General features: G+C 37.5%; 97 protein-coding genes, 4 tRNA genes and 1 other annotated feature (2 of these 102 only partly in view). Of the genes, 86 read left to right on the forward strand and 15 right to left on the reverse strand.

Features of this window, described 5'->3' with window-relative positions:
- The 3 genes from pyrF to PQ460_RS07755 form a co-directional block, all read left to right on the forward strand.
- Nucleotides 1-555, forward strand: the 3' portion of a protein-coding gene (gene pyrF / locus PQ460_RS07745; protein ID WP_274172268.1) for an orotidine-5'-phosphate decarboxylase. The gene continues 195 nt to the left of window position 1, outside the view; the window shows 555 of its 750 coding nt (coding positions 196-750); its start codon lies beyond the left edge, outside the window; the stop codon is at nucleotides 553-555.
- On the forward strand, nucleotides 542-1,183 hold the full coding sequence (gene pyrE, locus PQ460_RS07750; RefSeq protein ID WP_273613066.1) for an orotate phosphoribosyltransferase: 642 nt from the start codon (nucleotides 542-544) through the stop codon (nucleotides 1,181-1,183). The genes pyrF and pyrE overlap by 14 nt, the downstream gene beginning before the upstream one ends.
- Before the next feature lie 275 nt (nucleotides 1,184-1,458).
- A tRNA-Ile gene (locus tag PQ460_RS07755) sits at nucleotides 1,459-1,532 on the forward strand.
- Nucleotides 1,533-1,714: 182 nt separating this feature from the next.
- On the opposite strand, the gene PQ460_RS07760 is transcribed toward PQ460_RS07755, so the two are convergent.
- On the reverse strand, nucleotides 1,715-1,915 hold the full coding sequence (locus PQ460_RS07760; RefSeq protein WP_274172269.1) for a hypothetical protein: 201 nt from the start codon (nucleotides 1,913-1,915) through the stop codon (nucleotides 1,715-1,717).
- Nucleotides 1,916-2,208: 293 nt separating this feature from the next.
- Between PQ460_RS07760 and PQ460_RS07765 the strand changes: the two genes are divergently transcribed.
- The 32 genes from PQ460_RS07765 to PQ460_RS07920 all read left to right on the forward strand — a co-directional run bounded on the left by PQ460_RS07765 (nucleotide 2,209) and on the right by PQ460_RS07920 (nucleotide 42,493).
- Nucleotides 2,209-3,480, forward strand: a complete 1,272-nt coding sequence (locus PQ460_RS07765; protein WP_274172270.1) for a GAF domain-containing sensor histidine kinase — start codon at nucleotides 2,209-2,211, stop codon at nucleotides 3,478-3,480.
- 153 nt (nucleotides 3,481-3,633) lie between these two features.
- Nucleotides 3,634-3,719 (forward strand) — tRNA-Leu (locus tag PQ460_RS07770).
- Between the two features lie 94 nt (nucleotides 3,720-3,813).
- Nucleotides 3,814-3,899, forward strand: a tRNA-Leu gene (locus PQ460_RS07775).
- Between the two features lie 571 nt (nucleotides 3,900-4,470).
- Nucleotides 4,471-5,865 carry a glycosyl hydrolase gene (locus PQ460_RS07780; protein WP_274172271.1) on the forward strand — a complete coding sequence of 465 codons (1,395 nt, stop codon included), beginning with the start codon at nucleotides 4,471-4,473 and terminating at the stop codon, nucleotides 5,863-5,865.
- Nucleotides 5,866-6,114: 249 nt separating this feature from the next.
- The gene (locus tag PQ460_RS07785; RefSeq protein ID WP_273613062.1) at nucleotides 6,115-7,161 is read left to right on the forward strand and encodes a LacI family DNA-binding transcriptional regulator; all 1,047 of its coding nucleotides are present in this window, start codon (nucleotides 6,115-6,117) and stop codon (nucleotides 7,159-7,161) included.
- Between the two features lie 247 nt (nucleotides 7,162-7,408).
- Entirely contained in the window at nucleotides 7,409-8,659 is a 1,251-nt protein-coding gene (locus tag PQ460_RS07790; RefSeq protein ID WP_274172272.1) for an ABC transporter substrate-binding protein, read from the forward strand.
- A 130-nt stretch (nucleotides 8,660-8,789) separates the two neighbouring features.
- Nucleotides 8,790-9,674, forward strand: coding sequence for a carbohydrate ABC transporter permease (locus tag PQ460_RS07795; protein ID WP_274172273.1), 885 nt, complete (start codon nucleotides 8,790-8,792; stop codon nucleotides 9,672-9,674).
- Nucleotides 9,675-9,680: 6 nt separating this feature from the next.
- Nucleotides 9,681-10,508: a carbohydrate ABC transporter permease gene (locus tag PQ460_RS07800; RefSeq protein WP_274172274.1), complete on the forward strand. Its 828-nt coding sequence runs from the start codon at nucleotides 9,681-9,683 to the stop codon at nucleotides 10,506-10,508.
- Nucleotides 10,509-10,545: 37 nt separating this feature from the next.
- The gene (locus PQ460_RS07805) at nucleotides 10,546-13,227 is read left to right on the forward strand and encodes a glycoside hydrolase family 2 protein (protein WP_274172893.1); all 2,682 of its coding nucleotides are present in this window, start codon (nucleotides 10,546-10,548) and stop codon (nucleotides 13,225-13,227) included.
- A gap of 166 nt (nucleotides 13,228-13,393) precedes the next feature.
- Nucleotides 13,394-14,362 (forward strand): LacI family DNA-binding transcriptional regulator, encoded by a 969-nt coding sequence (locus tag PQ460_RS07810; protein ID WP_274172275.1) that lies wholly within the window; start codon nucleotides 13,394-13,396, stop codon nucleotides 14,360-14,362.
- 173 nt (nucleotides 14,363-14,535) lie between these two features.
- Complete coding sequence (locus PQ460_RS07815) at nucleotides 14,536-15,489, forward strand: ABC transporter permease (RefSeq protein WP_274172894.1); 954 nt, start codon at nucleotides 14,536-14,538, stop codon at nucleotides 15,487-15,489.
- Nucleotides 15,490-15,502: 13 nt separating this feature from the next.
- Nucleotides 15,503-16,399, forward strand: coding sequence for a carbohydrate ABC transporter permease (locus tag PQ460_RS07820; RefSeq protein ID WP_274172276.1), 897 nt, complete (start codon nucleotides 15,503-15,505; stop codon nucleotides 16,397-16,399).
- A gap of 99 nt (nucleotides 16,400-16,498) precedes the next feature.
- Entirely contained in the window at nucleotides 16,499-18,121 is a 1,623-nt protein-coding gene (locus PQ460_RS07825; protein WP_274172277.1) for an ABC transporter substrate-binding protein, read from the forward strand.
- Between the two features lie 24 nt (nucleotides 18,122-18,145).
- Complete coding sequence (locus PQ460_RS07830; protein WP_274172278.1) at nucleotides 18,146-20,602, forward strand: PfkB family carbohydrate kinase; 2,457 nt, start codon at nucleotides 18,146-18,148, stop codon at nucleotides 20,600-20,602.
- Entirely contained in the window at nucleotides 20,599-22,875 is a 2,277-nt protein-coding gene (locus PQ460_RS07835; RefSeq protein WP_274172279.1) for a GH32 C-terminal domain-containing protein, read from the forward strand. Before PQ460_RS07830 ends, PQ460_RS07835 begins: the two co-directional genes overlap by 4 nt.
- A gap of 31 nt (nucleotides 22,876-22,906) precedes the next feature.
- A complete protein-coding gene (locus tag PQ460_RS07840; protein WP_274172280.1) occupies nucleotides 22,907-26,872 on the forward strand; it encodes a GH32 C-terminal domain-containing protein in 3,966 nt (1,321 codons plus the stop codon).
- 273 nt (nucleotides 26,873-27,145) lie between these two features.
- Complete coding sequence (locus PQ460_RS07845; RefSeq protein WP_274172281.1) at nucleotides 27,146-27,817, forward strand: uracil-DNA glycosylase; 672 nt, start codon at nucleotides 27,146-27,148, stop codon at nucleotides 27,815-27,817.
- A gap of 28 nt (nucleotides 27,818-27,845) precedes the next feature.
- Nucleotides 27,846-28,262 (forward strand): hypothetical protein, encoded by a 417-nt coding sequence (locus tag PQ460_RS07850; protein ID WP_273613057.1) that lies wholly within the window; start codon nucleotides 27,846-27,848, stop codon nucleotides 28,260-28,262.
- A gap of 168 nt (nucleotides 28,263-28,430) precedes the next feature.
- Nucleotides 28,431-30,329 (forward strand): Ig-like domain-containing protein, encoded by a 1,899-nt coding sequence (locus PQ460_RS07855; protein WP_274172282.1) that lies wholly within the window; start codon nucleotides 28,431-28,433, stop codon nucleotides 30,327-30,329.
- 207 nt (nucleotides 30,330-30,536) lie between these two features.
- Nucleotides 30,537-30,803 carry a hypothetical protein gene (locus tag PQ460_RS07860; RefSeq protein WP_273613055.1) on the forward strand — a complete coding sequence of 89 codons (267 nt, stop codon included), beginning with the start codon at nucleotides 30,537-30,539 and terminating at the stop codon, nucleotides 30,801-30,803.
- A gap of 147 nt (nucleotides 30,804-30,950) precedes the next feature.
- Nucleotides 30,951-31,022, forward strand: a tRNA-Val gene (locus PQ460_RS07865).
- Between the two features lie 110 nt (nucleotides 31,023-31,132).
- A complete protein-coding gene (locus tag PQ460_RS07870) occupies nucleotides 31,133-32,056 on the forward strand; it encodes a tyrosine-type recombinase/integrase (protein ID WP_274172283.1) in 924 nt (307 codons plus the stop codon).
- Between the two features lie 1,136 nt (nucleotides 32,057-33,192).
- Entirely contained in the window at nucleotides 33,193-33,654 is a 462-nt protein-coding gene (locus tag PQ460_RS07875) for a hypothetical protein (protein ID WP_274172284.1), read from the forward strand.
- Nucleotides 33,655-33,698: 44 nt separating this feature from the next.
- Nucleotides 33,699-34,601, forward strand: a complete 903-nt coding sequence (locus PQ460_RS07880) for an SU10 major capsid protein (RefSeq protein ID WP_274172285.1) — start codon at nucleotides 33,699-33,701, stop codon at nucleotides 34,599-34,601.
- 94 nt (nucleotides 34,602-34,695) lie between these two features.
- Complete coding sequence (locus PQ460_RS07885; protein ID WP_274172286.1) at nucleotides 34,696-34,875, forward strand: helix-turn-helix domain-containing protein; 180 nt, start codon at nucleotides 34,696-34,698, stop codon at nucleotides 34,873-34,875.
- 161 nt (nucleotides 34,876-35,036) lie between these two features.
- The gene (locus PQ460_RS07890; protein WP_274172287.1) at nucleotides 35,037-35,846 is read left to right on the forward strand and encodes a hypothetical protein; all 810 of its coding nucleotides are present in this window, start codon (nucleotides 35,037-35,039) and stop codon (nucleotides 35,844-35,846) included.
- A 58-nt stretch (nucleotides 35,847-35,904) separates the two neighbouring features.
- Nucleotides 35,905-36,078, forward strand: coding sequence for a hypothetical protein (locus PQ460_RS07895; RefSeq protein ID WP_274172288.1), 174 nt, complete (start codon nucleotides 35,905-35,907; stop codon nucleotides 36,076-36,078).
- Between the two features lie 21 nt (nucleotides 36,079-36,099).
- Complete coding sequence (locus PQ460_RS07900; RefSeq protein WP_274172289.1) at nucleotides 36,100-37,428, forward strand: hypothetical protein; 1,329 nt, start codon at nucleotides 36,100-36,102, stop codon at nucleotides 37,426-37,428.
- Between the two features lie 525 nt (nucleotides 37,429-37,953).
- On the forward strand, nucleotides 37,954-38,355 hold the full coding sequence (locus tag PQ460_RS07905) for a hypothetical protein (protein ID WP_274172290.1): 402 nt from the start codon (nucleotides 37,954-37,956) through the stop codon (nucleotides 38,353-38,355).
- 113 nt (nucleotides 38,356-38,468) lie between these two features.
- Nucleotides 38,469-40,061, forward strand: coding sequence for a phage terminase large subunit family protein (locus PQ460_RS07910; RefSeq protein ID WP_274172291.1), 1,593 nt, complete (start codon nucleotides 38,469-38,471; stop codon nucleotides 40,059-40,061).
- Nucleotides 40,062-40,085: 24 nt separating this feature from the next.
- A complete protein-coding gene (locus PQ460_RS07915; RefSeq protein WP_274172292.1) occupies nucleotides 40,086-41,456 on the forward strand; it encodes a phage portal protein in 1,371 nt (456 codons plus the stop codon).
- A gap of 587 nt (nucleotides 41,457-42,043) precedes the next feature.
- Nucleotides 42,044-42,493, forward strand: a complete 450-nt coding sequence (locus tag PQ460_RS07920) for a hypothetical protein (RefSeq protein WP_274172293.1) — start codon at nucleotides 42,044-42,046, stop codon at nucleotides 42,491-42,493.
- Nucleotides 42,494-42,505: 12 nt separating this feature from the next.
- Here PQ460_RS07920 and PQ460_RS07925 read toward each other — a convergent pair whose 3' ends face one another.
- Nucleotides 42,506-42,769 (reverse strand): helix-turn-helix domain-containing protein, encoded by a 264-nt coding sequence (locus PQ460_RS07925; protein WP_274172294.1) that lies wholly within the window; start codon nucleotides 42,767-42,769, stop codon nucleotides 42,506-42,508.
- A 132-nt stretch (nucleotides 42,770-42,901) separates the two neighbouring features.
- On the opposite strand from PQ460_RS07925, the gene PQ460_RS07930 reads away from it, so the two are divergent.
- The 12 genes from PQ460_RS07930 (at nucleotide 42,902) to murI (ending at nucleotide 53,613) form a co-directional block, all read left to right on the forward strand.
- Nucleotides 42,902-43,612, forward strand: a complete 711-nt coding sequence (locus tag PQ460_RS07930; protein ID WP_274172295.1) for an FxLYD domain-containing protein — start codon at nucleotides 42,902-42,904, stop codon at nucleotides 43,610-43,612.
- Nucleotides 43,613-43,809: 197 nt separating this feature from the next.
- Entirely contained in the window at nucleotides 43,810-44,154 is a 345-nt protein-coding gene (locus tag PQ460_RS07935) for a hypothetical protein (protein WP_274172296.1), read from the forward strand.
- Nucleotides 44,155-44,175: 21 nt separating this feature from the next.
- Entirely contained in the window at nucleotides 44,176-45,930 is a 1,755-nt protein-coding gene (locus PQ460_RS07940) for an Ig-like domain-containing protein (RefSeq protein ID WP_274172297.1), read from the forward strand.
- 446 nt (nucleotides 45,931-46,376) lie between these two features.
- Nucleotides 46,377-46,685, forward strand: a complete 309-nt coding sequence (locus tag PQ460_RS07945; protein ID WP_274172298.1) for a hypothetical protein — start codon at nucleotides 46,377-46,379, stop codon at nucleotides 46,683-46,685.
- Between the two features lie 230 nt (nucleotides 46,686-46,915).
- Complete coding sequence (locus PQ460_RS07950) at nucleotides 46,916-47,083, forward strand: hypothetical protein (RefSeq protein WP_273613053.1); 168 nt, start codon at nucleotides 46,916-46,918, stop codon at nucleotides 47,081-47,083.
- A gap of 463 nt (nucleotides 47,084-47,546) precedes the next feature.
- Entirely contained in the window at nucleotides 47,547-48,161 is a 615-nt protein-coding gene (locus PQ460_RS07955) for a hypothetical protein (protein WP_273613052.1), read from the forward strand.
- A gap of 223 nt (nucleotides 48,162-48,384) precedes the next feature.
- Nucleotides 48,385-49,164 (forward strand): amino acid ABC transporter substrate-binding protein, encoded by a 780-nt coding sequence (locus PQ460_RS07960; protein ID WP_274172299.1) that lies wholly within the window; start codon nucleotides 48,385-48,387, stop codon nucleotides 49,162-49,164.
- A gap of 149 nt (nucleotides 49,165-49,313) precedes the next feature.
- Nucleotides 49,314-49,973, forward strand: coding sequence for an amino acid ABC transporter permease (locus tag PQ460_RS07965; RefSeq protein WP_274172300.1), 660 nt, complete (start codon nucleotides 49,314-49,316; stop codon nucleotides 49,971-49,973).
- 15 nt (nucleotides 49,974-49,988) lie between these two features.
- A complete protein-coding gene (locus tag PQ460_RS07970; RefSeq protein ID WP_274172301.1) occupies nucleotides 49,989-50,735 on the forward strand; it encodes an amino acid ABC transporter ATP-binding protein in 747 nt (248 codons plus the stop codon).
- Between the two features lie 98 nt (nucleotides 50,736-50,833).
- The gene (locus PQ460_RS07975; RefSeq protein ID WP_273613048.1) at nucleotides 50,834-51,589 is read left to right on the forward strand and encodes an SDR family NAD(P)-dependent oxidoreductase; all 756 of its coding nucleotides are present in this window, start codon (nucleotides 50,834-50,836) and stop codon (nucleotides 51,587-51,589) included.
- Nucleotides 51,590-51,695: 106 nt separating this feature from the next.
- A complete protein-coding gene (locus tag PQ460_RS07980; RefSeq protein WP_274172302.1) occupies nucleotides 51,696-52,715 on the forward strand; it encodes an alpha/beta hydrolase in 1,020 nt (339 codons plus the stop codon).
- 112 nt (nucleotides 52,716-52,827) lie between these two features.
- A complete protein-coding gene (murI, locus tag PQ460_RS07985; protein WP_274172303.1) occupies nucleotides 52,828-53,613 on the forward strand; it encodes a glutamate racemase in 786 nt (261 codons plus the stop codon).
- A gap of 172 nt (nucleotides 53,614-53,785) precedes the next feature.
- On the opposite strand, the gene PQ460_RS07990 is transcribed toward murI, so the two are convergent.
- Complete coding sequence (locus tag PQ460_RS07990) at nucleotides 53,786-54,211, reverse strand: hypothetical protein (protein ID WP_274172304.1); 426 nt, start codon at nucleotides 54,209-54,211, stop codon at nucleotides 53,786-53,788.
- 211 nt (nucleotides 54,212-54,422) lie between these two features.
- On the opposite strand from PQ460_RS07990, the gene PQ460_RS07995 reads away from it, so the two are divergent.
- Nucleotides 54,423-56,696, forward strand: coding sequence for a glycoside hydrolase family 3 C-terminal domain-containing protein (locus PQ460_RS07995; RefSeq protein ID WP_274172305.1), 2,274 nt, complete (start codon nucleotides 54,423-54,425; stop codon nucleotides 56,694-56,696).
- Nucleotides 56,697-56,880: 184 nt separating this feature from the next.
- Nucleotides 56,881-57,342 (forward strand): GNAT family N-acetyltransferase, encoded by a 462-nt coding sequence (locus PQ460_RS08000; RefSeq protein WP_273613043.1) that lies wholly within the window; start codon nucleotides 56,881-56,883, stop codon nucleotides 57,340-57,342.
- Nucleotides 57,343-57,432: 90 nt separating this feature from the next.
- On the opposite strand, the gene PQ460_RS08005 is transcribed toward PQ460_RS08000, so the two are convergent.
- Nucleotides 57,433-58,170: an MBL fold metallo-hydrolase gene (locus PQ460_RS08005; RefSeq protein ID WP_273613042.1), complete on the reverse strand. Its 738-nt coding sequence runs from the start codon at nucleotides 58,168-58,170 to the stop codon at nucleotides 57,433-57,435.
- A gap of 352 nt (nucleotides 58,171-58,522) precedes the next feature.
- Between PQ460_RS08005 and PQ460_RS08010 the strand changes: the two genes are divergently transcribed.
- Both PQ460_RS08010 and PQ460_RS08015 read left to right on the forward strand, forming a co-directional pair.
- Nucleotides 58,523-59,077 (forward strand): stalk domain-containing protein, encoded by a 555-nt coding sequence (locus PQ460_RS08010; protein WP_273613041.1) that lies wholly within the window; start codon nucleotides 58,523-58,525, stop codon nucleotides 59,075-59,077.
- Nucleotides 59,078-59,241: 164 nt separating this feature from the next.
- Nucleotides 59,242-59,550 carry a DUF1292 domain-containing protein gene (locus PQ460_RS08015; protein WP_069329002.1) on the forward strand — a complete coding sequence of 103 codons (309 nt, stop codon included), beginning with the start codon at nucleotides 59,242-59,244 and terminating at the stop codon, nucleotides 59,548-59,550.
- A 114-nt stretch (nucleotides 59,551-59,664) separates the two neighbouring features.
- Here the strand turns inward: PQ460_RS08015 and PQ460_RS08020 are convergent, their stop codons facing one another.
- Nucleotides 59,665-61,149 carry an aminotransferase class I/II-fold pyridoxal phosphate-dependent enzyme gene (locus PQ460_RS08020; protein ID WP_204823334.1) on the reverse strand — a complete coding sequence of 495 codons (1,485 nt, stop codon included), beginning with the start codon at nucleotides 61,147-61,149 and terminating at the stop codon, nucleotides 59,665-59,667.
- 190 nt (nucleotides 61,150-61,339) lie between these two features.
- On the opposite strand from PQ460_RS08020, the gene PQ460_RS08025 reads away from it, so the two are divergent.
- A complete protein-coding gene (locus PQ460_RS08025) occupies nucleotides 61,340-62,680 on the forward strand; it encodes an MFS transporter (protein WP_274172306.1) in 1,341 nt (446 codons plus the stop codon).
- 83 nt (nucleotides 62,681-62,763) lie between these two features.
- Here the strand turns inward: PQ460_RS08025 and PQ460_RS08030 are convergent, their stop codons facing one another.
- Nucleotides 62,764-63,387, reverse strand: coding sequence for a YktB family protein (locus PQ460_RS08030; RefSeq protein WP_274172895.1), 624 nt, complete (start codon nucleotides 63,385-63,387; stop codon nucleotides 62,764-62,766).
- 339 nt (nucleotides 63,388-63,726) lie between these two features.
- Between PQ460_RS08030 and PQ460_RS08035 the strand changes: the two genes are divergently transcribed.
- The 3 genes from PQ460_RS08035 (at nucleotide 63,727) to PQ460_RS08045 (ending at nucleotide 66,633) form a co-directional block, all read left to right on the forward strand.
- Nucleotides 63,727-64,323 (forward strand): hypothetical protein, encoded by a 597-nt coding sequence (locus PQ460_RS08035; RefSeq protein ID WP_273613038.1) that lies wholly within the window; start codon nucleotides 63,727-63,729, stop codon nucleotides 64,321-64,323.
- 202 nt (nucleotides 64,324-64,525) lie between these two features.
- Entirely contained in the window at nucleotides 64,526-65,938 is a 1,413-nt protein-coding gene (gene gndA / locus PQ460_RS08040; protein WP_204823337.1) for an NADP-dependent phosphogluconate dehydrogenase, read from the forward strand.
- Nucleotides 65,939-66,099: 161 nt separating this feature from the next.
- Nucleotides 66,100-66,633: a shikimate kinase gene (locus PQ460_RS08045; protein ID WP_274172307.1), complete on the forward strand. Its 534-nt coding sequence runs from the start codon at nucleotides 66,100-66,102 to the stop codon at nucleotides 66,631-66,633.
- Between the two features lie 71 nt (nucleotides 66,634-66,704).
- Here PQ460_RS08045 and PQ460_RS08050 read toward each other — a convergent pair whose 3' ends face one another.
- Nucleotides 66,705-67,010, reverse strand: coding sequence for a rhodanese-like domain-containing protein (locus tag PQ460_RS08050; protein ID WP_273613036.1), 306 nt, complete (start codon nucleotides 67,008-67,010; stop codon nucleotides 66,705-66,707).
- 166 nt (nucleotides 67,011-67,176) lie between these two features.
- On the opposite strand from PQ460_RS08050, the gene aroA reads away from it, so the two are divergent.
- The 4 genes from aroA to ptsP all read left to right on the forward strand — a co-directional run bounded on the left by aroA (nucleotide 67,177) and on the right by ptsP (nucleotide 72,877).
- On the forward strand, nucleotides 67,177-68,472 hold the full coding sequence (gene aroA, locus PQ460_RS08055) for a 3-phosphoshikimate 1-carboxyvinyltransferase (protein ID WP_273613035.1): 1,296 nt from the start codon (nucleotides 67,177-67,179) through the stop codon (nucleotides 68,470-68,472).
- 75 nt (nucleotides 68,473-68,547) lie between these two features.
- Complete coding sequence (locus PQ460_RS08060) at nucleotides 68,548-68,979, forward strand: CoA-binding protein (RefSeq protein ID WP_273613034.1); 432 nt, start codon at nucleotides 68,548-68,550, stop codon at nucleotides 68,977-68,979.
- A gap of 263 nt (nucleotides 68,980-69,242) precedes the next feature.
- Complete coding sequence (locus tag PQ460_RS08065) at nucleotides 69,243-71,117, forward strand: glucose PTS transporter subunit IIA (RefSeq protein ID WP_273613033.1); 1,875 nt, start codon at nucleotides 69,243-69,245, stop codon at nucleotides 71,115-71,117.
- Between the two features lie 2 nt (nucleotides 71,118-71,119).
- Nucleotides 71,120-72,877, forward strand: a complete 1,758-nt coding sequence (gene ptsP, locus PQ460_RS08070; protein ID WP_274172308.1) for a phosphoenolpyruvate--protein phosphotransferase — start codon at nucleotides 71,120-71,122, stop codon at nucleotides 72,875-72,877.
- A 145-nt stretch (nucleotides 72,878-73,022) separates the two neighbouring features.
- Here ptsP and PQ460_RS08075 read toward each other — a convergent pair whose 3' ends face one another.
- Nucleotides 73,023-73,550, reverse strand: a complete 528-nt coding sequence (locus PQ460_RS08075; RefSeq protein ID WP_273613031.1) for a type 1 glutamine amidotransferase domain-containing protein — start codon at nucleotides 73,548-73,550, stop codon at nucleotides 73,023-73,025.
- A gap of 300 nt (nucleotides 73,551-73,850) precedes the next feature.
- Here PQ460_RS08075 and ytxJ point away from each other — a divergent pair, with 300 nt between their 5' ends.
- Entirely contained in the window at nucleotides 73,851-74,192 is a 342-nt protein-coding gene (ytxJ, locus tag PQ460_RS08080) for a bacillithiol system redox-active protein YtxJ (RefSeq protein ID WP_273613030.1), read from the forward strand.
- A gap of 114 nt (nucleotides 74,193-74,306) precedes the next feature.
- Entirely contained in the window at nucleotides 74,307-75,314 is a 1,008-nt protein-coding gene (ccpA, locus tag PQ460_RS08085; RefSeq protein WP_069329015.1) for a catabolite control protein A, read from the forward strand.
- A 216-nt stretch (nucleotides 75,315-75,530) separates the two neighbouring features.
- On the opposite strand, the gene PQ460_RS08090 is transcribed toward ccpA, so the two are convergent.
- On the reverse strand, nucleotides 75,531-78,677 hold the full coding sequence (locus PQ460_RS08090) for a penicillin-binding protein 1A (RefSeq protein ID WP_274172309.1): 3,147 nt from the start codon (nucleotides 78,675-78,677) through the stop codon (nucleotides 75,531-75,533).
- A gap of 173 nt (nucleotides 78,678-78,850) precedes the next feature.
- Nucleotides 78,851-79,112: a binding site (T-box leader), on the forward strand.
- 93 nt (nucleotides 79,113-79,205) lie between these two features.
- Between PQ460_RS08090 and tyrS the strand changes: the two genes are divergently transcribed.
- Together tyrS and PQ460_RS08100 are read left to right on the forward strand one after the other, a co-directional pair.
- Nucleotides 79,206-80,459 (forward strand): tyrosine--tRNA ligase, encoded by a 1,254-nt coding sequence (gene tyrS, locus PQ460_RS08095; RefSeq protein ID WP_274172310.1) that lies wholly within the window; start codon nucleotides 79,206-79,208, stop codon nucleotides 80,457-80,459.
- 226 nt (nucleotides 80,460-80,685) lie between these two features.
- Nucleotides 80,686-82,743 carry a methyl-accepting chemotaxis protein gene (locus PQ460_RS08100; protein ID WP_273613027.1) on the forward strand — a complete coding sequence of 686 codons (2,058 nt, stop codon included), beginning with the start codon at nucleotides 80,686-80,688 and terminating at the stop codon, nucleotides 82,741-82,743.
- A 152-nt stretch (nucleotides 82,744-82,895) separates the two neighbouring features.
- Here the strand turns inward: PQ460_RS08100 and rpsD are convergent, their stop codons facing one another.
- Nucleotides 82,896-83,495: a 30S ribosomal protein S4 gene (gene rpsD, locus PQ460_RS08105; RefSeq protein WP_204823349.1), complete on the reverse strand. Its 600-nt coding sequence runs from the start codon at nucleotides 83,493-83,495 to the stop codon at nucleotides 82,896-82,898.
- A 401-nt stretch (nucleotides 83,496-83,896) separates the two neighbouring features.
- Between rpsD and PQ460_RS08110 the strand changes: the two genes are divergently transcribed.
- The 4 genes from PQ460_RS08110 to PQ460_RS08125 all read left to right on the forward strand — a co-directional run bounded on the left by PQ460_RS08110 (nucleotide 83,897) and on the right by PQ460_RS08125 (nucleotide 88,124).
- Nucleotides 83,897-85,867, forward strand: a complete 1,971-nt coding sequence (locus PQ460_RS08110; RefSeq protein ID WP_274172311.1) for a sensor domain-containing diguanylate cyclase — start codon at nucleotides 83,897-83,899, stop codon at nucleotides 85,865-85,867.
- Between the two features lie 179 nt (nucleotides 85,868-86,046).
- The gene (locus PQ460_RS08115; protein WP_204823351.1) at nucleotides 86,047-87,162 is read left to right on the forward strand and encodes an aminopeptidase; all 1,116 of its coding nucleotides are present in this window, start codon (nucleotides 86,047-86,049) and stop codon (nucleotides 87,160-87,162) included.
- A 208-nt stretch (nucleotides 87,163-87,370) separates the two neighbouring features.
- A complete protein-coding gene (locus PQ460_RS08120; protein WP_069329023.1) occupies nucleotides 87,371-87,628 on the forward strand; it encodes an HPr family phosphocarrier protein in 258 nt (85 codons plus the stop codon).
- Nucleotides 87,629-87,824: 196 nt separating this feature from the next.
- Nucleotides 87,825-88,124 carry an Fpa/YlaN family protein gene (locus PQ460_RS08125; protein ID WP_069329024.1) on the forward strand — a complete coding sequence of 100 codons (300 nt, stop codon included), beginning with the start codon at nucleotides 87,825-87,827 and terminating at the stop codon, nucleotides 88,122-88,124.
- 69 nt (nucleotides 88,125-88,193) lie between these two features.
- On the opposite strand, the gene cax is transcribed toward PQ460_RS08125, so the two are convergent.
- Complete coding sequence (gene cax, locus PQ460_RS08130; protein WP_273613025.1) at nucleotides 88,194-89,258, reverse strand: calcium/proton exchanger; 1,065 nt, start codon at nucleotides 89,256-89,258, stop codon at nucleotides 88,194-88,196.
- Nucleotides 89,259-89,451: 193 nt separating this feature from the next.
- Here cax and PQ460_RS08135 point away from each other — a divergent pair, with 193 nt between their 5' ends.
- Nucleotides 89,452-89,814 (forward strand): Asp23/Gls24 family envelope stress response protein, encoded by a 363-nt coding sequence (locus tag PQ460_RS08135; RefSeq protein ID WP_204823353.1) that lies wholly within the window; start codon nucleotides 89,452-89,454, stop codon nucleotides 89,812-89,814.
- Between the two features lie 71 nt (nucleotides 89,815-89,885).
- On the opposite strand, the gene ftsW is transcribed toward PQ460_RS08135, so the two are convergent.
- Complete coding sequence (ftsW, locus tag PQ460_RS08140; protein ID WP_274172896.1) at nucleotides 89,886-91,058, reverse strand: putative lipid II flippase FtsW; 1,173 nt, start codon at nucleotides 91,056-91,058, stop codon at nucleotides 89,886-89,888.
- 504 nt (nucleotides 91,059-91,562) lie between these two features.
- Between ftsW and PQ460_RS08145 the strand changes: the two genes are divergently transcribed.
- A complete protein-coding gene (locus tag PQ460_RS08145; RefSeq protein WP_274172312.1) occupies nucleotides 91,563-92,744 on the forward strand; it encodes a M20 metallopeptidase family protein in 1,182 nt (393 codons plus the stop codon).
- Nucleotides 92,745-92,924: 180 nt separating this feature from the next.
- Here the strand turns inward: PQ460_RS08145 and PQ460_RS08150 are convergent, their stop codons facing one another.
- Together PQ460_RS08150 and PQ460_RS08155 are read right to left on the reverse strand one after the other, a co-directional pair.
- Nucleotides 92,925-95,552, reverse strand: a complete 2,628-nt coding sequence (locus PQ460_RS08150; protein ID WP_274172313.1) for a X2-like carbohydrate binding domain-containing protein — start codon at nucleotides 95,550-95,552, stop codon at nucleotides 92,925-92,927.
- 57 nt (nucleotides 95,553-95,609) lie between these two features.
- The gene (locus PQ460_RS08155) at nucleotides 95,610-96,677 is read right to left on the reverse strand and encodes a SurA N-terminal domain-containing protein (RefSeq protein WP_274172314.1); all 1,068 of its coding nucleotides are present in this window, start codon (nucleotides 96,675-96,677) and stop codon (nucleotides 95,610-95,612) included.
- A 211-nt stretch (nucleotides 96,678-96,888) separates the two neighbouring features.
- On the opposite strand from PQ460_RS08155, the gene PQ460_RS08160 reads away from it, so the two are divergent.
- From PQ460_RS08160 to PQ460_RS08185, 6 genes are all read left to right on the forward strand, one after another.
- On the forward strand, nucleotides 96,889-97,719 hold the full coding sequence (locus PQ460_RS08160; protein ID WP_274172315.1) for a helix-turn-helix transcriptional regulator: 831 nt from the start codon (nucleotides 96,889-96,891) through the stop codon (nucleotides 97,717-97,719).
- A gap of 170 nt (nucleotides 97,720-97,889) precedes the next feature.
- The gene (locus tag PQ460_RS08165) at nucleotides 97,890-98,330 is read left to right on the forward strand and encodes a YlbF/YmcA family competence regulator (protein ID WP_273613019.1); all 441 of its coding nucleotides are present in this window, start codon (nucleotides 97,890-97,892) and stop codon (nucleotides 98,328-98,330) included.
- Between the two features lie 64 nt (nucleotides 98,331-98,394).
- A complete protein-coding gene (locus tag PQ460_RS08170) occupies nucleotides 98,395-98,643 on the forward strand; it encodes a YlbG family protein (RefSeq protein WP_069329121.1) in 249 nt (82 codons plus the stop codon).
- 392 nt (nucleotides 98,644-99,035) lie between these two features.
- Nucleotides 99,036-99,473 carry a hypothetical protein gene (locus PQ460_RS08175; RefSeq protein WP_273613018.1) on the forward strand — a complete coding sequence of 146 codons (438 nt, stop codon included), beginning with the start codon at nucleotides 99,036-99,038 and terminating at the stop codon, nucleotides 99,471-99,473.
- Between the two features lie 207 nt (nucleotides 99,474-99,680).
- The gene (locus tag PQ460_RS08180; protein WP_274172316.1) at nucleotides 99,681-100,583 is read left to right on the forward strand and encodes a selenium metabolism-associated LysR family transcriptional regulator; all 903 of its coding nucleotides are present in this window, start codon (nucleotides 99,681-99,683) and stop codon (nucleotides 100,581-100,583) included.
- Nucleotides 100,584-100,635: 52 nt separating this feature from the next.
- Nucleotides 100,636-101,523, forward strand: a complete 888-nt coding sequence (locus PQ460_RS08185) for a PHP domain-containing protein (RefSeq protein WP_273613016.1) — start codon at nucleotides 100,636-100,638, stop codon at nucleotides 101,521-101,523.
- Nucleotides 101,524-101,701: 178 nt separating this feature from the next.
- Here the strand turns inward: PQ460_RS08185 and PQ460_RS08190 are convergent, their stop codons facing one another.
- Nucleotides 101,702-103,462: an Rqc2 family fibronectin-binding protein gene (locus PQ460_RS08190; protein ID WP_274172317.1), complete on the reverse strand. Its 1,761-nt coding sequence runs from the start codon at nucleotides 103,460-103,462 to the stop codon at nucleotides 101,702-101,704.
- Nucleotides 103,463-103,586: 124 nt separating this feature from the next.
- Here PQ460_RS08190 and dapF point away from each other — a divergent pair, with 124 nt between their 5' ends.
- From dapF to rsmB, 11 genes are all read left to right on the forward strand, one after another.
- A complete protein-coding gene (gene dapF / locus PQ460_RS08195) occupies nucleotides 103,587-104,423 on the forward strand; it encodes a diaminopimelate epimerase (RefSeq protein WP_274172318.1) in 837 nt (278 codons plus the stop codon).
- A 117-nt stretch (nucleotides 104,424-104,540) separates the two neighbouring features.
- Nucleotides 104,541-106,433, forward strand: a complete 1,893-nt coding sequence (locus PQ460_RS08200) for a bifunctional homocysteine S-methyltransferase/methylenetetrahydrofolate reductase (RefSeq protein WP_274172319.1) — start codon at nucleotides 104,541-104,543, stop codon at nucleotides 106,431-106,433.
- Nucleotides 106,434-106,465: 32 nt separating this feature from the next.
- Nucleotides 106,466-107,362 (forward strand): YicC/YloC family endoribonuclease, encoded by an 897-nt coding sequence (locus PQ460_RS08205; protein ID WP_273616331.1) that lies wholly within the window; start codon nucleotides 106,466-106,468, stop codon nucleotides 107,360-107,362.
- Between the two features lie 63 nt (nucleotides 107,363-107,425).
- The gene (gene remA / locus PQ460_RS08210; RefSeq protein WP_020615370.1) at nucleotides 107,426-107,686 is read left to right on the forward strand and encodes an extracellular matrix/biofilm regulator RemA; all 261 of its coding nucleotides are present in this window, start codon (nucleotides 107,426-107,428) and stop codon (nucleotides 107,684-107,686) included.
- Between the two features lie 67 nt (nucleotides 107,687-107,753).
- Nucleotides 107,754-108,326 carry a guanylate kinase gene (gmk, locus tag PQ460_RS08215; protein WP_273613012.1) on the forward strand — a complete coding sequence of 191 codons (573 nt, stop codon included), beginning with the start codon at nucleotides 107,754-107,756 and terminating at the stop codon, nucleotides 108,324-108,326.
- 47 nt (nucleotides 108,327-108,373) lie between these two features.
- On the forward strand, nucleotides 108,374-108,595 hold the full coding sequence (rpoZ, locus tag PQ460_RS08220) for a DNA-directed RNA polymerase subunit omega (RefSeq protein WP_204823367.1): 222 nt from the start codon (nucleotides 108,374-108,376) through the stop codon (nucleotides 108,593-108,595).
- 199 nt (nucleotides 108,596-108,794) lie between these two features.
- The gene (coaBC, locus tag PQ460_RS08225) at nucleotides 108,795-110,024 is read left to right on the forward strand and encodes a bifunctional phosphopantothenoylcysteine decarboxylase/phosphopantothenate--cysteine ligase CoaBC (RefSeq protein ID WP_274172320.1); all 1,230 of its coding nucleotides are present in this window, start codon (nucleotides 108,795-108,797) and stop codon (nucleotides 110,022-110,024) included.
- Nucleotides 110,021-112,546: a primosomal protein N' gene (gene priA, locus PQ460_RS08230; protein ID WP_274172321.1), complete on the forward strand. Its 2,526-nt coding sequence runs from the start codon at nucleotides 110,021-110,023 to the stop codon at nucleotides 112,544-112,546. Before coaBC ends, priA begins: the two co-directional genes overlap by 4 nt.
- A 49-nt stretch (nucleotides 112,547-112,595) precedes the next feature.
- The gene (gene def / locus PQ460_RS08235; protein WP_274172322.1) at nucleotides 112,596-113,075 is read left to right on the forward strand and encodes a peptide deformylase; all 480 of its coding nucleotides are present in this window, start codon (nucleotides 112,596-112,598) and stop codon (nucleotides 113,073-113,075) included.
- A gap of 7 nt (nucleotides 113,076-113,082) precedes the next feature.
- Nucleotides 113,083-114,033, forward strand: a complete 951-nt coding sequence (fmt, locus tag PQ460_RS08240) for a methionyl-tRNA formyltransferase (RefSeq protein WP_274172323.1) — start codon at nucleotides 113,083-113,085, stop codon at nucleotides 114,031-114,033.
- Nucleotides 114,030-115,343 carry the 5' portion of a 16S rRNA (cytosine(967)-C(5))-methyltransferase RsmB gene (gene rsmB, locus PQ460_RS08245; RefSeq protein ID WP_443147194.1) on the forward strand. It continues 132 nt past the right edge of the window, so 1,314 of the gene's 1,446 nt are visible here — the first part of the coding sequence; the start codon lies at nucleotides 114,030-114,032; the stop codon falls past the right edge of the window. The genes fmt and rsmB overlap by 4 nt, the downstream gene beginning before the upstream one ends.

A 115,343-nucleotide genomic window follows, 5' to 3' on the forward strand; every position in this document is an offset into this window, starting at 1 on the left:
TTAGATTTGAAAATGCATGATATTCCGAATACTGTTAAAGGTGGAGCTAATAGCATCACCAGACTTGGCGTAGATATTTTTAATGTCCATGCATCAGGTGGAGTACAGATGATGAAAGCGGCAGTAGAAGGTATGGAGTCTGCCCTAATAGCAGATACTGACTTAGAACGCCCTTTATTAATTGCTGTTACACAGTTAACCAGTACGTCACAACAAGTGATGAATCAAGAAATTGGTATTCAAGGAACAGTGGAAGAGGCTGTAGTTCATTACGCACGCTTAGCACAGCAAAGTGGTCTGGGTGGAGTAGTATGCTCTCCATTAGAAGTAGCGATGATTCAACAAGCATGCGGAGCGTCATTTGCTACGATTACTCCGGGTGTACGTCCGGCTGGTAGTGATATAGGGGATCAGACGCGTATATTAACGCCAGGACAAGCGATAGCCGGGGGAAGTGACTATTTAGTCGTCGGTCGTCCGATTACCGGTGCAAATGATCCTAGAGAAGCGACACAACAGATTATAGAGGAGATGAGTTTACATGTTAACCATTGAAGAGATTCCAGCTCATATTGCATCTGCATTACTACAGATTGAAGCGGTAGCATTAAGCCCGCAAGAACCTTTTACCTGGACATCGGGTATCAAATCACCGATTTATTGTGATAACCGTCTTACAATGTCCTATCCATACATACGCGATCAGATAGCAGATGCGTTTGCTATGATTATTCGTGAGCAATATCCGGATACAGAAGTGATCGCAGGAACAGCTACAGCAGGTATTCCGCATGCAGCTTGGGTCGCGCAAAAGTTAGATTTGCCAATGGCTTATATTCGTGACAAAGCCAAAGGACATGGTAAACATAATCAGATCGAGGGATTGATTCAATCAGGGCAAAAAGTGATTGTGATCGAAGATCTAATCTCGACAGGAGGTAGCTCGATTAAAGCGGCAGAGGCTGTGCGTGAAGCAGGAGCCGATCCATTAGCAGTACTGGCGATCTTTAGTTATCAACTAGATAAAGCTACAGATGCTTTTGCAGAAGCTAATCTTCCATTACAGACTCTTTCTAACTATACAGCCTTGATCGACAAAGCAGTAGAATTGGGCAAAATTCCAGCAGAAGATTTAGAACTATTACGCTCATGGCGTGAAGATCCATCTGCTTTTGGTAAATAAGTAGATCTAGATTACGATACTACATCGCCATAGTTGTAAAATAAAATCCATATATTTTGATATTATATAGAAGAGGGTATACTGCCTACAGTGTACCCTTACCTTTTAATAAACATACATATTTTGTAAAATATAAACACGATCATGATAAAGTGAAGCATCTGCTTATACAAGATATGCAGAAAATTAACTTGACGTGAAATAGTGAAATACGGTATATTAATTGAGTCGCTGTTTATATTACATTCCAATTGAAATCGTTCTTTTGGAGATGCGGGCCTATAGCTCAGTTGGTTAGAGCTACCGGCTCATAACCGGTTGGTCGGGGGTTCGAGTCCCTCTGGGCCCATTAGAAAAAGACCCTTACATCTGTAAGGGTCTTTTTTTATAAGTAGTGATATTATCTTTTTCTGCGGCGCATAAATAACATGACTAATAGTACAACAATAACGACAATTAGAATAAATTTCATAGCATATTACCTCCAAGCTTTAACCCTGATTAAGTAGTTCAAAAGAATCAGAAGTATTTTTATTGATGAGAAGAATCTTTCGTCGAAGAGTCTTTTTTAGAATCTTTACTGAAGTCCTCTTTAACTTTATCTACCGATTCGCTCACTGCTTCTTCTAGCAGATTTTCTGCGGAATGATTTTTATTAGAGTCTGGATCTGGTATAGGATCTACACCCGCTCCACGTTCTTCATGGTTTTTGTACTCATCCGGTTTACTCATTATGAAGTCATCCTTTCGTCTATCTAGCTATTTTCGACATAATAGATATCAATCATATTGTAAATCAATATAAAGGCTATGTTATCGAAATAAACCAATGTGACGTCAGATGAATCACAAATATAAACTTTTACTGATTTGATATGTGTATCCAAACATATTCTACAATCATAAAAAAAGTACAAAAATTCACAATACATTATTTAAAATTTAATATATAATACATTTAAGTATAATTTGGGTATATAGAACTATATCTAATATTTTCTTAATGAAAGACGGTGGAGTTCATAATGAATACTTCTTCAATCAGTAATATATTATATCAAAATGTGGGCGATGCAGCAGACCACATTATTAAAATAATAGGTGGACTTATCCACATTAATACTATTTTTATCGCTAGCAATGATGGTCTCAATAATGTGATTATGCGAGCTTACAATCGTGATGAACATCTTGTAGAAGAGGGAAGTATACTTCCTTTAGAATTAAGTTATTGCAGTCTGGTGATCAATAATGAGAAAACAAAAAGTAATATGCCTTTGATTATCGAGAATACTAATGAAAATGAATTAACACGCCATATGGATGTAACACGTTCTATAGGTGGTGGTTCTTTTATAGGATTACCGGTACGTTTGCGTGATGGTAGTATTTATGGAACGATTTGTGCACTGGATCGCAATACGTACAAGTTCAGTGAAGCTGATATTCAAACGTTAGAAACAATGACGATCTTTTTAGCTTATGTAGTAGAGCTAGAGAAGATGGTAACCGATCTTCAGCAAAAAGAAATTGAATTAGAACAAGCCCGTCTAAAAGCGGAAAAGTCAGCACAAGTGAATAGGAACCTTTTAGCTATTATGGGACACGAAATTCGCACACCGATGACCAATATTGTAGGTGTAGCCGATCTGATGATGGATTCAGAGATAGATCCCCAGCAACAAGTCTATATGGATATTATTGAATCTAGTAATCAGTCGATGTTGACTTTGGTAGAAGATATTTTGAGTTTTAGTCATATGGAAGAAGGCGCAACGAAGATTGATCAAGAACCATTTGATCTCATGCATACGATTCATGAAGTGGTGACTTCACTCGGCACACCTTTGGATGACAATCCAATTGCGTTGAAGATGAACACTAATCCCAGTGAACTTCCGTTGATTTATGGAGATGCATTGCGGTTGAGACAAATATTGATCAATACGCTTAATGCATTGCGTTTCAATTCTGTAGGACAATTAACATTATCAGCGTCAACAGCAATAAGCGATTCTGATAACAATGTATCATTGGATATTACTGTTCATAATTCTCATATGACTGTAGATATCACAACATTAGAACAGTTATTTGATTCATTAAAAGAAGCTAACGATATGTCATGGTATCAGCAATACGGTAGTATCGGTTTGAATTTGGCAATCAGTCGAAAATTAATCCATTTGATGAATGGAGAATTTGAAATGAATAGTGGAGAACAAGGAACGATTATTCGTTTTAATTTATTGTTGCCGCAGTATATTTCTTTTGAAAATGTAGATATTATATCTTAGAAAATCAACGTTTTGGTTAACTGAAAATAAAATCGAATCCAAAGTGTTGACAGTTAGATATCTAGCATGGTATGATCTTAAATGTTGGCGAAACAATCACAATAAGTGATAAAGTCAACAGGCATGAAGATGAATTTATTCATCTCAACATGTGCCGGGGTGGCGGAACTGGCAGACGCACAGGACTTAAAATCCTGCGGTAGGTGACTACCGTACCGGTTCGATTCCGGTCCTCGGCATACTTATATTTTTGATATAAGTGTAACGTAATACAATCAGTACATAAAGACAAGCAGCACATGTATAACCCTCAACATCAATGTGGGTTAATGTGCCGGGGTGGCGGAACTGGCAGACGCACAGGACTTAAAATCCTGCGGTAGGTGACTACCGTACCGGTTCGATTCCGGTTCTCGGCATTATGAGATGTACAGATAACAAAAAGAGCGCTTCAACCGTTGTATAGCGGTTGGGGCGCTCTTTTTATTTTGTGAAATTAACGTGGAATGTTTCTTTGGATAGTGTGCTGGTTTTGGATATAGATGTAAAAGGCTTCTGATCAAGCGTAAGACACTATTTAATAAGTTAAGCATAAAGATTCATCATATAATCTAATAACGATTTTGAAGCCATACAGGAGCTTATAATCCTACATATATGATATGGAAGTCTCTATACTGTTGAAGTGTGAAATATATTGAATTGATCTTTTAGCAAAAGCAAAGACCATCTGTTATCAACAGATGGTTTTTTTAGTTTGTAAATAATTTTAATGAATTGAAAAATAAGTATATATTTTTATTTTCAAATTATGTAATATATGTATAATAAACAAAATTAAATTTTAAATAAAAGTATAATTATATTATAAAAAAGATAAGGAGGTGATGAGCGGAATTGTAAAAGGTTCAGCAAAAAGCTTGATAAAAAGTGCAATCTACAGGATAGGAGTAGACAGAAAACACTGAACCTTACAAGGGAGGTAATATAATGGTGAAACTAAATTATACATGGTTGTTAGTTCTAGTGATGTTCAGTTTGGTGTTTGGTGGTGTAGGAATGTCTTTGGGATCGCAAGCAGAAGCAGCGGATGTTAATCTGGCTCGTGGCAAAAATGTAGTTGTGTCTTCTACAGAAGCCAGTGGTAATATCGCAGCCAATGCAGTAGACGGTAATTTATCAACAAGATGGGCATCTACAAATAGCGATACACAATATTACATTGTAGATCTCGGAACAGCTCAATCGGTATCCAGTGTTATTTTGCGTTGGGAAGCTGCTTATGCGAAGCAATTTCAGATTCAGACATCTACCGATAATGTAAATTGGACGACAGTGTATTCGAACTATAGCAACACTGGAGGAACCAATACGATTACGTTTCCATCGACTACCGCTAGATATGTAAAAATGTATGCGTTTCAACGGGCGACTACCTATGGTTATTCGTTATACGAATTTGAAATATACGGCAGTGGTACACAAGCGGCTACAGGAGTACTTGATTATATTAAAAGCATCAGTGGCAAACAAACTGTAATTGGCATGCACAATCGTGAACCGAATGCTACACCTGCTGTACAGACAGAGAAAGTCAAAAGTATTACAGGTAAATATCCAGGATTATGGAGTGGTGATTTATTATTTTCAGCCAATGATGTCAACAATCGTTGGAATATGATCTATGAGGCTAAAAAGCAGTGGGATAACGGAGCGATTGTCCAGGTGATGATGCACGTTACTCCACCTACACAAGCGGATGCAGGCAATTGGGAAGGCGGAGTAGTCAGTCATTTAAGCGATGCTCAGTGGAAAGACTTAACGACTAACGGTGGTACATTAAATAAAGCGTGGAAAGCTCGCTTAGATAATTATGCACAATATTTTCAGTATTTAGAAGACAATAAAGTCACTGTATTATTCCGTCCATTCCATGAAATGAATCAAGGGGTATTCTGGTGGGCAGGTCGTCCGGGTAGTGCCGGTACTGCTGAATTGTATCGTTTGACTCATGATTATCTTGTAAATACCAAAGGGTTAAGTAATCTGGTATGGGTATGGGATATGCAAGATTTGGATCTGAATTGGAATGTATACAATCCAGGGAATGCTTATTGGGATATCTTTGCTTTAGACGTATACAATCCCGATGGATTCACTACGCAGAAATACAATACAGCTTTGAGCGTAGCCAATGGTAAGCCGATAGCGATTGGTGAATGTGATGTATTACCTACACCTAGTCAGTTAGCGGCTCAACCGAAATGGGCATTTGCTATGAGCTGGGCAGAGCTAACATTTGAAAAGAATACCAATGCTCAGATCCAGACTGTCTATAATGCTTCTAATGTAATTACACGTGATGAGTTACCGAAGTTAAAGTAATAGTAAAGCAAAGGAAAGATTAGAGTTATATTATAAGTATTTTATTATATGTAGCAAGTCATATTAGATAGCTTGTAAAATAATCGATCCAAACAGTATGCTAAGAGAAATCTCTTGGTTGCTGTTTGGATTTTTTTGATACATATAGAGAATAGGATTAGAGTTGAAATTTGTTGAATAAAGCTTTATTGTTAAGTCAAGTGAATCCACTATAGATAGACGATAGAACAAAGGGGGATGATTAGCTCCATGAAAAAAATTACGCTCCAAGTGATTGCAGATGAATTGAAAGTCTCCAAAGCACTTGTCTCCAAAGCGTTATCCAATGATCCTGCTGTAAATGAAGGTACACGAGAAAAAATATGGCAAACAGCTGAAGAAATGGGTTACCGTATTAAGCCTGTTCGCAAAAAAGCTTCCGATACTCAAACAGGTAATATCGTTGTTCTGATGCCGAGAGCATATCTAGATGATATTGAATACTGGGGTAAAGTCATGCAAGGAGTAGAAGCTGAATTAACCAATCATCAATTTAGTATGATTTTATCGACAATAGATATTAGTTTATTCCCAAAAGAAGGATTGCCGTCTAGCATTTATGATCGCAAAGCAGATGGAGCGATAGTGATGGGACATTTACCGGATAATTATATCGAAATGCTACGCTCGATCGATTTCCCATTTGTTATGTTAGATGCTAACTTACTTGATCCTTCGATTGATCATATTCTGGCCAATAACTTTCTTGGTGCTTATCAAGCGACCAATTATTTGTTTGCACAAGGTCATCGGAAAATAGGATTTGTTGGTGATCCAGATGCTTCGTGGAGCTTTCGTGAACGTAGTCGGGGATTTCGTGAAGCGATTCGTGATTTTAATGAGAAAAACGATGAAGAAATTCAAGCTACATTTATTGCTGGTATCGGTGTAAGTGGGACAGGGATGTATATTACAGGCGAATTTGCAGATACATTGAAAACGCAAACAACTTCAGAGCAAGCATTAACCGGACTATTTTGTGGTAATGATGTAGTTGCTCTGGAAACACTCAGTCTATTATCGAAATGGGATATTCATTGTCCGGATGATGTATCGATTATCGGGTTTGACGATTTGACGTTAACAGAATTGATGAACCCCAAATTAACGACTATTCGTGTTCCTAAAAATGATATTGGCATGCGCGCAGTACAGATGTTAATGCGCCGAATCGAACATCCTGAGGTTACACCCGAGCACATATTGATGTCTACCCAATTGATTGAGAGGGCATCGATTACAGCACCCAAGCAGTGATATAGAAGAAAGTCATAGTGATAAACGACGAAAAGCGATGTTATACAACGATATGGAATACAAATAGTTTATAAAAGGCACTTAGCAAGTATTACTTATGCGCTAAGTGTCTTTTTGTTATGTGTTTATCTAAAGTCTATTTCAAAAATATTATTATGTTGAATTAAATATAATTATATTGTTGAAATAAAAGTTTAATTATGTTAATGTTTGAATGTAAGCGATATCAATATTAGGGGGCTTTAAAGTGAAAAAGATATATTTGTCTGTATTGCTCGTTTGTATATTTTCGGTATTGTTAACAGCCTGTGGTGGAAGTCAGAGCACATCAGCAGACAAAAATGAAATTAGTGGCACGATCACTTTTTTAACAAATCGGACAGATATGGTTGGCGAAAAATATGATGATTATGCCAAACGCTTCAATGAAAAATATCCAGATGCTCATGTTGAATTTGAAGCAGTTACAGATCTAGACAAAACGACCAAAATTCGTGTCGGTTCTGGCGAATTTCCTGATGTGGTATTGATTCCAACGATTCCTAACTCAGACCTCCCCAAATATTTCACCCCATTAGATGATCTCGGATTGAATGATCGTATTTATTTTAAAGATTACAAATCGTTTGAAAACAAAGTGTATGGCATTTCAGTAGGTGCGACTACAACAGGTATTTTATACAACAAAAAAGCTTTTGCCGATGCAGGTATTACTGCGGTTCCCCAAACGCTTGATGAGTTCTATGCAGCAGCAGACAAGCTCAAAGCCGCAGGTAAAGTTGCGTTAGCTTCTAATTTTAAAGATCAGTGGACATTGTATCCGTGGTCTTCTGAGATTCCAACTGTAATTGCAGGTGATGCTAATCTCAACAACAAACGACTTGAAAGTGATGCTCCTTACCAATTGGATAACCCTTACGGTCAATCGATGAGCATTATTCGCAATATGTATGAAAAAGGTTATTTAGAGCCAGATATTAACTCTACCAATTGGGAACAATCCAAAAAAGATATCGCTAGTGGTAAATTTGCGATGTATGTGATCGGTAACTGGGCGATTCCACAAGTGATTGAAAGTGGCACTGATTCCAGCAATATCGGATACTTTCCATTTCCTTACGATAATTCTGGTAAATACAATGTTACATTAGCACCGGACTGGGCGTATGGTGTGAACAAAAATAGTGAGCATCCTGCAACAGCCAAAGCTTTTGTAAAATGGATGCTAGAAGATTCAGGGTTCGATGATTTTGCTGGATTTATCCCTGTATTGAAAGACAAAAAGCCAGCTGTAGAACAACTGACAGAATTTAATAGCTTCAAACCCAAGTATCTAGAAGCAGTATCTGATGATCCTAAAGTCACTGCTATCGTCAATAAAGCACAAATTACCAAAGAAGCCTTTGTACAAGAATTTGTACTGGCTCCTGATCCCCAAACGATTATGGATAAATATAATGCCGCATGGGCAAATGCCAAAAAATCGTTAGGTCATTAACAATAGGACATAGACGTCTATTTGTGCTCACACTAGAACAGATGAAGAAAATCCGCAAAGCAGGTCATTTTATTAGAGCGAACTTGCTTTGCTGAATGAAGCTGTTACAGAAAGGGAATGAAGTGGAACGATGAGTCATATTTCATATCCATTACAACGAAAATTGATATTGATTTCGTTTTTGTTAATACCTTTAGCATTATTAGCTATTTTTACGTATTATCCAGCGATGCGATTAGTGTACTTGAGCTTTACCAGTTGGGATGGAATCAGCCCGGTCAAAGAGTGGCTTGGACTGGGTAACTATATTGAAATTTTCACCAATCCTGATTTGTTTGGTGTATTTCTTCATCAGATTCCTTATGTATTGATCGGGATTATTCAAAATATCGTAGCGATTGTATTTGCTGTGATTTTGAATTCCAAATTGCGAGGACGTAATTTTTTTAGAGTCATGTTATTTCTTCCTTTTATTATGAATGCTGTTGCAGTGGCTTTTATGTTTCAGTATGTATTTGATACGACCAATGGATCGTTAAATGGATTGCTAGGGCTTGTTGGATTAGAGTCATGGCAACAAAGTTGGTTAGGGAATGCTTCGCTAGTCAACTATGCACTGGCATCTATCGGATTTTGGCGCTTTATGGGCTACAATATGGTCATTTATCTGGGAGCACTTCAATCGATTCCTGGAGATATGTATGAAGCCGCCAGAATAGATGGAGCCAGCCGATTTCAAATGTTATGGTCGCTTACGATTCCTAATCTGACACCTATTATCTCATTAAATATGTTCCTTACGCTTAGTGGTGCTTTGGCGGTATTTGATTTACCGTTTGTTTTAACTAAAGGTGGACCTGCTGGAGCAAGTGAAACATTTTTGTTCAAAACGATTGAGACAGCGTTCCAATTTAACAATTACGGTCTAGCGTCAGCGATGAGTGTAGTTCTGCTTCTATTTACAGCCATTATTTTGGTGGTACAAAATCTAGTCATTAATCGGAAAGGAGATTAACTGCTTATGAATCGAAAGTTTGATATCGTGCATATACTCAAATATGTCATTTTGATCGTAGGAACATGTACCGTTTTATTTCCACTGTATGTGGTATTTGTGAATGCATTCAAAAAAGAAGATGAAGGCAGTAATCCCTTTTCGTTACCTGCTAGTTTTTTGAATTTTGAAAACTTTGCAAATGTTATCGATCGGGCAGATATTATGCATGCTTTTTTGAATACATTTCTAATTATTATTATCGCATTGCTTGGCAATATTATACTCGGTACGATGGTGGCTTATGCTGTAGGTCGAATTCAATTTAGAGGCAAAAGGTTAGTGATTGGTGCGTTTCTGATCGCGACTATTATTCCGACGATTACGACTCAAGTGGTGACATTTTCGATTATTCAAGCGATGGGTATTTATAATACGCTTTACGCACCAATTTTATTATTTGTAGGAGCCGATGTCATTCAGATTTATATCTATTTGCAATTTATCAAAAATATTCCGTATGAATTGGACGAAAGTGCCATGATGGATGGAGCCAGTCTGTTACGGATTTATCGCAGTATTATTTTACCGTTACTTGGGCCGGCAACAGCGACTTTGATTATTTTGAAAACGATCAATATTTACAATGAGTTATATATTCCATTTCTGTATATGCCCAAGCAAGATTTGGTTGTGGTCTCTACAGCGATTATGCGGTTTGCAGGAAATAATCAAGCACAATGGACGAATATTTGTGCGGCGATTCTGATTATTATGATTCCGACGATTTTGTTATATTTGTTTTTGCAAAAGTATATTTTCTCAGGTGTTACGAGTGGAGCAGTGAAAGGATAAGCATCTAACAAAGGAGGGAACGATTCTATTGGCAAGTATGTATACATCTGATCGTGAATATTCGTTAAGCCAGATGACATGGGAACTGAAAGGATTCTGGCCGTGGGTTCCGGTCAAAGGCACAAGTATGGAAATTGGGAATGAATTGTTAGGAGTTACAGAATGGATGCCAGCGACTGTACCAGGAGGTGTTCATTATGATCTATACCGGGCAGGATGGATAGAAAATCCGTATCAAGATATGAATAGTCTGCAATGTGAATGGGTGGAGAATCGCTGGTGGGTGTATCGGACTTGTTTTGAATGGAAAGATATTTATCCTCAGACAGATACAGTAGCTACCGAATTAATCTGTCAGGGATTAGATTATGAAGCACTCATTTATTGGAATGGACAATACCTCGGTGAACATATCGGAATGTACGAACCTGCGGTATTCGATATTACAGAGCAACTGCAACAAAGTGAACGTGTTGAACTGTTGATTGTACTCAAGCATCCACCGGATGAAATGGGACAAATCGGCAAAACGTCAGCAACATTTACGCAGAAAAGTCGATTCAACTACAAGTGGGACTTTTCCACACGTCTGATTAATATTGGCATTTGGGATGATATCGTGCTCAAATCCTATCAACATTGTTCTTTGCAGGATATTCAAGTAAAGACTGATCTAAACGAACAACATCAAGGAGTTATTCAGATCGGTGGAGAGATCCAGCCACATGGGAAAAGTAAAGGTAAAAAGTCTACGCTAGTACAAGTGGCTATTTTTGATCCGGCAGGAAATGCTGTTGTTCAATTAGAACAATCATTTATAAAGAATGAGTCTACATTTACTATGCAAAGTCTAATAGATTCTCCGCAATTATGGTATCCCAACGGATATGGAGATCAGCCACTATATAAGGTAAAGATTACATTGCTTCAGCACAATACCATATGTGATGTGTATACATGTCGTGTAGGAATACGGCAATTGGAATATGTATCTAATGAAGGAAGTCCAACTGATGCGTTGCCTTATACTGTCAAAATCAACGGACGTAAAATCTATATCCGTGGAGCAAATATCACTCCGCTCGATCATTTATATGGAAATGTAACCGCTCATCGTTATGAATGGCTGATTCATCTTGCCAAAGAAGCAAATATGAATATGCTGCGTATATGGGGTGGCGGTATTATCGAAAAAAGTATTTTATACGAGCTATGTGATATGCACGGTATTATGATCTGGCAAGAATTTATTCAATCAAGTTCAGGGATCGATAATACACCTTCACAACGTCCTGAATTTTTGGATTTATTACAACGCAATGCAATCTCAGCGCTCAAGCGTCGTCGTAATCATACTAGCCTTACGATCTGGAGCGGTGGCAATGAATTAATGAGTGCACCTAATATTCCTTCCACGTATGATGATCATAATCTAGCATTGCTTCAGCAACTGGTACAGCAGTATGATCCACAGCGAATGTTTTTGCCAACATCTGCTTCAGGGCCTGTACAATATATCACCCATGAAAAAGGGGTCAGCCATGATGTACACGGTCACTGGAAATACGAAGGTAATCCTCAGCATTATGTGTTGTACGGTGAAGCAGATCATTTATTTCATAGTGAGTTCGGTGTAGACGGGCTAAGTCATGTTCGCAGTCTACATAAATTTCTAAGTCAACCTTACCGACAACCAACTTCGATGGAAAATAGTCTGGTCTGGCGACATCATGGAGAATGGTGGGATACGTATAGCCGTGACATCGAGTTATTCGGTTCGCTCGATACTTTGGAATCATTTGTAGATTGTAGTCAATGGATTCAAGCCGAAGGGTTACGCTTTATTTTGGATTCTAATCGAAGCCGTCAATTTAACAATAGTGGCAGTCTGGTCTGGCAATTGAATGAACCGTGGCCGAATGTCACCTGTACCAATCTAGTTGATTATTATAATGAAGCAAAAATGGCTTATTATTGGGTGAAAGAAGCTTATGCTCCTTTTCGAGCAAGTATCGATTATCGCAGTCTGCATTATGTTGTTGGTGAGACGGTGGAGTTTCCGTTACGTGTTGTCTGTCACGATCAAGACCAACCTTTTCAAGTGAATATGCAATTGCTGAATAGCAAAGGTGAGATACTGCAAGAACGTCATATTGTTGGAACAACTAATTCAGATCAAGTCGCAACTCCTGCTTTGTTCCGCTTTACGATTCCACAGACTGAAGATCAGTTATTTTATATTCGCTTGCAGTCTAGATGTGGAGAAAAGTCTATTGCAGATAATATGTATACTTTTTCAACAAGACAACAGTCGATCTATGCCCCTGCACTTCAAAAAGGTAATTCTCATTTACATGTAGAAGTCAATCAAGAGTGGGGTACTTTGTTATCTGATAGTATCGCTCATACGTTATGGAACAGAAAATATAAAGTAACCAATCAAGGAGAAAGTATAGCTTTGCATATCTATCCGTATGAATCCAGTGATCGTTATTGGATAACTGCAAGCGAAGCTTATTTTACTCTTTTCCCAGGTGAATCCAAACAAATTACAGTGACCTGTTGTCGTCAAGAAGCAGAATTATTTCCAGCAGAGTTATTATTGGTAGATCATATGGATCATTTGCTAACAGACGAAGAGATGCTACCTGAGATTGTATTTACCTCTTTTCAACAACATGCAAGTATCAACGAACGACAACCCGAATGGAATAGTTAGCTGTAGATATAACAGTTGCATTTGAATATAAAAGGACTCATTCTTGCATCAAGAGTGAGTCCTTTTAGTTTGATTTTTATTTAAAATGAAACGTTTCCAAAAAAGTATTGAAACGTTTCCAGTTTGGTGCTATTATGAATTCCATAAGCAAGGTCGGAGGTGTTAAATGACAAGTATAAAAGATGTAGCTATGCTAGCCGGCGTTGCTGTAGGAACGGTTTCTAGAGTCATTAACAACTCTGGAGCTGTCAAACCGATCACACGTCGAAAAGTAGAAGAAGCTATACAAGAGCTTAATTATTTTCCGAATGAAGTCGCTCGTAATTTTAAAATGCAAAAATCCAAAATGGTTGCCTTATTGCTTCCTAGTATTTGGAATCCTTTCTTTTCCGAATTAGCTTATTATATTGAAGATGAATTGGATCAAGAAGGATTTAAGTTAATGTTATGCAATAGTGGAGGTAAGCCGGAAAAGGAACTGTACTATCTGGATATGCTACGACAAAACAAAGTCGCTGGTATTGTAGGGATAACGTATAACGATATTGAAAGTAGTGTCAGTAATGATATTCCGATTGTAAGTATTGATCGACACTTTAATAAGAAAATTACTTGTGTCACTTCAGACAATTATGAAGGAGGGCGCTTAGCTTTGAGAGAACTTGTCAAAGCAGGAGCTCAAAAGCCAGCTTTTATGGGGAGCATCACTTCTGTATTTAGCGAAACGATGAATCGAAGAAAAGGATTTATTGATGAAGCAGAAGCCTTAGGAGTCGATTATATCATTTACGAAAAGTCAGACCCTATTATAGACGATCAAGCGTATTTTGATGAGTTCTTTGGTACATATCCAGATATTGATGGTGTGTTTGCGATTACAGATATGTTAGCAGCAAATTATATTGATCGAGCGACTAAACAGGGCATTTCGGTTCCAAAAGATGTGAAAGTGATCGGATACGATGGGATTCAAGATAGCCCTTATTTTCATCCTATATTATCTACGATCAGACAGCCCGTAGAAGAAATGGCGCGCATGAGTATAAGGCTGCTATATAGCAAAATGGAAGGTATTTCTTTGGATCAGCAAGTGTACCGTATTCCAGTGATGTTCAAACAAGGTGAAACGACGTGATCTTTTTTTAGATCAAAAAAACTTCAGTACATACTACATCATAAAGAGTATTTGCTGGTTTTTTATTAAAAGTTGGAAACGTTTCAAAAACGATACTCCAAGTAAAACCACACATAAATATTTTATTTATATCAAATTGGAAACGTTTCAAAATGATTGTGATGAAAGGGAGAATGAAAGTGGATTCGATAACAAGTCAGGTTAATCAACCGACCAAGACCAAAGCCAAAAGATGGAGTCGTTTCAAACGGGACTATGAATTGTATTTGTTTTTACTACCGATCATCATTATTTATCTTCTATTTAAGTACTATCCTATGTATGGCGTACAGATCGCTTTTAAAGATTTCTCACCCAGTCGGGGAATCTGGGGAAGCGAATGGGTAGGATTTCAACACTTTATGGATTTTTTTAACTCTTATAATTTCTGGACAGTTATTATGAATACGCTCTCACTTAGCTTGATGTCTTTGTTATTTGGATTTCCTGCTCCTATTATTATTGCGATTATGTTGAATCAGATGCTAGGGAAAACGTACAAAAAATTTGTGCAGACTGTGATTTATGCACCGCATTTTATATCTACAGTTGTACTGATCGGTATGCTTAACGTTTTTTTATCTCCGAATAGCGGAATGGTGAATCATGTTATTACTTTGTTTGGAGGAGAACCGATTCTATTTATGGCGGATGAAGGATGGTTCCGTCCACTGTATATATTATCAGGGATCTGGCAAGAAACAGGGTTCGCAACTATCATTTATCTGGCTGCGCTGGCTGGGGTTAATCCTGAACTTCATGAAGCAGCAACAATGGATGGCGCAAGCAAATGGAAACGGGTATTGTACGTCGATATTCCAAGTATTTTGCCGACGATTGTGATCTTATTGATTCTGGCACTCGGTAATATCATGAGCATAGGTTTTGAAAAAGCTTTTCTGATGCAAAGTGATCTGAATTATGCTACCTCCAATATTATTCCGACTTATGTATATGAAATGGGGATTCAGAAAGCACAATATAGCTTTTCGACAGCAGTAGGCTTGTTTAACTCACTCATCAATATTGTTCTGATTGTTACAGTGAATCGAATTGCTAAAAAAATGACAGAAACCAGTCTCTGGTAGGGAGGAGTTTACTTTGAATTCATTGCTGAAGCGTAAAAGTCGAGGAGATATGTGGTTTGACATTATTAATTATGCGCTACTGACCTTTATTATGTTGCTTGTATTATATCCATTGTATTTTGTACTGGTTGCTTCATTTAGTGATCCGAATTATATCTACTCGGGTGAGATTTGGTTATTTCCTAAAGGATTTACTTTAGACGGGTATGCAAGAATTTTTAATGATTCTTCGATATGGATTGGATACGCTAATTCGATTTTGTATGCCACTTTAGGAACACTGATCGGAGTTGCGGTTACAGTATTTGCAGCCTATCCTTTAGCTCGTAAAAATCTGGCTGGCAAGTCTTTGATTATGTGGTTTTTGCTAATCACTATGTTTTTTAGTGGAGGATTAATTCCTACCTATTTGTTAATTAAAGATTTACATCTGTTGAATACCATGTGGGCGCTTATTCTGCCCGGGGCAGGTGGCGTATTTAACGTTATTATCGTCAGAACCTTTTTTCAATCATCCATTCCAGATGAAATGTGGGAAGCAGCTTCTATAGATGGTTGTTCCAATACTCGATTTTTCTGGAGTATCGTTCTTCCTTTATCTAAATCTATTTTAGCGGTTATGGTGCTCTATCATGTAGTCGGCTTTTGGAATGGATTTTTCGATGCTTTGATTTATTTGAGTGATGACAACAAATACCCGTTGCAATTAGTACTTCGTAATATTCTAATTCAGAATCAGGTCAACTCAGGCATGATGATAGATGTCGAATCCTACGCAGCGAAAATGCGGGTAACAGAATTGATTAAATACGGCGTGATTATGGTATCAAGTCTACCCTTACTGATGTTATATCCATTCTTACAGAAGTACTTTGTCAAAGGTGTCATGATCGGATCCATCAAAGGATAAGTTAACCATAGTTAAAAGAAGCTATCATCTCAGATTTTTCTATTATAAAAAATTTGTACGAGATTGTAGCTTTTGGAAAGTATAAGGAGGTTAGATATCGTGCAATCTGTATTCAAAAGTTCCGCCATTTGGATAGTAAGTGCAGCGTTAGTGTTCAGTGGATGTTCAAACCATAATAGTTCCAACAATCAAGGTAGTGATCCCAGTCAAAAAGTAGCTTTTCATCAAACAGGTCTTCCTATTGTAGATGAACCAGTAACGTTAAGAATGGTATCTCCAAAGTCTGCTTTAGCTCCAGAATTTTCAGAAATGGAAATCTTCAAAAGTCTGGAAAAAAAGACGCATGTCAAAATCAATTGGGAGAATATTCCGGATACCGATTATACAGAAAAGAAAAATTTGCTGATTGCTAGTGGAGATTTACCGGACGCTTTTTATGCAGCAGGATTTACTGATTACGAGTTAATCAATTACGGAAAAGATGGCACGATTATTCCGCTGGAAGATTTAATTGAACAATATGCGCCTAATTTGAAAGCATTACTGAAACGTCGCCCTGATATCAAGTTAGCGATTACAGCAGCAGATGGACATATCTATGGATTACCATCCTGGGAAGAAAATAATCTGGAAATTAATCCTTTCTTTCATGTGATTAATAAATCATGGCTGGATCAATTAGGGCTTCCTGTTCCGCAAACGCTAGATGAATACACAGCAGCTTTACTTGCTTTCAAAACACAAGATCCTAATCGAAACGGCAAGCCTGATGAAATCCCATTAAGCTTTATGCATATGCAATGGTGTATGGATATTGCAGGTCTTTTTGGAGCATTTGGGCTTCCCGATAATCTAGAACACCGAGTAGTTCGTAATGGGCAAGTGATCTTTACAGCTGCTCAACCTCAATATAAAGAAGCATTAACATATTTTCATGAGAAATGGTATAAGCAAGGTCTGATTGATCCAGAATCGTTTACTCAAGATGCCGCACAGTATTTATCTAAAGGTAAAACGATAGATGAGACGCTTGGATCTTATATCTGGTGGGAAGCTGAAGAAGTGGTTGGAACAGAACGTGCCAAAGATTACGTTCTTCTTTCTCCGCTAAAAGGTCCGCATGGAGATCAATTGATTGGACGTGCTAACGGTGGGGGGCCGGGGCGTGGAGCTTTCGCTATTACTAGTGTTAATAGTAATCCTGAAGTGACTATGCGCTGGGTTGATCAACAATATGAACCGTATATGGCTGCACAAATTCACTGGGGGCCGTTAGGGATCATATTTAAAAAAGATAGCACTGGGAAATTGGTTAATCTTCCACTTCCCCAAGGAGCCTCTGCAGGAGAGTATCGTCAAAAGGTAACACCGGGATCAGGTGGACCGGGTGTTATCACTGCTGACGATTTTGGAAAAGTTGTAGATATGGAGCCACGTGCTCAGAATCGTACTAAAGATTTAGCAAAATACTATGTTCCTTATATGGAAAAAGAGAAATACCCGAATATCTTTTTTGCAGCCGAAGAATTGGATAAGATCAACAGAATTGAGCCTGAATTGATGAGATACGTCAACACCAAAAGAGGACGATTTATTGTAGATGGTGTGACGGATGAAGAATGGAATGACTATTTGAAAACACTGGAAAAAATGGGTCTGAGTGAATTGATGGCAATCTATCAGACTGGACTCGATCGTTATAATGCCAATCTTACAAAATAAATAGAGAATAGGTGGAGAACAACTGTGCTTGATGTTATTGCTATTGGAGAATTATTAGTCGATTTTACCCCGGCTGGACGTACAGCTGACAATAATCAACTTTTTGAGTGTCATCCTGGAGGTGCGCCAGCTAATGTAGTGACTGCATTGTCCCGTCTAGGAGCAAGTACTGCATTAATCAGTAAAGTAGGAGGTGATCCATTTGGTTCGTTACTACATCAACGATTGTTAAATGGTGGGGTAGATGTATCCGAAGTATCTTTTACAGACGAAGCGAGTACAACGCTTGCTTTTGTTCATTTGGATGATGAAGGCGATCGCTCATTTAGCTTTTTTCGTAAGCCAGGGGCCGATACTTTTTTGACAGCAGCGGATATTTCATTGGAGCGGATTCAACATTGTAAAGTGCTGCATTTTGGTTCGGTATCGTTGACTCATGAACCTGCACGTAGTGCGACTCAGACTGCCGTTATGCAAGCCAAAGAATCAGGGGTACTTCTTTCATTTGATCCAAATCTACGGATGTCTTTATGGGAAAGTGAACAAGAAGCCAAGCAACAAATATTATGGGGAATAAATCATACGAATATTTTGAAAGTATCAGAAGAAGAACTGTATTTTATATGCAACACCAATGATATTGAAAAAGGTTCTTTAGAGCTACAACACCAATTTGGTATTCCATTGATCGTAGTGACTTTAGCCGAAAAAGGTTGTTATTACCGCTTATCTCATCTGGATGGATATGTAAAGGGTTTCCGAGTTGACACTATCGACACTACAGGTGCTGGTGATGCTTTTCTAGGTTGCTTGTTATATCACATTCTGAAGAGCGACAGTGCTTTAGAACATATGACAACACAACAAATGATAAGTATGCTTACTTTTGCAAACGCTGGAGGAGCATTAGTGACTAAACGAAAAGGGGCTCTTGAAGCGATGCCAACCCTAGATGAGATTGAGCAATTTATAAAGTTAAATCAACAGCATAAAAATGATGTATTCAGACCCGGTTTTCATTTTGCACCTGTTGCTAACTGGGCGAACGACCCGAATGGATTAGTGTATTACGAAGGGATGTATCATCTTTTTTATCAATATCATCCGTACAGTACTAAATGGGGACCGATGCACTGGGGACATGCTGTTAGTGAAGACCTTATCCAGTGGCAACATATGCCAATAGCTTTATTTCCGGATGAACATGGAGCGATTTTTTCGGGTTGCTGTGTTGTAGATTGGAATAACAGTAGCGGATTATTTGCAGACTCTCATGGGTTAATCGCTATATTCACTCATGCGGACACTCATCCAGATACCGACCAACCCCGTCAACGTCAGAGTCTAGCTTACAGTAGTGATCAAGGGCATACGTGGCACAAATACACTGAAAATCCTGTTATCACCGAAAAAGATTTGATCGATTTCAGAGATCCTAAAGTGTTCTGGCATTCGCAAAGTGCTCACTGGATTATGGTGATTGTGGCAGGCGATCATGCAAGATTTTATAAATCCCGCAATTTATTAGAATGGTCGTTCACCGGAACATTTGGCGAAGGTCAAGGTTCACATGATGGCGTATGGGAATGTCCTGATCTATTTGAATTACCTGTAGATGACAGCGGGTATTCCAAGTGGGTGCTTATTATAAGTATAGGAGATCATCCTGAATGTCCTGAAGGATCGCGAACACAATATTTTGTTGGAGATTTTGACGGTCATACATTCAGAAATGATCATCCTCAAGATCATATTATGTGGTTGGATTATGGTAGAGATAACTATGCAGGCGTGACTTGGTCAGATATTCCTGAACATGATGGACGCCGTGTGATTATCGGCTGGATGAGTAATTGGAAATATGCTAACGACACACCTACAGATTTATGGCGGGGTGCTATGACTCTACCACGTGTCTTATCTCTAACTTCTAACAACGGGTATACAACATTAACTCAAATGCCTGTAGAAGAAGTACAACAGTTACGTGAACAATCTCGACGTTGGGAAAATATCTTGATTACACCTACAACTTCTTTTGTACAGTCTACTCATCACGATCTATTCGAAATAGATGTAGAAATAGATATGCGCTCGCAAAACGAAGTTCATATTATTTTCAAATCTTCACAACAAAGTGAAGTGATTGTTGGTTACGATCCTGTACAACAGTGGTTATTTATTGACCGCTCCCGTTCAGGGATAACAGATTTTCACCCTTTATTTGCTGCTAAACATGGCGCTCATCTAACGATAGAAAACGGACAACTACATCTGCGTATTTGGGTAGATCGCAATTCGATAGAAGTGTATGCCAATCAAGGTATTGTTGCACTCACTGATCAGATTTTTCCTGATGCTCCACTTGAATCTATCGAGATCAGTCCGAAATCAGGTCAAACGACACTAACGTCTCTTCAATTGCATACACTGAAATCTGTGGACATACAAGATGCTAGTGCATGGGGGGCAGATATATGAGTCACCTGGCAGAAGAGTTTGGATTGATGATGTATTGGAACTTTGAGGAAGGTCAAGGATCAAGTACTGTAGAGAATATATCTCAAGTTCAAGATCCTATACATTATGTATTTCGTTCATCAGAGTTGCAACCACATGATCCACAGTGGAGAAAAGGCGTTGTCGGAAGTGGGCTGCTATTTGATGGATATTCAACGTATATTGCTCATACATTGGATAAGAAAAGTATAGGTAGTGAAGCGACTTCTTTCTCTGCATTGACGATAGAAGTATGGGTAGCACCACGCTCCTATGATTGGGGGAACGAAGGCAAGCTAACAGCTATTATTAATCAGCATCATATCGAGCGAAAACAAGGCTATTTGCTAGGGATGTCCCGACATGGATCATGGTCTTTTCAAGTGGGGCTGGATACAGGACAGTGGAAAGAAGTCTGGGCACCTGCTGGATATGAACTTCCCAAAAATACATGGTCTTGTATCCATGCTGTATTTAAAGGAGATCATGGAGAACTCAAATTGTATTTGAACGGTAGAGAAATAGCTTGTACTGACGTACCTACAGGCTCTCGACTTATTCAAGCGGAAGATACAGAGCTAATTATTGGTAAAAACAATCATAGCAGTGTGCTTGCTGACGTATTTCATCTTCAAATGTTCAGTGGCATTCTCGATGAACTCAAAATATACAATCAAGCACTGGACACAGAGCAGATTGCTTCTTCTTATCAGCATGTATTAAATAGTATGCCTGAAGGTACACATCCACAGTTGGCGTATGACGAGATCAAGCTAGATCGCACACCATTATTACAAGATCGACATCGACCACAATATCATGCCAGTCCACCTGCTCACTGGATGAATGAACCACATGCACCGATTTATTTTGAGGGGCAATATCATTTATTTTATCAACATAATCCTTTGGGACCGTTCTTTTATCATATTCATTGGGGACATTGGGTGAGTAACGATCTTGTACACTGGCGTGATCTTCCTGTAGCGCTAGCTCCTGAAAATGATCATCTTTCCCCTGATGGCATCTGGTCTGGAAGCGCCACTTATGATGTGAATGGGCTACCTGTTTTGTTCTTCACAGCAGCCAATGACAGTCTTTCTCCCAATCAAAGTGTAGCGCTGGCAGAAAGCACTTATTTGCAAAATCATGATCTTGATCTTATGCAATGGACTAAACATCCAGATTCTCTGATGGTACAACCCGATGGAATAGGTGCATTTGGAGATTTTCGAGATCCTTTTGTATGGAAAGAAGATGATCGATGGTTAGCTTTAGTAGGTTCAGGTATTGAAGATGTAGGTGGAGTGGCACTTGCATTCTCTTCAGAAAATATGCTGGATTGGACGTATAAAGGTATCTTTTATCAAGCTGACCTTCAGAAATATCCTTATCTTGGGCCAATCTGGGAGTTGCCAGTTTTTCTTCCGCTAGGAATCGATCAGCATGGTCAGCATAAGCATATTTTGTTAGTTAGCCCTGTAGGAGAAGGTGCAGATGTTGAAGTGTTCTATTGGATTGGACAGCTGGATGAGCAACAATTATTATTCATACCGGATCAAGAAGAACCTCAATTAATCGATGTAGGAGATTTTCATTTTACAGGTCCGAGTGGAATGGTTGATCCCAAAACAGATCGAAAAATTATTTTCACCATTGCGCAAGGCGATCGCACTTCTGAACTAGAATATCAGGCAGGTTGGGCTCACAATGCAGGGTTACCACTAAGTATATATTTGAGAGAAGATGGACGTTTAGGAATAGAGCCTATTCAAGAGCTTCAATCACTGCGTAGAAAAAGACATTTATCGTTCCAAGAAAAGTCGTTACGAGAAGCTAATGATCTTCTCAAGCATGTTCAAGGTGATCGACTTGAGATTCAGGTCGAACTCCAATCCAGTACGGCTCAGAAAATAGGGATTAAAGTTCGGTGTACACCGGATCGTGCAGAAGAAACATTGCTATATTACGATAAAAATGATGCTCAGTTGTCGGTCGATCGTACCAAATCAACACTGAATCCTAAAGAGGTCTGTACAGGTATTCAAGGTGGAACATTAGACATTAATGATGATCCGTTGAAGCTTCATATCTATCTGGATGGTTCTATGATCGAAGCATATGCCAATGGGTTGAAAAGCTTAACGACCCGAGTATATCCTAGCCGGCCAGACGCTTTGGAACTGGAACTTTGGAGTGATGGAGAGTTAGAAGTGATATCGATAGAAGTATGGGAGATGCAATCGATTTGGTAAAAGTGCTTTATACGATGAAGGAGGCTATTTAATGAACAATATCAAGAGTAAACAATCTTGGATTTCCAAATTGAGTATTCCGATTATCATTCTTCAATGTATCACTCCTCAAATATCAGCGGCAGCAGCACCTAAATCTACGATAAGCAACATTTCGATTTCGCAGAAAAATATCGAATCATCCGTAACAGACGCAGTTTATCAAAATCCTCCATTATCTGCGACACAAGCAGTTTATGAGATTACCAATCCAGGTTTTGAGACAGGAGATCTTACAGGCTGGACGGTTGTCGAAGGGAATGCATTCGGCCCGAACAGTGTATCCAACGAAACAACATGGTGGGCTGAAAAAATTCCATATAATCAAGAAGGATCTTATCATCTAAATGGTTGGAAATATGATGAATCGGCTACAGGTACACTTCATTCAAGTACTTTCGAGCTTGGTGGAACAGGTTGGATTACATTTAGATTAGGCGGAGGTAAGCATAATAATGAATCCTATGTGAACATTATTGATGCGGCTACAGGCAATTCTATTGCTAAATATGGTAATCATGCTTTTAATGAATCTGGATTCCCTAATCCCAATCAAGGATTAAGACTTGCAAATATGGAGCAGTATAAAGCAGATTTGTCTAAGTATATAGGGAAAAAGCTATATATTGAGATTGTCGACCATGCAACCTCCGATTGGGGACTACTCTTTGCAGATGATTTCAAAACGCTGTATACAAGCATTCCCCAACAAGGCATAGTAGCAGAAAATATGACTCCAGTTGCCAGTATTCCCGGTGAAATTAAAAATCGTAGCTTTGAGACAGGGAATGTTGAAGGTTGGACAGTAGATGGCACTCCTTTTCAAGTGACCGATGAATCTCAAACGGGCAAAGAAGGACAATATTATGCCAAGTCTTCTTTGGAAGGAATAGGTTCATTAACTTCCAGTACGTTCAAACTTCAAGGAACAGGCATCATAAACTTTACTATTCTTGATATCGTCCATCCAGAGGATGCATATGTTGCATTATATGATGCACAAACAGATATGCTACTGAAAAAGACAGACACTGTCAGTGTCAATCAGAAGATCTCATGGCAACTCAAACAATATTACAATAAACAACTGTACCTGAAAATTATCGATCAATCCGATCAAGCCAGTATTGCTGTTGATGCTTTTCAAGCCAACAATATAGGTACTATTTTTGATATGGATTTTGATGAAGGTACAGGAAAAAAAGCATTAGAGAAAGTCACAAATATTGAACATGATGTGAATTATGTATTTAACAATGCTAGATATATGGATTCTAAAGATCCCAGATGGACTTCACATGGAGTAAAAGGTGGAGCATTACTATTTGATGGATATTCGAATGATATTCAGATCGAAGCCAAAGACACTGTTGCTGTCAATGATGCACTTACGATCGAAGCTTGGGTGGCTCCACGTAGCTATGAATGGGGAGATGGTAATAAGCTATCGACTATTATAAATCAGTCTAACCCGGATCAAGCAGAAGGTTTTGCACTGGGAATGTATCGACACGGCACATGGTCAATGCAGTTAGGAATCGGTGGTCAGTGGATTCAAGTATGGGTTAAAGATCACCCGCTTGAAAAATACAAATGGAATTATATCACGGGCACTTTTGATAAAACAGAAGGTGTGATTAAGTTGTATTTGAATGGTCAGCAAGTAGCCTCTCAGGCAACACCTGTTGATGTTCCTATTACTCCTTCTTCTGCAGATTTAATCATTGGGAAAAACAACAATCCAGTAGAACTAGCAGGCCTATTTTCATTTAATATGTTTAGCGGGCTGATAGATGAATTGAAGTTATACAACAAAGCCCTTACTTCTCAAGAAATTCTAGCTGAATATGAAAGTGTAAAAGCTCTGCATGAAGGCAATATTCCAGCTATTCCAAATGGTGATATTGATGAAGATCCTGCTGTGTTTGATGGAGATCAGCATCGTCCACAATATCATGCAATGCCACCACAAAATTGGATGAATGAAGCACATGCACCGATTTACTTTAACGGAAAATATCATTTGTTTTATCAACACAATCCGCAAGGACCTTTCTGGCATCAAATTCATTGGGGTCATTGGGTCAGTGATGATATGGTGCATTGGGAAAATGTAAGACCTGCACTTGCGCCAGAAGCAGGCAGTCTAGATCCTGATGGGACATGGTCAGGAAGCGCAGCGTATGATCGTGAAGGTAATCCGGTCTTATTTTATACAGCCGGAAATGATTCATTATCTCCTAATCAGCGTACAGCTTTAGCCAAACCTGCAAATCTGGCTGATCCTAATTTGGAGAAATGGGTGAAGCATCCTACACCGGTGACCGAACAGAATAGTAAAGGGATTCCGAATGAATTCCGCGATCCTTTTGTATGGTATGACCAAGAAACCGATAAGTGGTATCAATTAGTAACGTCCGTTATCCAAGATTTTAGTAGTGGTACAGCGTTGGTCTATGTATCCGATGATATGTATAATTGGGAGTACAAAGGGCCTTTATATGTAAGTGATCGAACCCTGTATCCTGAACTGGGTACAGTATGGGAATTACCTGTATTACTACCAATAGGTAAAAATAGTGCAGGCAAAGAAAAATATATTTTTATGATTAATCCACATGAAAAACCAGAACATGTTGCTCCAGCAAATGATGTGCAACGAGATGTTGAAGTCTTTTACTGGATCGGCACATGGGACCGAGAACATTTCAAATTTATACCGGATCAAGAAGCACCTTCTAAGCTGGATGTAGGTGACGGCTATTTAACCGCTGAAAGTGGTATGGTCACACCAGACGGTAGAACAGTGATTTATTCGATGGTGCAAAATGTAAGAACACCGCAAGCCGAATATCAAGCGGGTTGGGCTCATAATTTAGCATTACCGATTTCGCTGAGTTTGGATAGTAAGGATCAATTACAGATTAAGCCGATAGAAGAATTACAGAGTCTACGAGGAGCAAAAGTGGTTGATTTTAAAAATAAAAATCTACAAGCCGCTAATCAAGCGATTCAATCGGTCAAAGGCGATATGTTAGAAATCGTCATGGAAATCGATCCTAAAGAATCTCAGAAGTTTGGAATTAAAGTTAGACGTTCGGATAAAGGCGAAGAGGAAACCTTAATTTATTATGATAAAACCAATGGAACCTTTAATGTTGATCGTAACAAAAGTAGTGTAGATCCTGATGTACGTGTCGATGGGATTCAGGGTGGATATGTAGCCCTTGATGGAGAAAATCTGAAGTTGCATATTTTCCTAGATCGTTCGGTTGTTGAAGCTTTTGCTAACGATAAGAAAAAGCTGACTACTCGTGTCTATGTCGGTAGATATGATTCGCTTGGATTACAAGTCTGGGCAGATCAAGATATTCAGGTGAAGTCGATGGAAGTATGGAATATGAATGCATTGACTGGTGAATCTGCTGCCCCTGTAGATGTACCCGCTGATTGGGATAATACGAAATACACCAATATTAAAGACTTGCCTAATCACGATTTTGCTACTGGTGATCTTACAGGATGGATTACCGAGGGGAATGCTTTCCAAAATGTCCATGTTACCAATCAAAAGTTTTTCTGGGATACGATTTATTTCAATCCTTCACACAAAATTCCGGGTGGATACCATTTATGGGGATTCAATGAACAAGCTGGAGGAGATAGCTTAACAGGCAAGTTGCAATCACAACCGTTTATCCTTGGTGGAAATGGGAATATTAATTTCTTACTCAGTGGAGGTCGTGATATTGATAAGTTATATGTAGCACTGGTGCGAGCATCGGATGGCAAAGAGTTATTCAAAGAAACAGCCACCAATTATGAAGAGTATCAAAGAAAGGTTTGGGATGCATCTGCTTATATAGGACAAGAACTCTATATTAAAGTAGTGGATCAATCTACAGGAGGATTCGGACATATTAATGTCGATGACTTTAATGTACCTGTTCGCCAATAGAAAGATACAAAGTAGATACACTATTCGTTCATGATAATAGATCTTCTAGATTCTTGCCTTTAGAGTCTGGAATACGCTATAATACAGACGCATAGCAACATTTACTTTCTATTATAAATGTTGCTCATAGGTGAACGGTGAGATCCTTAGCATTCAAGTAGGTATACGTGTTTATCATAAGTACACCTATCGTATAAAGGACTGACTCATGAATAATGGGTTGGTCCTTTTTTTGTCAGACTACAAATCATTGAATAAGAAAGGATGTTGTATATGTTCGGTAATGATTGGGATGAAGTGCTCAAAGATGAAATGGAGAAACCTTATTTTCAACAGCTAATGACATGGTTAGATCAAGAGTATGAAGAAGCTGTAGTCTATCCGCCACGTGATTTACTTTTTCAAGCGTTCCGATTAACACCATATGCTGAGGTGAAAGCTGTAATTTTGGGACAAGATCCTTATCATGGAGCAGGGCAAGCAGAAGGATTAAGCTTTTCGGTCATGCCAGGGGTACGAGTACCGCCATCGTTACGTAATATCTACATAGAGTTAAAAGAAGATCTAAATATACCGACACCGAATCATGGTTCGCTTGTACAATGGGGCAAAGAAGGTGTTCTTTTGCTCAATACCGCATTAACAGTCAGAGAATCCAAGCCTGCTTCACATCGAGGTAAAGGATGGGAGCAATTCACCGATGCAGTGATTCATGCGTTGAATGATCGCTCAGAACCAATGGTGTTTTTGTTGTGGGGCAATCATGCCGCTGAAAAAGAATTTTTTATCGATCAAGAGCGTCATTTGATTATTCGGTCAGCTCATCCCAGCCCATTTGCAGCTCGCAAAGGATTTTTTGGAAGCAAACCTTTTTCACGTACCAATGAATTTTTAGAGCAACATGGAGAACGTCCAATCGACTGGCATATTCCAAATATCACATAAAGATTCATATTTCAAGGGAGGTGAAAAGATGAAGCATTGGGAAGGTAAAAAAGTAATGGTTACTCGTGACGATGAATATACTTCTAGATTATATGGTACGATCCAGTACTGGGACGAAAGCAAAAATCGATTGATTTTACAACCAGGAGCGATCAATGTGCTATTAAATGATATTTTGTATATCAAAGAATTAGAACAGTTACCTCAAGAATTAGAATCTTCTGCCGCAGAACTGAATCATATCGGGTATGTTATGAAATTACCGGTGCAATTCGATAATGCTATTCTTTTCGGCTCCCAGGTTATGATCTGGCAAGGCGATCGATTGGTTGAATTACAGGCTAAGATTATAAAGCATGATCATCAACAAGTATTTTTAGGGAATGGTCGTATTTTGCGCAAATCAGATTATCGATTTATTGTTCGCTCTCTACGTGGATGCTGAACAGTTTACTAGTGAAAATACACCTTGATTTTCCAGAAAAAGAAGAGAATTTACAGGACTATAGCCTTATTTTGGATCAATTGTCTTCAAAAATATAGTATTCCAACCGATATTAATACAGGAATGGACAGAGAAGATCACAAATACGTTATACAAGGAGAGAAATTAATGACACATACTGCCAAAATGGCAAAATGGATGCTTGCACTTGTTATCGTAGCGAGTACACTATTTCCAGCAGGAGTTTTCGCAGCAGACAGCAGTGCGGTATCACTCAAATTTTCAGACGACAATGCTTTAACTCTATCTCTAGATGATGATGCTACTGACTTAACAGTATCCACAGTAGACGGTTCAGGCAATACAGAAGATGTATCTGATGATGCAAAATGGACTTCTTCCGCATCTACAGTAGCTACTGTCAAAGCAGGAACAATTACCCCCGTCGGCACAGGTACAACAACAATCACTGCTAAATATGGCGATCTATCTGCTACTAAAAAAGTAACAGTGACTTCACCTTATACAGCATTAAAAATTTCACCAGAAGTAGCAGCAAATGTAACGATCGGACAGCCTTATACATTCAAAGCAACAGCTACCAAAACAGACGGTAGTTCAGAAGATGTAACTTCTTCAGTAACATGGTCTACATACAGTGCAGCAGTAGCCACTGTATCTCTGGGTACGGTAAAAGGAATCAAACAAGGTACAACAACAATTACAGCTAGATATGCAGGACTTGCAGATACACAAACGATTTATGTACGTTCTTCTTTCCAGGGTCTAATGTTAACACCTGAAGAAGATCAAGTAATGTTTATCGGTGATACTCCAAAACAAATTAAAGCAGAAGTAGCAGATGCCACTCGCGTTCCTACAGATGTGACGAATGATGTGAAATGGACTTCATCTAATGCAATCAACGTAACAGCAGACAACGGTTTGCTAACTCCATGGGTAGAAGGTACTTCTACAATCAAAGCAGAATATGAAGATTATACAAAGAGCTTCAAAGTGACTGTCTACAAAACAATGAAAAAAGTAGAAGCTAGTGTAGATTCAATTGATTTGGTTACAGGAGATAGTGCTACACTTCCTAAAGTAACAGGAACAGCAGTAGATGGAACAACTGTAGATTTGTCTAAGCTTGTAGAATGGAGTGCAGGTGATGGAAGTATTGCTTCAGTCACAAGTACAAAAGTAGAAGCTGAAAGCGAAGGTAACGTTAATTTAGTGGGTACAATTGGTGATCTTAAAGTGACTGTACCGGTATCGGTTCAGACCAAACTACTTGTATTGACACCAGACGTAACAACATTAAGTATTGTGGTTGGTGAGACTGCAAGCTTGCCTAAAGTAGAAGCAATGACAGTAGAAGGTTCTACCGTTGATGTAAGCAATGATATCGATTGGACGTCTTCTTCTGAAAGCTTATTGTTAACAGGTTCCAAAGCAAAAGCTTTATTAAACGGTAAAGCAACGCTTAAAGGAACATACCTTAACAAAACAGTTAAAGTTGCTGTAACGATGGAACCAAAAATTAAATCAATCACTGTTACACCAGATGTGGTTGAGTTGAATATCAAAAAGAGCAAAACTATTAAAGCAGTAGGAATCTATGCTGCAACAGGTAAATCGGTAACATTGTCTACTAAAATGAATTGGGTTTCTTCGAATCCTTCTGTAGCGACTGTTAAAGGATCAAGTGTTAAAGCACTGAATCTAGGAACAACAACGTTAACAGGTTCGTATCAAGGATTAACATTGACAGTTAAAGTGAATGTAACTGCGAAGTTGAAAAAATTAACGTTCTCTGAAAAAGCGTTGAAATTGACTGTAGGCGATGCTAAATCTGTTCAAATCGTAGCTGAATACGATACAGGTACCAAAGTCGATGTTACCAAAGAAGCATCATGGACAAGTACTAAAGCAAATATCGCTACAGTAACTGAAGGTAAAATCACAGCACTTGCTAAAGGTACAACTACTATTAAAGTAGAATATGGCGATAAAAAGCTATCAACTACAGTAAATGTAAAAGAAGTTGTACCAGCCAAACAATAATCATATCGGTTTACTGGATGTGATCGATATAACTTTAAGACTCTACCTAATAAGGTAGAGTCTTTTTGTATAACAAGGATATTCGGGTGGAGAAGGAAAGATATAATGGTGGGCTTGCCAAAAGGCATTACTTCATTTAAAATAAGAACAAAAGTTCGCATATAGTTATAACTACATATTATGAGATACTGTTAGGAGAGATACAGCATGTTAGAAGATAACGAACGCAAATTGTTACGTATTTTATATAACTTCTTTTCACTATATCGTCGTATGCCAGAATGGAGAGAGTTATCGTTTAAGACAGGCAAAACCACCAACGAACTCAGTCAAATCTTATTGTCTTTGGAAAATAAACAATACATATACTGGGATAGCAAACTTGAAGTGAACAGTATCGTCATGATTCAGGGCTGGGAGCGCAAAGAAAAGACAGTACTGCCTCTTCCAGAGTCTTATTGGACACAATATTGAAGTACATATACAACAGACGTGGCGGAGTCTATACCCTGCCTAACAGGAAGTATGAATCACTACTAGAGAGAGCATAGTCGTATGCAAGCAATTGATTGACAACACTATAAATTCTTGATATTATATGGAAGTTGTCATACTTATTTTGACCTGTTAGCTCAGCGGGAGAGCACTATCTTGACAGGGTAGGGGTCAGTGGTTCGATCCCACTACAGGTCATACATGGTTTTATACAAAGTTTTAGATAGTGTTCTAGTTGGAACATGAATCTACATAAAAAGCCACTTTCTATTTAGGACACAATCTTAAATTAGAAGGTGGTTTTTTGTATGATTATGAAATTTGCAATTCAAGAGTTTAAAGATGACAGAGAGTATCGTAATTTATCAGTGAAGACAATTGAATCCTATATGTTAACATTGAATGAATTTCAAAGATTTTGTGCTGAACATGAAATTATAAATATTAATGATATAAGACAATCTACAGTGAAATCTTATCTTCTCTACTGCCAAAAAGAACGCAATAATAATCCAACTACACGTAACAGTAAACTTCATACAATCAAAATATTCATGAATTATTTACAAGAGATTGAACTGTTTGAAGCGAAGAATAATCCTATAAAGGGATTACGGTTTGTAAAAGAAGATATACAAATACAGACATTTACAGACTATCAAGTAAAACAGATGTTAAATTATTATCGTAGAAAAAAGGAAAGAAGATACTCCTTCCATGCTTATAGAAATTATACAATGATTGTATTTTTATTAGGTACTGGTGCAAGACTAGGAGAAATGAGAAATTTAACTTGGCATAATACAGATTTGCTTCAAGGTCATATTGTCTTGTATGGTAAAAAGCGTGAACAATCATCTATCCCTTTAACTGAAAAATTGATAAAAGAGTTAATGGAATACAAGATATTTTGCGAACAGTATTTTGGGAAATTATCAGATCATGTATTTGTAAGTGAGGATAAAAATGAACCTTTAGCAGTTGATTCTATAAAAGGAATCTTTAAGCGTTTGAAAAATGATATGGGATGGACAGATGTAAGAGTAAGCGCCCATACATTCCGTCATTATTTTGCTAAACAATACCTCATGTCGAATGGAGATTTATTTTCATTGCAAAAGATGCTTAGACATTCTCAAATTTCTATGACACAGCGTTATGTTAATCTATTTGCAAATGATCTAAAGAAACTTAATAACGAGTTCAATCCACTCAATAATATTGATGTATGAATTAACATTAAGACAGGAAATAATACTCCTGTCTTTTTATTATAGTAATTAATAAGTATGGAGTAATATAAAGTGTCTAGGACTTTATACAATCTTATGTATTAGTTTCTTTTATAATATAAATCATATTATTGAAATGTCTTAGAATTGATGATAGGGGCTTAGAGATATAACGAAATTATAAAATGAATACAGAAAACGTTCAAAATAGAAAAAACTAGCGAAAGCAAAACTATCAAAAATAACAGACAATACCTTATAAAAAGGACATAAAAAAATGAAAATTTGAATATTCATTATATGGTAGAGTTCAAAAATGAAAAAATGAAATTTTAGGAAAAGCAAAATAGTAAAAATGATAATTATCAAATAAAACCTAACATTTTTATCAAAAACATAACTACACTACAAAGGAGAAAAAATTTATCTACAAAAAGTTTGAAAATTAACAAAAAATTAAAAATTCCTACAAAGTAATTAAAATATGTATCTAATATAACCACATTTTATGTATTTTATTTAAAGGTAGTAAAAGGTTTGCATATAGTGTAAAACGAAAAAAATTAAAAACATGGACAAAGCAAAACTATCAAAAACGTCAAATAATACCCTATAAAAATGATACAAAAAAACGAAAATTTGAATTTTTATTATATGGTAGAGATCGGAATATGAAAAATGAAGATTTCTAATAAAATGTTATAAAAGCCAAACTATTAAAAACATCAAATAATACCTTGAAAAAATGATATAAAAAAACGAGAATTTGAATATTCATTATATGGAAGAAATTAAAAATCAAATTTTGTCGATAAAGCAAAACTATAAATTTACAATAAAGTTAGATAAAACCTAACATTTTAATCAAAAAGATAAGTATACTACAAAGGAAGAACCACTCATTGATGTCATATCTTAAATGATGTGTCATGAATGAAGGGTTTTTTGCCATTCCCTTCAAACTTTATAATTATTTATAGTTTATTCTCTCCTAGAATAAATTGTATAGGTATGTCTACCGTATATGACACACTATTCTATTTCTATCTTTGACTAATAATCAATAGTTGAGGATAGAAATTTTTATTTAATTTATTAAGTCTATCAATGAAACTTCTAAGAAAGGATGTGTAAGAATGGATCAATCGCAAGAACAATCTTCGCAAGAACAACCCCTTATGACATTTAGTGATGAACAACAATTAATTATTGATGGATTACTAAATGATGCTAAAACACAATGGGAAGCCGATATTCTAAATCCAATTATGGCTGAACGAGATGCTTTAAAGCCACTAATAAAATCAGAAGCAGAGAATCAACTCGAACATCGTGAACAAGAATTATTTCAAAAAGAAATTAGTTTTGAATTAAAACAATCAGGATTATATGATTTTGCTGAATTTTTTAATGTTAAGGATTCAGAACAGTTACAAGAAAAAATCATAAAACTGAATACGATTCTTAATGAACGTCAAATCAAAAATTCTTATGTTCCAGAAAATCACAAGTCACAAAGTCAGTATGAGCAAGCCCAATCTAAAGGCAATGTACAAGATATGATTAGTGCAAAGTTAAGTAAAGTATTTGGCAAGTAAATACATAATAAAACAAAAATAATAATTAAAAGGATGATTATATTATGACAACTTTTTCAAGTGCAGATTTCACTTCTGCTCAATCCGTATCATTAGTTCAAGAAATGACATTAGTGGGTATTCAAGACGCTCCCTTGCTGTCCTTGTTAACTGCAAAAGGGAATGTATTTAGAGCAGAAGGTCGTATTCAGACGTGGGTAGAACGAGCGTTAGATGCTTCAAATGCGAGTGTGCCAGAAGGTCTTGACCCTATTACGAATACAGTTAAATCAGGTCGGAGAGAATTATCTAATCCCCTTGAAATTTTCTTGAAAAGTTCTAAAGTTTCAGGTACGGCTCAAGCAATTGCAAATGGAACTTTAACACAAGAAATTCAAGCAAGACTTATTGAAATTAAAGTTGCTATGGAAAAAGCAATGATCACTGGTACTCGTGCAGATGGTTCTACAGGAGACTTTGTACGCCATATGCAAGGCTTAGAGAATTGGGCAACTACAGCAAATACAGTAACGGCTACATCTGTATCAGAAAATGCTATTAAATCTGCTGTACGTAAGTTATTTGATAATGGTACAAACACTGGTGATATTGTAGCAGTAATGAATGCAGATATGAAAGAATTGGTTGATAGCATTTATGCAGATAAATTCTCATATCAACATAATGTAGATGTTGGTTTTGGTGCAAATACATTCGGATTAAAAGTAGATGCGATTCAAACCAACTATGGAACGCTTTATATTTTGCTTGAACGTAACGCATCTGCAAATACGATTACTGTAGCAAATACAGATTACTTACATATTGATTATCTTCGTGCTCCACACTTTGAACCATTGGCTAAAACAGGCGATGCTGAAGGTGGCTTTGTTGTAGCAGAAGCAACTTTACGTGTAGATTCTCCATTAGCAGTATCTAAACTTGTTATTGGTACAGCAAGTAAATAATAAATAATTAGAGTAGGGGATTTGCTTCCTCTACTCTTTTTAATTAATAAATTAAGTATAGGGAGAAAGTGAAATGAATGAGGAAAACATTAGAATGGAATGGAAACTTAAACGGATTAAAAAAGCAATAAAACAAAAAGAAATAGCAAAACAATTAAACGTGAGTGCGGCACTTATTAGTTATTACGAAAATAATAAATCGAGTATGTGTAATCATCTTATTGACCAGTATCAAAATATTATTAATATGGATCAAGGTAAATCTAATATATAAAGGACGGTGCAAGAATGAAGGGATTCAAACTAACTCCACATTAGGGGTTATTGTAAAATGCATAACATTATACATAAAACAATAATCTAAATTAAATGGGAGTAATACAAAATAGGGAGCAATACAATGTAAGAGTTAGATGAGATCAGTTCATCTAACATATGAAGCAATCAATTAAAAAAGCATTTCCGCAATGGGTTAATGATACAAGTGAACGAGGAAAATATGATTTATGTATGTCTGATGATTTAGACAGTTTGTTGTCATGCTATATGTTGAATAGATTTTTTAGATATAAAGTTAAATATTTTTACAATTTTGAGCAAATGTATAGATCTAATTTTTCTACCCAAAAGGAAATAATCTATGTAGATATAGCCATCGAAGGAGAAGGGATGACTTGGGATAATCATGTTGTATCTATTCAAAAAGATGATAAAGTTAATCCAAATTCAGCCAATTTAAATGCTATTAATCATATTCATTGTGCTAATTATTATACTAAGTACTGTGGCTCAACTTTATTACAAATTATGAGTTATTATAATATTTCTTTACCAAAAGATAGAGAAAGATTACTTGTATTACTAGCAATTGATAGTAGTTATCTTGGTCATTATGATATGCGATATAAACAAGTACATAATCAATATTTTATAAATTTAGGATTTGAACATCTTATCCAATTTTTAGATAGTGTGACTAAACAAGACTTTAATAAAGTTAATAGTAAATATAGTTTAAAGAGTAAAATCAATCTAAATACTAATGGAAAACTAGAAACTAATATTAAATTAGAAATGTTAAGTGAATTATTTGGTTTTAAATTGTCTTTACCAGAAATATCATTTATAGAAAAAGAGCAATTCACTAGAGGAGCATACTATATTGATTCTAGTGTTACTTATAAGCCTAATGTGTTTAGTTTTGCTTTAACAGCAAAAGATCGTTTTCAGTATACCAAAAAATAATTAGATAGATTTATCAATCAACATATATATGGGATATATCTATAAGGGAGGTGATCGAATGGAAGATACATTTTTTTATGTATATGATCGTAAACTTGCAAAGCATTTAAGATATGATCATGGGATTGAATTTGTCTGCACAGGGTTACACACTAAGACTAAAGATCAATTTTGGATGTTTAAAAAGAATGAAAACTTATATCGAATTCTAGTTGAATTCAAAAAAAATTAAACAGCAAAAGGAATGGTAATAATGGAGGGTACAAAAAAATCAATGAAGCCAATTAGGGTTGTAGACAGTATTATGGGTTCGGGTAAAAGTACGGCTGCTATTCAAATGATGAATCAAAACGATGACAAGCGATATATATACATCACCCCGTTTCTAAATGAGATTGATCGTATTAAACGTGAATGTTCTTCCAAAATTTTTTATTCACCAGAGAACTATGATAAAGATGGGAATTTCAGATATAAAATGGATTCCTTTATCACATTACTATCTGAAGGTAAGAATATTGCTTCAACTCATGCTTTATTTAAAGAAATTAGTATAGAAGTCATTGAATTGATTAAATCAGGGGGATATATTTTAATTTTAGATGAAGTGATGGATGTAGTAAGTGATTTTCCAGTTAAAGAAAGAGATCAGAAAATGTTTATGGATAATCAATTCTGGTATAAAGATGAACATGATTTTATGCAATGGAATATAGATAACACTGATGCCAATGAATATGATGGTAGATTTAATGATTTGAAACAAATGTCCTTAAATAAAAGTTTAAAACAATATTCTAATAATACGATGATATGGTCATTTCCTTATCAAATATTTCAAGCATTTGATGAGTGCTATGTTTTAACTTATTTATTTGATGGTCAAATTCAAAAGTATTATTTTGATCTTCATCACATTCCTTATGAAAAATATACAGTTGAATTTACAGGCTTTGGTGATTACTTTCGACAATTTATTAAAGGGAATAATCACGAGAAAGAAATAATGATCAGACATAATTTGAAGCAGAAAATTCATATCTATGAAGGCAATTTAAATAATATTGGTGAGAATGATAAAAATAGACTTACAGATTTAAGTAAGTCATGGTACAACAATAAGAAGAAAAAAGAGTTACATAAACTATTAAAAAATAATATGAACAACTATTTTAAGAATATAGTCAAGGCTTCGGCTTCAGATAGAATATGGACAACGTTTAAAGATTTTCAAGATGATATAGGTGAAAAAAGAAGATATGGTGCAAGTTTTTTATCATGTAATATTCGTGCTACTAATGAATATAGAGATCGTAAACATGTAGCCTATTTAATTAACAGATATATGCGTCCAGTGATTACAAATTATTTTAGTCAATATGATGTTAAAGTGGATCAAAATTTGTGGGCTGTAAGCGAGTTAATCCAATTCATTTGGCGTTCTGCTATTCGTGAAGATAATGACATACATGTCTATATACCTTCTAAACGTATGAGAATGTTATTCATACAATGGTTAAATGGAGAAGATATTATGGTGGACACTAATATCCCAGTAGGCTTATCTGATGACTCTGAGTAAATTATGAACACAACTTGTGTCTAACTGACATCAAAAATGTAAGGAAAAAGCAGATAAATATGCCTCCTATTCTTAGAGTAATATAGTATCAATTGAAGTATTAATAAGAATAAATCATAACAAGAGCCTGAACGGCTCAGGGGTTAAAAATGGGTATTTATTTTTAACCGATTGGCGAGAGTTCGGTCTTAATCTTAGATTCTAATATGTAAATCATCCTATTCCACATTAAAATAGTGATATAAGGATTGCGTCTCATTTATCGGGAAAAGCGCCCTGCTAAATGTTCCGTGCTTAACTTTTTCCTTTTAGTCAAAAGTACGCTCATTATTTATCTATTGAATAAGAAACTATAAGGTGAAGAGGATTGGATAGAATGATAATTAAGGGGATAGTTACAATGAATAAAATAGTTAAAATGGCTAGTCAAGAAATACTTAAAAGTACTATCATTATTCCACTCTACATTACAGGTGGATATTTAATATCTCACATTATTGTTGGAATAATTTAAGAAGGGAATGGATGAAATTGACAATTGAAGAGATGTTAAAACGGTTACCGATGAAGAAGGCTATGTATATCAAATTTAAATTCAATCTATGGTTCGGTAGAGAAAAAAATATGACAGCAGAGCAATTTCTGAAACAAGTAGATTTAAAAAGTTTTGCTACATACGATAGATGGGAACGTACAGAAGAGTTCAAACATATCACAAGTATTGTACTTGGTGCTAAACAAGCAGAGGATTTAATTATGATTTATGATTTGTGTAAAAAAAAAGTAGAAAATGCAAAAAATCCAGAACCTAAAGATATAGAAATGTTATTAAAATTACAACGTGAAATTAATTTACATCGAAAAGAAGCAGAAAAGTTTTTTACATCGAGTGAGGATAAAGAAGAATACGATGAATTAGACTTATAAAATAGAAATAGTCGCAGGGATGCTTTCCCATACGACTATATACATCATACATAATTATTAGGAGACAGTCAATTTATGGCTGTCTTTTTCTATCTAAAGGAAGGGAATTAAATATGGTTGTAAAATCAGACACTAGAAAATCAAACTTTGATTTAGTTATGCAAGACTTTAAATTATTTGCTAAAAACTTTCTCAAAATTATAGATAATCAAGGAGATACTATTCCATTTGTTTTAAATAAAGAACAAACAGAGTTTATAGATACTATGGAAAAATTTAATATAATTTTAAAGGCTAGGCAGATTGGATTTAGCACGCTAAGTTTAGGTTTATGTCTTTGGAATGCTATCAATAAACCAAATACACAATACATGATTGTTTCTTTATCCTCTGAAAGTTCCTCTACTCTATTTAGTCGCTTAAAATTCATGAACGATAATCTTCCTAGAAAAAAATATCCAAATAAATTTCCTACCACAACTAGAGATAATAGAAATGAATTGGTGTTATCTAATGGTGCTCGTATTCTAATTGCTACAGCACAAGGTAATAACAAAGAAATAGGTAGAGGAAGTACGTTATCTTATGTTTTATTATCAGAATTTGCTTTTTATACTGGAGATCAAAAGAAGATTTTAACTTCCATAGAACAATCCTTAGCCAAAAACGCAGATAGTAAAATTGTTATTGAAACTTCAGCCAATGGAACAAATAATCACTATTTTGATTTGTTTATGAAAAGTTGGAAAGGTAATACTAAATGGAAACCCTTTTTCTATAACTGGATGGCAGATGCATATAAAGAGCAATTTAGATATGAACATGATATAGCGGAGCAATGGTATATTGCCAGAATAAAATCGAGATTAAGTGTTAAAGATTTAGGAGAGGAAGAAAAGAAACTATATGATCTAGGTGCTAATTTAAGAATGCTAATGTGGCGAATATGGAAGTTGACTAGTATGGATTTAGCCGATTTTCAACAAGAATATCCTAGTTTTCCAGAAGAAGCATTCCGTAGTTCAGGAAATACCGTATTTAAACAATCTATTATATTAGAGCGTATAGAAAATTTGATTCCTGAATTAATTAAAGAAGAATTGAAATTAGATTTACCTGATACTTTACAAAAATTTATTGGCAAAGGCTTACACGTATTTCACTTACCTAAACATAGCATAAAGTACTATGGAGGTTGTGATACAGCCAGTGGATCGGGTGCAGATAATAGTACAATTTCAATCATAGATAATGAAGGGATACAAGTATGTACATTTGCTAACAACAAAGTTAGTGTGTACGAATTTGCTGAGATTATTAATAGTCTAGGAAGATACTATAATTATGCATTTCTAGCCATTGAACGAAATTCTTATGGATTACCTGTTATAGAACGATTAAGACAAGACTATGAATATATGAATTTATATAAACATAAAACGTTTGGGAATAATGGGCAAAAGAAATTGATATTAGGATGGCTAACTACGGACAAATCTAAAGCAATTATGATTAGTGACTATAAAGAGCAATTTGAACGTAAATTAATGTTGATTCATTGTAGAGATACCTTACAAGAAATGATGATGTTTATAGATTATGGTGGGAAAATGGGGAACCGAAAAGGTGCAAATAATCATGATGATTTAGTGATTGCATCAGCACTTTCTATTCAAGCCATGAAAGCGAATAAGTGGTACGTATAAATTACATATAGAAGGAGTTTTAACATGAAACATATTAATAATCCATTATCATATACAACAGATGGAATATATTTATCTTATGATAGTAAAGACGGTTTAATACAAGGATTTATAAATGATTTTGGCTACGGAAATGAGTGGTTTGTAGAATACTGTAGTGATATTCATCAACAAACACGTATTACGGATATCCTTGATACTAAAGAATATCTATCTGGACAACATGCTATCAATACTCGTCCTAATGAAATGTTTAACGGTAAAGTGTTTGTGCCAAGAAAGATTGTACTTCAATATGCTAAGCGATTACTTGAGTTCTCAACAGCATATTTAGTAGGAAATAAAATAACATTGACAGGACATGAAGAAGTCGTATCTGCTATTAAAGAAGTATACAAAAATGGTTATGACAAAATTGACTTTGATAATGTATCTAATGTGAATAGATATGGAAATAGTTATGAGTATGTTTATATTAAAGATGGGAAGATTACATCTAAAATATTTGATCCTGCTGATAGTTATCCTGTATTTAATAGTGAGAATGAATACATTGCTTTTGTAGAGTTCTATACAGTACATAATGTGAGTTTCTATAATATCTATTATCCCGAACGTGTAGAAAAACATTCTAACGCAGGAGGAAGTTTATTAAAAACAGGAACATACAGTAATTTAAGTGGATTGCCGACAATATATAAAAATGATAATCCATTAGATAGCAACTTTGGTCGTAGTGATCTTATTGACTATAAAAGCATTTTAGATTCAATGGAAGATTTATTATCAAAGAGCACTGATGCTTTTTATAAACATATTGTAGGTATACCTATTGTTAAAGGTCAACAATTGACGAATGCAGGATTACCTACCGAAATTGTTGGCGGTGGTCTTGTTTTAGATAGTGATGCAGATTTTAAATTTGAAAATAATGAGTTTAATCATGATGCGTTTGAAACCTTATATAAACATCTTATGATGAGTTTACTAGATATCTCAAGTACTCCTGGTGTTGTTCTAGGTAAGACAGATATTAGTAACTTGAGTGAAGTTAGCATTAAACTTTTATTCAGTCTAAGTAATTTAAAAGCGATGATCAGTGAGAAGTTTATTAAGGAAAGCATTAAAGACAGACTATATAAGATTAGAACATTGTTAGAGTACAAAGGAATCAAATTTACAGATGAACAATTTAATACAATTGATATTGTATTCCAATATGCTATGCCACAAAGTGAAAAAGATGTGATTGATAATTTATCTAAATTGAAAGAGATGGGAGCCATTAGCATCGAAAGTATATTAAGTCAATCTCCGTATACAAATGATATAGTGGCTGAGATGGCAAGATTAAGTAAAGAGAATAATAAAGATACAGAAGATGCATATAACTAATGTAATAAAAACAATACATGAAAAATTCATAATAGTAAAATGATAGTTATGTATAAAACAAAGTAAACAGTGCAATATAACTTAAAAGTGTAATATCGACTCACGCTTACTGTCTTAGGGGACTATAACAGACACTTAATGTCGTTATAGTTCTTATATCAAATTGATCAGTAGATTATAATAATCAAAAGTTAGAAGTTAAATTTTATGAATAACTATGATATTAGTGAGAGAATATAATATTTATCATCTTATATGTAATTATATTCATATTTAATGGGTCTAATTTACCTGATAAGGATCGTTATAGGGTAAATAGGACACCATCTAGTATAGATAGTGGTCTATTTTGACGTTAAATTGATGAATAATAGAGTTGAATAAGGATCATTTGTACTATTATACATATAAAATCTTTTGATAGTTAAATATAATATTATTAATATAGGTATGATTACCCTAAAAATTTAAAATGATTCCACAGCATACTCATTTTCACACTGAAGAAAAAAATATAAAAATTGGAAAATTAAAGTAAGGTATCATATTGTATGGTATTTATGAACTAATAATTTAGGAGGGATTATATGTTATTAAATTCTGAAGAGCCTATTGAGAATATTGAACAGATTGAAATTTTAATCAAAGAAATATTTGGGATTGAAGGTTTTTCTCTTGAAAGAATTTTAAAACAAATAAATTATGAAGAAATTTTATTGAGACAAGATAATTACTATATTGATGGAACTACTAAAGAATCATACGAAGTTATCTTGTTAGAGGCTATTTTGAATGAATTAAAGATTTTAAGCGAAACTATAGAAACAGAAATAAAAAAATTACACATTTCTACTAATATATATGAGCGATTAGTAACTTATTCTAAGATTAATGATAATGATAATAAGATAATAAATAGAATAAGCACATTTAAGCCTACTAATTTATTTGAATATAGTAAGAAATTGAATAAAATAGAAAATTTAGAAATAGATATTTCTGAGCGATTAAATTTTAAAAAACAAAAGCACTCCTAAATGGGGTGCTTCTTACATATCCTCTAAATTTTTCATTCGTTCATGTTCTAATTCAACCATTTTAACAAATTGACTAGGTGTAATATTAAGCGCTTTGGATATATCAAATATCTTAGTTAAGGAAGGTTCATTCAATCCACGTTCTAACATAGATATGTAACTACGATCTACATTACATGCAAATGCTAAATCTTCTTGATTCATATTATTCTTGATTCTAAGTGTTTTAATAATCTTTCCAGTTAATGATTTTAAGAGAATAGTTTCATCAGGCAAGAAAAAAACTCCTTTTTAACTATTATCATTTTGATTCATATAACCGATACAGATAATATAGTCCACAAAATGGATATTAATGTATATTTATATTGGTTTTGTGAATACATATGACAATAGGAGGAGTTAATATTGAAACGAAATAGAAATTTGAAAATAATTATATTAGGTGTATTAGTTGTGAATTTATTTGGACTTCTACTTGGTTGCCAGTCTTCCACAAAAGAACATGTGGCTCAAGCAAGTTCTAGTCAAATTCAACAGCAGAGTAATTATTATCCTACAGAGGAAGAATTAAAATCTATAAGTGGTATTGAGCAAGCAGAGATATTAACAAAAATAATAAATAATTTAGAAATTATTAATAAAAAAGGAACAAATATATCACAAGACTCTAAATATTTAAAAGATAAGTACATTACCTTATTAGGAGAACACTTTGCTATTAATGAATTAATTACTAATGATTTAATTAAAGCAGATATTAATACACGTAAAGCAAGAATAACTAAATTTGGAGAAATGACTGCTAAAAAAACAACTAAAGATTATGTAGATTCTTATGTTCCAGAGTTAGAAATAACAGATAAGAATGCTAAAGTTGATGATAGTTATATTTATGTTACTGGTGCTGTAAAGAATAATACTAAATATCCAGTATATTATGTCAAAGTAAAGGTTGAATATTTAGACGTATCTAATAATGTGATTGATTCTGATTGGACATATGTTAATTCAGGAGATGGATTACAGCCTAATGCTCAAAAATATTTTGATATGATGACTAGAAAAAATGGAGATACTAAAAATTATCGACTATCAGTAATAGATTTTCAAAATTAATACGTAAATTGTAAGTCACTCTTTATTGAGTGGCTTTTTTATATATCAAATTATAAAAGGGAGAACAAAGTTTATGTTTAAAGTACCACTTAAACAACGAATTATTTATAGTCTTATTATCTTTTCTATGTTTGCTGATATCTTGTATATCTTTCATGGATGTTATCAATTAATCAAAAATTAAAGGAGGAATACTTATGGTTATGACTAACCTTGAACGTATAAAAATAGAAATCGGCATGTCTATTCCAGACGATCAATATTCTATTTATTTAGAGGAAGAAGGACTAAGACCTACAGATACATATGATTCACAATCTGAAGTGTTCAAACGCAAGTTATTAATGACTACATTATCTATTCTTAATTCAATAGCCAATAATCCATCTTACATGAAGAATTATAAAGAGGATGATATTACTATTTCTATGTTTGCTGAGAATTTACAAAATCGCATTGAACAAATAGAACGTAAAATTAGAATGCTTCCTATTGTAGATCAACAAAAGTCTTCTAATGTGTTCTTTTTATTTAATCAATAATATACGAAAGAAGGAAATCATTTGGATGTCCATATGTTTGGAGATATCAACACTACTGACTTTAAATTTGTATTATCCCAGTTGGGCAAATTAATTACCGTAAATGGAATAGAAAGAAAGGCTCTTATTACAAATACACAATTGGAACAGAACTATGATGATAAAAGATTGACTACACTGGATTCATTTCAACGTGGCGATATTATTGTATACAACTCTCATAAATATATTGTCATATCAGAAGAAAATGATAAGCGTTATAACAAATATAAAGGTATTATACGTAAACTACCATTTACAATTACCTTTAATAAAAATTGTGATTATACCTATATAGATGCTTATATTGAGACTATCACATTTGGAATAGACGTAGGTGAATTTTTAACATTACCTTCTGGTTCTATCCATGTACATATGAAAGATGATGTTCATTCTCAGAAAATCGCTTTAAATGATAGATTTATAGTAAATAAAAAGCCATTCATAGTAACAGGTATAGATACATATGAGCGTGTAGGAATATGTAAAATTACAGCCAAAGTTGATCAAATATCCTCTAGTGATGATTTATTTAACAATGTGGCTAATGGTTTAGATTGTAAAGTTACAATTACATCGCCACTAAATAATGCGTTATTGGTGATAGGAGATACTTCGTTTGTCCAGTACAAGGCTCCATCTAGTGCCAAAATTATATTCAGTTCAGATAACTCTAGTGTGGCTACTATAAATTCGTCTGGTTTGATTACAGCCCTATCAGCAGGGACAGCAAAAATTAAAGCGCAGATCATTAATAATGAGATGTTCCAAGATTCCATTACAATTCATGTGAAAATACCAGATAAATTTACGATTGAAGTATCTGCTGATAAAACTTCGTTAGAGTATAACGAATCTTCTACAATCAAAAGTACTGTATATAATAATGGTATTCCTGTAAAAGATGCAGATGTAACTTATCAAGTCGTTTATGCAAATATGACAACAGAAGTATCTACAGATGTTGCTCAACTTGGCAATATCACTAATCAAATGGCTACTTTACTTAATGTAAATAAAGGAATCCCAGAAGATGTATATATCAAGGTTACGCTTAATTCTAATTCTACTATTTATGGATATGTACCTATGCATCTCAATTACTATGTACCTAATAATTATGGAGTTATGATTTATACAGGTCATGATCCAGCCCATGAGTTGGTTTATAACGATACAATGTTCTTAGGAAAATTTGTTTATAACAATGGTAAACAGGAAGACAATCGTAAAGTTAATTGGTCACTCGTAGCAAATGATAAAGTAACTGATATTCCATTATCTATTGCTTCTATTATAGAAGAAGATTCTTTCAATCAAATTTATGTGAAGAATACAAACATTACAGGATCAGATGTAACATTTTATATAAAAGCCGTACTTCAAGAAGATAACAGTGTAATAGATTATTATGAAGTTGTGGCTCATTCAGAAATGATAAAGAAATCAATTTCTATTTCTGGTAATACTACGATCACTAGTGCAAAAACAGATACTTGGAATGTTACAGTATCTCCTAAACAAGAAGATGTTACATGGTCGTTATTTGCAGATGATAAGACATCTACTACCAATAAAGCAACGATTACTAGTCAAACAGGAACAAGTGTAACACTTAAAGCCGCTACTGTGAGTTCAAGTATTCCACAAGGTTATTTCCAATTGAAAGCCACATTAAAATCTGATTCTACTATATATACATTCTACCGTATCCAATTAAAATCATTATTTTAAGACACTATCTTATAATTTGTATAACACTATTTACTTTTAAAATAAGCCACTATATAATAATGAAAGTGATTTTAAATAGTTAGTGGTTTATTTTATATAGATTCATGTATATCAAGGTTTCTTTATAGAAATACTAAATATACTATCTTGACAGGGTAGGGGTCAGTGGTTCGATCCCACTACAGGTCATAACCGAAAGTCCTTGTCTCTCAAGGGCTTTTTTATTTTACGTTTTATAGATATTTTGTAACTAAACAAAGCCGGGGACAAATTGGAGACGAAATATTTTATTATATTCTCTATTTATCAAAAACCTTGATATTTAAGGCTTTTTTTGTTACTTTAAAACTTCGATAGATACTAGATAAATAGCTAGCTGACTTCGAATATTAAAAATACTTAATTTCATATTTAATATGATTTATTCAATAAAGGAGCGACATCATATGATTCAGCGTTATCGTATTACCAGAGAAATGCAACAACCAGAAGGTCAAGTGGATCCGATTACATTAGAAGAGTGTCAGGCTTATTTTTCGTTGCAGCCGGACTTTATCTATACCCCTGTGTTTACCGTTAAAGGAGAAGCTACGATGTCGATCGAAGGAGATTTCTTCTTGTGGGATATTGGAACAGCTTCAATTCCGTTTCGTCATTATGAAGGTGATCTATACGTATCAGGTACCAATGAAGCTGTTATCCCAAAAATGATAGAAGTGGCTAGTGCATTACGAGCAGATATTGCAGAAGGATAAGGCTGCCTGTATAAAGTTCCAAATGATTTTGGAACTTTTTTTATTTTTCTAAAATTCTTCAAACAACATATTGATACTATTTGATAACGATTACAAACTATATATACCTCTAATTAGTTTCTAAGTATTTCCAATATATTTGTAAAAGTGTGTTTTAAACGACTGTAATCGGGGTCATATTAAATAAGCGTATCATTCAAGAGCGTATTAATTGATTTGGAGGAATTATGATGAACTTAGAATCTATGGTAACAGCACCTGTAATGGAAACAGAAGATACAGAAAATAGCTTTGTGGCTCAAGTACATGCTATTTTGAAAAATCGTCAAAATTCCGATTTAGCAGTAAGAGGCAAAATTAGCGAATTGGTTAGCCGATATACAGCAACAACCAACTAAACTGCATACATTTATCTAACAACAACTATAAATCATACTATATATAAAAACAGGCTGAACATTAGTGTTCGTCTGTTTTTTGATGTGTAGATTGATAAAGCATACATAGAGGCTCCTCTTACATATGTATCTGGAAAGTAAAAAAGAGACAATGAAATACGCTTGATGAAGGTGTAATAAAACAGTAAAAATCCCTGTACATCTACAAATATTCCAACAAAATACCAGATAGGTTTACTATAAGCACAGAAAAAAATGGTTTAATTTTTGACTTATGGTAAATATTTTTGATAATAACTGTGCTTCTTTTGATTTGAATTGTAATTAAAAGGTTAAATCCTTGTATAGATTAGATTTATTTGTATACGATGGTAGCTTAGTACATTTATTTTAAAGGTATCCACCTTGTCGAATAAACGATTTACTAGCCCAATCAATTCAACAAGAAAAGGGGTAGAATCTTATGCGTCAACAGCACCGATATGTCAATATGGATGTGCAGTACAATGACCAGATTCTTGATGTTAGTATTGTTTTTTATATGTATGGTAAGTTATCCAAATCGTATATTCGTTTTCGTTACAAAAAAGTAGATATCTTTGAATTGTATGATAGTAAAGAAGAAAATTACCAACAAGCTGTAAAAACAATCTGTGAATTGATTGATACGATCGGAGTCGAAACCTATAGAAAATTCGATCGTAGTATGGGCGAATTGAAACGCATCTACAGTAGACGAATTATTGTAGATAATAAAGTATATGCTAATTTTTATGAAAGTGAATTAAGTGTAGGCGAACGATTTATGTATAGCCGCGAAATCATGATGAACGATGGTAACCAATTAGAAGACCATTTGCTAATTGAAGACCGTGAAGATGTAGAATCCAAACAGCAAGTTTTGCGTAATTTGCGTCGCAAAGTTAAAAATTATTTTGAGGAAGTCGAAGTTCTACCGCATCCTCAATATTTAAATACAAAATATAGCTTGGTGTATCAGGACATTACCGATTGGATGGAACAGAATATTCCTACTTATTATATTCAGCGTTTTATGAATGCACTGGAAGCCGTATAATAGCTATTCCAACAGCACCCCTAAGCGGGTGCTTTTTATATGTATTTTTACGATAAGCATTATGATTAGACATTGGATACATAGTCACAAATGTTAAATAACTAAATATCTTTTACTTCTATACGATAGCGCTCGACTTCACTTCCATGCTATGTTATTATAGTGGTTCTGATAACGTGGTAACGAACTAAAGCGTTCGGTAAATTGTAAGAGGAGCGATCATATGAAACAGAGAAAAATAGCAGGATGGGTATTACTTTTTAGTGTTGTTTTATTGGTATTGGCAGGATGTTCTAGTGGTACTAACAAGGACGACAATAAGTTAGTAATCGGCATCGATGACAAATTTGCACCTATGGGATTTCGTGATGAACAAAATAATATTGTTGGTTTTGATATTGATTATGCCAAAGCGGCAGCCGCTAAAATGGGTAAACAAGTTGAGTTTCAGCCGATAGACTGGTCTGCCAAAGAATCTGAATTAAATAGTGGACGGATTGATCTGATCTGGAACGGATATACGATTACAGATGAGCGCAAGCAAAAGGTACTATTTACCAAACCTTATCTAGCGAATAGTCAGGTGGTGGCAGTGCTTGCTAACTCACCGATTAATACGTTTAATGATCTAGCTGGCAAAACTGTAGGACTACAATCACTATCTTCCGCTTCAGATGCGTTGGAAGCGAACCCGATCAAAGCACAACTTAAAGAAGTAAGCGAGTTTCCTGATAATGTACTGGCATTGAGCGATTTGAAAAATGGTCGTCTGGATGCTGTCGTTATTGATGAAGTAGTTGCTCGTTATTATATGTCTAAAGAGCCGAATACTTTTAAATTACTGGATGAATCGTTGTCTCCTGAAGAATACGGTATCGGTGTAAAACAAGGTAATGAAGAATTGCTTAACAGCTTGCAAAAAGCGCTGGATGAATTGAATAGCGATGGTACCGCAGCCAAAATTTCAACAACATGGTTTGGCGAAGATAAAGTTTTGAAATAACACCAGTAAAGATGATGTATAACTGTTTGATAAAATAGTGCACCACATATAAAAAATCATCAGAAAACCGGTTGAGCGATACAACCCGGTTTTCTTTTGTAAAGAGCAAGACTTGAATTCAAAATGTTGAGATGTAGGAGTCGAATATCATGAGTGTAGATTACTTATTACAAATTATAGGCCCGATGCTAGAGGGTGCTAAAAATACGATTATTCTATTTTTGATTGCAATCGTACTTTCGATCCCATTAGGATTTGGAATTACATTGTTAGCTAATAGCAGTATCAAATTATTATCTTGGATAGCCCATACGTTTATCTATATTACTCGTGGAACACCGCTATTGTTGCAATTACTCTTTTTCTGCTTTGGATTACCGATGTTGCCGATTATAGGTGACTATTTGGTATTTGATCGTTTTGTAGCAGCAGGGCTTGCTTTTGTATTGAATTATGCGGCTTATTTTGCAGAGATTTTTAGAGGTGGATTATTGTCGATTGATAAAGGACAACATGAAGCTGCACAGGTGCTTGGACTTAGCAAATGGCAAACGATGACCAAAGTCATTATCCCGCAAATGATTCGGGTAGCATTACCTGCACTGGCAAATGAGTCAATCACGCTGGTAAAAGATACTGCATTATTGTATGCCGTAGCTGTACCGGAATTACTTCACTTTGCACAAACAGCTGTCAATCGTGATTTTACAATTACCCCGTTTGTCTTGGCTGGTATTATTTATCTATTAATGACATTAGTATTGACGTTGCTGTTCAAAGGATTGGAACGTCGATTTAAATTTGAATAAAAGGAATGTCTATCTATGACTATGATTGAAGTACAACAACTCAAAAAAAGTTTTGGCGACCTAGAAGTGTTAAAAGGTGTTAATTTTACAGTTGAACCTGGAGAAGTAGTGGCTATTATCGGACCTTCTGGCTCTGGCAAAAGTACTATGTTACGCAGTCTTATTCATCTGGAAGAAGTCAACAGCGGCAGCATTTTATTTCAAGGTCAAGCATTAGTAGAGAACGGCAAGTATACTAATGCAAGTCAGATCAAAAAAATAACGTCACGTATGGGAATGGTTTTTCAGCACTTTAATTTATTTCCGCATTTGACGGTGCAACAGAATTTGGAATTGGCTCCCAAAGCGGTCAAAAAAGAAAGTATAGCTGATATTCGCAAACGCAGTGAAGTCATTTTGAATAAAGTCGGATTGCTTGATAAAGCCAATGTGTTACCAGCTAATCTGTCCGGCGGGCAGAAGCAACGGGTAGCGATTGCGAGAGCATTGATGCTTAATCCTGATATTTTATTATTTGATGAACCGACTTCAGCGCTTGATCCAGAATTAACAGGTGAAGTATTACGAGTGATGCAACAACTAGCGCAAGAAAAAATCACGATGGTTGTTGTCACACATGAGATGAATTTTGCTAGAGATGTAGCGGATCGGGTGATCTTTATGGATAAAGGCGAGATTGCTGAATCCGGTACTCCGCAACAGATTTTTGAGAATCCTCAATTAGACCGTACCAAAGCTTTTCTTAGTCGTGTAGAAAAATAAAAATCAGTCTATACTTAGAGTATAAATACTTGTAAGTAAGTCTGATACCAGCATGCGATAATGCTATGTATTCAGAATACTTCTGATGGAGGAATAGAATGAATACACAATCCAAAGTAGCTATTATTACAGGAGCTGGAAGCGGTCTTGGTCAAGCAACCGCTCTGAAGTTAAGTGATAACGGAGTGAGTGTAGTTGTTGTCGATATCTCTGAAACTGCTGGTCAAGAAACCGTATCTATGATCGAAGCCAAAGGTGGAACAGCCCTGTTTATCGCTGCTGATGTCAGTCAAGCACCACAGGTAGAGCAGTTTGTTGAGCAAACGGTAGCTACATTTGGGCGTATAGATATGTTTTTCAATAATGCAGGCATTTCAGGCCCGGGGCTAAAGTTAGCAGATCATACGATTGAGCAATTCGATCAGATTATTAATATTAATTTGCGTGGAGCTTTTTATGGAATGAAATACGTAATTCCTGAAATGCTCAAAACAGGCGGCGGTTCGATCGTCAATACAGCTTCTACTGCAGGTGTAGTAGGCGTACAGACAGTAGGTCCTTATGCCGCTAGCAAACATGGTATCATCGGCTTAACACGTACAGCAGCGATTGAATACGGCAAAGATCATATTCGTGTTAATGCGATTGCACCCGGTACGATTGAGACACCGATGGTCGCTGAATTTGGTAGACAAAATCCAGAGACGATGAAAGCAACAGTAGACAGTATTCCTTCTGGACGTTTAGGTAGACCAGAGGAAATTGCGAATCTGGTAGCTTTCCTATTAGGTGATGAAGCTCCTTATATTAATGGGGCAGTATATTCTATCGATGGTGCTGTAACCGCGCAATAAGATAGAATAGGTTATCGCACTAGAATTTGGTACAATACGTATGCAAGAACCCTTGAATAACCATTTCAAGGGTTTTTCTTATTTTGAAAGTATAGGAGCTGAAGACATGACTACACTAACATATACACGTCTTATTAATCGAACACTTGAAATTTTGGCAGAGAATAGCAGTCAAGAAGCGTATACCTATATAACTGAACATGCTCATGAAGTGAAAGGTAACGATGCACAAGTGTATAATTTTCGTTATTCGTTAGCGGCGGCGTCAGGCATGAATACAGAAGCATTGCAATTATTACAAGAAGCTATTTTGGAAAAAGGGTATTGGTATTCTTCAACGTATTTGCTGGAAGAAGAAGATTTGAAGTCTTTGCGTGATCAAGGTGAATTTCAGAAATTAGTAGAACTATGCGCAGAACGAGAAACACTAGCACGTGAAGAGTCTACACCTGAATTGAAAATTTTGTATCCACATGATCAAGAAGATCATACGATAAAGCAGACCATTATTGCGCTACATGGTGATCAGGAAAATATGGAGATTGCAGAACCGTACTGGATCAGTCTACTTGATCATCATTACCGGTTAGCTTTACCTCAATCTTCACAAATTCTTTTTACAGATGCATATGAATGGGAAGATGTAGAGCAAGGGGTAGAAGAGTTGAAATGGCATCTTAGTGATATTATGACAGAAGATGCGCAAAGCCCTGCTACACCGTCACTCAAGCCGATTGTAGGAGGATTTTCCGCAGGTGCAAGAGTAGCATTATATACAGCGATTCAAGAGCCTACAGCGTTCAGTGGCTTGATTCTATTAGCACCATGGTTGCCAGAAGCATCAGAATGGGAGCAAGGTCTAGCAGGGTTACAAGAAGCTGGAGTGAAGCTTTCGATTATGTGCGGAGAATGGGATGACGATTGTCTACCGGGCACAATGGAACTGATCGAAGCACTTCAAGAAGCTCATGTAGATTACCAGTATATTGAACTGCCTGAACTGGATCATGATTATCCTGAATCATTTGCTCAGTTATTGCACGAATCAGTCACTTATATTCAATCGACAGAACAAGAAAACGAAGATGAACTGAATCCTACAGAATCTACAGACAACAACGAGTAATCTAAAAGCATATCTCAAGTTTATTTTAAAAATGAATTCAAAAAAGTTATAATCATAGAACGATTTTATTACAAAGACAACAAGTTGCCGTCTTGAAAGAAGAGTGAATACATTGAAAATTGGAGTTTTTGACTCGGGGATTGGTGGATTAACTGTTTTACATGAAGTGCTCAAAGTATTGCCAGCAGAAGACTATCTATTTTACGCAGATACTCAACATGTGCCTTACGGTGAAAAGCCCAAAGACGAGGTGCGTCAGTATATTTTTGATGCGGTAGATTATCTGGCAGCCCAACATATCAAAGCATTGGTAATCGCTTGTAATACAGCAACCAGTATAGCGGTGAATGATCTACGTCAGCGTTATGATTTTCCTATTCTTGGGATTGAACCGGCAGTTAAGCCTGCTGTGCAGAACAGTATGATCAAGCACAAAAAAGTACTGGTTTTAGCAACAACATTAACATTACGAGAAGAAAAATTTCAAAATTTGGTACGTTCGATAGATACAGCTGATATTGTGGAAAGTTTGGCTTTGCCAGGTCTTGTACAACTAGCAGAAAAAAGACAGTTTGCAGAGGTAGAGGTACAGTCTTATTTACAACAAGCGCTAGCAGGATTGGATCTCAATCAATATGGTACTATCGTATTAGGATGTACGCATTTTCCTTATTTTAGAGAACATTTGCATCATTTCTTTCCTGAAGAAGTCGATATTATTGATGGTGGAGAAGGAACTGCACGTAATCTGTACCGTATTTTGCAACAACGTTCTCAGATCGGTGAAGGAACAGGTCAGATCAGCTATGTAGAATCAGGTCAGATTATCCATGATCCTGAGCGACTCAATAACTATGATCAATTGCTGTTGAGATTGTCAGCTTCTTCGATATTATGATGATTGTAAAACCTGATTGAACTAACACAAAAGATATCAAGTCAAGCGCAGACTTCTATGGGAAGCTGCGCTTTTTGTGATAGATATAAGAGGAGAGTATGGAGTTGAAAGATGGATATTATAGAAATAAACATTATCACCATAACGATAAATGTAACTGGCGCAGCTATGATTACGAAACTTGCGTAGGAGAAGTAGAAGCAACATTAGGCGTTGTAGAATGACGAAGAGAACGGGTAGTTGTAATCGAGATGAATTTACGTCTTGTAGCAGTAGGTCTGACGACAGATTGAGTTATAGCAGTAGAAGATTCAGTAGTCTGGTGAGCTGTAGCATCTATAATCGGAGATGCAGTATATCCAGTCAGACGAGGATGAAGCGGTTGAACAGGCTTAATCGTAGGCTTGAGCTTGGACTTCGCAGGTTGCCACGCAAGAATCTGATCTTCGCGAAATGTACGCGGACTACCTGTACGTAGACAGTCAGCATAGACTAGACCTTTGCGAATATGCTTAATCTCGATACGTCGCTGTGTCAGTTGATTAGAACGATCCATATATACAATTTCCACAATTTCACCTACATATTTAGATAACATAGCATGTACTCCTATCCGAACATTTGTTCTTATTTATATTCTTATTATATACGAACATACGTTTCTTTTTCAAGTGTTATTTGTTGTTTTCAAAATAAGTACCAATTACATATGGATCGTACCATACAGCCTATACATTTCAGCTTATGCTTATATTGGGTAAATGAATTAATGAAGATTGATTTTAGGTATAGCCATTTAAGGAGGACTTATGAAAACAGATATTCCACAACTATTATCGCAAATGACACTTGAAGAAAAAGCTAGTCTTTGTTCAGGTCTTGATTTTTGGAACACACAACCTATCGAACGTCTAAATATTCCATCTGTAATGATGACAGATGGCCCGCATGGATTACGTAAGCAAGCTAAAGAAGCGGATCACTTGGGGTTGAACGATAGTGTACCGGCTACCTGTTTCCCGTCAGCCGCAGGAATGGCTTCTTCTTGGAACCGCGATCTTATTCGTCAAGTAGGGGAAGCACTCGGTCAAGAATCGCAAGCAGAGAATGTCGCTGTTTTGCTTGGACCAGGGACTAATATCAAACGCTCTCCGTTATGCGGACGTAACTTTGAATACTTTTCAGAAGATCCGTATCTTTCTGCTGAATTAGCAGCTCATCATATTCAAGGCGTACAAAGTCAAGGTGTAGGTACATCACTTAAACATTTTGCCGCTAATAATCAAGAAGAACGTCGTATGAGTGTAGATGCTATTGTGGATGAACGTACATTACGTGAAATTTATCTAGCTAGCTTTGAAGGAGCTGTTAAGCAATCTCAACCCTGGAGTGTGATGTGTTCATATAACAAATTAAATGGAATATATACTGGTGAAAATGAATTTCTATTAACCAAAGTATTACGTGAAGAATGGGGATTTGAAGGATTTGTAGTGTCAGATTGGGGCGCTGTTAATGAACGTGTAGACGGTCTGCGAGCAGGTCTAGAACTTGAAATGCCTGCAAACAATGGTATCGGTGATGCCAAAATCGTCAAAGCTGTACAAGAAGGACAATTGGACGGAAAAGTTGTCGATCGAGCAGTAACACGAATTTTAGAATTTATTTTCAAAGCAGTAGAACAGCGTCAACAAGATAGTTCATATGAGGCAGAAGAGCACCATGCACTAGCCCGTAAAATAGGTCAAGAAAGTATGGTTTTACTTAAAAATGAAGATCAACTATTACCGCTTGCTAAAAAAGGAAATATTGCGGTGATCGGTGAGTTTGCTCAAAATCCACGTTATCAAGGTGGCGGTAGTTCCCATGTGAATCCTACACAACTGGATAAAGCATTGGATGAAATGACCAAGCTTGTTGGGGATCAAGGTCATGTATCGTATGCAGCTGGCTATGATCTGGATAGCGATGATATCAAAGAAGAATTAGTTCAAGAAGCTGTACAATTAGCAGAAAAAGCTGAAGTTGTAGTGTTATTTACAGGGCTCCCTGATCGTTATGAATCAGAAGGATATGATCGTACGCATCTTCATATCCCACAAAATCATCAGCATTTAATCGAAGAAATTGCCAAAGTGCAGCCTAATTTGATTGTTGTACTTAGCAATGGTTCACCTGTGGTAATGCCATGGATAGGACATGCCAAAGCAGTACTAGAAGGGTACTTGGGCGGACAAGCATTTGGTGGTGCAGTTGCCGATTTACTATTTGGTGAAGTGAGTCCAAGCGGAAAATTAGCTGAGACTTTCCCTATGCAGTTAAGCGACAATCCATCCTTTTTGAACTTTCCAGGTGAACAAGATCGGGTAGAGTATCGTGAAGGTATTTTTGTCGGCTATCGTTATTATGACACCAAGCAGATCCAACCTCTATTCCCGTTCGGTTACGGGTTAAGCTACACTACATTTGCATACAGTGATCTCAAAGTCGATCGTGAGCAATACAGCGATCAAGATCAAGTAAAAGTAAGTGTGAAGATTACCAATACAGGTCAAGTAGCAGGCAAAGAAATTGTACAATTATATGTAAAAGATAGTGAAAGTATAGTGATACGTCCGGAGAAAGAACTCAAAGGATTTGCTAAAGTGCATCTACAAGCAGGAGAAAGTCAGACCGTAGACTTTACACTCGATAAGCGTGCATTTGCTTATTACAATGTAGATTTAGCAGACTGGCATGTGGAATCAGGAACATTTGAGATTCTGATCGGTTCTTCTTCTCGTGATATTCATGTCCAACAATCGATCAACGTTCAATCCAGTGTAGAACTTCCGCTGACGATTGATCGCAACACCACGATGGGCGATATTACGACTCATCCCAAAACAGAGCAACTGGCGAAAGAATTGCTGGATCGTTCAGGTATGGGACAATTGTTCGACGCTAGTGATGATATGATGTCAGCGATGGTTAAAGGAATGCCGTTACGGGCGCTGGTCAATTTCGGACAGGGAAAATATACAGAAGAAATGCTTGCCCAAGATATCGAAAAGTTAAATCAAGCATTTGTACCACATCAATAATTATCAGATCAAACAGCTCTTTTTCATATAGAAAAGGGCTGTTTTTTTGTATGTTTTAGAACGAAGATTATAGGATTTAAATATAAATTATGTATCCAATGCTAATAACAGCCGTCTTTATCTTCTATTTATATGATACAATTGTAAAGAGTACACAATGGGAAGATCGAAGGAGCAAAATAAAATGGCGATAGAAGTGATACGCGTACAAACTCAACAACAGTTAGAAGAATGCTTGAATATTCGGAGACAAGTATTTGTTGTAGAGCAGAAAGTTCCTGAAAGCAGAGAAGTAGATGAGTATGATCAATTGCCCAATGATGGCGTAGCTTATCATTTTCTGTTACAAAAAGATGGCGAGAATATTGCCGCAGGTCGTATGATTCGTTATGAAAACGGAGCAGCTAAAATGCAACGTATTGCTGTATTACCTGGTTATCGTAGAGGTGGGTATGGCAAATCTATTCTTTTGGGTATGGAAAATTATGCGCGCCAAAATGGATTTGAAAAAGCTTTACTTGATTCTCAATGTCAAGCCGAAGGATTTTACAATAAAATGGGATATATCACAATTTCCGAAGAGCCTTTTGAAGATGCAGGTATTGCTCATGTTAGTATGAAAAAGCAACTTGTGGTTACCATCTAAATTATTATGATCGTTATCAATCGTTGTTAACATAGCAAAACCGCGCCAATTGTATCTGGCACGGTTTTTTTGTTGTATTTCAAAAGGGAATTAACCCAATGTATAAAATTGATGTTGCTCCAAAAAGGTCATCTCTTTGGTTTTGCCGATAAAATCTTCTTTGTCATCATTATAATGCATCAACAAAATAGTCGAACGTACTTGCTCGGGTAAAGATAACAATTCATCCAGTGTCGCATGTACGATACCCGGAGGATGTAACTGGCAATCATGCAGAATCGTCTGAACCCCACGCTCATAGACTAAATGTTCCAATAGATGAGGCTGGAATTTCATATCTCCACTATAAAAAATAGTCTCATTTACTAAAAACGAATAGCTATTTTTTCCATCAATATGAGGTGTCTGAATTAATTCGATATCCAATCCTTCGGTTAACGTGATCGGTTGTTCAGCCACAATCGGTCTTACATCAAATACATCTTCAATCCGCTCTATTCCTTCTTGCGTCATACCACCTGATAATGTGTGTTCCCACAAAGGACGTACTAATGTACTAGCAATATATAGAACCGGTTTACGATTATAGATAAATTTCATCTGAAATCCTAATTCTTCAAGACCACCTACATGATCTCCATGAATATGAGTAATCAGAATCGCATCAATTTCATTAACAGTTTTGCCTAACTGGTGTAACGCAAGCGGAGCTGTAATACCGCAATCCACCATTAGCGTATAGTCACCTACATGAATCAATGCATTATTATTATGATAATTTTTGGCAAAAGCATTACCTGTTCCTAGCATCTGTAGTTCAATAGACACAGTATTCCTCCTGTCTGTATGGTGCATGTAATAAAGAGATGTCTATCCAATCATCAGACATTCTTCCTTCTCAATGTACCATGAATATAAGCCAGAAGGGAAATGCAGGAATTGGATTCTGGCATAAATGCAGATAAAGATACAACCACACGTAATTGGTTTAATGATAGTTGAAACAGCAATCGTGCGAGAATCGTACTTGTCAAAAGGTTACAATTTTTTTACCGCAACTGAACGGGACTATTGGAGTATATATCTATAAGAAGATCAGCATAGAGATACAATGCTTTTATAATACAGAAAGAATTGGAGTCGATAAGCTTTTTCTAAATATAAAAGGAGGGGTTTTTACGTGATATGGAAAAGAGTTGCAGTCTGTGCATTAGCCTTTTTCTTAATGAGCAGTTCGGTGCTATTTGCAGATGCTGTAAGTCAAAAGATTAAAGTATGGATTAATGGAAGTGAGGTCAGTGATGGAGCTTACATGATCGATGGCAAAACCTATGTGCCTTTGCGTGAAATTCAAGGTCTTGTCGATTATGATAATGATGCCAAAACCGTCAAACTTACCAAACCCAACGTACATATCTTTTTATTCAAAAATGATACGGCGTTTGGCAACGTCAGTAAAGGAAAGCTCAAATTCAATGTATTTAGTCAGGTAGACAATCTACAAACAGATATTGTAGGCGTCAAAGTGGCTATTATTGATCCTTCAGGCAATCAAAAAGATATCCAAAGTCAGGATATCACGCAACAAAAAGATAACTTCTGGTTCCGCACATACGATTTCACGTATGATTTTAATACCGCAGGGAAATATACGGTTGGATTTTATATGAAAAAGTCTAAAGCTAGCGATTATGTGCTTGTCTCACAAAAAGTAATTACAGCGCTAAATCAATAATAATGAACACACAGTAGCGATGATCTATAGAAGGTGTGGCTCTCAATTGACCTGTCTAGGGGAAAGTGGTAAGATACACAAGTATTATTTCATGAATGCAAGGTATTACACCTATTTATGAACCTAAATGACATTCAATTTTATACCGAAAGTAGGTTATCCTAATGAGCGATAAACACGTACATGATGAAAATTGTAATCATGATCACGACCATGACCACGAAGCGGAAGAATATGTATTAACATTGACTGACGATGAAGGTAATGATGTAGAAATGGTTCTTGTTGAAACATTTGATGTTGGCGAGAAACTATATGCACTTCTATTAGAGCGTGGTAACCCTGAAGCAGATGGTTATATCATGCGTCTTGAAGAAGAAGAAGACGGATTCGAATTGCAAAATATCGAAGACGAAAAAGAATGGGCAGCTGTAGAGAAAGCATACGGCGAGCTTATCGAAGAATCTGAATAAGATTCAATATCGTTATAAATAAAGCCGGAATGGATATTGTATATTTCTATACAGTATTCACTCCGGCTTTTTTTGTATTCTATCTGGTCTCTTTCAATAGAAAAGAGTACGAATTTAGAAAATAGCGTCTGTTTCTACGATTACTTTTACATGATGTACAGTACGATCTTCAGGTCCTTTGACCGGCAATCCTACTTCAACATGATCGGTAATATAATCAATATTTTCTTGCGAAATTACTTCACCCGGTAACAAAATAGGAATACCTGGCGGATACACATAAATAAATTCAGCGATAATACGTCCTGCGGATTCTTTAAAAGGAACCACTTCTGTATCACCGTAAAAAGCATCACGCGGAATCAGTGACAATTGCGGAATCTCTGGAATTTTGACAACCAGTTCATGAATTTCTTTAGAACCGTCCGTGCTGTAATATTGAGATGCCATATCGGTCAAAGAGCGCACCAGAATATCGACACTATCCTGCGTATCACCTGGAGTTACCAGACACAAAATATTATACATATCACTGAGTTCAATCTCTAGATTGTAATGCTCACGTAACCAGTTCTCTGCATCATATCCCGTAATACCTAAATGACGAATATGAATAGTCAGCTTAGTCGGATCATAGTTAAACGTTGCTTCACCGCCAAGTAATTCTTTACCAAAGCAGTATAATCCCGGAATATCATTGATCTTTTGACGAGTTTCTTGCGCCAATTGAATCGTACGCTCTGCCATATCATGTCCGTTAAGCGCTAGATTGCGGCGTGACGTATCTAAAGACGCTAATAGGATGTATGAAGTAGAGGTTGTCGTCAGCATGCTAATAATGGTCTGTACGCGGTGAGGATTCACATGTCCATTTTTAACATTTAGATTTAACACCGAACTTTGTGTCATCGAGCCACCTAGCTTATGTACACTGGTAGCTGCCATATCTGCTCCAGCTTCCATCGCAGAGATCGGCAAGTCTTTATGGAAATGAATCAATACACCATGCGCTTCATCAACCAATACAGGTACACCACGACTATGAGAAAGATCAACGATTTCTTTTAGATCAGCGCAGACTCCGAAATAAGTTGGGTTAATCACAAGCACTGCTTTGGCATCAGGATGACGATCTAGAGCACGACGTACAGAAGAAGTCGTAATTCCATGATCAATCCCCAAATTTTCATCACGTGCTGGAGAAACGAATACTGGCTTCGCTCCTGCAAAAATAATAGCAGACATAATCGATTTGTGTACATTACGTGGAACGATAATTTTGTCACCCGGCGAACAAACTGACAAAATCATTGTCATAATAGCGCCACTTGTTCCCTGTACTGAAAAATACGTATAATCAGCACCAAAAGCATCAGCAGCTAATTTTTGTGCTTGCTCGATAACACCCATAGGTTGGTGCAAATCATCAAGTGGTGCAATATTGATCAGATCTATAGAAAGGGTATTATCACCCACAAACTCTCGGAATTCCTGATCACTGCCGATTCCTTTTTTGTGCCCTGGAATATGGAATTGGACGGGATTGCTTGCCGCGTGCTCTCGTAGAGCGGTGAAAAGCGGCGTTTGCTTATGATCCATTGAAGCTGTCACAACCTTTCTGAGGTAAAGTAATTATTCTGAGGCTAAAATGCTTATCCAACATTTTGCCAAACAAAATGAGTATAGCAAAACGTGGGGGGAATGCAATAGTTATTATGATAAGATAAAATGCATATAAGATAAATGGGTATACATTCAAGGGTAGACTTGAAGGGAGTCATCGTTATTAATGGTATCAATTTCAAATGCTGACACAGATCATCAGAATCAAGCCAAAAATCGTCAACGCAATATTTTTGTATTTGTATGCCTGTGGTTACTTATTTTTTTAGTTGAATTTGTTAAAGGTGGATTATTAGTTACTTTGTTACCTGTATATATGGGGCATGTACTTGGATTGCCTGCTTTTGCTATCGGTATTGCTTTTGCTTTGCAGTATGTAGGTGATAATGCACTTCGAGGTCCTGCGGGTTGGTTAGCAGAACGATTAGGATTTCGGATGATTATGTCGATTGGTATGATCCTTGTCTTAGGTGCAGTATTTATTATGGCAACAGAAAAAAGTACAGGCTGGTTAATATTTGCTTGTGGTGTGATGGGGGTTGGCAGTGCTCCATTATGGCCTTGTGTAATGTCCAAGATCACCGATCTGTCACATGCAGATGGAAAATACGGAACATCTATGAGTATTATCGAGATTGCTTCTCTTGGAGGAGCGGGGCTTGGACCAGTTACAGTCAATTGGATTAGTGATACATCGTACCAATCTACATTATGGATGATGTTGATTTTTATGACTGTTGTACTAGCTATCGCATTATGCTTACCCGGTCGTAAAGAATCAGCTTCTATAGCAACAGGGAGTCACCATGAAACCGAGCAACACAACGATGCTACTACTGGATCACTTCATGCAAATCAATTATCTGTACCTCATGTATCGGTGACACGTATGACTGGTAAACAACGGGTACAGCAATATATAGCGTTGATTCGTTCACTACATATTCATCCGCTATTGTATCCAGCCCTTTTTTTGCAATCTTTTGCTTTAGGTATTTTGACGCCTATTATTACTTTATACGTAATCAGTCAGTTAGGATTAACCCCCGCTTATTTTAATGGATTGTTAATTGCTGGTGGTGGTGTTACTGCTTTGGGTCTAATTCCAGCAGGTCGTCTGATCGATCGGTGGGGCAGTCGATTTTTTTTGCATATCGGATTTTTATTAGCAGGGACAGCGTTAATAGGGATTGCTTCTACAACGATACTGGCTTGGATATGGATATTTGTAATAGGTATTGGTCTTAGTTACGCGATGATTTTACCAGCATGGAACTCGTTACTGGCTAATCTTGTACCTGCACAAGAGCGCGGTATGATCTGGGGATTATTTTTGACATTACAAGGATCAGGGCTTGTTATTGGCCCTTTGGTATCGGGAAAGTTATGGGATATCATCAGCCCTCAAGCGCCGTTTTTTGTTAGTGCCAGCTCTATGTTTATTTTATTCGGGATTCACTGGATTATGATACGTCATACCCGAAAATTATCTTCCTCAAATAGTTAATGAACAATATATGAAAAAAACAGATGCAAAAAACCTTATCTGCATAACAGTAGATAAGGTTTTTTTATTTTCACAATAGTATATTAAAATGCCATACGGTACAACGGAAGCAATTGTTCAAAAGTCTGTTCTACTTTTTCGATAAAAGCTTTGCCATCTTGAAGTAAAGGATCATCTTTTTCGATCCGTAATCCACATACGATTTCGGATTTTTTGACATTTTGTAATCGTTCAGCAGTATCTAGCCAGTATTGATCATCCAATTCTCCCTGAATATTAGCTTGTGGCGACATATGATCAGTAGACCAGTAAAATTCATCTGGAATCATTTGTTTTACCTTTTTCCAATCTTTCTGAAGCGCTTTTCCAAAATCAAGTTTACGTGGACTTTCATAAATAATAGCAAACACAATAAAGACATGACTACCAAACATACCTACTTCAAAATGAGGCAATGCTTTATAACCACGTTTATTCGATGCCCATGCTACCCATGTATCTTTAGGTGGATTGACCGTACGACGAGCATGCTTGGCAACATGCACATACATCTCTTCACCACATAATGTAGCTAGATAAGGCTGTATCTGTTCACCAATTGTTGTTAATTTAGGTCGAATCGTGCTAATCAATGCATCCATACGTGGTTCTAATCCATCAATCGTGAATACATCAAAGTCTTTAGAATCAAAACCGTTAAATTCAATATTATTCATCTTTGTCATGCCTCTCTTTCCAAATCAATCCATATCAATGTAGAGATAATCAGCGTTTATTATAGCATAGGAGCAGGCAATTATTTCATGAAGATTACATGTGACTGTATGCTTTAGTGCTTAGACAACCTTGTAAAGGGGTAAAATTATATTAAGTATATATTGTACTAAAGATGCAACAGATAACTATACTCTTCATAGGTACCATTTCAGAAACAGTATTCGTTATTTATACTTTTTTTTGTATATTTTATCAATTAACTACAGAACAGCTAAACAGATATATAGACCCACATACAGATAAACCAATGTTAAAAAGGAGGTACTACTATGAACAAAAGTTATGAAGTAGAGTATTGTAACTTGGAATTGCGTTTTGAACGTCGTGATATTCAGAATTTGATTCGTGATTTGATCAAAGAAGGGTATTCATTGTATTGGAGAGAAACAGAGGATTCATTTATCGTCTCGATCCGTACAGATGATCATATGACCAAATTACGTTTTCAACAAACGCAAGAAGGATACAAATTGATCGGAGATTATCGTATCCATGATTCACGTTTGTCGGAATGGATGGAAAAACTAATCGGTGATACGCGTGGTCATGCTATTGTCAAACGATTTAAAGATCAACAAATTTTAGTTGAGAATATTCTGTTTGGCGAAGTGATTCGAATGGTCGAAATTTCTGGTTTTGAACAACGTGTTTTGTATCAAAAAGAATCAACGTTAACGCATGAAGCGTTACACACACTTTTTTTATCAACGGAAGGTGAAGAGAGATTGGAAAATATAGAGACCCAAATTGACGAGTCCCTTGATCGATTGAATGAAGCTATCAAAACAGGCGATACTGAAAAAATTGATGAATGTAAAAAAGTGTTGGAAAATCTTCGTTTTGAACTGATTCGTTTGGAAAAGTAAACTTTAAAACGTGATCTCCAAAATAATTTGTTGAAATAGCCAAAATATTCACAATTCTTTCAACAATTCTATGAATTTTGGTCAGATCACGTTTTGAGACTTTCCTTATGACATTAAAACCTGTAAAATGATGAATTGAACCAACTTATTTTATGCAAAATCATGAATACAAAATATTGAAGCAAAGGATGGAGAACCAGAAATGTCTAAACAACAAATTGGTGTTATCGGTCTTGCCGTTATGGGTAAGAACTTAGCTTTAAATATTGAAAGCAGAGGCTTCACAGTATCTGTATTCAATCGTTCTCCGCAAAAAACGAACGATTTGCTTGAAGAAGCAAAAGGTAAAAATTTAACAGGAACATTTTCTATTGAAGAGTTCGTGAATTCTTTAGAAGTTCCACGCAAAATTCTAATTATGGTTCAAGCAGGATCTGCAACCGATTCTACAATTGAACAATTGATTCCTTTCTTAACTGAAGGCGACATCATTATTGATGGTGGTAATGCTTACTTCCCTGATACGCAGCGTCGTAGCAAAGACTTGGAAGCTCAAGGATTCCGCTTTATCGGTACAGGTGTATCCGGTGGTGAAGAAGGCGCACTTAAAGGACCTGCTATTATGCCAGGTGGACAAGAAAGTGCTTATAAATTAGTAGAACCTATTCTTACAGCGATTTCGGCTAAAGTCGATGGCGACCCTTGCTGTACATATATCGGACCAGACGGTGCTGGACACTATGTAAAAATGGTGCATAACGGTATCGAATATGGCGATATGCAGTTGATTGGTGAAGCATATAACTTGCTTACATCTGTTCTAGGAACATCTGCTGAAGAATTGCAATCGATTTTCAGCGAGTGGAACAAAGGCGAGTTGGATAGTTACTTGATCGAGATCACAGCAGATATCTTCTCTAAATATGATGAAGAAACAGGCAAACCGATGGTTGATGTGATTCTTGATTCTGCTGGTCAAAAAGGTACAGGTAAATGGACAAGTCAAAGTTCACTTGATCTAGGTGTTCCTTTGTCTATGATCACTGAATCTGTATTTGCACGTTTCTTGTCTGCAATGAAAGAAGAACGTGTAGCAGCTAGCAAAATTTTAAACGGACCTAAAACAGATGCTTTTGCAGGCGATAAAGCTGAATTTATCGAAGCAGTACGCAGAGCATTGTTCGCTTCCAAAATCGTATCTTACGCTCAAGGCTTCGCACAAATGCGTGCAGCTTCTGACGAATACGGTTGGGATTTGAAATATGGTAACATCGCTATGATCTTCCGCGGTGGCTGTATTATCCGTTCACGTTTCTTGCAAAACATCAAAGATGCGTATGACAAAGATTCTGGCTTGAAAAACCTATTGCTTGATGATTACTTCAAAGGTGTAGTTGAAGAATATCAAGATGCATGGCGTGAAGTAGTATCGATCGCTGTGAAATATGGTATTCCTGTTCCTGGATTCTCCAGCGCATTGGCTTATTTTGATAGCTATCGTACAGAAAGATTGCCAGCGAACTTGTTACAAGCTCAACGCGATTATTTCGGTGCGCATACTTTCAAACGTTTGGACAAAGAAGGTACTTTCCATCACGAATGGATGCAAGAATAGTCTGCTGACTATCATATTAAATATATCAAAGCGCACTGGTACTCCTATAAATATAGGAAAAGCCAGTGCGCTTTTTTCATCAAAACGAATGATTGTCTTATGTTTTATCTCTATGCTATGATGGGTGGAATAGCATAGTTGTTGAAAGAGGTGTAGATATAGTGCATCAATCAGAAGATAGTGTACATTCCAATATTATACTGGTTGGAATGATGGGCACAGGTAAAACAACCGTAGGCACATTACTAGCTGATTTATTACAATATCCATTAGTTGATATTGATGCAGTGATTGCAGAATCAGAAGGTATGAGTGTACAGGATATTTTCGCTTCCAAAGGAGAATTGTATTTTCGTGAGCTTGAAAGCCAAACGCTTGCTAGCGTATTAGAGCAAAAAGGGCAGATTGTTTCTACAGGTGGTGGTTCAGTACTGCGTGCTGAAAATTGTGATCTGATGATCGCGAAAGGGCTTGTAGTCTGTCTGACTGCGGATATTGATCATATTGTACAGCGAGTAGGCGGAGATGATAACCGTCCGTTACTTGCAGGAGATACGTATGAACGGGTAAGTAGTATTATGGAGCAACGTAAACATGCTTATCAATTTGCACATGTTACGGTAGATACATCGCTTTTGAATCCTGATGAAGTGGCTTCACATGTTTTAACACGTTACCGCGTTCAAGCTTTTTAATGTTTAGGTGCGAAAGTAAAAGACTTGTTACATGAAGTCAACAAGTCTTTTGAGTAAAATCTAGCTATATATTATTGATTTTCAACCCAATCAATCATACCGCCAGACATATTAAGGCAATGGTCGTAACCTAACTGTTGTAAGTATTCGCGAGCACGTTCACTACGGTATCCACTACGACAAATCAAAACAGTCGGTAACGTTTTATCGATTTCATTCAGACGATCAGGAATTTGACCCAAAGGAATATGTTTGGCACCGTCGATCATACCCTGGTTCACTTCTTCATCTTCACGTACATCAATCAATTGCAATTTTTCTCCTGCCGCTATGCGTTCGCGCAGTTCATCCGTGTCGATCTGAGTAGGATTAGACATATATGTTATACCCTCATTTCTGAATGTGTTTTAACTTCTTTATCATACCGAAGCGTGTTCTTGACTGTCAATTGAAGTCAGCCGATAACTGCAAAGAAATACCAAACATATAAGCAATTGTATCACTATATAAATATTATTATTTTATTTAAAGGAGATTGAACTCATGGATGTTATTGTTACCCCTACCCCTGAACTCAAAGGAGAAATCGGAGCGTTATCTTCTAAAAATTATACGACTCGCTATTTGTTAGTCGCTGCTCTAGCAGAAGGAACAAGTACGATTCATTTTCCAGCACATAGTGAAGATAGTGATGCTATGCGTCGTTGTATTCGAGATTTAGGCGCTGTGTTGGAAGAAGATGATGAGAAAATAGTGATAACAGGTTTTGGTAGTAAACCTGTAGATGTAAAAGAGCTTAATGTAGGAAATGCTGGCGCTGTACTACGCTTTTTGATGGCCATTGCTGCATTGTGCCCTGAAGTGACGTTTGTGAATACATATCCTGATTCACTGGGTAAACGTCCACATGATGATCTGATTACATCATTAGGTCAATTAGGTGTAGAAGTAGAGCATCAGAACGGAAGATTACCGATTACGATTCGTGGAGGTCAGCCGCGTGGTGGCAAGATTACTGTATCCGGTAGCGTAAGTTCACAGTATTTGAGTGCGCTGTTATTTTTGACTCCTTTATTAGAAGAAGATAGTGAAATTACAGTCCTACATGATCTCAAATCCAAAGTAGTCGTAGGTCAGACACTTGAAGTATTAGCTCAAGCAGGTATTACAATTGAAGCTAGTGAAGACCTCATGACATATAAAGTACCTGGTCGTCAAAAATATGTAGCTCAATCTTATACTGTACAAGGAGATTACCCTGGATCCGCGGCTGTACTTGCAGCAGCGGCTGTGACAAAGTCTGATGTTATTATTCACCGTCTACCTGTAGAAAGTAAGCAAGGGGAAAAAGCAGTAGTTGATGTATTGCAAATGATGCAAGTTCCGTTAACGCATGAAAATGATATTGTCCATGTTAAAGGAACAGGTCAACTCCAAGCGGTCGAATTTGATGGAGATGCTGCTACAGATGCTGTCCTTGCGATGGTAGCCGCGGCTGTATTTGCAGAAGGAACATCACGCTTCTATAATGTAGAAAATTTACGTTATAAAGAATGTGACCGGATTACTGATTATTTGACAGAGCTTCGCAAAGCAGGAGCAAATGTAGAAGAACGTCAAGCAGAGATCATCGTACATGGTCGTCCTGAAGGAGTAGAAGGCGGTGTAACGATCGATGCTCATTACGATCATCGTGTCATTATGGCGCTGTCTATTGTTGGCTTACGTGCGAAGCAACCGATTGTTATTCGTGATGCTCATCATGTAGCGAAGTCATATCCACAGTACTTTGATCATATTCAGGCGCTTGGGGCTAATATAGAATGGGTACAAGGTTAATATAAGCATTCATATATAGCTGAATAGACTCATCCACTTTTCATGATCAAATACACATCAAGGAGGAAGATCAAGATGGCTTTTACCAATCCTTCACGAGAAGAAATCAAAACGATTTTGGAAAACGTAGGCAATATTGCAGTAGTAGGACTTTCTGACAAAATGGATCGTACATCGTATATGGTATCCGCAGCGATGCAAAATCGGGGATATCGTATTATTCCTGTTAATCCACAAGCAGCAGGTCAGAAGATTCTAGGCGAAACGTGTTATGCCAGTCTTAAAGATGTTCCTGAACCGATTGATATGGTCAATGTATTCCGTCGTAGTGAATATTGCGCAGATATTGCTAGAGAAGCAGTAGATGTGGGTGCCAAAACGATCTGGTTGCAATTAGGTGTAGTCAATAATGAAGCAGCACAGATCGCAGAAGAACAGGGTATTGATATGATTATGGATCGTTGTATTAAAGTAGAAGAAGCGATTGTGCGCCCTGTAAGAGTATAAATGTAGAATAATATACCTGATCCTATCCTGTACAGTATAGGCAATTCATAAAAATATAGAAAAGTCTGTAGGATATCTGATCAGGCTTTTCTATATTTTTTTTTCATTTCATTGTGTTTTGCCGAATAGGTATAGAATAGATTCTAAAATAGGTGTATGTTATATATGAAAATGAGGAAATAATGACATTCTTATCATATAGAGCCGCTTTGACAAAACATGGCCTACAGCGTACCATCAGGTATAGGAAGGGGGAGGGCGCGTTGAATTGGCTAGGTTCCCTGCAACAGTTCGGAAGAGCTATTATGCTTCCTACCATGGTACTTCCGGCAGCGGCTATTTTGCTCAGTGTAGGAGGGCTTCCATGGGGAGCATGGGGCTTACCTGTCGTCTCTGAGGTAGCTACAATAGCAGGTCAAAGTATTTTTCATTATTTACCGTTTATTTTTGCGATAGGTGTTGCGTTAGGGCTTGCTAATCAAGCAGGCACCGCAGGGCTTGCTGCTTTTGCCGGAATGGCATTATATGATCAGGTGACCAAGCATTTTAGCAGTGATTTGATACAGCCTTCCACATTGATTGGAATTATGATGGGTATCATTGCCGGGGCAGTGTACAGGCGATTCAAAAATGTACGTCTTCCCGAAGCGATCCAGTTTTTTGGCGGATCGCGTTTTGTTTTGCTGTTTATGGGGTTATTCTCTTCTGTGTTTGCTTACGTCATGTTGTGGTTCGCTCCCATATTACAGCACCTATTAAATGGGCTGACATGGGGATTATCGACGATGGGCGGGTTTGGACTCTTTTTATATGGAGCCTTATATCGCATTTTGTCTGCTTTTGGACTGCATCATTTATTGAATAATATTGTATGGTTCCAGATCGGTTCGTATGAAAGCCATGGAGATATCGTACAAGGCGATTTACCACGCTTTTTTAGTGGCGATCCGACAGCCGGTATTTATATGGCAGGATTATATCCGGTGATGATGTTCGCTTTGCCAGCAACGGCATTAGCGATTATCCAAGAAGCACGTGAAGACTTGAAGCCCAAAGTACGTAAAACATTTATGCGTGCTGCTCTAGTGTGCTTTTTAACAGGCGTATCCGAGCAGATTGAGTTTGCCTTTTTATTTGCTTCTCCATGGTTATTCGGTATTCATATCGTATTATCTGGACTCGCAATGTGGATTACGTATGCGTTAGATATTCATCATGGCTTTTCGTATTCAGCAGGAGCGATCGACTATGTGCTGAATTATCATTTATCAAGCAATGCATGGATGTTAATTCCGATTGGAATAGCTTATGGACTAGCGTATTACTTTATTTTCCGATTTGCGATTCGGCGCTTCCGAATTCCGACACCAGGTCGTGAAGAAGCTTCTACATTAGGCGATTGGGTAGGAAATATTCCGTATCAGACACCGCTTATTTTACAAGCATTAGGTGGCAAAGAAAATATTGTACGCGTAGAAGCTTGTATTACAAGATTGAGATTAACGGTCGTTAATGATCGTGCTATAGATAGCCGTGCGTTAAAGTCACTGGGTTCAGCAGGATTGATCAAGTTAGGTGGCGGTAATGTACAGATTGTATTTGGAACATATTCGGAATTGATTCGTGAAGAAATTCGGAAGTTGATGGATCGCGATCTGACACATGTTCAATTTTGTGCACCTGTACAGGGTAAAATGATTGCCCTATCTGAAGTGCCTGATCAGATTTTTGCAGGTAAGTTAGTCGGTGAAGGAGTAGCCTTTTTGCCTGAAAGTGGTGAACTGGTCTCGCCTGTAGCTGGAACGATTATGCATCTGTATCCTACGATGCATGCGATCGGTATCGGTACATCAGAAGGTGTCGAAATATTGCTTCATATCGGTATTGATACCTCTCAGCAAAAAGGCTGCTTTGAAGCGGTTGTAGCTGCTGGCGATGTAGTCGAAGCCGGGCAATTATTGATTAAGTTTGATTTGGAAACATTGCAAAAAAACGCACCGTCACTTGCAACTCCGATGGTTATTACTAACCCTGATCGTGTCCGATCATGGAGTTATGCTCCATTTAAAAATGTAAAAAAAGGACAAGGGGCTGTAATGTCGGTAGTATTGCATGATAAGAGCGGTGGGGGGGACTAAACATGATCAAAGGAATCGCAGCTGCTGGTGGAGTAGCCATAGGAAAAGCTTTTGTGTTGCCAACATGGGAATGGGATGTACCGGATCAGTGTCTTGATCCGACAGACCTTGCGCAAGAATTTGAGCGCTTATATGAAGGCATTCGTACATCCAAAACTGAGATTGAGCTGATGAAAAATGAATTCGAGGAAATCGCAGGTCCTGAAGAATCAAGTATTTTTGATGCTCATTTAGCTATTTTGGAAGATCCTGAATTTATGAATGAGATTCGCGGTATTATCGAACGCCAATACAAAGCGGCAGAAGTGGCTGTACAAGAAGCGATTAACCACTTTGTAACGATGTTTGATCTACTGGATGATGAATATATGAAAGAACGGGCTGCTGATATTAAAGATGTCGGTAACCGTCTACTTAAACATTTACTTGGTGCACCTGAGGTGACTTTGCCTACAGATACACAACCTTACATTCTGGTCGCCAAAGAGTTATCGCCTTCGCAATTGGTTCATTTGAATCCACATAATGTACTGGGAATTGCTACTATTCTAGGCGGAAAAACATCGCATTCTGCGATTATGGCACGAGCGATCGGGATTCCGCTTGTCTCTGGATTAGAAAGTCAATTAGACCCACCGATTCAGACAGGTGAAATGATTATTGTCGATGGCGATAATGGTAAAATTATTGTTCATCCTGATCAACAAACGATCGAGCATTATAAGCTGATTAGAACCGCTCAGGATCGCCGTAAGCGTCAGTTAGAGATGTTGTCTACTGTTGACTCTATTACCAAAGACGGTATCCCTATGCGTCTCTCAGCGAATATTAGTTCGATTAAAGAATTGGATATCGCTTTGAAAAATGGAGCCAAAGGTGTAGGCTTGTTCCGTACAGAATTTATGTATATGGATCGTAATTCTTTTCCAAGTGAGCGAGAGCAGTTTGAAGTGTATCGCTTAGTGGCAGAGAAAGCTAAAGGACAGGCAGTGGTTATTCGTACACTTGATATTGGTGGAGATAAAGAACTGGATTATTTCCCTTTACCTGAAGAAGAAAATCCTTTTCTCGGTTATCGAGCGATTCGTATCTGTCTGGAACATACAGAAATGTTCAAAACACAGCTTCTTGCGATATTACGTGCAAGTGCTTATGGAGCAGTCAAAATCATGTATCCGATGATCTCTTCTGTAGAAGAGGTACAACAAGCTAATGTTATTTTGCATGAAGCTATGGATGAATTGGATCAACGAGGATTACCTTACAATCGTGAGATTCAAGTCGGTATTATGATCGAAATTCCAGCAGCCGTCGCGATAGCAGATTTACTTGCTGAAGAATGTGACTTTTTCAGTATCGGTACCAATGATCTTGTGCAATATGTACTGGCTGTTGACCGTATGAATGAACATATTGCTCATATGTATAATCCTTATCATCCGGCTGTGTTGCGTATGTTACGCAGTACGATTCAAGCGGCTCATGCAGAAGGTATTCCTGTGAGTGTATGCGGAGAAATGGCTGGCGATGAGCGTTCTATTCCATTTTGGTTACAGATGGGTGTCGATCATCTAAGTATGTCACCACAATCATTGTTGCGAGTTAAACAGAGTATATTGAATACCGATTCCAAGCAAGCGAGCAGTCAAGCATTATCGTGGATGAAATTAAAAACATCGCAGGCGATTGAAGAAGGTATTCAACAATATATGAATACACTAACAGATTCCGATGCTTCTTTTGTTTCATCTACTTCATAACATGATTTACTTTATTCCATAGTGTATAACCAAAAAAGACATACCTTTTAATGGTATGTCTTTTTTGGTTATATTTAGACTGTTATGTCTATCAAAATATTGCTGTACTTATGCTGTTAAATAGTGACCAACACCAATACAATAGTTACACTTTTTCAGCTAACGCATCACAAAAGGCTTTGCCATATGGAGGAAGATCCGGTGGACGACGAGCTGAAATAATATGTCCATCAACCACAACAGCTTCATCTTTCCAGATAGCACCTGCATTTTGCATATCATCACGAATACCTGGTGTAGAAGTAACAGTAACGCCTTCTAAAATGCCGGCTGAGATCAATACCCATCCTGCATGACAGATTTGACCGATAGGTTTGCGAGCTTCATGCATTTCTCGCACCAGTTCTAATACTTTAGGATAGCGACGTAATTTATCAGGTGCCCAACCTCCAGGAACCAAAATACCATCATAATCAGCACTATCTAATTCGTCAAAGCTATATTCTGCTTCAGCAGGTACTCCATATTTACCAATATACTTTTTACCGCGATCCGCACCAGCAAGATGAACTTCAGCACCTTCTTCACGTACTCGGTACACAGGAACCCATAGTTCCAAGTCTTCAAATTCCTCATCTACTAAAGCAATGACTTTTTTACCTGCCAATCTCATATCATCATTCCTTTCAGAGTTATATTCTATGATAGCGATCGATATGAACCGATCAATCCCATTATTGAGGTTCATTGTATCAAAATAAACGATAAGGATCAAAATCCATCATCATGAAAAAAAGACTCAGAAGAATGAAAAGAAAACATTATGAAAATTACATTCATCTAAATTCGGCTGAAAAAACGGTAACAATGACAAAAAAATGGATTTTTACACTGTTATTTGTTAAGATACTTATGATAGTTATTCATGAAAACGTTCTTACATTAATTAATAGCAAAAGGGGATGTGTGCATAATGGCAAGTGTAACTCAGATGACTACAACCGATCAGTTACAAGAAGCTTTGAATCATACAACACAAAAACCACTGCTTGTATTTAAACATAGTACTCGTTGTCCGATTAGCGCTGGCGCTTATAGTGAATTTAAATCGTATTTGGAAAGCAATCCAAGTGAAGATGTCGATTATGGATTGGTCTATGTAGTGGAAAATCGCGATGTATCGAATGCAGTAGCAGAACATTTGCAAGTCAAACATGAATCACCACAAGTGATTTTAGTTAAAAATGGTGAGCCTGTCTGGAACACTTCACACTCGAAGATTACAGTAAGTTCGCTACGTGAAGCGTTATCTTAACATCATAACAATGATTGCAAGTCATACTATTTTAGCGTATCATGAATCTAAATGAAAAACGAAGCAAATTCTTGAAAACATGAAGAAAATTTATTGGTAATGGAGAGAAGGACCGTGACAGTAACCATTTATGATGTAGCACGCGAAGCTGGAGTATCTATGGCTACAGTATCTCGTGTAGTGAATAATAATCCGAACGTAAAACCACAAACACGCAAAAAAGTTTATGAAGCAATAGAACGTCTAGGATATCGTCCTAACGCAGTCGCACGTGGATTGGCAAGTAAGAAAACGACCACTGTAGGCGTTGTTATTCCTGATATTTCAAATTCTATTTTTGCAGAAATTGCCCGCGGTATCGAAGATATTGCGAATATGTATCATTACAATATTATCCTTTGTAATGCAGATAAGAAAAAAGAAAAAGAAATTCGTGTGGTAAACACATTGTTAGAAAAGCAAGTAGATGGTCTGTTATTTATGGGCGGAACAGTAACAGAAGATCATTTACAAGCATTCCAATCTTCAGCTGTACCGATCGTATTATGTGCAACCCGTGATGAAAATGGATTAATTCCATCAGTAGATATCGATCATGAAGCAGCAGCTTTTGATGCTGTAAACACATTGATTCGTCATGGACACCGCGAGATTGCAATGATCAGTGGTACATTACAAGATCCTGCAAATGGATATTCCCGTTTTCAAGGATACAAAAAAGCTTTAGAAGCTGCCAATATTGAATACAAAGAAGACTGGGTACGTATCGGTAACTATCGTTATGAATCTGGCGTAGAAGCTATGAAATATTTTATCGGTCTCAAAAAACGTCCAACTGCTATTTTTGCAGCAACCGATGAAATGGCTATTGGTGCGATTCACAGTATTCAAGACGAAGGTTTGAAAGTACCGGACGACTTCTCTATTATTTCTGTAGATAATATTCGTCTTGCTTCTATGGTTCGTCCACAGCTTACAACAGTAGCGCAACCGATGTATGATCTGGGTGCTGTAGCTATGCGTCTATTAACGAAATTGATGAAAAAAGAAAACGTTGAAAATACACGTGTTATTTTGCCACACGAAACGATTCTACGTCTTTCTGTAAATCAATTGAACTAATAGGTTAATACCATCAATAACTATGAATATAGATAAAAAGCATCTTCTCCTGCAAAGGAAAGATGTTTTTTTTGTTGTGCTTTATAGGTATAGTAGGCGAGCGTTACGATTGAATTCAAATCAATGTTTATCACTTTTTATCTATAAACAAACAGAAAAAAACAGCGAATACCGATTGAATATAATCGGTATTCGCTGTTTAGTATATCAGTATTTTTACTTACCTTTATATTGTATTGGCGATGATGGTGGGGATGAACCACTCTCATTGACCGCTACTACATAAAACCAACCATCAATTTTGCGACTGGAATTATATTGGAACTTTGTATCTGGTGTAGATCCGGCTAGATTGTAAGGACCCCCACTGGTTTTGCTAAAGTATACTTTGTAATTACTTGCAGGCTGAGATGGAGCGCCCCACGAGATCACGACTGCACTTTTACCTGCACCTTTAGCGCTAAGTGAAGATGGAGCAGAAGGAGCTACTTTTGCTTTAGCAGGAGTAGCTTCTTCAGTAGTCGTAGCAGGGTCAGTAGCGTTGCCTTCAGTTGGTGATGTACCATCTGTTGAAGGTTCTTCAGTCGTTCCATCTGGTAATAAAGTACCTTCATCTGGCTCGTCTACAGGCACAGGAGCAGCACTGTAATCAACAGTATTACTTGGACTAGATTCATGTCCACCTACATCAACAGCAGTAACATAGAAAGAGAAATTGCCATTAGCAGAGACAAATGAATTGAATTGACTACTGCCTAATTGTGCTGATTTCTGATATTGATACGAACCATCGCCGGCTGAACGATATAGACGATAACCGACTACATCACCAGAACCACCAGAGTTAAAGGTAATACGAGCATCACTACCGCTAGTAGATAAGCGTACATTGCTAGGCGGATTAGGTGAGCCACCATCATCTTGCCTTGGATCAATACGTGTTGGAGCATCTGCGCCTGCATCTTCAGGTAGATAACGCCATAGTGCGTATTTAGGCCCTGACATATTAGCTAATGCATGTTGCAGATCTTTGATCAATTCAGAGATCGGCATTTCACGTTTAACTACAGTACGTTGATTCACCATATCATCTGGTGTGCCATCTTGTGGAATATAATTTACACCATTGTACGTAATGTATTTCGCATAAGCCACACCATCATCAAAGTCTTTAGGTACATATTTAGCATTGAAAATATCAGTGACAAGGTTACCAGATTGCCGTGTAGCAGACGTTGGTAATTTACCGCTGAATCCAGAGACCGTTTGCGTTACAATTCCGTCTGGTTTGGTAAATGCGTCTGTTTTAAACAATTCAGGATCACTATCAGTCACTTTGTTCATAATTGTTGCCCATAAAGTACGAGCACGTTTTTTTCCATCTTCGGATAAGGTGTTCACCGGTTCACGATAACCTGCCCATACCCCAAGCGTTACATCTGGCGTAAAGCCCATAAACCATACATCGGCATAGTTCTGAGTGGAACCCGTTTTACCGACGATTGGTATTTTGCCGTATTTATTAAATAACGTCTGCATCGTTCTACCTGTACCACGTGAATCTGTAATAACAGTACGAAGCATATCTGTCATTAGATAAGCTGTTTGTTTGGAAAAGACTCGTTGTGGATCAGCTTTGTGTTTGTAGACAATTTTGTTATAAGGATCAACAATTTTGTCGATCATATAAGCATCATTGAATATCCCTTGATTCGGAATAGATCCATACGCATTGGTTAATTCTTCGACAGTTACTCCATATTTAAGACCGCCGAGCACTCCGGTTTGTGCAGAGTAATCGGTATCCTGAATCGTTGTAATGCCTAATTTTTTAGCAAATGTCCATGCTTTATCAATACCTACTTTTTGATTAAATAGTTTGAGAGCAGGGACATTTAACGATTCATCAAGAGCAGTACGAGCAGTCACTAGACCTTGATAACGTCCATTTGCATTCGCAGGGATGTGATATCCTTTGCCCCCGTCTTTCAAAATAATCGGAGCATCATCTACAATACTTGCCGGTTGCACCAGCCCTGCATCGAGCGCAGGCAGATAAGCAGCGATTGGCTTCATCGTAGAACCAGGCTGACGTGTCATCTGGGTAGCATAATTCATTTGTTCTTCTTGGAAGCTACGACCTTCAATCATACCAAGAATAGCGCCAGTTTTGTGATTGATCATCATAGCGGCTGTTTGTTCTTTACCTTTAGTATTGCTATCAGGCGAGAAGTTGCTACTGTCTTCTGCTACTTCATGCATCGTGTTATAGACCGTTTTGTTAATCGTCGTATATACACGATAACCACCAGTTAACAATTTTTGACGAGCATCTTCAAACAATTGATTGCGTTCTTCTGAAGATAAAGTAGACATATCCAAATCTGGATTTTCCATTTTTACAATCGTTTGTGCGCCTTGTCGTTCAATCTCCATCATAAGATAAGGATATTGAGAATACGCTTTGGCAGTTGGTTTAGCCAGTGCACTTTTGAGATCGAAATTAATCGCTTCATTGTATTCACTCGCTGTAATCTTACCTAACTCTTTCATACGTTCAAGAACCAGTTGTTGCCTACCGACAGCACGTTTAAATCCTTTTTCATTGAATTTACCGTTGCTATCAAAAGCAGAATAAGCTGTTGGTAATTGAGGTAGCCCTGCAATATAAGCGGCTTCAGCAATATTAATTTTACTCAAATCATTTAGAGCAAAAATCCCTTTGGCTGCTGCTTTGATTCCAAAAATATTGTATCCGCTTGAACCTTTACCAAAAGGCATTTTGTTCAAGTAGGCAGTCAAAATTTCGTTTTTGGTCATAAAGCGTTCGATACGAAGAGAAAGCAACATTTCTTTAATTTTGCGATCATCTGTTTTGTCCAAGTTCAAAAATACCCGTCTCGACAATTGCTGTGTAAGCGTACTCCCTCCGGTTTGGACGGATTCATTCAGTACCCGCTGTTTGACAGCGCGCAGCGTACCATTCATATCTACACCTTTATGTTCATAAAAATGATTATCTTCTATGGAAATAATGGCGTCGATGACAGGTTGAGGAATCTGTTCATAAGTCACCAATCGACGATCTTCTTCTGTACGAAGTTGTCCAATCGGGGAACCGTCATTAAAATAAGCAAAGCCGGTCACTGCATTTTCATTGATCTTTTTGACTATTTCTTCACGCGAACGCACAGGTTCGTCTTTTACAATCGAAGAAACGTAGCCCATCAAAATACCTCCACCGAACAGGCAAATAGCAAAACCAGCAATAACTACCCATTTGAACACAGTGAGTAATTTGCGGAATCCAGAGTGCTTGCTAGCGGACTTATTTGTTGGACGCTTGTCCTTCTTTTCAGCCATGTAACTTCCCCCTTTTACCAGCCACTATTATAGCATAAAAATTACGCTATAATCAGTTTCTTCTGAACGATAAAAGTAGGATGGGCACAAAGTCGGATGTGAACAAGCATTGACTTGTTTGCAAAAGGTATGTTATAAAAGTGATACGTTGAAGCAATCTACAATTACATAACACAAAGACGAAGAAAGACACCCAGTAGAAGTGAAGATTACCGTTCTCAGAGAACCGATGGTTGGTGCAAATCGGCAAGCGGACTTCCTTTGAATTACAGGTCTGGAGTCGTTTGATATTAATGAATGTATCTATAATATCAAGCCGGGATGAAGATTCCGTTATATATAATGAAGTGAGAAGCTGACTATATCTTATGATGTTATAAGTATGAGATCAGTCTTCTAATTAGGGTGGTAACGCGAGGCCTGCTCGTCCCTTTATGGGGATGGGTAGGTCTTTTTTGGTGCTCATTTTCAAGCAGGCACTCTAACGGAAGTCATCCGTATAATGATGTGATAGGGAGCGAATAGATAATGAAATGGGAAGAACTAACACCAGCACAACAAGCAGAAGTAGAAAAACAATTAAGTGTAATCGAGCGAGGAACAGCAGAGATTATTCCTGAAGATGCACTGCGTCAAAAAGTGATCAAATCAGTAGCAACAGGTAAACCATTAACGGTCAAATTAGGTCTTGATCCATCTGCACCAGATATTCATATTGGACATACTGTTGTTTTGCAGAAGTTACGTCAATTTCAAGAATTAGGGCATCATGTTCAATTGATTATTGGTGACTTTACCGGAAGAATTGGTGATCCAACAGGTAAATCAGAGACACGTAAGCAATTAACCGAAGAACAAGTTAAGCATAATGCAGAGACGTACAAAGAGCAGATCACAAAGATTCTTGATCCTAGCAAAATGAAAGTATACTTTAACTCCGAATGGCTAAGCCCGATGAATTTTGCAGATGTAGTCAATCTAGCTGCCAAAGTTACAGTAGCACGCATGTTAGAACGGGATGATTTTACAAAGCGCTACCAGGGTGGTCAGCCTATCAGTATTCACGAATTTTTCTACCCGTTGATGCAAGGGATGGATTCTGTAGCACTTGAAAGTGATATCGAAATTGGTGGTACAGACCAGAAGTTTAACTTATTGATGGGACGTACACTGCAAAAAGAATACGGTAAAGCAACTCAAGTAGCGATCACTTTACCGATTATTGAAGGATTAGATGGCGTTCAGAAAATGAGTAAAAGTCTGGGTAACTACATCGGGATCAACGAAGAGCCGAACGAAATTTTTGGTAAATCTATGAGTGTACCTGATGAATTGATGCTCAAGTACTACGAGTTAACAACAGATATTTCAAATGAAGATCTGGCTAAGCTCAAAGCAGGACTTGCAGATGGTTCTATCCATCCACGTGATGCCAAAATGAATCTAGCTCAAAATTATGTGCGTATGTTCCATAATGAAGAAGCAGGAGTGGCTGCGAAAAATCATTTTGTGACTGTATTCCAACAGCGTGCATTACCTGATGATATTCAAGAGGTAGTCATTGATGAAAGTCTTTTGGAAAATGGACAAATCGGTCTTATTAAATTGGTAATGACCTTGGGATTTGCAACATCTACCAGTGAAGCTAGACGTAGTATTCAACAAGGTGCTCTCAAAATTAACGAGCAAAAACATGACGATGTGAATGCAAGTATCGAACTGTCTGATGGAGATATCGTACAAGTAGGTAAACGTAAATTTGCCAAAATCAAAAAAGCTTAATCCAGATTCAATCCAAATTCAATCCAAATGCATTTCAACCTTTGGTATTACTTCGGTAATGCTAAAGGTTTTTTTGTATTCATTACAGGTAACGGGATAAACAGTCACAAAATAGTCAGTTGTTTATCCAATATCTCAAAGTGAAACTATTAATTTTATGTATCAATTTGTCGATATAAGTAGAATGTGGATTTTATTATAGATAAAGAGAGGATAGGTAATTACATTGCGTAGATTCAAGTTTAAAAGTATCCAGGCTCGCACATTATTAACATTACTTCCGATTGTTATTATCGCTCTTGTAGGGATTAGTGTGTTATCGTACCAATTTGCAAAGGAGAAGCTTAATACAGAAATCAATACCAATGCTAATAACACATTAATAGGACTGAATGAGAGCTTAAACAGTCAATTAAAACAAAATTCAATGATTGTATCATCACTTGCAGCAGCTACAGGAGAATTGGGAAATAATCTAGATATTGCTGATTATTTTAAACTGACAGAACGCTGGCAAATGTTAAGTCCATTTACGTACGGGGTAGGTATTTTCTTCGCAGAAAATCAGTATGAACAAGGTGTTAAATATCGGTCTGCTTATGCAATCCGAGATGGAGACAAAATTACAACAACAACAGAATATGATGATCCCGCTTATGATTATTTAACACAACCTTATTACACTGCAACTCTTAATAACTTTGATAAAATCTATTATACAGAACCATTTACCGATTCGGTTAGTAAAATCAAAATGATTACAGCAGGCAAAACGATTCGTAATAATGATGGTCAAGTGCTCGGTGTCGCTTTGGCAGATATCAGTATGAATAATATTCGAGATTATGTAAACAATCTTAAAATAGGTACAGCCGGTCGTGCTATATTGGTCAGCGGTAAAGGCGAAGTACTAGCAAGTGGTAGACCTGAGATTGTAGCGGATATGCCTTTGAAAGATGAAAAAATAGAAGGCATGGATACAGTAGCTAACCTGATTAACAAAAATCAAACAGGTCGTACAGTAGTGAATATTCAGGGAGAATTAAATACTGTTTTCTATATGACTGTGCAAGAAACAGGTTGGAAAATTGCTGTAGTTTTACCTGACTCTGAAATTCAACAGCCTACTCAAGAATTGCTACATATTCTAATTATTGTAGGCGCAATCGGTATCATCATTATTAGTGCCGCGATTTTGTGGAATAATATAGGGATGATTCGAGAAACGCGTAAAGTAGTCGAAGTCAGCCGTAAAATGGCTGTAGGCGATTATTCTGCACGATTGTCTAATCAAAGAGCAGATGAATTTGGTCAGATGGCTAATGAGTTTAACAAAGTGCTAGAGTCTACCAGTGGCATTATGAATCATCTGAATCAACAATCGACTATGATTCAAAATGCAGCTACAGAGATCGCTCAAGATTCAACGATGGCCGCCACAGATGCAGGTCATAATGTCAAAGAGTTGCAACAAATGGAAAGTGGTGCCGAATTACAATTAAAAGCTGCTGATGAAAGTACAGTAGCGATGGAAGAAATGGCGATTGGTGTACAACGGATCGCAGAATCGGTACAAGAAGTATCAGAAGCTACAGTTATTATTGAGCAAAAAGCAGAGCAGGGTAACCAGCATCTGAACAAAGCAGTTCAGCAAATTGATAGAGCTAAAGAAGTCATGGATGAAGCAGGACGTATGGCGGCTTCACTAAATGAACGTTCTCAACAGATCAGTAGCATTATAGATATGATTCAATCGATTAACAAACAGACGACATTGCTTGCTCTGAATGCTTCTATTGAAGCAGCACGAGCAGGAGAAGCAGGTCGTGGATTCGCTGTAGTCGCGTCTGAGATCAGTAATCTAGCAAATAACGTTGGAGATTCAGCTAGATTGATTACTGAACAGATTGTGTCTATGCAAGCAGAAACGTCTGCTGTAGTAAATGGGATGAAAGATGGTTCAACACAGGTTACCGACGGTATCATCATGTTGGAAGATACGAAGCAGATGTTTGCTTCTATTAGTGGAGATATTGAAAGTGTAGCTGGTGAGATTCAAGAAGTATCATCTGCATCTGAACAAATGTCAGCTGGCGCAGAAGAAGTGACAGCATCTTTGAATAACCTGGCGGATATTGCTAAATCATCAGCAGTGCGTGCAGCAAGTGCAACAGAACGTTCTACACAACAGTCACAATCTTTACAGCAGTTACAAGCTTCCGCACAATCTTTAGATGCTGTATCAGATGCTTTGAATGAACTTATTTCTAAATTCCGTACTTGATAGCATGATCCCTTTATGATGATGCAATAGATTCAAATGGATAGGATAGACCAAAAAACCGTCTGCAATATGCTGGCGGTTTTTTGGTATTGTCTCGATAACCAAATAAAAAAAGCTGTCAGAGAATTCTCTGACAGCTTTGAATTTAAATCTTAACGGTTGTAGAACTCAACGATTTGTTTTTCGTCGATTTCTTGAGACAATTCAGAACGCTCTGGCAAACGGATATATTTACCTTCAACAGCGTTTTCGTTGTACTCGATGTAAGCAGGCAAGTGTGAACGGTTTTCGATAGCTTCTTTAACAGAAGACAAGCTACGGCTTCTTTCACGAAGACCAATAACATCACCTGGTTTTACGGAGTAAGAAGCGATATCTACTTTTTTACCGTTAACAGTGATATGACCGTGGGATACCAATTGACGTGCTCCAGCGCGGCTGTTAGCAAAACCAATACGGTAAGCCAAGTTATCCAAGCGGCTTTCTAGCAAGAACATGAAGTTTTCACCAGCAATACCTTGAATTTTTTGTGCTTTCGAGAACAAAGTACGGAATTGTTTTTCGCCCAAACCATACATGTGACGCAATTTTTGTTTTTCTTGTAATTGCATACCATAGTTACTCATTTTACGACGTTGGTTCGCTCCGTGTTGACCTGGAGGGAAAGGACGTTTCAAATCTTTACCATTGCCGCTTAGGGAAATACCAAGACGACGACTTAATTTAAATTTAGGACCAGTGTAACGTGACATTTATAATAAGCTCCTTCGTAATTAAAGTTTTATTTTGAATATAAACATTCCGGGGCTTTGGGTCTGTGATTCATGTTGCCGCGTTTTGTTTGTCGTAGGCTCGGATAGGAAGCGTACTACTAGCAAAAATGTTCAGCCGCAGTCTTGCTAGCAACAAAAAGCGTGAGGGTGAAACAACGTTACCCCAAATTAAAGTCTATCCAGTCTTCATCAATAATAAATTATATAGGAAATAGGGATCTGTCGTCAATAGGTTTTTAAATATTGTTTGTGTAAAATTTATTACGGGTTATTTCTGTATTAAATATTGTGTGCAAACCATAGCATAAAATTGTAGAATGAGTGTATTAATGTTAAGAAATTTAGTCACTTATTAGTATTCGTGAAAGGAGGCATTTTATATGTCAGACAATCAATGGAATTATCCGGTGCAAGCCTGGCGTACCGAAGAAGGACATGCCTCCTATCCGGTTGTATCAACTGCTGACGAAACGTTCTGGCTGCAAAATCTGGATATTAATCCTGAAGATTTTCCGCATATTGAACCACTGTTGCAAGAAAGTCTGGAAGATTGGCAACAACAAAATCATTCTCAAATGCGGATAGGTAATGCACATTGGTTTTTAATAAATCATATGCATAAATATATAGGCGGAGATCAGACAAGTGATCATTTGATACCAAAGATAGATATAGCAACCTTAACTCCTCATACGAATCAGGAGCATGTGATTGAATACGAAGAAGGACTTTATCGATATACGATGGTTCCTATTTATACTCGCCGTCATCATCAACAATTTGCGATGATGGGATGTGCTCAAATCCATCGTGACTCCGATGTATTATCGACAGAAGAAATTAAATTGCTTGTGTTGCATTATAAAAGTCTATTTTATCGTCGCTTCGAATATACATTTGTAGCGGATATGTTACATTCCAAAACACTAGCAGAGCGTGAAGCCCAGCGTCGTTCTGTCTTGTTTCAAGTGATTCAACGTATGCACGACAAATTCGATATCGATGCTTTGATTAATGAGCTTTTTGCTATCGTAGATCAGATGTATCCACAGGTGGAATTTGAACTGCTAGTATCACAAGATAATAAAAGTAACAATGCTAGAGTAAAGCCTTTATCGTTGCAAAATCCAAAAGAAGATATGTGTGTACGTGCTTTTACAGCAGGGCAACCACTTATGGAAATACACGCCAAAGCTCAAGGGTCTGATCGAATGGAAGTAGCGATTCCTTTGATTGGCAAGCAAGCGATCTATGGTGTATTTCATCTATTGTCTGAGTCTCCTTTAGAGGAAGAAGATATAGAGCTCATGAGAATTATGGCAGAAGCGGCTGGACGTACATTTGAAAATGCTAAATTATATGAACAATCACAATTGCTCAACGAAGATCTGCGTCTCATCAATGAGATTACAAGAAGGCTCAACCAAAGTCTGCAATTGAACGAGATTTTTGATATTGCAGGTAAAGAATTGCTTGATGTATTCAAAGCAGAGACCGTCGCAGTACTCCATCTGAATCCAGAGACAGAGCAATTTGAAGTGGTCACCGGTAATGTTCCAAGTATGGAAGGCAAGTCAGTAGGGAAAGATCATGGATATACCGGATTACTGTATCGAACCAAAGAGCCTGTGATCTTATCTGATTATTGCCAAAATCCTAGTCTGGAATCGTTATTTATGAATGCTTCAGGTTCTTGTTCGATGATCGCTTCTCCGTTAATGAGTGGTGGAGAAGTCAATGGATCGATCTTTTTAGGTCATCGTACCAGTCATTATTTTTCATATGGTAATTTTAAGCTATTACAAGTCATTACAACGCACATTGGACTAGCAGTAGCCAATGCAACCCTACATGATGAAGTAAGACGTATGGCAAGCCGTGACGCGCTCACAGGGTTATATCTACGTCGCTATCTAGACGAAAAGATTCACAGCTATCAAAGCAAAGAAGATAGCGGAACGTTATTGATGGTCGATATAGATAAATTCAAACAGGTGAACGATACGTATGGTCATCAGATCGGCGATGAGATTTTGAAGCAAGTCAGTAAAATGATTCAATCTTCTATTCGTGAAGACGATATTGCAGCCCGATGGGGCGGAGAAGAACTGGCGGTCTATTTCCCTCAGATTGATGCAGAAAAAACAGAAGTGATCGCTGAACGGATTCGTGAAAAAATCGAACAGGAAACAGATCCAACAGTGACCGTTTCTTGCGGAATTGCAGCATGGGATCGCAAAGACAAAAAAGTAAGTGTAGAGTCTTTATTTTATCGTGCAGATATGGCGCTATATCAGGCTAAAAAAAGTGGACGTAATCAAGTCTGTATCGATGAAAGTCCAAGAGAATAATATAAGGAGTAGTTCTATAGGATCATTATCGATAAGCGATATAGATGCTAGAGCTACTTTTTTTATTTTATAACGACAGGTAAAGACAAGAAACTTAACATCGTGATACAATGTTTTTTGAATAATTAACCGTTGTTCAAAAAATATTTAAAAAACTATTTACGAGGGGAAGATATGTGATGCAAGATCCTAGAGTAAAAGTATTAGCCAAAAATTTGGTTGAATATTCAATCGATGTACAACCAGGGGAAAATGTTTTGGTCGAAATGATCGGTAATGAACGTGATCTATTAAATGCAGTGATTCATGCGATTGGCGAACGAGGCGGTAATGTGTTTGTTCAATTGACTGATCGTAAAGTACAACGTGCTATGTTGATGAATGCGACAGAATCAAGCATGAAAACATGGGCTGCACTTGATCTAGAACGCATGAAGCAGATGCAAGGTTATATTGGTATTCGTGCAGGCGAGAATATCAATGATCTATCCGATGTTCCTGATGACAAACAAAAGTTGTACAACAGTATTTATCAACATGCTGTTCATAGCGAGCAACGTGTTAAACATACCAAATGGGTAGTACTTCGTTATCCAAATGCAAGCATGGCACAATTGGCAGGAATGAGCACAGAAGCATTTGAAGATTTCTATTTTGACGTATGTAATCTAGATTACGCTAAAATGGACAAAGCTCAAGATGCGTTAGAGCAATTAATGATCCGTACAGACAAAGTTCGCTTAGTCGGTAAAAATACAGATTTGCAATTCTCTATCAAAGATATCGGTGCTAAAAAATGTTCCGGTCAACGCAATATTCCAGATGGTGAAGTATTTAGCGCGCCGGTTCGTGATTCGGTTAATGGCGTTATCAGCTACAACACACCAACGGTATATAACGGTACTACTTTTGAAGGCATCACTTTCCGTTTTGAAAATGGTAAAATTGTTGAAGCAACAAGTAATGATACTGAGAAATTAAACAGCATTTTGGATTCAGATGATGGTGCTCGTCATATCGGAGAATTTGCAATTGGATTCCATCCTCATATTTTGCATCCGATGAACGATATTTTATTTGATGAAAAAATTGCAGGTAGTTTCCACTTCACACCAGGACAAGCATATGAAGAAACAGATAACGGTAATCGTTCTTCGATTCACTGGGATCTAGTATTTATTCAACGTCCAGAATACGGTGGCGGTGAGATTTACTTTGATGATGTATTGATTCGCAAAGACGGAATCTTTGTGTTGCCAGAACTAGAAGCGCTTAATCCAGAGAACTTGAAATAATCTTTTAATAAATACTATAAAAGATTGAAAATGGTAAAAGAGGTTATATATTGTTGAGAGCATCTTATACGCTATTCACAATCGTAACCTCTTTTTATCGCTCTCATACGCTGTAAGAAATGGGTTGCATAAGAAAGCGTATTCAATTATGATGTAAATGGAAAACCTGAATTGTTGAAAATTTTAGTCGGAGTAGGAGGGTTCTCAAATGGCAACAAGTAATACGAATAATGCCGCAGTAGTTGAAATCGCACAGACAGCAGGTCAGTTCACTTCTTCTATTGTTTTACAACACGAATCTAAATTTATTGATGTTAAAAGTATTTTGGGGCTATTTACAACACTTGTGAAAAATCAAGATTATGAGCTCCATGTACATGGACCAGACGAAGAAGAGGCTAAAAAAGCAGTAGTTGCTGCTTTTGAAAAGCACGGACTTGCCGTAAAACTTGCAGAAGGTCAATGATTAACGAAATGCTGCTGATTCCTTGTGAATCGCAGCATTTTTTGTATGGATCAATCCTAATTCTATTTTTCAATAAATAGTTAAAATATAATGTAAATTCCTTTAATTTCGTTAGGGGTTCTTGTATTAGCCTCCAATTTCGTCTAATATTAATAGTAGTAGTGACTGACGATTCTCGAACATGGGGGGGAAGAGCATGACTTCATCTGATTTACAAGAGCAGTTGAATATAAAAGCATTGAATCTTCTACAAGAAGATGCAAATAAAATTGAAAAATTAATTGAAATACAGATGGAGAATTTGGATACTCGTTACTGTCCTCTGTACGAGGAAGTTCTGGATACTCAAGTATACGGCTTTTCCAAAGAAGTAGATTTTGCTATACGTGCTGGATTTGTTTCTGAGCCTGTAGGCAAACAGCTGATCAGCAACCTGGAGCGTAATTTGTCTGTGTTGTATGAAGCCATGAATAATAAACAACAGTCTGCTGAGTAGCAGACTTTCGTTACATAGAAACGCCTGTACCTTCAGAAGAGGGCACAGGCGTTTTTGGTTTGTTTTAATTTAGACAAGATAGAAAGAGACACCTAGAATAATATAAGTGACTAATAACAATAGACCTTCATACCAGTTGGTCGAACCATCTTGAATAATAGATTTGGCGATAAATACAGATACCATAATCGCGACAAGTTCTAGAGTCGTAAATACAATATCCATCGTATTGCCTAAGAAAAAGCTCACAAAAATCAGTACTGGCGCTACAAAGAGAGCAATCTGTAGACTACTACCGACAGCAATCTCAACCGATGCACCAATTTTGTTTTTCATCGCTAACATAATCGCAGCACTATGTTCAGCAGCATTACCAATAATCGCTACTACAAATGCACCGACAAATAATTCACTGAATCCAAAGTCTGTTGTAAATGTCTCAAGCGTACCTACAAGCCATTCACTGACAAAAGCAGTCATGACAGTAGCAATCACCAAAAACAAAATAGATTTATTTTTAGACCATTTGGGTTCTTCATGATCTTCAGGTGCTTTGGGATCTTTCACATCTTCAAGATACTTTTTGTGTGTAATCATCGAGAAGATCAACCAGGCAACATACGCAGCGATCAATAGTCCGGCTACAATCAGACTAAGTGTATCGACTTCGGTAGGAGTGATCGAATGAGTATTCAAAAATAAAGCAGGAACAAATAGTGCGATGACAGCTACAATCATCAATGAACCGTTCATATTAGCAAGCGCTACATTAAAGTTCTGAATCTTATGCTTTACACCACCTGCAAAAATACTAAGACCAAGTACCAGTAATAGATTACCGATAATCGAGCCGGTTAAGCTGGCTTTGACCATATCGTATAATCCTTCACGTAGCAACATGATAGCGATAATTAACTCTGCGGCATTACCAAAGGTAGCGTTAAGAAATCCACCTAAACGTTGTCCCGCATAATGAGCTACACTTTCTGTAGCCCGTCCTAGAAATCCAGCGACTAATACAACAGCTATAGCCGAGACTACAAATTGTAGAATAGGATTCAAATGTGCATAATGAGCAATAGCACTAAACACAAAAAAGATAGCCAATAAAATCGTAGATAAATGTTTCTTCATTCTGCACCCCTTTTTCTATATATTTTATGTAAATTCTTTAACATTATAACCAAAACAGTAGTGTATTTAAACCAATTGCGTGAGATAAAGTTTAGATTTTGGCAAAATGCTGATACAATAGAGGAGAAAAGTCAGCTTGATATAGAAGTTCTTTTATAAAGATAATGGCTTAAGCTTTAGAGGAGGATGGGACATGACCGAATCATTACAATTGGAAATGGGTATTATCAAAATTGCCGATGACGTCGTAGCAAAAGTAGCGGGCATGGCCGCTTTAGAAACGCCAGGTATTGCTGCTATGTCTGGAGGATTATCCGATGGATTTGCCAAACGTCTAAGTGGTAAAAATGTACAAAAAGGAGTTACGGTAGAAGTCGGACAATTGGAAGCTGCAATTGATCTACGTATTATCGTGCTGTATGAAACTCCAATTCATGAAGTATGCCGCATGCTTCAACAAAATGTACGCGAAGCTGTAGAAAATCTAACCGGGCTTAAAGTGGTTGAAGTCAACGTAAAAGTAGAAGGCGTTGCTTTTAAAGACGATATTTTGTAGACATTTTGATCATAAACATACAAAAAGACGACAGAAGTAATCTCTGTCGTCTTTTTTATACTATCGTTTTATTATTTCATTCGCATCGAGATCGATTGACGATTACCGATACGTGAATTGGTTGTTTGTGATTTCTCACTAGCTACACGATTGGTTTCACGAGAAATACTTAACATGATTCCCATACTGGTCATCATCATAATCAATGATGTACCACCATAACTAATAAATGGTAGTGTAACCCCTGTAATTGGAATCGTATTCGTAACACCGCCGATATTAATAAACGCTTGAATCGCAATCAAGCTCATAATACCAACACCGACCAGTGTCCCAAAGATATCAGGGCAACGTAATGCGATAAACAAACCTCGCCAGATAAAATACCCGTACAGTAGTAGAAATAAGCTTGTTCCTATAAATCCGAATTCCTCACCGATTACTGCAAAAATAAAGTCATTGTAAGGGTTAGGAAGGTAATGAAGCTTCTGAATACTTTGTCCAAAACCTGAACCTGTAAATCCACCAACTCCAATAGCAGTTAACGATTGAACAAGGTTGTAAGAACTTCCTTTTTCATCAGCCATCGGATCAAGGAAAGCTTCAATCCGACCTGCTTTGTAGCTACTTTCTGTACCAGTGTTATCATCATGATTAAAAAGAGCACCTATACCTAATACAAGTGACGCTCCAAGAACGAGTAAAAGCACAGAAGCCATAATGTGTTTTACACTAGCGCCACCTGCAAAAATAATTAGACCCGCTGTTGCGACCAAAATCATACAAGAACCCAAGTCATTTTGTAAAAAGATCAAGCCAGCGATTAAGCCGACCACGACCATGACCGGAATATAGCCGCTACGTAAATCTCTTAATTTATCTCCTTTTTTGGAGATCAAAGCTGCTAGATACAAAATAACAGCTAATTTAGCAAATTCAGAAGGCTGAAGTGAAAATCCAAAAATATTCAACCAGCTTCGAGCACCATTGAGCTCTTTACCTACCATTAGAACGATAACCAGTAAGGCTAAAGTAATTAGAAAAAAGGGCGCAAACCATTTTTTATATTTACTATAGTGAGCTTTCATAGCGAAAAACATACCTACAAGACCGATAACCGCATATAAAATATGCTTTTTCGTAAAATACAAGGAGTCAAAGTTATAGTTTTTGTTCGTCCATGCAATGCTTGAACTTGCACTAAAGACCATAATAATACCAAAACAGACTAAAATGACGGTCATGATTAACAATTGAAAATCAGGAGCACCTTTTTTAGTGATTTTCTGTGCAGGTTGCTGTATATTACGCACATTAGAACTGGAAGAAGGATTCGCGTTCCGATAGCGATTAGCTGTTGTCTGGTTGTTTAGTGTTCGTGGCGAAGTATGTCTGATTTTATTCATAACGTGTCTCCAAGGATAGAACGGATATGTACAGATCAGAAGTATTCAAGGCAGTTAACCAACTGCTAATTTTCATGCACAAATCCTCCTTTTGTAATAAAAAAATGTATCTATTTTTTGTTTCATATCAAATTATGGTTAAGTTCACTTTTCATGATAGTACGTTTTGTAGGTAGGTGCAAGCTTTACCCGTCAGTTTGAACATAGATATTACCATGAATATACTATAATGAAACAGAATCTAGTCATATAAACTATTATTTAACCACCTGAGCAGTATTGAAACGTATAATTATGTGTATAATGAAATAATGAGAATAGCATTGAAAGGATGAAGAGCAGATGGGGAATTACAATTGGGAAGCTTTATTTCCAGATATGGTAGAATGGCGCAGGCATCTTCATCGTCATCCTGAATTATCTTATCAAGAACATCATACAATGAAGTTTATTGCTGATCTATTAATGTCTTTTGGAATTGAGACAACGTCCGGTGTCGGCGATACAGGAGTCATTGGTGTTATCAAAGGAGATTTACCCGGCAAAACAGTTGCGTTACGTGCTGATATTGATGCTTTACCTATTCAAGATGAAAAAGAATGTGAATATGCTTCACAGGTAGATGGTGTTATGCATGCTTGTGGACATGATGGTCATACCGCAGGCTTATTAGCAGTCGCTCGTTATTTTAGTGAACACCGAGCAACGTTAAAAGGTGAAATTCGTCTTATTTTTCAACCGGGTGAAGAAGTATGCCCGGGTGGCGCTCTGAAAATGATTGCCGCAGGTGCTCTTGAAGGTGTAGATGTTATCTATGGTGTGCATTTATGGTCGCCTTTGCCTGTCGGAATATTAGCTAGTGCCGCAGGTCCGATTATGGCTTCTGTTGATGACTTTGTGATTGATATTACAGGAAAAGGTGGTCATGGGGGGATTCCTCATGTGACTGTCGATAGTGTACTTACCGGATCGCAATTGGTAGTGCAATTACAATCTATCGTGAGTCGTAATGTGAATCCTTTGCAACCTGCTGTGTTAACGATCGGAACTATCAATAGTGGAACAGCCAAAAATGTAATTGCTGAAACTTGCCGAATAACGGGAACAGTACGTACATTTGATGAAGAAACTAGAGCAGTTATCCGTAAACGGTTTGACGAAGTGACCCGTCATGTATGTGCGATGAACGGAGCAGAAGTAGAGATTGATTATATGATGGGTTATCCACCACTGGTGAATCATGCGAGCGAAACAGAACGCTTTTTCGAAGTGGCTACCGAAGTCTTTGGAGCAGATCATGTTGAAGTGACTCCACCGATGATGCCAGCAGAAGATTTTGCTTATTATGTACAAGAAGTGCCAGGATGTTTTATTTTTGTTGGAGTTGGCAATGAAGATAAAGGGATTACGTATCCGCATCATCATCCAAGATTCGATATGGATGAAGCAGGAATGTTAAATGCCGCCAAAATATTAACAGCACTCGCTGAAAATTATTTGCAACAATCTGCGGTAGAAACGTAATCTATTTTGCAAGACTGAGTTGTAGTGTTATTTATAATGATGTGAAAAGTATTCAATAAACTATACTTTGTAAAAAAATTAGGCAACCAAAAAGATTCAGAACGGGCGAACAATACACCCCATTCTGAATCTTTTTTGCTACCAGCTGTTCCTATTCATCCATCATGTTATCACGATCACTCAAGTATCTGTAGAATTAATAATATTCAGATCGATTTTGAGTTGTGCTCCTGAAGCGAATTCAAGCTGTAAGCCTGACTTGCCAACTGCTCGTGATGTTAAAAAACTTCGTGTTAGCGTATACGTATCTCCATTAACTGTATAATCTTTGCCTTCGGTCAGACTACTCAACACATTTCCTTCTGTTCCGATATAACGAATCGTGGATAACGTATCTCCATTCAGATAGACATCCCATGTTACTTGATTCGCAGGATCATTTTGTTTGGACGGATTCAGATCATATGTTGCTGAAGTGATCGAGGTTGTCGGTTGTTGCGGATTTTCAGTACTGTTGTTATTGTATACCTGAATTTCAGTGAGTGTAGGCGTTCCAGTTGCACCAGGTTTGACGCTATCAATTAGCAAGCGAAGCTGACTACTTGTAATATCACCAAAATCTTTTAACGAGACATTGGTTCCCAAACCGTTGGTCTGCTTTTGAAAAGTAGTCCATGTATCTGTAGCTTCATCATATTGTTGCAATTCATATTCAAGAATACGTGGATCGGTTCCGCTATCGACATATTCGTCTAAATAGACTTCATCAAAAGCAATAGGTTTACCAAAATTGATAGTAATCTCGATTGGATAGGTGACTTCATCCGGGCTTGCCCAGCGTGTCGTTGTTTTGCCATCTACCAGATTAGTAGCTTCTAAGCCTTTATTTGGATGAGTATAATTAGCTGTAATCTGCTGATGAAGCGCTAGATTTTCACGTGGTGCAGGTTGCTCATTTTCGATAGGATTGGTATCCACAGGTGATTCAACTTTGGTTCCTATTGGACTTTCTTGAATTCCGATATCAATATTGTCGCCATAGTATAGATGATTGTTAAAGAAATCGGCTTGTCCTGCATGTACATTATAGCGACCAGTATCAATTAATGGTGAAGTTGGTTTGACTTTGAAATTAGCGGCTGAATCAACAATGTTAGCAACGCCATTACCACGTTTGTAATCCGCAGGATCAGCTACAAATTGCGGATCTGCTAGTACAGCATGCGCATCGGCTGGTTGTTGTGCAGACTGTACGCCACCAGCTTCATAGTACGCATTGTTCGAGAAGACAGCTTTGTTCAATGCTCCTTCTTTGCGGTACCATTTAGTAGGCGTAGTTGTTGATGTGTTATAAAATACATTATTTAAGAAATAAACGGTATCTTTAAATACTTCATCGTGGAACCAATCCATTTTGGAAGCATCATAGACAAATACATTATTCAGGAAATACGTAGGTGAATAGTTGGTAGATAGCATATTTTTAACAATAACTCCGTTATCATTTACACTTAAATTGTAGCGTGCAATCGAATTAGAGCTATTCCCCATATAAGCCATCCAACCTGCTGCATTATCATGAGAATAATTATATTGATAGGTTACATTAAAATTGGTGAATTCCAAATCCCACGGGGTACCATCATATTCTCCATACGGCCCGCCGTAGACTTCGTTATATTGCATAACCGTATCTGCCCCTGCCCATAAGTACAACCCACAAGAAACGGCATTATAGCGTTGCAAATAGCCATTCACTTCATTGTATTCGACAGTCATATCTTTGGTATTCGCTAGCTGAATCGCGCCTTGACCAATATCTTCCGCATAGTTATGACCGATATACACATCACGACTATATAAATCTCTGTTTTTCACCCATAGCTGTTCCCAACCTTCATGAAATTTACCTGTTTCATCATATTCACCAGAACTAGCATCGCGATCATAAAACCAGTTAAAAGCAAATTCAATCGCATGTAATTCTGTTTGATAGAAACGGTTATTTTCGATACGCACATCTTGGAAATAATAAGCACCTTCATCGTAAGATTTATAACTTTTTTCTCCAAATACTTGAAAAACGATGCCACCATAATGAATCTTTTGCCAGTCTGTAGGCCCATCAATATTGTGAATATAATTATCACTGATTCGGAAGTAATCCATAATTTTATCGTTTCCTTCTAGTAAATCAGCATTAATGGAAATAGATATACCATCTCGAACGACTGACTTGGTTTTGGCAGAGACATTAATATCGGTATTGAAATCATCATCGTTGGATAATTCAAGATTATGAATTTCCCAGTATTGCTGATTGCGTAGAACGACAGCACCGGTCAAACCGACTTTATTTTTATCTTTGACAAAATCTCCATTTATATATTGAAGAGGGTTATCTACTTTGCCGTTGGTAGCAATATAAGGTTTGCCCAGTGTTTCATCACCATAACGATCGATCACAATCGGTTTACCGGCTGTTCCTGATCCTTTGGGCCAGAGTTGCTGATTCTGCCAGCTCTCACCAGATTTAAGCAAAATACGATCTCCTGGCTGAAATGTAGTATTGTTTGCTTTTTGTAACGTTTGCCATGCAGTATCGATAGATTTACCGTCATTGGTATCTTTTCCATTGGTTGCATCAAGATAATAATCGGTTCCGCCGTATGGATTAGGAGCATTGCCGCTAAGTGCATTTTTAGGTGAGTCTACAGCAGTATTAGCATTCGCAGAATAAGTAGGGAATAGAGTAAATAATAACGTAAACAATACCAAGCCAATACAAGCTTTTTTAATGTTAGGCATTATAGACCTCCAATTGAATTTACTTTTCCAAACTACAGAATAAGTCAACATAGAATGCTACAGCATCATGAATGAAGAAGTGGCTAATACGGTACTGATTTTGGGTTGATCTACTGTAACCGGAAGGGATTGTTGAACGTGTTTTAAATACGTATTCAGTCGATCTTCTAGCAATGTTTGTGTAATCTGCGCTTGATACTGTTTGAAAGCTTCTTCTTTATTGATAGCAGTGTGTTCTAATTGATACAAATCAAAACCTTGCTTTGTCTCGATAAATATTGGTTTTGAAGCATCATCAGTATTTCTGAGCTTCATAATTAGTTCATTTTGATACGAATTTTGCGAGGTATTGCTATCAGGTGTAATAGTCTCTGCTATTTTTTGAGGTAGTTTGTATTTGTTTTGAATCATAGTAAGACTCATATTTTGTTGTAGATCTTGTGTGATTTGTTGTAAAGTAGTTGCTTTCTGTTGCTGAGTAGAAGGGATATGAAGCTTGGTCATTTCGTACGTAGTCGCATTAACCGTCCAATCTGCTTGATGAGCATTAAAGTAGGCATAAGCGTCTTTGTTATCAATATAAAGAGGGTCATTTGGAGATTGGCTTAATTTCTTTTTCAGTTCTGTTCGGAGAGAGGTTAGTAAGTGAGAATAATACGATTGTGGTGTAAAAGAAGTTAATCCATATACAATTTCACCACGCGATATCGCCTCGGTACGACTTTTGTTTTCGGTATTCATTGCTTGAATAATATCTGCATAATCGATATGTTCGATCAAATGCTGCTGTTTGCCAACAATTAATAATGTTTTGTCTTTTACAATTTGAGCTAACGCTTGTTGCTGTAACTGATCCATAGGTGTTGTTCCGTCAACTTTTTTGTACCAATCTTCTTTGCTAAGTGGACGTTGGTATTTGGTTTGAAATTCATTTTGTATTTTAGGACGTAATTGTTGCATATAAAAGGTTAATTCTTGTTGACTGATAGCATGTTCATCGACTGTGGCAACTTTATCATTGGAGTTAAACATATACAGCATAACAGTTAGAAGTGTACCCCCTACGATAAATAAACCTGTGATTAATAACAAAAACGATTTGGTGTTTACTGCTTTTTTGCTCATCATTTATCCCTCCTTTAGTGTTACAAAATGAATGTATGAATAAGTTTATTATACGTTTGCCATTTAGATTAGAATTTATCTTTATTGCTATGTATTTTAGATTTATTGCTTTAAAATAAATAATATGACTAAATATTGTGAACATTGGGTTCATAGGATGTAAAGAATTGTTTATAAAGGTGGATGATTTTAGAATGAAGAGGTGATAATGATGAATAGTGGAGGACATTTGTCTACGATCGATGTTCATTCGTATGTCAATGCGGAGTTAATTTATATTAACAAATCGGATACGGATGGAGAAAATTGGGTCACGATGAAGCATTCACACCATTTTGTTGAATTTTTTTATGTGACGAGTGGAAGAGGCGAATTTCTAGTAGAGGATAAGAGATTTGCAATCAAAAAAAATGATGTAATCGTTATTAATCCCAATGTTGAACATACGGAAATTTCAGATACGCATCAGTTGCTTGAATATATTGTTATTGGAATTCATGGCATTTCACTGGTAAATGAAGAAAATCCTTTTTCTTATCTTAAAATAGATGATGTGAACAACAGTATTTTATTTTATGTGCATCAACTTTTTGAAGAATACAATGCCAGACAGTATGCTTATGAAGAAATAGGCAGACATCTGATCCGTATTTTGCTTTATCTTATTTTGCGTAAAAAGTCTGTATCATTGCATGTAGAACCTTCCCAAAAAGTAAATCGTGAGATCGCTCTTGTACGCAATTTTATCGATATTCATTTCAAAAAAGATATTACGCTAGATGTATTAGCCAGTGAAGCACATATTAATAAATACTATCTATCTCATGCTTTTAAAAAAACATACGATATATCGCCACTTAAATATTTGTCTACGGTTAGAATCAATACAGCTAAATTTTTGCTAGAATCTACGAATTATTCGATTTTGGATATCTCCGAAATTGTAGGATTTAAATCGCAATCGTATTTTTCCCAACTATTTAAAAAAGAAATAGGTCTATCTCCGATGGATTATCGCAAAGAATGTTCACCTTTGTTGTAAGGTATTTAGCCGAAAAATCGTTGTTTTATCGCTAAATATAGTGAACTTTATGTATTAAAGATACCATTTTTGGAAAAGCACTTCTAATCTGTTCTCGGCTTATGCTATGATAATAAAGACAACTAAGTTAGAGGGTTGTCCACTTTATATACAGAAACGAGATGAATTTCATGAGCGTAACCGAGATTAGGACGGTCGATATGGCCGAAGTCTTGACAAGCGCCTATGAATTAGGCGATATGATCAACAATTCTATCGAAGTCGCGAATTACCTATATTGGGAAGAGCGTATGCTGGCTCACCCGGAAGTTATAAGCTTGATGCACAAGCTTAACAGCAAAAAAGAATTATTTGAAGAAACACAACGGTTTGGACATTTTCATCCCAACTTCCATGAAGCCAAAGAACAGGTAGAAGCTGTTCAACGAGAAATGGAACAAATAGAAGCAGTATGGCGCTTTAAAGATGCTGAGGAAAAATTGGATCAAATGTTATACGAAATGTCAGAGTTGATAGCACATTCGGTCTCTGAAAGTATTAAAGTTCCAAGCAATAACCCTTTACCGAAAGGAGGCGGATGTGGTAGTGGAGGATCATGTGGATGCAGTTGAGAACGAGCAACAAGAAAATGTAACACAGCAACCAGAAGAACAAGAATTAGCACTGCCTTCACGTATGGGCTACATTATCTGGGTTAATGATGTTAAAGCAGCACGCAATCTTGAAAAATATGGCTGTGTTCATTATATTTCACGTCGCATGCATTATGTAGTTATGTATTTGTACACTGAAAAAGCAGAAGAAACACTCAAAAATATCCGTCGTCTTTCTTACGTGCGCAAAGTTGAACGATCTTATCGAAATGAGATCAAAACGGAATATACCAAAGCGGTACCTGATCAGACTCAATTTTACGGTATTTAATCAAGTATTTTGAAATGAGCAGTTCTGACTACCATTTATCAGCGACCTTTAATGGTCGCTTTTTTATATTTTATTGTAGGAAACGGTTTCATTTAACAGCGTTTAAAGGTATGTACTAAGTATTATTTATGATAATTTTGAAGATTTATCATTTATGGGTTAAAGAAACGTTACTCCCTGTCGATATAATATTTAGTGGGACTACAGAACTGTAAGGTTGCAAAGACAAATATTGAATTTAAATCAATTTACTTTAAAAATTAAAGAAATTTAGTGAAATGAGTTAAAAAATGGTAGCTTTTTCGTCTTGTGTAGGGCGAACGATGTATATATCTTAATAGGTATAAATACTTAGACGGAAAGACCCATACAGAATGGGGAGTGAATAGTTAATGAGAGATAAAGTAATGGAACGTTGGAGCACGTATGAACCTTTTCACGTAGAACTTGGCGAGAAAAAAGTTGCAGATATCGTAATTACGAATCATGCTATTAGTCGTTATAACGACCGTATCGCTAAGGCTCAGACTAAACCTGAAGAAATTGCTTCATTTATGTGGGAAACGCTTAAACAAAATCGTATTGTGTCGTATTATCGTAAAGAAGAAGATGTATATTTAATTGATGAAGACCTTGTTGTTGTTGCTGAATTTGCTGATCTACCAGGTGAATACGATCTTACAGGTAACCCACTGCACAAAATGATTATCGTTACATTTTTGGGTAAAATGTCGGAAACGATTGAGCTTCGCGATCTTAAATCTTACTATTCATGGTTAAGACACTCTCGTCGGATGACTTTGATCAAAAACAGTCGTAAACGCAAATAAGCTTTGTATATCGAAAGCAGATGTGCCTAATAGAAAAGAAGACATAGCGTTGTATTAGGAGTTTGCGTAAACATGCAATATTCATAAAACGACTCACATATCTAATCATAATACTTTTGAAAAGAAGCGGCTGTTAAAGCGAGCTTCTTTTTTGTATGCTGATTTGAAAATGGTACAATATATACATAGCAAGGAGGGGGAACGGTAGTGGCATTTAATTTTCATCAATTACACATTTTTTATACAGTTGCTGAGCGTGGCAGTTTCTCAGCGGCGGCGCAAGCTCTTCATATGACGCAACCGGCAGTCACAATGCAAGTGCAGTCTTTAGAAGATCATTTTGGCACCAAATTGTTCAATCGGACGACCAAGCGCATTGAGTTGTCTGAAGCAGGTCATGCGTTAATGCCGTTCGCTTCGCAAGGGATTCATCTGATGCGGGAAACCGATGCAGTCATGTCCAGATTTACCGATAGTCTAGCGGGGCGATTAGTGTTAGGTGCAAGTAATACGATTGGTGAGTACGTATTACCTCGTCTGCTCGGTCCACTGGGTCAGCAATATCCGCATATGAAAGTCATGCTTAAAGTGATGAATACCACTCAAATCTTAGATGAAATTAGTCGTAATCAGCTAGATTTTGGATTGATCGAAGCGCCTGTTGAACATCCCGATATGACGATTAAGCCTGTGATGCAAGATGAACTCAAACTCATTGTACCCGGCAACCATCCTCTGGCTGATCAAGAGATTGTGCAATTAACAGATGTGTTGAAGTATCCATTTGTGTTACGTGAAAAAGGCTCCGGAACTCGCCAAGTGATGGAAGAAGAGCTAATTAGACATCAAGTCGATCTTTCTCAAATTCAGACAGTGATGGAATTAGGGAGTACAGGAGCAGTAAAATCTGCTGTAGAAGCTAGACTCGGCATTACGATTTTATCACCATCATCGGTTAAGCATGAAGTCACTTTAGGATTACTGAAAGTATTAACTATTGAAAATGTTTCGTTTCAACGGCAATTTTATTCGATTCATCTTAAATCTACATTATTGACTATTCCGGCAGTCACTTTTTTACAATTTGTACAAGAGTATGAGTGGGTGTGAATATAGAAGTGTAATAGATAGGTAGAAGCAATAACATAGGAGTGATTAGATAATGGATAATTCTCAAGAAGAACGTTATGCAGATTTGCATACTCATAGTCAGGCATCAGACGGTATGAATACACCAACGCAAAATATAAAGTTAGCAGTAGAAGCAGGTCTGGGTGCAATTGCTGTAACCGATCATGATACGGTGGCTGGTGTAGCCGAAGCGATAGAAGCAGGCAAGCAATATGATATTGAAGTGATTGCTGGTGTAGAAATTAGCACTAGAGAAGATAATAAAGATATTCATATTCTCGGTTATTACCTTAATACAGAAGATCCTCAATTACTAGAACGTCTGCAAGGACTACGCGAAGTTCGAGACAATCGTAACGTACAAATTTTGCAAAAGTTACGTGATCTGGGCGTAGAGATTACGATGGATGAAGTCATTCAACAATTAGGCAGAGAATTAATGCCTGATGAAAGTATCGGTCGTCCGCATATGGCTGATGTGTTGGTAGCGAAAGGATATGCTGTTGATCTAAAAGATGCTTTTAACAAGTATCTAGCAGAAGGAGCGGCTGCATATGTCTCTCCACCACGTATTACAGCTTCTGATGCAGCGGTATGGATTCGTGAAGCCAATGGAGTTCCTGTAATGGCACATCCGGGTATTTATGGTGATGATGCATTAGTAGAGCGTATTCTAGATAACAGTTCTATAGCAGGCTTAGAAGTGTATCATTCCGATCATTCTGCTGAAGATGAGCAACGATATCTGGAAATAGCCCAACGCCGAGATCTAATAGTTACCGGTGGCTCTGATTATCATGGAGAGCGTCAAGGAAAAGTATTTCATGGCCCATTAGGTGGCAAAAATGTACCGATGTCTACCTTAACTCAATTGCGCCAATTACAGACAGCTATCGAGACAGGGATTACAGCAGAATAATCATTATGCATTAATCACAGTGGAATAATAGCAAAAACATTAGATATAGTTGTAAGAAAAACGGCTGGATGATCACCTGTAATAGGTGTAGTCCAGCCGTTCTTTGTTTGATTTCAACATAGGAGCCTATTTAAAGCATACTTTATTGAAGCATACCTATCCTATAGTCAGACGAGCATTACGATTTGATCGTGCTTTCCAAGCTTTTAACTACCTCTTCTTCAGGAGTGATAAACAGCGTAGTCTGTTGTTCGTAAATCACAAATCCCGGCTTGGCTCCACTTGGCTTACGTACATGACGAATAAGAGTGTAATCTACAGGCACACTACTAGACTCTTTAGCCTGACTAAAATAAGCGGCAAGCTGAGCAGCTTCTGCTAATGTAGCTTCGCCAAATTGTTGATTACGGATAACTACATGAGAACCCGGAATATCTTTGGTGTGTAACCAAGTATCATTCGAGTGAGCTAATTTGTTCGTAATATAATCATTTTGCAAATTATTTTTCCCTACATACATTTCGATACCTTCACTGGAAGTGTAGACATGAAGAGTAGGGCGATTGTCTTTGCGTTTCTTTTTGGCACGTTTATTACGATTACGTACATACCCTTGTTCAGCTAATTCTTCACGAATCTCATCAATATCTTGCAGTGAAGCACTACCTAGCTGTTGGAGTAACGAATCCAAATATTGAATTTCAGCATGTGTTTTGATTAATTGTTGATCAATTACAGCAAGACTGTTTTTATATTTGTTATAACGTTTGAAATAGCGCTGTGCATTATCAGACGGTGTTAATTGTGGATCAAGAGTAATCGTGATTGGACGCTGTTCTTCATCATAGAAGTTAATCAATTCGATCTGCTTGTCACCACGTTTTAGTTCATGGAGAGAAGCAAATAATAGTTCTCCTTGAATACGGAACTTTTCAGCGCCTTCAGCTTCTTTAATATCTTTTTGCAAATTATCCAATTTTTTAATATTTTTGCTACGTTCATTTTGGAGAAAACGCAACAGATCGCTTGTTTTTTGCTTAACCGTATCGCGTTCAGCTTTGTCACCATAATAAGCTTCGATACATTGGCTAATCGAATCATAGTGCTTTTCTTCTTCTTGAATCAATGTTAAAGGAACTGCTGAAAATACAATTTTGCCTTGTGCATTGAGACCGCTCACCGGAGCAAATTCCCCTTTGGATACTTGCTCCATTAAGCTGGAAAATGCTTGCCAGATATACGGTACATCTGGATAAGTGTTTTCATTTTCTCCATTAGCGCTAATATCAGCTTGTTGAGCACGATAGACAATTTCTTCGGCAATCAATGGGCTTAGACCGCTAAATGTATTCAATAGAAAACGAGCAGGAGGATCGATATTTTCACGATGCTTCTCCATGAATTGTTGTTCACTGGTTTCTAAAGGATTTAATTTGTGCTGATCTGGTGGTTCTACATAGCTAAATCCAGGCATAATCACACGATAGCTACTGATTGCCGGTGTAATATGATGAATTCCGTCCAGTATCGTATTGGTTGCAGGATCGATCACAATCATATTACTATGACGACCCATAATTTCAATAATCAATCGTTTGAAAGAAACATCGCCTAATTCATCCCGCTGACGTACATTGAAATGAATTACACGTTCCATACCTACCTGTTCAATCGATTCAATAATAGCACCTTCACAATGCTTGCGAAGCAACATACAGAACATAGGTGCTTCTTGTGGATTCATAAAGGATTGCTCGGTAAATTGAACACGTGGATAGGTAGGATTAACGCTTAAAATTAATTTGCGATTCCCGCGCTGTGCACGAATCTGAAAAACAATATCATTACCTGTCGGTTGGTGAATTTTATTAATACGTGCGCCTTGCAGAGATTGAAGCTCATGAACAATCGCACGGGTAACAATGCCATCTAATGCCATATCGAGTATTCTCCTATTCTTACTATCATAATCATCTTCTATCATGCCACAAAGCCATAGCAATTTATAGTGCCATCATGTATGCTTACCCAATAGAACGTGTTTTTCGGAGGAGAGAATCAATATGGAATTTACAAAAATGAATGGTCTGGGCAATGATTTTATCATCGTCTATGGAGAGCCATCCTTACCAGCAAATGTAGCAGAATTAGCGATTAAGCATTGCAATCGTTACTTTGGTATTGGTGCAGATGGATTGGTTTATATTTTGCCGTCTGCGAATGCAGATTTTATGATGAGAATTATTAATTCAGATGGATCAGAAGCAGAACAATGTGGGAATGCGATTCGTTGTGTTGCCAAATATGTGTATGATCGTGGCTTGACGCCTCATACTGAAATCACGATAGAAACGATGGGTGCAGGAGTTCAATCGGTTACTGTGCAAGCTGAAGACGGGATAGCCCATACAGTTCGTGTCGATATGGGAGAGCCTATTTTGGATAGTACGTTAATTCCTGTAGCAATCGAAGGCAATCCAGTAATCAATCAAGAGATAGAAGTGGAAGATCAGATTTTCCATTTTACAGCGGTATCTATGGGTAATCCTCACTGCGTTATTTATGTAGAAGATGCTGTGAATATCGATCTGAATAAATGGGGACCACTACTTGAAAATCATCCATTATTCCCGCGTAAAGTCAATGTAGAATTTACAACGGTGCAAAGTCGTGATCGAATGGACATGCGTGTATGGGAACGAGGAGCAGGGCCGACACTTGCGTGTGGAACAGGAGCTTGTGCGACATTGGTTTCTTCTGTACTGAATGGATATTCTGATCGTACTGGGTATGTCTCGCTTAAAGGTGGAGACTTATATATTGAATGGGATGAGTCCAGTAACAAAGTATATATGACCGGCCCTGCGGCTACTGTATACACTGGAGAAACAACCGAATAATATGCTTGTTACGCGTCTGGTTATATAATTTAACTATACCACCGTTCAGACGTCTTATAGATCGTTTTTATATGATACATTAGAACGTAAATGACATACAGTGGGGTGGACTATACAATGAAGCCAGATTTGCGTTCCAAATGGACAGATCATGTAATTATAGGCGATGGAGCAATGGGAACCTATTTGTACCAATTAGGATTTCCTGTAGGTATTTCTTATGAAGAATTGAATTTGATTCGTCCACATATTATAGAAGATGTACATCGTCAATATGTAGCTGCTGGTGCTCAAATGATCGAAACGAATACATTTTCTGCTAATTATGACCGATTATCTAAATATGGGCTTGAGCATAAAGTAGATGAAATTAATCGCGCAGGTGTACGGATCGCCCGGGCAGCAGCTGGTGATCAAGCTTATGTTGTCGGTTCAGTAGGTGCGATTCGCAATGGTAAACGAACCAATATTCCGCGGTCTGAATTACGTCAGCATTTTAGACAACAAGTATCGTCTTTGTTAGAAGAAGGCGTAGACGGAATTTTGTTAGAAACGTTTTTTGAAGTAGAAGAGCTAGCAATTGCTTTACGGCAAGTACGCAAACTGACTGATATTCCAGTGATGTGTCAATTAACGGTAGAAGATGCGATTCGGACGCTGGATGGGTTTGCTTTGCCAGATGCGTTTGCTTTACTGACTGATGCGGGTGCAGATATGGTAGGGCTGAACTGTCGTGTAGGCCCTAACGGAACACTTCATGCACTGGAAGCAGTTCAAGGTAAAGTATCTTTGCCATTATCAGTCTATCCTGATGCAGGAGTAGCGGATTATGTAGATGGTGAGTATCGCTATGGAGCAAGTCCGGCTTATTTTGGTCAGCGTAGTATTCGATTTGCCGAATTAGGAGCACGAGTGATCGGCGGATGCTGTGGAACAACACCTGAACATATCGCCGCTATTGCCAGAGCGTTAGAAGGATATGTACCGGAGAAGTTAGACTTTTCCAATGTCCAGACACCGACTCCTCAAATTAGTGTAACGATAGAGAACGCTATTATGGATGAAAGCGATCGTAATGGAGAAGATGTACCACCGACACTGGTAGATCTGGTGCGTGAACGTCCAACAGTGATTGTAGAACTTGATCCACCTCGTGATCTTGATATTACACGCTTTCTCAAAGGGGCAGCCGCACTTAAAGAAGCTGGAGTAGATGCGCTAACTCTAGCAGATAATTCGCTTGCGGTGACTCGTATGAGTAATATGGCGCTCGGACATATTGTGCAACGTGAAGCAGGGATTCGTCCGTTGATTCATATCGCTTGTCGTGATCGTAATATGATTGGTAGTCAATCTCATATGATGGGATTCGATGCTCTCGGTATTGATCATGTACTGGCTGTGACCGGCGATCCGTCTAAATTTGGTGATTTGCCTGGAGCAAGTTCTGTCTACGATATGACTTCATTTGATATGATCAAAATGATTAAGCAATTGAATGAAGGTATCGCATTCTCAGGCAAACCGCTCAAACAACGTGCCAAATTTGTAGTAGGCGCCGCCTTTAACCCGAATGTCAAACATCTGGATAAAGCAGTTGTTCGTCTGGAAAAGAAAATTGCGGCTGGTGCTGATTATATTATGACTCAACCTGTCTATAATGTGCAGTTGATCGCTGATATTCGGGAAGCAACCAAACATTTAGATATTCCTATTTTTATAGGCATTATGCCTCTCGCTAGTGGACGTAATGCAGAATATCTTCATAATGAAGTACCTGGTATTCAATTATCCGATGAAGTACGCGGACGGATGGCAGGATTGGAAGGCGAAGAAGGCAGAGCCACAGGCGTAATCATTGCCAAAGAATTGCTGGATGTCGCTATGGAACATTTTAACGGAATTTATATTATGACTCCGTTTATGTTTTATGATATGAGTGTACAGCTAACTGAATATATATGGGCAAAAGCAAAGCGCCGTCCAAACCCCTTGTTTCACAATAGATAATCAATTACAATAGGATAACGGATGTGATGCCGATGTCATTCAGTATGACCGGATACGGTCAGTCCGCCGTGCAATTTGGCGGCTACAAAGTCCAGATTGAAGTCAAATCCGTCAACCATCGTTATTGCGAAATTATGATGCGTTTACCACGTGAATGGGGTCAAATGGAGGACAGTCTCAAAAGGCTGATTCAAGATGCGATCAAGCGTGGACGGATAGATGTATTTATGAACAAAGAGCAAGATACAGGGCAAGTTCCGTCTTTGAAGCTCAACCATGCTAACGTTCAGTCTTACTTACAAGCCGGTCAAGAGCTTACAGAGCGTTATGGTGTGAATGGAAATTTGGATATCAATCAATTGCTTGCATTACCAGGAGTCATGACTACCGAGCAACCTTCGGAATTGGCAGATGAAGAAGAACAAGCACAGTGGCAACAGATTCTTGGACAAGGACTACAAGAAGCACTTCAAAATTTACTGCAAATGCGTGCACGAGAAGGGATTCATTTAGCTAACGATTTGCGGGAGCGGCTGAATCTGCTAGAGCAGTATTATCGCAGTATGTGTGAATTGGCGCCTACTGTAGTAGAAGAACATCGCATACGTCTAAAACAGCGATTATCTGAACTTCAGGATGGAAGTTATCATTGGGACGATTCCAGAATTAGCATGGAGATAGCTGTATTTGCAGATCGTTCTAATATTGACGAAGAATTGACGCGTTTGAACAGTCATTTTCAGCAGTGCAAATTATTGCTAGAAAGTAATGATGCAATCGGGCGTAGGCTTGATTTTTTGATTCAAGAAATGAATAGAGAAGTGAATACGATTGGTTCCAAAGCGAATCATCTGGCTCTCGTGAATCATGTCGTCGAGATGAAAGCGGAACTGGAAAAGATCCGTGAACAAGCCGCAAATTTGGAATGAATGCAAGTCAGCGACCTCATTTCGGCGTAAATGAGTCAAATGTATAGGGGGAAAAACCTGAAGATGGCCATCAAACTTATCAATATTGGCTTCGGAAATATTGTATCCGCGAATCGGATTATTTCTATAGTAAGCCCTGAGTCTGCACCAATCAAAAGAATTATTCAGGAAGCACGCGATCGTCATATGCTCATTGATGCCACATATGGTCGTCGTACCCGTGCTGTTATCATTACAGATAGCGATCATGTGATTCTTTCCGCAGTGCAACCGGAAACTGTAGCACATCGCTTATCGACTAAAGATGATGATCACGACGAATAAACAAAAAGAGGCTGTTGATCAATCCACTATGCACCGGACGACGCAACAGCCTAAAATGGAGTGTACCATGTCTAAAGGATTATTATTTGTGTTATCCGGCCCTTCCGGTGTCGGTAAAGGAACGGTATGCAGTGCTCTTCGGACGCGTATGCCTGAATTGATCTATTCTGTATCTGCAACCACACGCCAGCCTCGTGCAGGTGAAGTGGATGGAGTGAACTATTTTTTCAAAAGCCATGAGCAATTTCAAGAAATGATCTTAAACGATCGTTTGTTAGAACATGCAGAATATGTAGGCAACTTTTATGGAACACCACGTGATTTTGTAGAAGATACGCTGAATGCGGGTAACGATATTTTCCTTGAAATCGAAGTGCAAGGTGCTTTGAAAGTCATGGAGAAGTTTCCAGAAGGCGTATTTATATTTTTGACTCCACCTTCGTTTGAAGAATTGGAACAACGTCTGCATGGACGTGGAACCGAAACCGTAGATACGATTATGAATCGAATGACGGTAGCTGCTGACGAGTTGGAATTAATGAAGCATTATGATTACTCTGTAGTCAATGATGAAATTGATCTAGCGTGTATGCGAATCCAGAGTATTATTGTCGCAGAACATTGTAAGATTACAAAATAAGTCCTGTGAAATAAATTTCGCAGAACACGAAGAGGTGTGTGTATCTAATGTTATATCCTTCTATTGATGAAATGATGACTAAAGTCGACAGTAAGTACTCGCTTGTTGTTGCAGCTTCCCGTCGTGCTAGACAACTACGTGAAGGTAGTGTTAGTGAATTGAAAGATGCTCATGCGAGCAAATATGTAGGGATTGCATTAGAAGAAATCTATAACGATATTCTTCGTATCGAACGCAGAACTGAAACAGAGTATGACGACGAAAAATAAGTAACAGGCTACGGTAAAGGGGCCCGCTATAGAAGCTTAATTAAATACGGACCCCTGCGCCACTTGCTAACAACCGAAAGGTTGTTATTTTTTTTGAAAATATACTAAAACGATGGAATAGATTCCCCTTTTACGATAAAAAGCGGTATAATAAAGGGATGAATAATTGCAAAAATTAAACGAAAGCGGGGAAATAGAGATGCTGCAAGGTAAAAAGATTGTGCTGGGGATTACTGGCGGAATCGCTGCTTACAAAGCGGCAGCGTTGTGTAGCGGATTGGTAAAACAAGGGGCAGATGTGCATGTCATTATGACACGTTCTGCTTCCAAATTTATTACCGAACTTACATTACAGACGCTCTCTCGTAACCCGGTTCATATAGATACATTTGACGAACGTGATCCAGAAGTAGTCACCCATATTAACCTGGCTGATCTAGCTGATCTGGTATTAATTGCTCCAGCCACTGCCAATACAATTGCTAAAATGGCACATGGATTAGCAGATGATATGTTGTCTTCCACATTGCTTGCCACAACAGCTCCAATTATGGTCGCACCGGCAATGAATGTGCATATGTATCAGCATCCAGCAGTTGTACAAAATATGAATACACTGGTTAGTCGTGGTGTGTTGATGATTGAGCCAGGAAGTGGCATGTTGGCTTGTGGTTATGTCGGCAAAGGGCGTTTGGAAGAACCGGAGACGATTATTAAAGTAGTACAAGATTTTTTTCAAGCTCAAGCACACCGCAATCAGTTACGTCAGGTGTTAGCAGGTAAAAAAGTGACCGTTACCGCAGGTGCAACAGTAGAACGAATCGATCCTGTTCGTTTTATTACCAATGATTCCTCTGGCAAAATGGGAATTGCGATTGCCAAAGCTGCTCGCGATATGGGGGCATCGGTACGATTGATTGCAGGAACAGTACAAGTACCTTTACCTGAAGGTATAGAAACGGTGCGTGTTCAATCTGCTCAAGACATGTATGAAGCAGTATTAGGCGAATGGAATCATACTGATATTATGATTCAAACAGCAGCGGTAGCCGATTATCGCCCGCGAAATGTGTACGAGACCAAAATGAAGAAAAAAGACGAAGGGCTTACACTAGAATTGGAAAAAACAGTCGATATTCTGGAAAGTCTAGGTCAACGTAAACAGGGGCAATTTTTGATTGGCTTTGCCGCAGAAACGAATGATGTCGCTGAACATGCTATGGGCAAATTAAAACGTAAAAACTGTGATCTATTAGTCGCTAATGATGTCACCGCAGTTGGAGCTGGATTTGGCACAGATACGAATCTTGTTCAGATTTATGATGCACAGGGATTAGTAGTGGATCTGCCGTTAATGAGTAAAGATGAAGTTGCCATACAATTGCTAAGTATTGTAGCCAAACGGTTGAATGGAGTGTCTACCTTATGACTCTTATTGCTCAGGTGATTGTTGATGTACCTAGCCGGGGCACAGATCGTCCATTTGATTATATCGTGCCAGAATCGATGCGAGGATGGTTAGAAGTAGGAAGTCGTGTAGGTGTTCCTTTTGGCCCGCGTACATTGCAAGGATTCGTGATTGGATTAAGTGGAACATCTGAGACACCAGCAAATAAGCTCAAATCATTACAAGAATTACTGGATCTTGTACCTCCATTGTCCGAAGAATTGGTTGAATTGTCTGAATGGATGAGTGCCAAATATGCGTGTCACCGGATTACTGCACTTCAATCTATGTTACCTGCGGCTTTGAAAGGAAAAGCAGAACGGTATATTCGAGTCGCTGAACGTGAATCTTGGGTGGGAGAAGATTCTCTTTTTGATGCTACAGAGTCATTATTAACCGACGAAGAAGAACAGATTGTCTCTCATATTCAAAAGCAACAAGAAGTGCGGATGGAATTGTTAAGTCGTCGGTTTGGCGAACAAGCGCATATTATTAAATCGTTGTTGCAACGTGGCATTTTATTAGAAAGCCGTAGTATACGCGATAAAGTGCAAAAGAAAACAGTCCGAACTGTTTCTTTGCATTTGCCAGAAGATGAGATTCGTACTATTATCGAAGAATTTCCAGCCAAAGCCAAGCGTCAGCAAGAAGTACTGACTTATATTGCAGATACCGGTGGCGATGTACCACTCAAAGAAATCATGACAGTGCTTGGCGTCACAGCCAGCACAGTGAAAGCTCTAGCGGACAAAGGATATATCGCTATTATAGATATGGAAGTGTATCGTGATCCTTATCAAGATCGCAACTTTACACCGAGTACACCATTTACGCTCACAGATGAACAACAGCAAGTATATAACTCGATTATCAGCCGTATTAATAAACGTGAACAAGGCGAGTATTTAATTCATGGGATTACAGGTAGTGGGAAAACAGAAGTGTATTTGCAATGTATTCAGCGTGTGATCGAACAAGATCGACAAGCGATTATGCTTGTACCTGAAATTGCACTGACTCCGCAGATGGTTGAGCGGTTTAAAGGTCGTTTTGGTGATCGTGTAGCTGTGATGCATAGCCGATTGTCTAGTGGTGAACGTTATGATGAATGGCGCAAAATTCGTGAAGGTAAATCTCAAGTCGCGATTGGTGCGCGTTCAGCGATCTTTGCTCCTTTTTCCAATCTAGGCTTAATTATTATGGATGAAGAGCATGAGACGTCATATAAGCAAGAAGAAAGTCCCAAGTATCATGCGCGTGATGTAGCGATTCATCGTGCTCATCAGCATAATGCTGTTGTCATTCTAGGTTCAGCTACCCCTTCACTGGAAAGTTATTATGCAGCTCGATCGCAAGCGAATGATGAATTTATGCCAACATTATTGGAAATTCATGGACGGGCACTTGGAAGCGAACTTCCAGCCGTAGAGATTATTGATATGCGTGAAGAGTTAAAAGAAGGCAATCGCTCGATGTTCAGTCGACCTCTTCATCAAGCAATTGAAGATCGGCTAGAGAAAAAGCAACAGATTGTTTTACTGCTTAATCGGCGTGGACATTCTACATTTGTGATGTGTCGTACGTGCGGTTATGTCGCAGAATGTCCAAATTGTGATATCTCGCTCACCTATCATCAGCGTTCTAATAGTCTACGTTGTCACTATTGTGGTCATGCTGAACCTGCTCCGCAAATATGTCCGGAATGTGGTAGTGAACATATTCGTTATTTTGGCACAGGAACACAGCGTGTCGAAGAAGAATTGGCGAAATTATTTCCCGGTATTCGAGTAGTGCGAATGGATGTTGATACAACCACGCAAAAAGGATCACATGAGAAATTATTAAATCAATTTCGCGATAAAAAAGCAGATTTACTGTTAGGTACACAAATGGTAGCCAAAGGATTGGATTTTCCAGATGTTACGTTAGTAGGTGTCATTGCAGCCGATTCAGCGCTACATTTACCTGATTTCCGCGCAGCTGAGAAAACGTTCCAACTACTGACTCAGGTAGCAGGACGAGCAGGTCGTCATCATTTACCGGGTGAAGTGATTGTACAGACGTATAATCCAGAGCATTATTCAGTAATTCATGCGAGCCGTCACGATTACGGGTCTTTTGTGCGTGAAGAATTGAAGCATCGTCAGACACTGGGGTATCCACCCTATTGTCGCTTAGCCTTGATTACTTTTTCACATGAAAAATTAGCCTTATTAGTACGTATCGCTGAAAATTATACACAGATGATTAAAGATCAAGCTTCTAAATTAGGTTGGTTAGGTAGTCTAGAACGATTTTCAAATGAAGCATTGGATGTATTAGGTCCTGTCGCTTCTCCAATACCACGCTTAAAAAATAGATACCGATTCCAATGTATGATAAAATGGCGTGGAGATATGGACGTTGCCAAGCTTGCTGAGCATGTGGCAGAACAATTGCAAGATAGTGTACGTGATAAAGAGTTATTAATCAGTATTGATGTAGATCCACAAGTATTAATGTAACAGGATCGAATGTACATGTAGAGAGATAATATAAAGGACGGGATAAAGAATGGCTATACGTATTATTGTAACGGAACCGGATGAAGTGCTTCACAAAAAAGCAAAAGAAGTGACCAAAATTACACCGAATGTACAGAAGTTGTTAACCGATATGGCAGACACAATGTACGATGCAGACGGGGTAGGTCTTGCTGCGCCACAAGTCGGTATTTTGAAACGTTTGATCGTAGTAGATGTAGGCGATGATAATGGATTAATCGAACTTATTAATCCTGAAATTATAGAAAGTAACGGCGAGCAACTAGGTTCAGAAGGTTGTCTTAGTATTCCCGGTCTTAACGGTCAAGTTCGTCGTGCTTTGGAAGTAACGGTCAAAGGATTAGATCGCAATGGTGAAGAAGTGACAATTACAGGTCGTGATCTATTAGCACGTGCTTTTCAGCATGAGATCGATCACTTGAACGGTGTACTATTTACCGATATTGCAGAACGTGTCTATGACCGTAAGCTAGACGAGGAAGGGGAATAAGTCTATCGTGAACATTGCATTTATGGGAACGCCCGATTTTGCTGTGCATAGCTTAAATGTTCTGATTGAAGAAGGCATGAATGTAGTCTGTGTCGTGACTCAACCGGATCGTCCTCAAGGTCGTAAAAAAGTATTAACACCTACTCCTGTCAAAGCAGCAGCGGTAGAACATGGTATTCCAGTACTTCAACCGCAACGGATGAGAAATCCTGAATCTATCGCTGAACTTGCAGCGTATAAGCCAGATTTGATCGTTACGGCGGCTTTTGGTCAGATTTTACCGAAAGCTGTATTGGATCTACCACGCTTAGGTTGTGTAAATATTCATGGATCATTGTTGCCCAAATATCGCGGAGGTGCACCTATTCAGCGTTGTATTATCAATGGTGAAACGGTAACAGGCATTACGCTTATGTATATGGCAGAGGGTCTAGATACAGGAGATATGATCTCGAAGATCGAAGTGCCGATTACAGATGAAGATACATCCGGTACTTTATTTGCCAAAATGAGTGAAGCAGGAGCAACGATTCTGCGTCGAGAATTGCCACGACTGCTAGAAGGTAAAGTAGAAGCAGAACCGCAAAATGATGACGAATCCACCTATGCTCCGAATTTGACTCGTGAAGATGAACAATTGGATTGGTCGAAAACCAGTCGTGAATTATACAATCAAGTTCGTGGTCTTGTGCCGTTCTCCGGTGGATTTACATTATGGAATGGCGAAGTATTCAAAGTATGGAAAATAAGCAAGCCTACGACGGATGCTACATTAAAAGGGGCAGCACTAGAAGCTGTACCGGGTACAGTTCTGGAATTATTGCCAGAAGGTATTGTTGTTCGTACAGGCGATAGCACAGTTACATTGACAGAGATTCAACCTGCGGGCAAAAAAGCACTACAAGCGTCTGACTTTGTACGCGGCACGTCAATGACTAAAGGTACGGTGCTCGGGTGAATAATCAAAATAATAGTCATAACAACAAATCCAAACGTCAACCGAATGCAGATAGCCCGTTAGCGAATAACACTAAGACCAAGTCTGATCCGAAAAGCAAATCGGTTCGTCCAACTACTGCTCGTGAAGTGGCTTTGGAAGTATTAACAGCAGTGGAAGAAGAGGGTTCTTATAGTAATCTTGTATTGAATCAAATGCTCAATCGTATTCGTCTAGAACGTGCAGATATTGGACTGGCTACAGAGTTAGTCTATGGTACCATTTCACGTCTGAATACCATTGATTATTTTCTTGGGCAATTTGTGGCGAAAGGTTTAAATAAGCTTCAACCGTGGGTACGTAATTTGTTACGGTTTAGCTTTTATCAAATCTATTATCTTGATCGTATTCCTGCTCATGCGGCGGTAAACGAAGCGGTTAATATCGCGAAACGTCGTGGACATCAAGGCATATCAGGTATGGTAAATGGCGTATTGCGTAATGTAATTCGTCGCCGGGAAGAATTAGTGATTCCTCAAGATTTGCCACCTGCGAAAAGAATAGCATTGCAACACTCATTCCCTGAATGGATGGTAGCACGCTGGATCAAGCAATATGATGAAGCAACCGCTGAACAAATCTGTATTTCGAATAACGAAGCACCATCGGTAAGTATTCGTGTGAATACGCATCGCACTTCTCGTACAGCAATGTTGGAATTGCTGCAAAATGAAGGATATGATGTAGAAATTTCTCCATTATCTCCAGATGGTATTCTGGTGCATGGTGGCGGGAATATGGCATTAACATCATGGTATCAAGACGGATTAATTTCAGTACAAGATGAAAGTTCTATGCTCGTTGCTGAAGCAGTGCAAGCGGAATCTGGTATGAATGTATTGGATTGTTGCGCCGCTCCAGGAGGCAAAAGTGTACATCTAGCTGAAAAAATGAATAATAGTGGTCATATTGTCGCTAACGATATTCATGAACATAAGCGTCAGTTAGTGGATGATCAAGCAGAACGATTGCAACTATCTATTATTGAGACAACCGTTGGGGATGCGTTAACATTAACAGAACGTTATCCTGCCGAGTCTTTTGACCGAATCTTATTAGATGCTCCATGTTCAGGTCTAGGGGTTATTCGCCGTAAACCTGATCTTAAATGGAATAAAAGTATGGCAGATATCAAAGAAATCGTACAATTACAACAACAACTGTTGCAGAATATTTCTACATTACTTAAGCCAAATGGCATTATGGTGTACAGTACATGTACGATTGAACGTAGTGAGAATGAAGCGATTGTAGAATCTTTTTTACAGCAA

This window comes from Paenibacillus sp. KACC 21273 (assembly GCF_028736095.1).
In the GTDB taxonomy this organism is placed as follows: Bacteria; Bacillota; Bacilli; order Paenibacillales; family Paenibacillaceae; genus Saccharibacillus; species Saccharibacillus kyungheensis.

Coding starts and splice junctions, on each gene's coding strand:
- PQ460_RS07765 (WP_274172270.1), top strand. CDS start 2,209: ATGAATACTTCTTCAATCAGTAATATATTATATCAAAATGTGGGCGAT.
- PQ460_RS07970 (WP_274172301.1), top strand. CDS start 49,989: ATGACTATGATTGAAGTACAACAACTCAAAAAAAGTTTTGGCGACCTA.
- PQ460_RS08050 (WP_273613036.1), bottom strand. CDS start 67,010: ATGTCTAATCCTACTCAGATCGACACGGATGAACTGCGCGAACGCATA.
- PQ460_RS08205 (WP_273616331.1), top strand. CDS start 106,466: ATGTCATTCAGTATGACCGGATACGGTCAGTCCGCCGTGCAATTTGGC.
- PQ460_RS07945 (WP_274172298.1), top strand. CDS start 46,377: ATGATTCAGCGTTATCGTATTACCAGAGAAATGCAACAACCAGAAGGT.
- PQ460_RS08135 (WP_204823353.1), top strand. CDS start 89,452: ATGACCGAATCATTACAATTGGAAATGGGTATTATCAAAATTGCCGAT.
- PQ460_RS07950 (WP_273613053.1), top strand. CDS start 46,916: ATGAACTTAGAATCTATGGTAACAGCACCTGTAATGGAAACAGAAGAT.
- aroA (WP_273613035.1), top strand. CDS start 67,177: ATGGATGTTATTGTTACCCCTACCCCTGAACTCAAAGGAGAAATCGGA.
- PQ460_RS08145 (WP_274172312.1), top strand. CDS start 91,563: ATGGGGAATTACAATTGGGAAGCTTTATTTCCAGATATGGTAGAATGG.
- PQ460_RS07870 (WP_274172283.1), top strand. CDS start 31,133: ATGATTATGAAATTTGCAATTCAAGAGTTTAAAGATGACAGAGAGTAT.
- PQ460_RS07955 (WP_273613052.1), top strand. CDS start 47,547: ATGCGTCAACAGCACCGATATGTCAATATGGATGTGCAGTACAATGAC.
- rpoZ (WP_204823367.1), top strand. CDS start 108,374: ATGTTATATCCTTCTATTGATGAAATGATGACTAAAGTCGACAGTAAG.
- PQ460_RS08115 (WP_204823351.1), top strand. CDS start 86,047: ATGCAAGATCCTAGAGTAAAAGTATTAGCCAAAAATTTGGTTGAATAT.
- PQ460_RS08110 (WP_274172311.1), top strand. CDS start 83,897: ATGTCAGACAATCAATGGAATTATCCGGTGCAAGCCTGGCGTACCGAA.
- PQ460_RS07885 (WP_274172286.1), top strand. CDS start 34,696: ATGGAATGGAAACTTAAACGGATTAAAAAAGCAATAAAACAAAAAGAA.
- PQ460_RS08020 (WP_204823334.1), bottom strand. CDS start 61,149: ATGGATCATAAGCAAACGCCGCTTTTCACCGCTCTACGAGAGCACGCG.
- PQ460_RS07910 (WP_274172291.1), top strand. CDS start 38,469: ATGGTTGTAAAATCAGACACTAGAAAATCAAACTTTGATTTAGTTATG.
- PQ460_RS07875 (WP_274172284.1), top strand. CDS start 33,193: ATGGATCAATCGCAAGAACAATCTTCGCAAGAACAACCCCTTATGACA.
- PQ460_RS07960 (WP_274172299.1), top strand. CDS start 48,385: ATGAAACAGAGAAAAATAGCAGGATGGGTATTACTTTTTAGTGTTGTT.
- PQ460_RS08190 (WP_274172317.1), bottom strand. CDS start 103,462: ATGGCATTAGATGGCATTGTTACCCGTGCGATTGTTCATGAGCTTCAA.
- PQ460_RS08120 (WP_069329023.1), top strand. CDS start 87,371: ATGGCAACAAGTAATACGAATAATGCCGCAGTAGTTGAAATCGCACAG.
- PQ460_RS07920 (WP_274172293.1), top strand. CDS start 42,044: ATGTTATTAAATTCTGAAGAGCCTATTGAGAATATTGAACAGATTGAA.
- PQ460_RS08155 (WP_274172314.1), bottom strand. CDS start 96,677: ATGAGCAAAAAAGCAGTAAACACCAAATCGTTTTTGTTATTAATCACA.
- PQ460_RS07975 (WP_273613048.1), top strand. CDS start 50,834: ATGAATACACAATCCAAAGTAGCTATTATTACAGGAGCTGGAAGCGGT.
- PQ460_RS08165 (WP_273613019.1), top strand. CDS start 97,890: ATGAGCGTAACCGAGATTAGGACGGTCGATATGGCCGAAGTCTTGACA.
- tyrS (WP_274172310.1), top strand. CDS start 79,206: ATGAAATGGGAAGAACTAACACCAGCACAACAAGCAGAAGTAGAAAAA.
- PQ460_RS07880 (WP_274172285.1), top strand. CDS start 33,699: ATGACAACTTTTTCAAGTGCAGATTTCACTTCTGCTCAATCCGTATCA.
- PQ460_RS07965 (WP_274172300.1), top strand. CDS start 49,314: ATGAGTGTAGATTACTTATTACAAATTATAGGCCCGATGCTAGAGGGT.
- PQ460_RS08160 (WP_274172315.1), top strand. CDS start 96,889: ATGAATAGTGGAGGACATTTGTCTACGATCGATGTTCATTCGTATGTC.
- ytxJ (WP_273613030.1), top strand. CDS start 73,851: ATGGCAAGTGTAACTCAGATGACTACAACCGATCAGTTACAAGAAGCT.
- PQ460_RS08090 (WP_274172309.1), bottom strand. CDS start 78,677: ATGGCTGAAAAGAAGGACAAGCGTCCAACAAATAAGTCCGCTAGCAAG.
- def (WP_274172322.1), top strand. CDS start 112,596: ATGGCTATACGTATTATTGTAACGGAACCGGATGAAGTGCTTCACAAA.
- PQ460_RS08200 (WP_274172319.1), top strand. CDS start 104,541: ATGAAGCCAGATTTGCGTTCCAAATGGACAGATCATGTAATTATAGGC.
- PQ460_RS08125 (WP_069329024.1), top strand. CDS start 87,825: ATGACTTCATCTGATTTACAAGAGCAGTTGAATATAAAAGCATTGAAT.
- PQ460_RS07845 (WP_274172281.1), top strand. CDS start 27,146: ATGTTCGGTAATGATTGGGATGAAGTGCTCAAAGATGAAATGGAGAAA.
- PQ460_RS07785 (WP_273613062.1), top strand. CDS start 6,115: ATGAAAAAAATTACGCTCCAAGTGATTGCAGATGAATTGAAAGTCTCC.
- PQ460_RS07905 (WP_274172290.1), top strand. CDS start 37,954: ATGAAATTGACAATTGAAGAGATGTTAAAACGGTTACCGATGAAGAAG.
- PQ460_RS07780 (WP_274172271.1), top strand. CDS start 4,471: ATGGTGAAACTAAATTATACATGGTTGTTAGTTCTAGTGATGTTCAGT.
- PQ460_RS07810 (WP_274172275.1), top strand. CDS start 13,394: ATGACAAGTATAAAAGATGTAGCTATGCTAGCCGGCGTTGCTGTAGGA.
- ftsW (WP_274172896.1), bottom strand. CDS start 91,058: ATGACCGTCATTTTAGTCTGTTTTGGTATTATTATGGTCTTTAGTGCA.
- PQ460_RS07990 (WP_274172304.1), bottom strand. CDS start 54,211: ATGTTATCTAAATATGTAGGTGAAATTGTGGAAATTGTATATATGGAT.
- rpsD (WP_204823349.1), bottom strand. CDS start 83,495: ATGTCACGTTACACTGGTCCTAAATTTAAATTAAGTCGTCGTCTTGGT.
- PQ460_RS08015 (WP_069329002.1), top strand. CDS start 59,242: ATGAGCGATAAACACGTACATGATGAAAATTGTAATCATGATCACGAC.
- PQ460_RS07850 (WP_273613057.1), top strand. CDS start 27,846: ATGAAGCATTGGGAAGGTAAAAAAGTAATGGTTACTCGTGACGATGAA.
- PQ460_RS07795 (WP_274172273.1), top strand. CDS start 8,790: ATGAGTCATATTTCATATCCATTACAACGAAAATTGATATTGATTTCG.
- gmk (WP_273613012.1), top strand. CDS start 107,754: ATGTCTAAAGGATTATTATTTGTGTTATCCGGCCCTTCCGGTGTCGGT.
- PQ460_RS07915 (WP_274172292.1), top strand. CDS start 40,086: ATGAAACATATTAATAATCCATTATCATATACAACAGATGGAATATAT.
- dapF (WP_274172318.1), top strand. CDS start 103,587: ATGGAATTTACAAAAATGAATGGTCTGGGCAATGATTTTATCATCGTC.
- PQ460_RS07890 (WP_274172287.1), top strand. CDS start 35,037: ATGAAGCAATCAATTAAAAAAGCATTTCCGCAATGGGTTAATGATACA.
- remA (WP_020615370.1), top strand. CDS start 107,426: ATGGCCATCAAACTTATCAATATTGGCTTCGGAAATATTGTATCCGCG.
- ptsP (WP_274172308.1), top strand. CDS start 71,120: ATGATCAAAGGAATCGCAGCTGCTGGTGGAGTAGCCATAGGAAAAGCT.
- PQ460_RS07840 (WP_274172280.1), top strand. CDS start 22,907: ATGAACAATATCAAGAGTAAACAATCTTGGATTTCCAAATTGAGTATT.
- PQ460_RS07855 (WP_274172282.1), top strand. CDS start 28,431: ATGACACATACTGCCAAAATGGCAAAATGGATGCTTGCACTTGTTATC.
- gndA (WP_204823337.1), top strand. CDS start 64,526: ATGTCTAAACAACAAATTGGTGTTATCGGTCTTGCCGTTATGGGTAAG.
- PQ460_RS07835 (WP_274172279.1), top strand. CDS start 20,599: ATGAGTCACCTGGCAGAAGAGTTTGGATTGATGATGTATTGGAACTTT.
- PQ460_RS08075 (WP_273613031.1), bottom strand. CDS start 73,550: ATGAGATTGGCAGGTAAAAAAGTCATTGCTTTAGTAGATGAGGAATTT.
- PQ460_RS07995 (WP_274172305.1), top strand. CDS start 54,423: ATGAAAACAGATATTCCACAACTATTATCGCAAATGACACTTGAAGAA.
- PQ460_RS08185 (WP_273613016.1), top strand. CDS start 100,636: ATGGATAATTCTCAAGAAGAACGTTATGCAGATTTGCATACTCATAGT.
- coaBC (WP_274172320.1), top strand. CDS start 108,795: ATGCTGCAAGGTAAAAAGATTGTGCTGGGGATTACTGGCGGAATCGCT.
- PQ460_RS08060 (WP_273613034.1), top strand. CDS start 68,548: ATGGCTTTTACCAATCCTTCACGAGAAGAAATCAAAACGATTTTGGAA.
- PQ460_RS07815 (WP_274172894.1), top strand. CDS start 14,536: ATGAAAGTGGATTCGATAACAAGTCAGGTTAATCAACCGACCAAGACC.
- cax (WP_273613025.1), bottom strand. CDS start 89,258: ATGAAGAAACATTTATCTACGATTTTATTGGCTATCTTTTTTGTGTTT.
- PQ460_RS07805 (WP_274172893.1), top strand. CDS start 10,546: ATGTATACATCTGATCGTGAATATTCGTTAAGCCAGATGACATGGGAA.
- PQ460_RS07935 (WP_274172296.1), top strand. CDS start 43,810: ATGGTTATGACTAACCTTGAACGTATAAAAATAGAAATCGGCATGTCT.
- PQ460_RS07980 (WP_274172302.1), top strand. CDS start 51,696: ATGACTACACTAACATATACACGTCTTATTAATCGAACACTTGAAATT.
- PQ460_RS07800 (WP_274172274.1), top strand. CDS start 9,681: ATGAATCGAAAGTTTGATATCGTGCATATACTCAAATATGTCATTTTG.
- PQ460_RS07860 (WP_273613055.1), top strand. CDS start 30,537: ATGTTAGAAGATAACGAACGCAAATTGTTACGTATTTTATATAACTTC.
- PQ460_RS08000 (WP_273613043.1), top strand. CDS start 56,881: ATGGCGATAGAAGTGATACGCGTACAAACTCAACAACAGTTAGAAGAA.
- PQ460_RS07900 (WP_274172289.1), top strand. CDS start 36,100: ATGGAGGGTACAAAAAAATCAATGAAGCCAATTAGGGTTGTAGACAGT.
- PQ460_RS08025 (WP_274172306.1), top strand. CDS start 61,340: ATGGTATCAATTTCAAATGCTGACACAGATCATCAGAATCAAGCCAAA.
- pyrE (WP_273613066.1), top strand. CDS start 542: ATGTTAACCATTGAAGAGATTCCAGCTCATATTGCATCTGCATTACTA.
- PQ460_RS08175 (WP_273613018.1), top strand. CDS start 99,036: ATGAGAGATAAAGTAATGGAACGTTGGAGCACGTATGAACCTTTTCAC.
- PQ460_RS08035 (WP_273613038.1), top strand. CDS start 63,727: ATGAACAAAAGTTATGAAGTAGAGTATTGTAACTTGGAATTGCGTTTT.
- PQ460_RS07895 (WP_274172288.1), top strand. CDS start 35,905: ATGGAAGATACATTTTTTTATGTATATGATCGTAAACTTGCAAAGCAT.
- PQ460_RS08150 (WP_274172313.1), bottom strand. CDS start 95,552: ATGCCTAACATTAAAAAAGCTTGTATTGGCTTGGTATTGTTTACGTTA.
- PQ460_RS07760 (WP_274172269.1), bottom strand. CDS start 1,915: ATGAGTAAACCGGATGAGTACAAAAACCATGAAGAACGTGGAGCGGGT.
- priA (WP_274172321.1), top strand. CDS start 110,021: ATGACTCTTATTGCTCAGGTGATTGTTGATGTACCTAGCCGGGGCACA.
- PQ460_RS08170 (WP_069329121.1), top strand. CDS start 98,395: ATGGGCTACATTATCTGGGTTAATGATGTTAAAGCAGCACGCAATCTT.